The sequence below is a fragment of the Undibacterium sp. GW821-FHT11B02 genome (genome assembly GCF_058808955.1).
This window is the reverse complement of record NZ_JBXASD010000007.1, coordinates 173014-288356: the sequence shown is the minus strand read 5'-3', so window position 1 is coordinate 288356 and position 115343 is coordinate 173014. Positions and strand designations below refer to the sequence as shown.

General features: G+C 50.3%; 108 protein-coding genes and 2 tRNA genes (2 of these 110 only partly in view). 35 read left to right on the top strand and 75 right to left on the bottom strand.

Going from position 1 to position 115343, the window contains the following annotated elements:
- A protein-coding gene (locus tag AC1RVX_RS17065; protein WP_493217791.1) for an O-linked N-acetylglucosamine transferase, SPINDLY family protein crosses the window boundary here: on the bottom strand, positions 1 to 411 show its start. The gene continues 1794 nt to the left of window position 1, outside the view; 411 of the gene's 2205 nt are visible here — the first part of the coding sequence; its start codon is at positions 409 to 411; its stop codon lies off the left edge, out of view.
- Positions 412 to 807: 396 nt separating this feature from the next.
- Between AC1RVX_RS17065 and AC1RVX_RS17060 the strand changes: the two genes are divergently transcribed.
- The 8 genes from AC1RVX_RS17060 to AC1RVX_RS17025 all read left to right on the top strand — a co-directional run bounded on the left by AC1RVX_RS17060 (position 808) and on the right by AC1RVX_RS17025 (position 8181).
- Positions 808 to 2295, top strand: a complete 1488-nt coding sequence (locus AC1RVX_RS17060; protein WP_493217790.1) for a flagellin N-terminal helical domain-containing protein — start codon at positions 808 to 810, stop codon at positions 2293 to 2295.
- A gap of 99 nt (positions 2296 to 2394) precedes the next feature.
- On the top strand, positions 2395 to 2775 hold the full coding sequence (locus AC1RVX_RS17055; RefSeq protein ID WP_493217789.1) for a flagellar protein FlaG: 381 nt from the start codon (positions 2395 to 2397) through the stop codon (positions 2773 to 2775).
- 113 nt (positions 2776 to 2888) lie between these two features.
- Positions 2889 to 4901 (top strand): flagellar filament capping protein FliD, encoded by a 2013-nt coding sequence (fliD, locus tag AC1RVX_RS17050; RefSeq protein ID WP_493217788.1) that lies wholly within the window; start codon positions 2889 to 2891, stop codon positions 4899 to 4901.
- 42 nt (positions 4902 to 4943) lie between these two features.
- Positions 4944 to 5414 carry a flagellar export chaperone FliS gene (gene fliS / locus AC1RVX_RS17045; RefSeq protein ID WP_493217787.1) on the top strand — a complete coding sequence of 157 codons (471 nt, stop codon included), beginning with the start codon at positions 4944 to 4946 and terminating at the stop codon, positions 5412 to 5414.
- Between the two features lie 6 nt (positions 5415 to 5420).
- The gene (locus AC1RVX_RS17040) at positions 5421 to 5756 is read left to right on the top strand and encodes a flagellar protein FliT (protein ID WP_493217786.1); all 336 of its coding nucleotides are present in this window, start codon (positions 5421 to 5423) and stop codon (positions 5754 to 5756) included.
- Between the two features lie 107 nt (positions 5757 to 5863).
- Positions 5864 to 7087, top strand: a complete 1224-nt coding sequence (fliK, locus tag AC1RVX_RS17035) for a flagellar hook-length control protein FliK (RefSeq protein WP_493217785.1) — start codon at positions 5864 to 5866, stop codon at positions 7085 to 7087.
- The gene (locus tag AC1RVX_RS17030; protein WP_493217784.1) at positions 7080 to 7379 is read left to right on the top strand and encodes an EscU/YscU/HrcU family type III secretion system export apparatus switch protein; all 300 of its coding nucleotides are present in this window, start codon (positions 7080 to 7082) and stop codon (positions 7377 to 7379) included. The genes fliK and AC1RVX_RS17030 overlap by 8 nt, the downstream gene beginning before the upstream one ends.
- 40 nt (positions 7380 to 7419) lie before the next feature.
- Positions 7420 to 8181 (top strand): flagellar brake protein, encoded by a 762-nt coding sequence (locus tag AC1RVX_RS17025; protein WP_493217783.1) that lies wholly within the window; start codon positions 7420 to 7422, stop codon positions 8179 to 8181.
- A 65-nt stretch (positions 8182 to 8246) separates the two neighbouring features.
- Here the strand turns inward: AC1RVX_RS17025 and fliE are convergent, their stop codons facing one another.
- Entirely contained in the window at positions 8247 to 8597 is a 351-nt protein-coding gene (gene fliE, locus AC1RVX_RS17020) for a flagellar hook-basal body complex protein FliE (protein WP_493217782.1), read from the bottom strand.
- A 203-nt stretch (positions 8598 to 8800) separates the two neighbouring features.
- On the opposite strand from fliE, the gene fliF reads away from it, so the two are divergent.
- The 14 genes from fliF (at position 8801) to AC1RVX_RS16950 (ending at position 21855) form a co-directional block, all read left to right on the top strand.
- Complete coding sequence (fliF, locus tag AC1RVX_RS17015) at positions 8801 to 10492, top strand: flagellar basal-body MS-ring/collar protein FliF (protein WP_493217781.1); 1692 nt, start codon at positions 8801 to 8803, stop codon at positions 10490 to 10492.
- Complete coding sequence (gene fliG / locus AC1RVX_RS17010) at positions 10485 to 11480, top strand: flagellar motor switch protein FliG (RefSeq protein ID WP_493217780.1); 996 nt, start codon at positions 10485 to 10487, stop codon at positions 11478 to 11480. The genes fliF and fliG overlap by 8 nt, the downstream gene beginning before the upstream one ends.
- Entirely contained in the window at positions 11473 to 12153 is a 681-nt protein-coding gene (locus AC1RVX_RS17005; protein ID WP_493217779.1) for a flagellar assembly protein FliH, read from the top strand. The genes fliG and AC1RVX_RS17005 overlap by 8 nt, the downstream gene beginning before the upstream one ends.
- 12 nt (positions 12154 to 12165) lie before the next feature.
- Positions 12166 to 13554, top strand: coding sequence for a flagellar protein export ATPase FliI (fliI, locus tag AC1RVX_RS17000; protein ID WP_493217778.1), 1389 nt, complete (start codon positions 12166 to 12168; stop codon positions 13552 to 13554).
- Positions 13555 to 13586: 32 nt separating this feature from the next.
- Positions 13587 to 14027 (top strand): flagellar export protein FliJ, encoded by a 441-nt coding sequence (fliJ, locus tag AC1RVX_RS16995; RefSeq protein WP_493217777.1) that lies wholly within the window; start codon positions 13587 to 13589, stop codon positions 14025 to 14027.
- A 25-nt stretch (positions 14028 to 14052) separates the two neighbouring features.
- Complete coding sequence (locus AC1RVX_RS16990; RefSeq protein WP_493217776.1) at positions 14053 to 15645, top strand: flagellar hook-length control protein FliK; 1593 nt, start codon at positions 14053 to 14055, stop codon at positions 15643 to 15645.
- A gap of 366 nt (positions 15646 to 16011) precedes the next feature.
- On the top strand, positions 16012 to 16521 hold the full coding sequence (gene fliL, locus AC1RVX_RS16985; protein ID WP_493217775.1) for a flagellar basal body-associated protein FliL: 510 nt from the start codon (positions 16012 to 16014) through the stop codon (positions 16519 to 16521).
- Between the two features lie 3 nt (positions 16522 to 16524).
- A complete protein-coding gene (fliM, locus tag AC1RVX_RS16980; protein WP_423035937.1) occupies positions 16525 to 17526 on the top strand; it encodes a flagellar motor switch protein FliM in 1002 nt (333 codons plus the stop codon).
- Positions 17519 to 17941, top strand: a complete 423-nt coding sequence (fliN, locus tag AC1RVX_RS16975) for a flagellar motor switch protein FliN (RefSeq protein ID WP_493217774.1) — start codon at positions 17519 to 17521, stop codon at positions 17939 to 17941. Before fliM ends, fliN begins: the two co-directional genes overlap by 8 nt.
- Positions 17938 to 18378, top strand: coding sequence for a flagellar biosynthetic protein FliO (gene fliO / locus AC1RVX_RS16970; RefSeq protein ID WP_493217773.1), 441 nt, complete (start codon positions 17938 to 17940; stop codon positions 18376 to 18378). Before fliN ends, fliO begins: the two co-directional genes overlap by 4 nt.
- Positions 18379 to 18388: 10 nt before the next feature.
- Positions 18389 to 19156 carry a flagellar type III secretion system pore protein FliP gene (gene fliP, locus AC1RVX_RS16965; RefSeq protein WP_493217772.1) on the top strand — a complete coding sequence of 256 codons (768 nt, stop codon included), beginning with the start codon at positions 18389 to 18391 and terminating at the stop codon, positions 19154 to 19156.
- A gap of 19 nt (positions 19157 to 19175) precedes the next feature.
- On the top strand, positions 19176 to 19445 hold the full coding sequence (gene fliQ / locus AC1RVX_RS16960) for a flagellar biosynthesis protein FliQ (protein ID WP_493217771.1): 270 nt from the start codon (positions 19176 to 19178) through the stop codon (positions 19443 to 19445).
- 35 nt (positions 19446 to 19480) lie between these two features.
- Entirely contained in the window at positions 19481 to 20308 is an 828-nt protein-coding gene (gene fliR / locus AC1RVX_RS16955) for a flagellar biosynthetic protein FliR (RefSeq protein WP_493217770.1), read from the top strand.
- Entirely contained in the window at positions 20305 to 21855 is a 1551-nt protein-coding gene (locus AC1RVX_RS16950; RefSeq protein WP_493217769.1) for an NAD(P)H-hydrate dehydratase, read from the top strand. The genes fliR and AC1RVX_RS16950 overlap by 4 nt, the downstream gene beginning before the upstream one ends.
- 25 nt (positions 21856 to 21880) lie before the next feature.
- On the opposite strand, the gene cysE is transcribed toward AC1RVX_RS16950, so the two are convergent.
- From cysE to rnr, 3 genes are all read right to left on the bottom strand, one after another.
- On the bottom strand, positions 21881 to 22627 hold the full coding sequence (gene cysE / locus AC1RVX_RS16945) for a serine O-acetyltransferase (RefSeq protein ID WP_493217768.1): 747 nt from the start codon (positions 22625 to 22627) through the stop codon (positions 21881 to 21883).
- Between the two features lie 126 nt (positions 22628 to 22753).
- Positions 22754 to 23494 (bottom strand): 23S rRNA (guanosine(2251)-2'-O)-methyltransferase RlmB, encoded by a 741-nt coding sequence (rlmB, locus tag AC1RVX_RS16940; RefSeq protein WP_493217767.1) that lies wholly within the window; start codon positions 23492 to 23494, stop codon positions 22754 to 22756.
- A 21-nt stretch (positions 23495 to 23515) separates the two neighbouring features.
- Positions 23516 to 26026, bottom strand: coding sequence for a ribonuclease R (gene rnr, locus AC1RVX_RS16935; protein ID WP_493217766.1), 2511 nt, complete (start codon positions 26024 to 26026; stop codon positions 23516 to 23518).
- Positions 26027 to 26185: 159 nt separating this feature from the next.
- On the opposite strand from rnr, the gene AC1RVX_RS16930 reads away from it, so the two are divergent.
- Both AC1RVX_RS16930 and AC1RVX_RS16925 read left to right on the top strand, forming a co-directional pair.
- A tRNA-Leu gene (locus tag AC1RVX_RS16930) sits at positions 26186 to 26270 on the top strand.
- Between the two features lie 215 nt (positions 26271 to 26485).
- A tRNA-Leu gene (locus AC1RVX_RS16925) sits at positions 26486 to 26570 on the top strand.
- Between the two features lie 167 nt (positions 26571 to 26737).
- Here AC1RVX_RS16925 and AC1RVX_RS16920 read toward each other — a convergent pair.
- The 21 genes from AC1RVX_RS16920 to surE form a co-directional block, all read right to left on the bottom strand.
- Positions 26738 to 27271 carry a phosphoribosyltransferase gene (locus tag AC1RVX_RS16920; protein ID WP_493217951.1) on the bottom strand — a complete coding sequence of 178 codons (534 nt, stop codon included), beginning with the start codon at positions 27269 to 27271 and terminating at the stop codon, positions 26738 to 26740.
- A gap of 22 nt (positions 27272 to 27293) precedes the next feature.
- Positions 27294 to 28607: an adenylosuccinate synthase gene (locus AC1RVX_RS16915; protein WP_493217765.1), complete on the bottom strand. Its 1314-nt coding sequence runs from the start codon at positions 28605 to 28607 to the stop codon at positions 27294 to 27296.
- A 3-nt stretch (positions 28608 to 28610) separates the two neighbouring features.
- On the bottom strand, positions 28611 to 29762 hold the full coding sequence (locus AC1RVX_RS16910; protein WP_493217764.1) for an ATP phosphoribosyltransferase regulatory subunit: 1152 nt from the start codon (positions 29760 to 29762) through the stop codon (positions 28611 to 28613).
- A gap of 97 nt (positions 29763 to 29859) precedes the next feature.
- Entirely contained in the window at positions 29860 to 30762 is a 903-nt protein-coding gene (gene hflC / locus AC1RVX_RS16905; RefSeq protein WP_493217763.1) for a protease modulator HflC, read from the bottom strand.
- Complete coding sequence (hflK, locus tag AC1RVX_RS16900; protein ID WP_493217762.1) at positions 30762 to 32036, bottom strand: FtsH protease activity modulator HflK; 1275 nt, start codon at positions 32034 to 32036, stop codon at positions 30762 to 30764. Before hflK ends, hflC begins: the two co-directional genes overlap by 1 nt.
- 31 nt (positions 32037 to 32067) lie before the next feature.
- On the bottom strand, positions 32068 to 33195 hold the full coding sequence (gene hflX, locus AC1RVX_RS16895; protein WP_493217761.1) for a GTPase HflX: 1128 nt from the start codon (positions 33193 to 33195) through the stop codon (positions 32068 to 32070).
- Between the two features lie 35 nt (positions 33196 to 33230).
- Entirely contained in the window at positions 33231 to 33467 is a 237-nt protein-coding gene (gene hfq, locus AC1RVX_RS16890) for an RNA chaperone Hfq (RefSeq protein WP_186946602.1), read from the bottom strand.
- A 151-nt stretch (positions 33468 to 33618) separates the two neighbouring features.
- On the bottom strand, positions 33619 to 34959 hold the full coding sequence (gene der, locus AC1RVX_RS16885) for a ribosome biogenesis GTPase Der (protein WP_493217760.1): 1341 nt from the start codon (positions 34957 to 34959) through the stop codon (positions 33619 to 33621).
- 6 nt (positions 34960 to 34965) lie between these two features.
- On the bottom strand, positions 34966 to 36123 hold the full coding sequence (gene bamB, locus AC1RVX_RS16880) for an outer membrane protein assembly factor BamB (RefSeq protein ID WP_493217759.1): 1158 nt from the start codon (positions 36121 to 36123) through the stop codon (positions 34966 to 34968).
- A 12-nt stretch (positions 36124 to 36135) separates the two neighbouring features.
- Positions 36136 to 36792, bottom strand: a complete 657-nt coding sequence (locus tag AC1RVX_RS16875) for a YfgM family protein (protein ID WP_493217758.1) — start codon at positions 36790 to 36792, stop codon at positions 36136 to 36138.
- Between the two features lie 51 nt (positions 36793 to 36843).
- Positions 36844 to 38205: a histidine--tRNA ligase gene (gene hisS, locus AC1RVX_RS16870; RefSeq protein WP_493217757.1), complete on the bottom strand. Its 1362-nt coding sequence runs from the start codon at positions 38203 to 38205 to the stop codon at positions 36844 to 36846.
- 14 nt (positions 38206 to 38219) lie between these two features.
- Positions 38220 to 39497: a flavodoxin-dependent (E)-4-hydroxy-3-methylbut-2-enyl-diphosphate synthase gene (gene ispG, locus AC1RVX_RS16865; RefSeq protein ID WP_493217756.1), complete on the bottom strand. Its 1278-nt coding sequence runs from the start codon at positions 39495 to 39497 to the stop codon at positions 38220 to 38222.
- A gap of 2 nt (positions 39498 to 39499) precedes the next feature.
- Positions 39500 to 40525, bottom strand: a complete 1026-nt coding sequence (locus AC1RVX_RS16860; protein ID WP_493217755.1) for a helix-turn-helix domain-containing protein — start codon at positions 40523 to 40525, stop codon at positions 39500 to 39502.
- A gap of 7 nt (positions 40526 to 40532) precedes the next feature.
- A complete protein-coding gene (pilW, locus tag AC1RVX_RS16855; RefSeq protein ID WP_493217754.1) occupies positions 40533 to 41345 on the bottom strand; it encodes a type IV pilus biogenesis/stability protein PilW in 813 nt (270 codons plus the stop codon).
- Positions 41342 to 42502 (bottom strand): dual-specificity RNA methyltransferase RlmN, encoded by a 1161-nt coding sequence (gene rlmN, locus AC1RVX_RS16850; RefSeq protein WP_493217950.1) that lies wholly within the window; start codon positions 42500 to 42502, stop codon positions 41342 to 41344. Before rlmN ends, pilW begins: the two co-directional genes overlap by 4 nt.
- 76 nt (positions 42503 to 42578) lie before the next feature.
- Positions 42579 to 43004, bottom strand: coding sequence for a nucleoside-diphosphate kinase (ndk, locus tag AC1RVX_RS16845; RefSeq protein ID WP_493217753.1), 426 nt, complete (start codon positions 43002 to 43004; stop codon positions 42579 to 42581).
- A 203-nt stretch (positions 43005 to 43207) separates the two neighbouring features.
- Entirely contained in the window at positions 43208 to 44542 is a 1335-nt protein-coding gene (rlmD, locus tag AC1RVX_RS16840) for a 23S rRNA (uracil(1939)-C(5))-methyltransferase RlmD (protein ID WP_493217752.1), read from the bottom strand.
- Between the two features lie 189 nt (positions 44543 to 44731).
- Complete coding sequence (gene rpoS / locus AC1RVX_RS16835; protein ID WP_493217751.1) at positions 44732 to 45802, bottom strand: RNA polymerase sigma factor RpoS; 1071 nt, start codon at positions 45800 to 45802, stop codon at positions 44732 to 44734.
- A 141-nt stretch (positions 45803 to 45943) separates the two neighbouring features.
- Entirely contained in the window at positions 45944 to 46888 is a 945-nt protein-coding gene (locus tag AC1RVX_RS16830; protein ID WP_493217750.1) for a peptidoglycan DD-metalloendopeptidase family protein, read from the bottom strand.
- 45 nt (positions 46889 to 46933) lie between these two features.
- Entirely contained in the window at positions 46934 to 47803 is an 870-nt protein-coding gene (locus AC1RVX_RS16825) for a protein-L-isoaspartate(D-aspartate) O-methyltransferase (RefSeq protein ID WP_493217749.1), read from the bottom strand.
- Positions 47800 to 48537 carry a 5'/3'-nucleotidase SurE gene (surE, locus tag AC1RVX_RS16820; protein ID WP_493217748.1) on the bottom strand — a complete coding sequence of 246 codons (738 nt, stop codon included), beginning with the start codon at positions 48535 to 48537 and terminating at the stop codon, positions 47800 to 47802. The genes AC1RVX_RS16825 and surE overlap by 4 nt, the downstream gene beginning before the upstream one ends.
- A 106-nt stretch (positions 48538 to 48643) precedes the next feature.
- Here surE and AC1RVX_RS16815 point away from each other — a divergent pair, with 106 nt between their 5' ends.
- Complete coding sequence (locus tag AC1RVX_RS16815) at positions 48644 to 49624, top strand: NADPH:quinone oxidoreductase family protein (RefSeq protein WP_493217747.1); 981 nt, start codon at positions 48644 to 48646, stop codon at positions 49622 to 49624.
- A 114-nt stretch (positions 49625 to 49738) separates the two neighbouring features.
- Here the strand turns inward: AC1RVX_RS16815 and AC1RVX_RS16810 are convergent, their stop codons facing one another.
- From AC1RVX_RS16810 to AC1RVX_RS16735, 16 genes are all read right to left on the bottom strand, one after another.
- On the bottom strand, positions 49739 to 50995 hold the full coding sequence (locus tag AC1RVX_RS16810) for a cyclic di-GMP phosphodiesterase (protein ID WP_493217746.1): 1257 nt from the start codon (positions 50993 to 50995) through the stop codon (positions 49739 to 49741).
- Between the two features lie 128 nt (positions 50996 to 51123).
- Positions 51124 to 51927 carry a uracil-DNA glycosylase family protein gene (locus AC1RVX_RS16805; RefSeq protein WP_493217745.1) on the bottom strand — a complete coding sequence of 268 codons (804 nt, stop codon included), beginning with the start codon at positions 51925 to 51927 and terminating at the stop codon, positions 51124 to 51126.
- Complete coding sequence (locus AC1RVX_RS16800) at positions 51924 to 52556, bottom strand: type II secretion system protein N (protein ID WP_493217744.1); 633 nt, start codon at positions 52554 to 52556, stop codon at positions 51924 to 51926. The genes AC1RVX_RS16805 and AC1RVX_RS16800 overlap by 4 nt, the downstream gene beginning before the upstream one ends.
- Positions 52557 to 52567: 11 nt before the next feature.
- Positions 52568 to 53788: a type II secretion system inner membrane protein GspF gene (gene gspF / locus AC1RVX_RS16795; RefSeq protein ID WP_493217743.1), complete on the bottom strand. Its 1221-nt coding sequence runs from the start codon at positions 53786 to 53788 to the stop codon at positions 52568 to 52570.
- Between the two features lie 5 nt (positions 53789 to 53793).
- Entirely contained in the window at positions 53794 to 55224 is a 1431-nt protein-coding gene (gene gspE / locus AC1RVX_RS16790; RefSeq protein ID WP_493217742.1) for a type II secretion system ATPase GspE, read from the bottom strand.
- Positions 55225 to 55231: 7 nt separating this feature from the next.
- Positions 55232 to 57403, bottom strand: coding sequence for a type II secretion system secretin GspD (gspD, locus tag AC1RVX_RS16785; protein ID WP_493217741.1), 2172 nt, complete (start codon positions 57401 to 57403; stop codon positions 55232 to 55234).
- Positions 57400 to 58179, bottom strand: a complete 780-nt coding sequence (gene gspN, locus AC1RVX_RS16780; RefSeq protein ID WP_493217740.1) for a type II secretion system protein N — start codon at positions 58177 to 58179, stop codon at positions 57400 to 57402. The genes gspD and gspN overlap by 4 nt, the downstream gene beginning before the upstream one ends.
- 15 nt (positions 58180 to 58194) lie before the next feature.
- Positions 58195 to 58695: a type II secretion system protein M gene (locus AC1RVX_RS16775; protein WP_493217739.1), complete on the bottom strand. Its 501-nt coding sequence runs from the start codon at positions 58693 to 58695 to the stop codon at positions 58195 to 58197.
- Entirely contained in the window at positions 58695 to 59954 is a 1260-nt protein-coding gene (gene gspL / locus AC1RVX_RS16770) for a type II secretion system protein GspL (protein ID WP_493217738.1), read from the bottom strand. Before gspL ends, AC1RVX_RS16775 begins: the two co-directional genes overlap by 1 nt.
- Positions 59955 to 59963: 9 nt before the next feature.
- Positions 59964 to 60977 carry a type II secretion system minor pseudopilin GspK gene (gene gspK / locus AC1RVX_RS16765; protein WP_493217737.1) on the bottom strand — a complete coding sequence of 338 codons (1014 nt, stop codon included), beginning with the start codon at positions 60975 to 60977 and terminating at the stop codon, positions 59964 to 59966.
- The gene (locus AC1RVX_RS16760) at positions 60974 to 61645 is read right to left on the bottom strand and encodes a PulJ/GspJ family protein (RefSeq protein ID WP_493217736.1); all 672 of its coding nucleotides are present in this window, start codon (positions 61643 to 61645) and stop codon (positions 60974 to 60976) included. The genes gspK and AC1RVX_RS16760 overlap by 4 nt, the downstream gene beginning before the upstream one ends.
- A complete protein-coding gene (gene gspI, locus AC1RVX_RS16755; RefSeq protein WP_493217735.1) occupies positions 61635 to 62012 on the bottom strand; it encodes a type II secretion system minor pseudopilin GspI in 378 nt (125 codons plus the stop codon). Before gspI ends, AC1RVX_RS16760 begins: the two co-directional genes overlap by 11 nt.
- A gap of 1 nt (position 62013) precedes the next feature.
- Complete coding sequence (gspH, locus tag AC1RVX_RS16750; RefSeq protein ID WP_493217734.1) at positions 62014 to 62478, bottom strand: type II secretion system minor pseudopilin GspH; 465 nt, start codon at positions 62476 to 62478, stop codon at positions 62014 to 62016.
- A 9-nt stretch (positions 62479 to 62487) separates the two neighbouring features.
- Positions 62488 to 62949 (bottom strand): type II secretion system major pseudopilin GspG, encoded by a 462-nt coding sequence (gene gspG, locus AC1RVX_RS16745; protein ID WP_493217733.1) that lies wholly within the window; start codon positions 62947 to 62949, stop codon positions 62488 to 62490.
- 231 nt (positions 62950 to 63180) lie between these two features.
- Positions 63181 to 65439 carry a xanthine dehydrogenase family protein molybdopterin-binding subunit gene (locus tag AC1RVX_RS16740; protein WP_493217732.1) on the bottom strand — a complete coding sequence of 753 codons (2259 nt, stop codon included), beginning with the start codon at positions 65437 to 65439 and terminating at the stop codon, positions 63181 to 63183.
- A 41-nt stretch (positions 65440 to 65480) separates the two neighbouring features.
- On the bottom strand, positions 65481 to 65681 hold the full coding sequence (locus AC1RVX_RS16735; protein WP_493217731.1) for a DUF1289 domain-containing protein: 201 nt from the start codon (positions 65679 to 65681) through the stop codon (positions 65481 to 65483).
- Between the two features lie 405 nt (positions 65682 to 66086).
- Between AC1RVX_RS16735 and elbB the strand changes: the two genes are divergently transcribed.
- Entirely contained in the window at positions 66087 to 66737 is a 651-nt protein-coding gene (elbB, locus tag AC1RVX_RS16730; protein ID WP_493217730.1) for an isoprenoid biosynthesis glyoxalase ElbB, read from the top strand.
- Positions 66738 to 66915: 178 nt separating this feature from the next.
- Complete coding sequence (locus AC1RVX_RS16725; protein ID WP_493217729.1) at positions 66916 to 67518, top strand: MarC family protein; 603 nt, start codon at positions 66916 to 66918, stop codon at positions 67516 to 67518.
- A gap of 113 nt (positions 67519 to 67631) precedes the next feature.
- On the opposite strand, the gene AC1RVX_RS16720 is transcribed toward AC1RVX_RS16725, so the two are convergent.
- From AC1RVX_RS16720 to AC1RVX_RS16695, 6 genes are all read right to left on the bottom strand, one after another.
- Positions 67632 to 68882 (bottom strand): CaiB/BaiF CoA transferase family protein, encoded by a 1251-nt coding sequence (locus AC1RVX_RS16720; RefSeq protein ID WP_493217728.1) that lies wholly within the window; start codon positions 68880 to 68882, stop codon positions 67632 to 67634.
- Positions 68883 to 68899: 17 nt separating this feature from the next.
- Positions 68900 to 69565, bottom strand: a complete 666-nt coding sequence (locus AC1RVX_RS16715) for an HD domain-containing protein (protein WP_493217727.1) — start codon at positions 69563 to 69565, stop codon at positions 68900 to 68902.
- Between the two features lie 11 nt (positions 69566 to 69576).
- Positions 69577 to 70173, bottom strand: coding sequence for a recombination mediator RecR (gene recR / locus AC1RVX_RS16710; protein WP_493217726.1), 597 nt, complete (start codon positions 70171 to 70173; stop codon positions 69577 to 69579).
- A gap of 2 nt (positions 70174 to 70175) precedes the next feature.
- Entirely contained in the window at positions 70176 to 70502 is a 327-nt protein-coding gene (locus AC1RVX_RS16705) for a YbaB/EbfC family nucleoid-associated protein (RefSeq protein WP_422981043.1), read from the bottom strand.
- A gap of 71 nt (positions 70503 to 70573) precedes the next feature.
- Entirely contained in the window at positions 70574 to 72883 is a 2310-nt protein-coding gene (locus tag AC1RVX_RS16700; protein ID WP_493217725.1) for a DNA polymerase III subunit gamma/tau, read from the bottom strand.
- Between the two features lie 18 nt (positions 72884 to 72901).
- Positions 72902 to 73471 (bottom strand): TetR/AcrR family transcriptional regulator, encoded by a 570-nt coding sequence (locus tag AC1RVX_RS16695; protein ID WP_493217724.1) that lies wholly within the window; start codon positions 73469 to 73471, stop codon positions 72902 to 72904.
- A 367-nt stretch (positions 73472 to 73838) separates the two neighbouring features.
- On the opposite strand from AC1RVX_RS16695, the gene AC1RVX_RS16690 reads away from it, so the two are divergent.
- The gene (locus AC1RVX_RS16690) at positions 73839 to 75485 is read left to right on the top strand and encodes an isovaleryl-CoA dehydrogenase (protein WP_493217723.1); all 1647 of its coding nucleotides are present in this window, start codon (positions 73839 to 73841) and stop codon (positions 75483 to 75485) included.
- On the opposite strand, the gene AC1RVX_RS16685 is transcribed toward AC1RVX_RS16690, so the two are convergent.
- The 12 genes from AC1RVX_RS16685 to AC1RVX_RS16630 form a co-directional block, all read right to left on the bottom strand.
- Complete coding sequence (locus AC1RVX_RS16685) at positions 75486 to 76268, bottom strand: potassium channel family protein (RefSeq protein ID WP_493217722.1); 783 nt, start codon at positions 76266 to 76268, stop codon at positions 75486 to 75488.
- Positions 76269 to 76552: 284 nt separating this feature from the next.
- Positions 76553 to 77728: an acyl-CoA dehydrogenase gene (locus AC1RVX_RS16680; protein WP_305262009.1), complete on the bottom strand. Its 1176-nt coding sequence runs from the start codon at positions 77726 to 77728 to the stop codon at positions 76553 to 76555.
- 103 nt (positions 77729 to 77831) lie between these two features.
- Positions 77832 to 79355, bottom strand: coding sequence for a 3-hydroxyacyl-CoA dehydrogenase (locus AC1RVX_RS16675; RefSeq protein WP_493217721.1), 1524 nt, complete (start codon positions 79353 to 79355; stop codon positions 77832 to 77834).
- A gap of 2 nt (positions 79356 to 79357) precedes the next feature.
- Positions 79358 to 79750 carry a RidA family protein gene (locus tag AC1RVX_RS16670; RefSeq protein WP_493217720.1) on the bottom strand — a complete coding sequence of 131 codons (393 nt, stop codon included), beginning with the start codon at positions 79748 to 79750 and terminating at the stop codon, positions 79358 to 79360.
- A gap of 81 nt (positions 79751 to 79831) precedes the next feature.
- Positions 79832 to 80272 carry an acyl-CoA thioesterase gene (locus AC1RVX_RS16665; protein WP_493217719.1) on the bottom strand — a complete coding sequence of 147 codons (441 nt, stop codon included), beginning with the start codon at positions 80270 to 80272 and terminating at the stop codon, positions 79832 to 79834.
- 6 nt (positions 80273 to 80278) lie between these two features.
- Complete coding sequence (locus tag AC1RVX_RS16660) at positions 80279 to 81460, bottom strand: acyl-CoA dehydrogenase family protein (protein WP_493217949.1); 1182 nt, start codon at positions 81458 to 81460, stop codon at positions 80279 to 80281.
- A 14-nt stretch (positions 81461 to 81474) separates the two neighbouring features.
- Entirely contained in the window at positions 81475 to 82329 is an 855-nt protein-coding gene (locus AC1RVX_RS16655) for an enoyl-CoA hydratase family protein (protein ID WP_493217718.1), read from the bottom strand.
- Positions 82326 to 82859 carry a MarR family winged helix-turn-helix transcriptional regulator gene (locus tag AC1RVX_RS16650; protein ID WP_493217717.1) on the bottom strand — a complete coding sequence of 178 codons (534 nt, stop codon included), beginning with the start codon at positions 82857 to 82859 and terminating at the stop codon, positions 82326 to 82328. The genes AC1RVX_RS16655 and AC1RVX_RS16650 overlap by 4 nt, the downstream gene beginning before the upstream one ends.
- Positions 82860 to 82887: 28 nt before the next feature.
- On the bottom strand, positions 82888 to 83670 hold the full coding sequence (locus AC1RVX_RS16645) for an SDR family NAD(P)-dependent oxidoreductase (RefSeq protein WP_493217716.1): 783 nt from the start codon (positions 83668 to 83670) through the stop codon (positions 82888 to 82890).
- Positions 83671 to 83672: 2 nt separating this feature from the next.
- Complete coding sequence (locus AC1RVX_RS16640) at positions 83673 to 86075, bottom strand: bifunctional salicylyl-CoA 5-hydroxylase/oxidoreductase (RefSeq protein ID WP_493217715.1); 2403 nt, start codon at positions 86073 to 86075, stop codon at positions 83673 to 83675.
- Between the two features lie 44 nt (positions 86076 to 86119).
- Positions 86120 to 87295: an ABC transporter substrate-binding protein gene (locus AC1RVX_RS16635; RefSeq protein WP_493217714.1), complete on the bottom strand. Its 1176-nt coding sequence runs from the start codon at positions 87293 to 87295 to the stop codon at positions 86120 to 86122.
- 54 nt (positions 87296 to 87349) lie between these two features.
- Complete coding sequence (locus AC1RVX_RS16630) at positions 87350 to 88984, bottom strand: benzoate-CoA ligase family protein (RefSeq protein WP_493217713.1); 1635 nt, start codon at positions 88982 to 88984, stop codon at positions 87350 to 87352.
- Positions 88985 to 89188: 204 nt separating this feature from the next.
- Here AC1RVX_RS16630 and AC1RVX_RS16625 point away from each other — a divergent pair, with 204 nt between their 5' ends.
- From AC1RVX_RS16625 to AC1RVX_RS16610, 4 genes are read left to right on the top strand one after another with little or no spacing between them, the layout of a single operon-like run.
- Positions 89189 to 90109 carry a branched-chain amino acid ABC transporter permease gene (locus tag AC1RVX_RS16625; protein WP_493217712.1) on the top strand — a complete coding sequence of 307 codons (921 nt, stop codon included), beginning with the start codon at positions 89189 to 89191 and terminating at the stop codon, positions 90107 to 90109.
- Between the two features lie 21 nt (positions 90110 to 90130).
- Positions 90131 to 91102, top strand: a complete 972-nt coding sequence (locus AC1RVX_RS16620) for a branched-chain amino acid ABC transporter permease (RefSeq protein ID WP_493217711.1) — start codon at positions 90131 to 90133, stop codon at positions 91100 to 91102.
- Complete coding sequence (locus AC1RVX_RS16615; protein WP_493217710.1) at positions 91099 to 91866, top strand: ABC transporter ATP-binding protein; 768 nt, start codon at positions 91099 to 91101, stop codon at positions 91864 to 91866. Before AC1RVX_RS16620 ends, AC1RVX_RS16615 begins: the two co-directional genes overlap by 4 nt.
- Positions 91863 to 92573 carry an ABC transporter ATP-binding protein gene (locus AC1RVX_RS16610; RefSeq protein ID WP_493217709.1) on the top strand — a complete coding sequence of 237 codons (711 nt, stop codon included), beginning with the start codon at positions 91863 to 91865 and terminating at the stop codon, positions 92571 to 92573. Before AC1RVX_RS16615 ends, AC1RVX_RS16610 begins: the two co-directional genes overlap by 4 nt.
- Positions 92574 to 92593: 20 nt before the next feature.
- Here the strand turns inward: AC1RVX_RS16610 and AC1RVX_RS16605 are convergent, their stop codons facing one another.
- The 10 genes from AC1RVX_RS16605 to AC1RVX_RS16560 all read right to left on the bottom strand — a co-directional run bounded on the left by AC1RVX_RS16605 (position 92594) and on the right by AC1RVX_RS16560 (position 106272).
- Positions 92594 to 93706 carry a hypothetical protein gene (locus AC1RVX_RS16605; RefSeq protein ID WP_493217708.1) on the bottom strand — a complete coding sequence of 371 codons (1113 nt, stop codon included), beginning with the start codon at positions 93704 to 93706 and terminating at the stop codon, positions 92594 to 92596.
- A gap of 61 nt (positions 93707 to 93767) precedes the next feature.
- Positions 93768 to 96152, bottom strand: coding sequence for a hypothetical protein (locus AC1RVX_RS16600; RefSeq protein WP_493217707.1), 2385 nt, complete (start codon positions 96150 to 96152; stop codon positions 93768 to 93770).
- Positions 96153 to 96390: 238 nt separating this feature from the next.
- On the bottom strand, positions 96391 to 96717 hold the full coding sequence (ftsB, locus tag AC1RVX_RS16595; protein WP_493217706.1) for a cell division protein FtsB: 327 nt from the start codon (positions 96715 to 96717) through the stop codon (positions 96391 to 96393).
- 80 nt (positions 96718 to 96797) lie between these two features.
- Complete coding sequence (gene eno / locus AC1RVX_RS16590; protein WP_422972949.1) at positions 96798 to 98081, bottom strand: phosphopyruvate hydratase; 1284 nt, start codon at positions 98079 to 98081, stop codon at positions 96798 to 96800.
- A gap of 365 nt (positions 98082 to 98446) precedes the next feature.
- Complete coding sequence (gene pyrG, locus AC1RVX_RS16585) at positions 98447 to 100090, bottom strand: CTP synthase (protein WP_493217705.1); 1644 nt, start codon at positions 100088 to 100090, stop codon at positions 98447 to 98449.
- Between the two features lie 108 nt (positions 100091 to 100198).
- Positions 100199 to 101149 carry a lipid A-modifier LpxR family protein gene (locus AC1RVX_RS16580; protein ID WP_493217704.1) on the bottom strand — a complete coding sequence of 317 codons (951 nt, stop codon included), beginning with the start codon at positions 101147 to 101149 and terminating at the stop codon, positions 100199 to 100201.
- A 74-nt stretch (positions 101150 to 101223) separates the two neighbouring features.
- Positions 101224 to 102033 (bottom strand): alpha/beta fold hydrolase, encoded by an 810-nt coding sequence (locus tag AC1RVX_RS16575; RefSeq protein WP_493217703.1) that lies wholly within the window; start codon positions 102031 to 102033, stop codon positions 101224 to 101226.
- A 12-nt stretch (positions 102034 to 102045) separates the two neighbouring features.
- The gene (locus AC1RVX_RS16570) at positions 102046 to 104511 is read right to left on the bottom strand and encodes a DNA internalization-related competence protein ComEC/Rec2 (protein WP_493217702.1); all 2466 of its coding nucleotides are present in this window, start codon (positions 104509 to 104511) and stop codon (positions 102046 to 102048) included.
- 66 nt (positions 104512 to 104577) lie between these two features.
- On the bottom strand, positions 104578 to 105384 hold the full coding sequence (locus AC1RVX_RS16565) for a TatD family hydrolase (RefSeq protein WP_493217701.1): 807 nt from the start codon (positions 105382 to 105384) through the stop codon (positions 104578 to 104580).
- A gap of 51 nt (positions 105385 to 105435) precedes the next feature.
- Positions 105436 to 106272: a hypothetical protein gene (locus AC1RVX_RS16560; protein WP_493217700.1), complete on the bottom strand. Its 837-nt coding sequence runs from the start codon at positions 106270 to 106272 to the stop codon at positions 105436 to 105438.
- Between the two features lie 145 nt (positions 106273 to 106417).
- On the opposite strand from AC1RVX_RS16560, the gene AC1RVX_RS16555 reads away from it, so the two are divergent.
- On the top strand, positions 106418 to 107164 hold the full coding sequence (locus AC1RVX_RS16555) for a transcriptional regulator (RefSeq protein ID WP_493217699.1): 747 nt from the start codon (positions 106418 to 106420) through the stop codon (positions 107162 to 107164).
- A gap of 29 nt (positions 107165 to 107193) precedes the next feature.
- On the opposite strand, the gene AC1RVX_RS16550 is transcribed toward AC1RVX_RS16555, so the two are convergent.
- The 3 genes from AC1RVX_RS16550 to AC1RVX_RS16540 all read right to left on the bottom strand — a co-directional run bounded on the left by AC1RVX_RS16550 (position 107194) and on the right by AC1RVX_RS16540 (position 110146).
- On the bottom strand, positions 107194 to 108258 hold the full coding sequence (locus AC1RVX_RS16550; protein WP_493217698.1) for an N-acetylmuramoyl-L-alanine amidase-like domain-containing protein: 1065 nt from the start codon (positions 108256 to 108258) through the stop codon (positions 107194 to 107196).
- Between the two features lie 111 nt (positions 108259 to 108369).
- A complete protein-coding gene (rraA, locus tag AC1RVX_RS16545; protein WP_493217697.1) occupies positions 108370 to 108864 on the bottom strand; it encodes a ribonuclease E activity regulator RraA in 495 nt (164 codons plus the stop codon).
- A gap of 55 nt (positions 108865 to 108919) precedes the next feature.
- The gene (locus AC1RVX_RS16540; protein ID WP_493217696.1) at positions 108920 to 110146 is read right to left on the bottom strand and encodes an MFS transporter; all 1227 of its coding nucleotides are present in this window, start codon (positions 110144 to 110146) and stop codon (positions 108920 to 108922) included.
- Between the two features lie 147 nt (positions 110147 to 110293).
- On the opposite strand from AC1RVX_RS16540, the gene AC1RVX_RS16535 reads away from it, so the two are divergent.
- Positions 110294 to 111079, top strand: a complete 786-nt coding sequence (locus AC1RVX_RS16535) for an AraC family transcriptional regulator (protein WP_493217695.1) — start codon at positions 110294 to 110296, stop codon at positions 111077 to 111079.
- 91 nt (positions 111080 to 111170) lie between these two features.
- On the opposite strand, the gene clpB is transcribed toward AC1RVX_RS16535, so the two are convergent.
- A complete protein-coding gene (gene clpB / locus AC1RVX_RS16530; protein WP_493217694.1) occupies positions 111171 to 113768 on the bottom strand; it encodes an ATP-dependent chaperone ClpB in 2598 nt (865 codons plus the stop codon).
- A 108-nt stretch (positions 113769 to 113876) separates the two neighbouring features.
- Between clpB and AC1RVX_RS16525 the strand changes: the two genes are divergently transcribed.
- On the top strand, positions 113877 to 114431 hold the full coding sequence (locus AC1RVX_RS16525; protein WP_493217693.1) for a hypothetical protein: 555 nt from the start codon (positions 113877 to 113879) through the stop codon (positions 114429 to 114431).
- A gap of 11 nt (positions 114432 to 114442) precedes the next feature.
- On the opposite strand, the gene pip is transcribed toward AC1RVX_RS16525, so the two are convergent.
- Positions 114443 to 115343, bottom strand: partial view of a prolyl aminopeptidase gene (gene pip, locus AC1RVX_RS16520; RefSeq protein ID WP_493217692.1) — the 3' portion only. The gene runs 65 nt beyond the window's last position; the window shows 901 of its 966 coding nt (coding positions 66-966); its start codon lies beyond the right edge, outside the window — the gene reads right to left on this strand; it ends in the stop codon at positions 114443 to 114445.

The window sequence follows — 115343 nt, the reverse complement described above, 5'->3', positions numbered from 1 at the left end:
ACTTAAAACAACATGCGCTTCGACAAAATTTCCCTGCTCAATACGTGCAAGGCCAAGATAATCCCAGACTATGCCGTCTCGCGGCAAATATCGTGACAACCACAAACTTGCATTTTCCAACTGCGGATATTGCTTATTCAGTAAATATTTATTGAAAATGCCAAATGCGATTTTCCTGTTGTCAGGGAAATGCGGCATCACATCAAATGCCAGTTTGAGATATTCCATTCCCTGATCGCACTCATCCATATCGCCTGAAATTCTTGCCAGTGCATATAAGGCTTCAGCGTGCCGGGGGAAATTTCTGATAATGTTTAAACACACTTGTTTCGCTTCGGACAAAGCCTGGGCCAAGTACAGCTTATGGACCTCGCGCATAGCCTTTCGTGCATCAAAACTCGATTTTGTCATGACCGGCGCCTTGGTAAAATTTAGTTATTATTAAATTAGCATCACTCAATTCGGCAATCACCAGCACCAATGTGAGTAAAACTGCATGCTCAAGTTGGAAAATACCAGAAACTGTCTAGCTCAGGCTTATTTTATAACCAATGATTTTGTTTCCATGTGTTAAATAAAGCCCGAAAACTAAATCAAATTTACCCCTAAAGTATTTTTAAAATACGCCGACAAGCGGAAAGGACTGAAAAACTTGAGCAGAAAAAATAACATTTATTTTCAGAAACACGCTAAAACTTTTTCAGTCTCTACCGATACCCTTTTCAACGGCGGTCCAATAGTCAGCACGAAAGACCAAAGTTTCAGGCTACTACGCCAATTTGAATAACTTAGGTAAGGAGAATCACCATGGCTGTCATTAATACCAATATTGCTTCGCTGAATGCGCAACGCAATTTGAGCAATTCCCAATCTACACTGGCCACATCACTCCAGCGCTTGTCTTCCGGCTTACGTATTAACAGTGCTAAAGATGATGCTGCTGGTCTGGCCATTTCCGAACGTCTGACTTCTCAAATCGGCGGCTTGAATCAAGCTGCACGTAATGCAAACGACGGTATCTCCTTAGCCCAAACTGCTGAAGGTGCCTTGCAACAAATCGGCTCCAACTTGCAACGTATTCGTGACTTGGCAGTTCAATCAGCCAACGGCAGTAACAGCGTTTCTGATCGTGCTGCTCTGAATAACGAAGCAAATCAGCTGATTTCTGAAATCAACCGCGTTGCCAGCAACACCAACTTCAACGGCGTGAATCTGCTGGATGGTAGCTTTAATGCACAAACCTTCCAGGTTGGCGCTAATGGCACTGCAAACGACCAAATCAGTATCGCCTCCATCTCCAGCGCAAAATCAAGTGCATTGGGTGTGGGTTCCTCCTCCTCGTATGCAACAACTGTTGCTGGTGCCGGTGCAGTGACTACTACAGCCCTGGCTGCTGGTGACTTGTCCATCAATGGCTTCCAGGTTGGCGCTTCTGCAGCTGACGGTGTATCGTTCTCCAACTCAACTGGTAGCGGCATTGCCAAAGCAGCAGCAATCAATGCAATCAGTGGTAGCACAGGTGTAACAGCGACTGTAGGCTCGACAACAGTTGCAGGTACAGCCAGCACATCTGCAACAGCGATTGCTTCCGGCGACATTACCATTAACGGCGTGAATCTGGGTGCCTTGAATGCTTCTACTTCTGGCGCACAACGTGGTGCTCAGGTAGCTGCTGCTGTCAATGCCATCAGTACACAAACAGGTGTTACGGCTACATTCAACACAGCAACTGGTGCCGTTGCACTGGCTGCCGCTGATGGCCGCAACATCACCATTACAGCAAGCACCAACGCTGCTGCAGCTGCTGCCAACACAGGTATCACAGTATCGGCAACTGGCGCAACTGACGTCAGCACCTCGACATTGTCCCTGACTTCTACCAGTTCTGCCGGTATTACTCTGGCAAACGGCACTGGTACTGGTTTGACTGCAGCTAACCTGACTGGTGGTTTCACTTCTGCAACAGTCACTGTCGGTGCAGGTCTGTCGTCCTTGAACCTTGGCACTGCTGCGGGGGCCACCTCGGCGTTGACGACGATTGATGCGGCACTGCAGTCAATCAATAGCTCACGTGCTTCTTTGGGCGCTTATCAAAACCGCTTCTCTTCAGCAATACAAAGCTTGCAAACAGGATCTGAAAATCTGACTGCTTCCCGCAGCCGTATTCAAGATGCTGACTTTGCATCAGAAACTGCTGCATTGACTCGTGGCCAAGTGTTGCAACAAGCTGGTACTGCAATTCTGGCTCAGGCTAACGCGTTGCCAAATGGTGTATTGGCTCTGTTACGCGGCTAATCAAAATAAGCTTATGATATAGAGGTTAAAATCTAAAGCTGAATGCATACCCCTCTGGTCACCAATGACCAGGGGGTATTTTTCTTGAAGGAAGAGATCATGGATATCCAGTCGATAGGGAGCACATCTCAATCGGGACAAGTGGTCACCAATCGCCCCGCTCCCGAAACAAGCGCCACTGCTGCCAGCGCACCTGCAGCACCAACCCAAACAATAGATGCAGTTAAGGCAAGTAATGCAGCGACATCTGCCGAAGATATTGACAAAGTATCAAAGGCCATTAGCGAAATTAACAAAACTATCAAGTCCTTGTCTGGCGATTTGGAGTTTAGCCTTGAAGAACACAGTAATAAAGTTATAGTTAAGGTAGTAGACCAACAAACCAAAGAAGTAATACGTCAAATCCCCTCTGAAGAGGCACTGGAGATTTCAAAGTCCCTGGACAAGCTCCAAGGGTTGCTAATCAAGCAACAAGCGTAAATAAATTTATTGCCGTACACCTAAATTTTAAATTGACAGGTAAATTCCCCTCTAAAGTCTAGTTTGCCAATGCCGATAATTTAGTACAGTGTGGTCTGAAAAGGGGAAACCAAGTGGGCATACAATCAACAGGCATTGGGTCAAATCTTGACGTCAATGGCATTATTAGCAAACTCATGCAGGTTGAGAGCCAGCCCCTGACCTTGCTCGCCACCAAAGAAGCCAGTTTCCAGGCAAAATTATCTGCTTATGGTGCCCTCAATGGCGCATTAAGCTCATATCAATCCAGTGTGGTTGGATTGGGAAATTTGGGCACCTTCCAGGCATTGACAGCCAATTCAAGTGATTCAACCATTTTGTCTGCAACAACGACAAGCGTATCAGTTGCAGGAAGTTACAATATCAATGTCAGTAAACTGGCACAAGCACAGACCATTTCCAGCGCAGGCCAGGCAAGTACCACTGCAAGCATAGGTTCAGGCACAAGTACGACGATAAGCTTTAGTTTTGGTACGATTACAGGTGGGTCCTCCAGCAATGGTGTGTATACCGGGTCAACATTTCAGCAAGATGCCTCACAAGCTACCGGGACAGTTACTATAGATGGTGCAAACAATTCCCTGCAAGGTATTCGGGATGCGATTAATGCAGCCAACGTAGGTGTTAATGCCAGTATTGTTGGTGATGGTAGTGCAACCCCCTATCATCTTGTTCTGACATCCAGTAAAACTGGTGCGGCCTCCAGCTTGAAGATCAGCGCCACTGGCGACGCAGCGATTCAAAGTTTGGTTAATTATGACCCATCAGGCACACAGAACCTGACAGAAACAACGACAGCGCAGAATGCAGCTCTTACAGTCAACGGTATTGCCATATCAAGTGCATCGAACGCAGTATCCGGCGCAATACAGGGCACGACGTTAAACCTGAGCAAAATTGGCACCGCATCGCTATCACTTGCTGCCAATACCAGTGGCATACAGTCTGCCATCAATGGCTTTGTCAAAGGCTATAACGATTTGCAAAGCACGTTGCAAAACCTGACCAGCTACAATTCAACCACAAAACAAGGCGGCATTCTGTTAGGTGACTCAACCGCTCGCAACGTGCAAAATCAGATTCAATCCACGTTGAGCGCGGGTGTAAATGGACTGGGTGGCAACATCACCTCGTTGTCCAGCATTGGTATCACCTTCCAGAAAGACGGCACGCTGGCGATAGACTCCACCAAATTACAAACGGCTCTGACCAATAACTATAGCGACATCAGCGGTCTGTTTGCCTCTGTAGGCAAGGCAACTGATAGTTTGATTGGATATAGCAGTTCTACCACTGCTACAAAACAAGGCGCATATGCGCTGACAGTGTCGCAACTCGCAACACAAGGCGGACTCACTGGCAATGTGAACCTCAATGCAGGCAGCACAACCATTGCAGCAAATACAGCGATCAATGTAACGCTGGATGGCCAATCGTCTTCAGTAGCACTCGCAGCAGGGACATATAGCGCCAGCAGCCTTGCCACTCTGATCCAAACATCCATCAATGGTAATGCAACATTCAAGGGTAATGGCACATCAGTGGTGGCGACCATCAATGGCAGTGGATTCCTGCAATTGCAGTCCACAAGCTATGGCAGTACGTCCAATGTATCCATCGCTGACAATACAGGAACTGGTGCAGCAACATTCACCGGCACAGCATTAACAGGCACTGCCGGGGTCAACGTTGCAGGCCAACTCAATGGGGTTACCGCGCAAGGATCCGGACAATTCCTGACAGGCACCACCGGCACGCCTGCAGAAGGCTTGAAAATTCAAGTGAATGGTGGCTCTTTGGGGGCTCGTGGAACCGTCAATTTTTCACGAGGCTATGCTACTCAGTTGTCGAATTTATTGACAACCATTGTTGGTACATCTGGCTCAATTGCAGGAGCAACCAATGGGGTAACCAGCAGCATTACAGATATTGGCAAGCAACGTACAGCATTGAACAGCCAGCTTGCAGATACTGAAGCGCGTTACCGTGCGCAGTTCACTGCGCTTGATACCATTATCAGCAGTCTAAATAGCACGAGTTCGTTTCTTACCCAGCAGTTAGCAGCACTTTCGTCGAGTACGAGATAATTAGTCGTAAAGATTACAAAATTGAATAGAGGATTAACCACTATGTTTGGCTCATCTCAAGCGCGTGGCGCAAATGCCTATGCAAAAGTTGGCATTGAAACTGGTGTTATTGCTGCCAGCCCTCACAAATTAATTGTGATGTTGTTTGATGGAGCAATTGTGGCCATTTCCAATGCCGTGCAACATCTGCATCAGGGTGAGATTGCTGCCAAAGGGCATTCCATCTCAAAGGCAATTGCTATTATTGAAAATGGCTTGCGAGCCAGCCTGGACAAGAAAGTTGGAGGTGAAATTGCCACCAGCCTTGATGCCCTGTATGAATACATGATCAACAGGCTGCTTAAGGCGAATCTTGAAAACAGTGAAGCCATGTTAACTGAAGTGCAGAATCTGTTACGCGATCTGAAATCGGCCTGGGAAGCCATTGCACCCAGCACTGATACAAACAGTGAAATTCCCAAGGTGAATATTGATCCACTGTCCCCCCGTCCTGCCAACTTTGTTGAGGCTTGAATCAAGATGAATAGTTTGGAATTGATCACATTGTATGAAAATGTTGCCACAATTACCGGCAATATGCTGGAAGCCGCCCGTTCACGTGACTGGGAATTGCTGGAAAAACTAGAAAGCGATTGTTCCAGCCGGGTTCAGCTATTGCGCGAAAATGAAATCCCGGCAGAACTTCCTGCTGATATGCGTGACAAGAAAATCCGCATTATCAAGCAGATACTGGCTGATGATAAGGAAATTCGCGATATTACTGAACCCTGGATGGCGCAATTATCTGACATGATGAAAAGCTCCAGCACCAGCCAGAAACTATCCAGAACCTATAGCGCTGGCAATAGCGCCTGACGTATATGCCTGCGCGGCTCGACATTCTCAACAAACCTGTAGTCAATATTGAGGCACCAGGCGCCGCAATCTCAATTAGTGAAACCAAGCAGGACATTACCCCAAAGTTGGCACAGCTGGTTACTGGCCAGCTCTTGAAGGGGGAGGTACTGTCCAAACTGATGGATGGCAGTTTTACAGTACGTGTGGCAGGCATAACTGCCAAAATGTTATTACCTGAAGGCAGTAAGACAGGTGACCAAATCCCTCTGCGCCTGATAGGCACAGAGCCGCGCCCCACCTTTTTACTGGAAAGCGAGACAGATGCTCATCTATCCACTTCCCCGCCACAGTTACTGACACCAGCTCCAGGAAAATCTGCTTTGCCTGCAGCCTTGCAAGATCCTATTGCAACCGAGACAGTCAAAGCGACTACTTTACCGACGAGTAGCAATTCTCCTGCAGTTACAGAAGTTCATCCGGAAACAGACGCCTCGGTAGTAGTCACCTTATCCGGCAACAAGAGCATGCCCTCAACAGGCAACGCACTTTTGGACAAGGCTTTGGCGCCAGCAATTCAGCAACTGGCGACACCAAAAACAACGGAAATCATCGGTAAATCACCACTGGTCAGCACCAATGCTACCGAAGCCCCGGATCGTCTAAGTAGCTCCCCGACATCATTAAGCAATACCGGAAAATTGATTGACCAGATTTTACAAACCGGACGCCAGGCAGGCACCAAAATCAGTGTTAGTAGTGACGTGCCTATTCTTGCCAGCCCTTCAGAATTGAAAGATGGCATACGAACCGCCACCAAACTGCAAAATCAAATCAGTACCAGTGGCCTGTTTTATGAGTCACATGTCGCTGAATGGGCGCAGGGCAAACGTGATATTGCCGACATCCGGAGTGAGCCGCAGTCACAAATCAGCCTATCGAAAAGTGTTGATGGCACACAGGCCAGCAATTTGACTACGGTCAACAAGGAAATGGGGCAAATTATTCATCAGCAACTTAACGTTTTGGAACAAAACGTTGTACGATGGCAAGGTGAGCTTTTCCCCGGCCAGAAAATCGAATGGGAAATCAGGAAAGAAAGCGAGCAAGCGCGACGCAATCAGTTAGACAGCGAAGATAGCAGTTGGCAATCAGTCGTCAGCTTTGATCTTCCCAACCTGGGAAAAGTAACTGCGACCATCAACTTGCAGTCGAACACAGTCGGTTTGTCCTTGCGCGCCACACAGAGTGACACGGTAACAGCATTAAAAAACCATGCGAACGAGCTTGCCGCTGCGTTACAGATGGCCGGTTCGCCACTGATGTCTTTTGTTGTCAATCAAAATGAATGACCCCAAGCCGCAAATTCAAAATGCTGTCGCCCTCGCCTACCAGAATGGTGATGCCGCACCGCGTGTGGTTGCCAAGGGAAAGGGTCTGATTGCTGAAGAAATCATTGCCCGGGCCAAAGAACATGGCGTGCATGTACACCAATCGAAGGAGTTGGTCTCATTATTGATGAAAGTTGATCTTGACCGGGATATTCCACCGGCTTTGTATCGCGCAGTTGCAGAACTACTCGCTTGGCTTTACCATATTGATAAAGGAAATTCAGAGATAATTTCGGAGACATCAGGGCAATAACAGGTTTGACTGCCCATTTTTTGAATGTGATTATAAAAATATGCCATCCTCACCTCCGAGTCTAGGTACAGAAAATCAAAGCCCCTTCCAGGTTGACTCCAAGAGGGAGATCATCGGTTTGCTGCGCGGTTTAAGAGAAAGTAAGCAATTGATCAGCATGCTGATCAATAATGGGTCCGAGGTTTTCATCACCTCCATTCTTGACGTCGATGACAGCAATAATGTCGTAATTATTGATAGCGCACCAGGCCAACTGGCGAATCAACGTATTGTCGAAGCCCCAAGGGTTTCCTTTGAAGGCTTGCTGGACAAGATCAGCATACAGTTTTCTTCTGATGATCTGAAACTAATCACATTTGAAGACCGCCCCGCATTGGAATTTACAATCCCGGCGACGATGATAAGGCTGCAAAGGCGCGAGTATTATCGTATCAACACACCTCTGTCCACGCCCATCCGTGCGCTGGTGCCCATCAAGGTGGATACCCGACAAGAAATTTTAAAACTATCTTTAGTTGATATAAGTTGCGGTGGGATTGCAATACTGGATGAAAAAAAAGCTCTGGATAGCACCATAGGTGTTATCTATGAACATTGCAAACTTGATCTGCCAACTATAGGTCTGGTAGATGTTGTGCTGCAAGTCAGAAATTCCCAGGATCTTATCTTATTGAACGGTAAAACCAATCGGCGCCTGGGCTGCGAATTCATTAACATGTCCAACCACGTGCTTGCCAGCGTCCAGCGTTACATCATGAAACTGGAACGTGAGCGAAATGCCAAACTGACCGGCATACGTTAATCTGGCGGGACAAGAGCAATATGGCTCTTCCCGCTTCCTCATTCCACCGTTCTGATAAACCTGGATCAAATCTGCATATTCATGATGTCATGGTAGGCAGATACCAGTTTATTTCTTACTTGCACGGTAGTTTGAAAAGAAATATTTGCCTTTTGCATAGAAATCATCACATCCGACAAGCTCACCTTATCGTCGCCCATGGCAAATTTCTCGCCCAGTTGTTGCGAGCTCATTTGCGCCTGGTTCACACTATCGAGCGACGCTTTCAAGGCATCTGAAAAATCGAGCTTTCCAGGACTGAGATTATTGGACTGATTCACCCCCAAACCAGCACCGGCTTCCATTTTTGCAGCAGTTGCCTTCAACTGTGCCACCATGGCTTCTATCCGACTTGCGTCAATTCCGCCCACATTCATCACATCACCTTTTTTTCAAGCTTCCACAACTACTACATTAACAGCTTGAAAACAAAGAGGAAGCCAGAAAAGAACCAGAAAACCAGTGTTTATCATGACTTTGATTTTGCGAATTCAGTGGAAAATCGGTATCAAGGAAAAAACTCATATCCGGACGCATAAGCATGCAATTCATCGACACATTTATCGGCTCAAGGTAATTTATGGCAACCGCAGAAAATACCGTACTTGCCACACCAGGCCCTACCCTTCCGAATATATTCGGACTGCCACAAACACCAGTCATGCGCAATGTGCTGCTGTCGGTTGGTGCGGCCATCACGCTGGCAATCATGGTCGGTGTATGGCTATGGAGTCAGCAGCCTGATTACAAAGTTCTTTTTTCCAACTTTAATGACAGGGATGGCGGTGCCATTGTTGCATCGCTACAGCAACTGAATGTGCCTTACAAGTATTCAGATGGTGGCAGTGCCATTCTGGTGCCAGCCAACCAAGTGCACGATGCGCGTCTGAAACTGGCAGCACAGGGTTTGCCTAAGGGCGGTAATGTCGGTTTTGAGTTGATGGAAAACCAGAAATTAGGCATTTCACAATTTTTGGAACAAGTCAATTTTCAACGTGCATTGGAAGGTGAACTGGCACGTTCCATACAGGCCGTCTCTGCCGTGCAAACTGCTCGCGTGCATCTGGCTATTCCTAAATCATCTGTATTCATACGCGATCAACAAAAACCGACTGCTTCGGTATTGCTGAATCTTTACCCTAGCCGTGTGCTTGATCAGCAGCAAGTCAGCGCCATCGTCCATCTGGTTGCCAGCAGCGTACCGGAACTGTCAGCCAAAAGTGTCACCGTTGTTGACCAAAATGGCAATCTACTGTCTGACACCAGCAAACAGATGGCAAATAATAATCTTGACCCTTCTCAGTTGAAGTATGTACAGGAATATCAGCAAAATATCGTCAAACGTATCGAGTCCATCATTTCACCTATCGTGGGAGCAAACAATGTCCGGGCCGAGGCGACAGCAGATATCGATTTTTCCAGGACAGAGCAGGCGGCAGAAAGTTATCGTCCCAACTCACCACCTGAAGCATCCACCATACGTAGCCAGCAAACCAGCGAGTCTTACAATAAATCTGCCAATCCTTCTGGTATCCCCGGAGCATTGAGCAACCAGCCACCAGTTCCTGCAACTGCCCCCATCGTTGCCAGTGCTGCAGCTACCGGTCAAAATGGTGCTGCAAATACTGGTCTGATGCAGAAAGATTCAACCACCAATTATGAAGTGGACAAGACCATCAAATATACACAGCAACCTATGGGGGGTGTTAAACGTCTCTCAGTTGCCATAGTGGTCAATTACAGGACCGAAACCGACAAGACAGGCAAAACAACTACCCGTCCCCTGACTGACATAGAAAAAACACAAATTACCGACCTGGCCAGAGAAGCAATGGGCTTCAGCAAAGATCGTGGCGATACCTTAAATGTGGTCAATAGTCCCTTTGCCAGCCCTGAAAAAGAACCTATAGTGGAAATACCATTGTGGAAACAGCCAGAATTCTGGCAAAAAGTAATAGACGTTGCAAAATATGTCGGCGTTGTTATCTTCCTTGCCTACTTGTTCTTTGGCTACCTGAAGCCAATGTTGTATAAAATGATGGGTAAAGACAAGGAAACTCTGGAAGCCCTGGAAGCAGAAAAACAAAAAGCGCTGGAAGAAGAGCAGCGCGAGGAAGAAGAAGCCGCTATAGTGAATCTTTCAAAAGAAGCAGAGCAGAATACGCGTCATGGCTCCAGCTATGAAATGAATCTGGAAATGGCGAAAACCCTGGCAAAAGAAGATCCAAGGATAGTCGCAAACGTTGTAAAGGCATGGGTCAGCAATGAGTGAAGACGGAGTTCAAAAAGCAGCCACCTTGATGCTGGCACTGGGTGAAGATGGCGCTGCAGAAGTAATGAAATATCTTGGCCCACGTGAGGTGCAAAAGATAGGTGCCGCCATGGCTGCTATCGGCCCCATCCCGCATGAATCCATCGCCAAAGTCCTGGACGACTTTAAGGCGGCGGCCGACCTCAGTTCTTCGGTTGGGCTGGATTCGGATGAGTATATTCGCAATGTGCTGACCAAGGCGCTGGGCGATGACAAGGCTGCCTCTTTATTGAACCGCATTCTGGGTGGCAAGGACGCCAGCGGCATAGAAAGCCTGAAGTGGATGGATTCACCTTCAGTTGCCGAACTGATCAAGAACGAACATCCACAAATTATTGCCACCATTCTGGTTCATCTGGAAAGCGACCAGGCATGTGAAATCCTGAACCAGTTCACCGAGCGCTTGCGTAATGACATCGTGTTGCGAATTGCCACCCTTGACGGTATCCAGCCGACCGCGCTGCGAGAGCTCAACGATGTACTGACCAAACTGTTGACAGGTAATGAAAGCCTGAAGAAAAAATCCATAGGTGGTGTACGTGCTGCTGCTGAAATTCTGAACTTCATGAGTGGTGAAAATGAAGCCTCTGTCATGGACAATCTCAGGAAATACGATGGCGACATGGCCGAGAAGATCATGGATGAAATGTTTGTCTTCGATAACATCCTGGAGATTGACGACAAAGGCATACAACTGCTGTTGCGTGAAGTTCAGTCCGATTCACTGATTGTGGCTCTGAAGGGCGCGAATCAGGACATGCGTGAAAAAATATTCAAAAATATGTCGCAACGTGCTGCTGAAATGATGCGGGAAGATCTGGAATCCAAGGGGCCTGTGCGTCTGTCTGAAGTAGAGGCGCAACAGAAACAGATCTTGTTGATCGTTCGCCGCCTGGCCGACGAAGGCCAGATCATGTTAGGTGCGAAAGGCGAAGACGCTTATGTCTAACCCGGTGCGTAGCGGTGACCTGACCGCCTTTCAACGCTGGGAAATGACCTCCTTTGGCGACAACCGCCCCGCCCAGGTTGAAGAAATCAAAGTAGCAACTGCACAAGCCGCCGCCGTCAGTCGCATGGAAGCGGATAAACTGAAGGAAAATGCACGTCAGGAAGGCTTTGCCGCCGGTTACAAGGAAGCCTATGAACGCGGTTTGAAAGATGGCCAGGAAACCGCTTATGCCGAAACCATGGAACAGGTACAAGCAGAAATCCAGTCACTGCAGCAAATGAGCCAGAATTTTTCGCAGCAATTGCAGGCTGCCTCTGGACAAATGAGTGATGAAGTGCTGGCACTGGCCATTGATCTTGCTAAAGCAATGTTGAAAAACAAGCTGGACACTGAACCTGAACTGATACTCCCCATCGTCGAAGATGCCATGAGTCAGATAACGGCCGTACAACAACCGGCGCAGGTCCTGTTGCATCCGGATGATGCTGCCATCGTCAAAAACCACCTGGGTGAATCACTGGCTGAAAACGGATGGCGTATCGTGGCTGATCCGCATATCGAACGTGGTGGTTGCAAGCTTGAAACCCAGCATAATTTGCTCGATGCCAGTTATGCGACCCGCTGGCAGAAATTAATGGATAGCATTCGGCACAACTTCGTGAACCAGGTTTAGGTACTCAGGCATATGCAAGCGGCATACATCAGCGATTGGAAGTCCAGGTTGCACAACAGCCGTGAACAGTTATCGCGTGCCAATATTACCTCCCTTTCGGGTCGTGTCACGCGTGTCACCGGTCTGGTGATGGAGGCAGTCGGTCTCAGATTACCGGTAGGCAGTGCCTGCTACATCCAATTGCAAAGCGGGGCCAAAATTGATGCGGAGGTGGTTGGTTTCGAAGGTGAGCGCCTGTTTCTGATGCCACACAGCGATCTTGACGGCGTCACCCCTGGAGCCCCGGTTTTTCCGGCGGAGCCCGATGCTCATGAAGTAGTCAATCATCCACGCCGTCGCCCTAGCGACAGGAGCCGGCATTTACCAGTAGGCTATGAGTTGCTGGGCCGTGTTCTGGATGGCAATGGTCGCCCATTGGATACGCTGGGACCACTAGGTACACATGAGTCCGCTCCCTTGGGCGCCCGCATTTATAATCCCCTTGAACGTGCCCCCATCGTTGATACTCTGGACGTTGGTGTCAGAGCTATCAACAGCATGCTTAGTGTGGGGCGAGGTCAGCGGCTGGGTTTGTTTGCTGGTTCTGGTGTAGGTAAAAGCGTGCTACTGGGCATGATGGCGAGATATACCTCCGCCGACATTATCGTTGTCGGCCTGATCGGCGAGCGCGGTCGTGAGGTAAAGGAATTCATCGAGCAAATTCTGGGGCCTGAAGGCTTGGCCCGTTCAGTGGTGGTAGCTGCTCCGGCTGATGCCCCTCCCCTCATGCGCCTGCAAGGTGCTACGTACGCCACCACCATCGCTGAATATTTCAGAGATCAAGGGCGCAGTGTATTGCTGATCATGGACTCCCTGACCAGGTATGCAATGGCACAAAGGGAGATCGCGCTCGCCATCGGTGAGCCACCGGCAACCAAAGGTTACCCACCATCGGTCTTTGCCAAGCTGCCTATCCTGGTGGAACGCGCTGGCAATGGTAAAAGTGGCGGCGGTTCCATTACCGCTTTTTACACGGTACTTACCGAGGGCGATGACCAGCAAGATCCTATCGCCGATGCCGCACGGGCGATTCTGGATGGCCATATCGTATTGAACCGTACCTTGGCAGAAAGCGGCCATTACCCCGCCATCGACATAGAGCAATCGATCAGCCGGGCCATGCACAGCATCACATCACCAGAACATCAGCAACTATCAAGAAAACTCAAGCAATTGTATTCACGCTATGAGCGTGCCCGCGACCTGATCAGTGTCGGCGCTTATTCGCCTGGCTCTGATCCTTTGCTGGATGAAGCAATTAGGTTACACCCCAAAATAATTTCATTTTTGCAACAAGATATCTCGGAAAAATGTAGCATACCGGAGAGCTTGGGGGCACTTCAGGCTCTATTCAACGGATAGAAAATCTTGATACCGACTATACTTGAATCACCATGGCATTAAAATCTCCCATAACCACACTGATAGAAATTGCAGAAAAAGAAGTTGACGATGCCGCCAAACTTCTGGGAAAGGCAATACGTGCTCATGAAGATACAGAGAAGAAGCTTGGTTTATTGCAGCAATACCGCAATGACTATGCTCAAAGACTGCAGGATGGTGCAGCACGCGGCTTAAGCGCGGCGCAATACACGAATTTCTTGTCATTTCTGGGGAAGCTTGATGCTGCAATAGATGGTCAGAAGCAGGTGGTAATGGATGCAGAGCATCGCATAGTCATGGCAAAAACAGAATGGCAGTCCACTGAAAAAAAACGTCTTTCGTATGACACTTTGCAAAATCGTGCACAAAACCTGATGCAAAAAAAAGAAGCAAAACGAGACCAGAAACAAACCGATGAAGTGGCTGCCCGCACCCTTTTTTATAAGCGTTAGTCAAAAAACTTAACAGGTACTCCAAATGCAAGCGACAACCTTACTGACGTCCTTAGACAAACAGGCCGGGAGTGTTAAATCTGTCAAAAATACTGCGTCTGCTGACGCCGGGAATAACTTCAATCAGTTGCTTAACAAAGAAATTTCCAATGTTAGCAAGCCTGACAACGACTTCAATCGTAATACGGTCAAGCCCGCTGCTGCGCCCAAACCTGACAACAATGCCTCCAGCAATACTGGCAACAATATCAGTAACAATAATAACAATAATAATAACGTTAATAACGACAGCAATAACAACAAGCAGGTCGCGACGGACAATGCAGCCAGTTCCCCCGTAAAAAGTGGATCGCCCGCCGATGACACGGAAAAGACCAGCAAAGTCAGCAAAGATGACGACAAAAATACAACGTCAGATGAAGATATCAGTGCTCAAATGTTGGCACTGGTAGGCAATCTTGCCCCTGTACCAGTAGCTGCTGATACAGGCAAGACCGCATTACCCGCTGATAAAGATGCCAACCCTGCTTTGCTTGGTACAGATGCCAGTGCACTAGCTGCCGGTAATGCAACAACAGACACAACCGCGTTGGCTGGCGATGGCAAGTATGCAGAAACTGTCGACAAACTTGCAGCAGCCCTCAACCCACAAACTGCGGGTGCTGACAAGGCTGGTAGCGTCACTGGTGCAACTGCAAGTGATATCAATGCCATCGCCGCACAATTAATGGCCAGCAAAGCTGCTGAAAAAGCGGGAAGCAAAATCACTGACAAGACTGCTCTCAGTGTTACCGCAAATAGCGCTACAGAAAACAAACTGGCTGGCGATAAGGCGCTGGTTACCACCCCAGTTCTGGCCGCCACTAAAGATACAACGGCAAAAACTCAAGATGTAGTACCGGCAGATACGAGCAAATCTGAAGTCATTACCAGCGACCTTGCGCAGGGCGGCAAAGCCATTGACAAAGCGGCCAATGCAATGCCTGCAGCTGCTGACTCAGCCAAAACATTTGCCGGAGATGTGGCACAAGCCCGCGATGCAATTGCAGACAAAATAGCTGAAGCTAAAGTTGGCGAAAATAGCAAGGAAATGATGCAAGTGGTAGCCGCACCTCCAGTTGCGACACTGGCTGCCAATAACCTGCAAATCAATACAGCAAATGCCATGGCGATAGATCATATCAGCCCCCGGGTAGGTAATGCAGGTTGGGACAAAGCTGTTGGCCAGAAAGTGGTTTGGATGGTAGGTGAAGCCTTGCAGTCTGCTGAATTGACGTTGAACCCGCCGGACCTTGGCCCTCTGCAAGTTGTGTTAAAACTCAGTAATGACCAGGCTAATGCCAGCTTTACTGCAGCCCAGCCCGAAGTAAGGGAAGCGCTGGAAGCTGCCTTGCCCAGATTACGTCAAATGCTGAGCGATGCTGGCGTACAATTGACTGGATTTTCAGTCAATTCACAGGCAGCAGGTCAGGGACAAAACTTTACCCAACAACAAGCCAGGGACGTAGGCACAACTCGTCAGGTTGGCAATGTTAGTGACAATGCAACAGTGACCGCAACAAGCAGCGCTCAGCCTAAAACCAGAGTCAGCAATGGCGTGGTTGACACCTTTGCCTGATCAGGAAAAATTTCATCCCATGTCAAGCCACGCAAACCTGACACCTTCCAGTGTTTGCAGTGGCAACCAGACTCTTTCAGATGGGGCACAGACTTTCTCCCTATCATTTGTTGAATATCATCTAAATTCACTATCTCAGACTGTTTGACCTCTTAGTGTCTGGAAAAAAGCATCTACATCCATGTAGAATGATTGCCAGAGGCTATATCCACGAAACTGGCAGTAAATACCTACATTCCTTGCTTTTCATCACGCAAATGACAGAGGAAAGCTGAAATACACCTTCTTTTTCTTGGATATTAAAAGCCTCTTATCAACGATAATACCTATAAATCATGGCAATAAATGCCCATCGAGAGGAAAACCATGGCGAAAGCACCAGCAAAAGCAGCGACTGAAACAAGTGAGCCCGCACCAGCAGGCAAATCAAAAAAGAAACTTCTTATCATGATCGCCGCAGCCGTCTTTCTATTGGTAGCAATAGGTGGTGGGGCCGCTTTTTTTCTGACTAAAAAGAATTCTTCGGCCAAGGAAAAAGAACACAAGACAGAGCCTGCAAAAGCACCCGTATTCCTGGCACTGGAACCATTCACCGTCAATCTGCAATCTGAAGGTGGTGATAAATACCTGCAAATCAGCATGACACTACAAGTACAAGATGAAGAACAGGTCAATCTGATCAAGGCTAATATGCCGCAAGTACGTAGTCGCCTGCTGTTATTATTATCCAGTAAGGATGCAACAGAAATTTTGTCCGCTGAGGGCAAGGAAAAACTGGTCAATGAAGTTATTGAAAAAGTCAGCCAACCGTTTGTAGCCAAAGGGGAGCCACAAAAAGTGAGTGGCGTATTCTTTACTTCTTTCGTCGTTCAATAAACTATGTCAGATAATTTTCTCTCCCAGGAAGAAGTTGATGCCCTTTTAAAGGGTGTCACGGGAGATCAGGACGACTCACAATCACTGGAGGATACCTCCGGTGTCCGGCCCTACAATCTTGCCACGCAAGAGCGTATCGTCCGCGGCCGCATGCCGACACTGGAAATTATCAACGAACGTTTTGCCCGACTGCTGCGTATAGGTCTGTTTAATTTCTTGCGTCGTAGTGCGGAAGTATCCGTAGGTACCGTCAGGGTTTCAAAGTACAGTGAATTTATCCGTAACCTGGTGGTGCCGACCAATCTGAATCTGGTCCACATGAAGCCGTTGCGCGGTACTTCCCTGATCGTACTCGACCCTGGCCTGGTGTTTTTGCTAGTGGATAATTTGTTTGGTGGTGATGGCCGCTTCCACACGCGCGTGGAAGGTCGTGACTTCACCCAGACAGAGCAACGTATCATCCACCGTATACTTGAAATTATTTTTGAAACCTATTCCAAATCATGGGAGCCAGTCTATCCTATCGAGTTTGAATACATACGTTCAGAAATGAACACCCAGTTCGCCAATATCGCCACCCCCAATGAAGTGGTGGTATCCACTACATTCACGATAGAATTGGGGCCGGTCAGTGGCGAGATGCATATGTGCATGCCCTATTCCACCATAGAACCTATCCGCGACATCCTGACCAGTAGCCTGCAGGGTGAAACGCTGGAAGTGGATAAGCGCTGGGTGCGTCTAATGACGCAACAGATACAGATTGCCGAAGTAGAAATCGTCGCCGATCTGGGCACCACCCGCGTCACTCTGGGAGACATCCTGAACATGAAAGAAGGTGATGTGATTCCTTTATCTATCCCCGAAATTATTTCAGCCAAAGTGGATGGCACCCCTGTGATGGAGTGCAAGTACGGAGTATTTAACGGACAGTATGCTTTACGCGTTGAGAAACTAATCAGTTCCAGCGTACAGGAAGTAGCACAAGGAGAGAACCATGGATGATAACGGCGATTCACCAATCAGTGAAGATGATTGGGGTGCTGCAATTGCAGAACAAGAAAAGGCTGAAGCTGCCGCCGCTGTAAAGAGCGAGCCACAACCCAGTGCAGCCATTTTCAAGGAATTCAGTGGCAAAAGCCAGGCACCGGAAACCCATAATGACATCGACTTCATTCTGGATATACCGGTACAACTGACTGTGGAATTGGGCAGGACCAAAATCGCCATCAAGAACCTGCTGCAACTGGCACAGGGTTCGGTGGTGGAACTTGATGGCCTGGCTGGTGAACCGATGGATGTACTGGTCAATGGCTGCCTGATTGCCCAGGGCGAGGTAGTGGTCGTGAATGACAAGTTTGGTATACGCCTGACCGATATCGTCACGCCTGCCGAGCGCATACGCAAACTGAACAAATGACATATTTTCTACGTATTTATGCGGCGCTGGCAACGGCAGCCTGGTCGGGTAATGTACTCGCAGCCGACACCTCTACCTCCTCACCGACTGGAGGATTGTTGCAAATCGTTATGGCTTTGCTGCTGGTACTGGTATTGGTGGTGGCAGCTGCATGGATCATGAAGCGCGTTGGCCCGATACAGGGTGGCAATAAAATCCAGGTCAAAATCATTGGTGGCATCAATGTTGGCAACCGCGAACGCGTCATGGTGGTGGAAGTTGCTGATCAATGGCTGATTCTGGGTGTCACGGCAAACAATATCAACAATCTGGGTAGCATGCCAAAACAGGAAGACTTGTTACTACAGGCTGCGCAAACTCAGGCCAATGATCCATTTTCTGCATGGTTGAAAAGAACGCTGGATAAACGTTCCGCCGAACGATCTGAAAACAAGTAATTACATCTGCATGAAAACTTTGCGCTCTTCCCTGCCATTGGTCTGGCTTGCCATTTTTCTGAGTGGTCTGCTATTGCCTGCACTGGCTTTTTCACAAACAACGGGTGGCTTGCCAGCCATCACAACGACGCCTGCTGCAGGTGGCGGCCAGAATTATTCGCTCAGCATTCAAACTCTGTTATTCCTGACGGCACTCAGCTTTATTCCGGCAGCATTGCTGATGATGACCAGTTTCACCCGCATCATCATCGTACTGTCCTTGCTGAGACAGGCTTTGGGCACGCAGTCCGCCCCGCCCAACCAGGTGATGGTCGGGCTGTCGCTGTTTTTGACCCTGTTTGTCATGGGCCCTGTATTTGACAAAATCTATGCCGAAGCCTATCTGCCATTCACTGAAAACAAAATCACCATGCAGGTGGCGATGGACAAGGGGGCTACTCCATTGAAGCAATTCATGATGAAGCAGACCCGGCAGTCTGATTTGGCGCTGTATGTCAAATTATCGAACACCCCGCAATTGCAGGGGCCAGAAGATGTGCCGCTGCGTATCCTGATACCTGCCTTCATCACCAGTGAATTGAAAACCGCTTTTCAAATCAGCTTTGCCATTTTCATCCCTTTCCTGATTATCGATATGGTGGTCGCCAGTGTGCTCATGTCCATGGGTATGATGATGGTATCGCCGGCAATTGTCTCCCTGCCCTTCAAACTGATGTTGTTTGTTCTGGTGGATGGATGGCAATTATTGATAGGCTCACTAGCACAAAGTTTTTATTAAGGCTTTATTAAGGCTAATTATGACCCCGGATAGCGTAATGACACTTGGCCGCCAGGCAATGGAAGTGACTCTGATGGTTTCAGCCCCTTTGCTGCTGGTCGCACTGGGCATAGGTTTGATCGTCAGTATTTTTCAAGCTGCAACCCAGATCAATGAAACCACCCTGTCTTTCATTCCTAAGCTGGTGGGTATCTTTGTCACCCTGATTATCGCCGGGCCATGGATGCTAACCATATTGACGGATTACATGCGTCAGATGTTTACCAGCATCGCGACCATGGCTGGATAAATACTGATAAGTAGCTGAGCTGATATGTCACACCAATGATTTCCTTCTCCAGCAATGAACTGATCGTACTACTCAATTCCTTTATCTGGCCATTGACCAGGATACTGGGCATGATTGCAGTTGCCCCACCTTTCGGCAACAATACCGTTCCAGTACAGATCAAGCTGGCGCTGGGGATTGTTCTGGCGCTGATAGTCGGCCCTACCCTGTCCACCGTTCCCGCGCTGGACCCGGTATCGCTGAATGGCATACTGGTGCTGTCGCAGCAATTGATCATAGGCATGGGCATGGGTTTTGTTATGCGCGTCGTTTTTTCTGCCATAGAAATGGCTGGCGAGGTAGCGGGCTTGACCATGGGTCTTGGTTTTGCCACTTTCTTTGATCCGCAAACACAGGGACGTTCTTCTGCGATTGCACAGTTTCTGGTGTTGACTGCTACCCTGCTCTTGCTGACTGCAAATGTGCACCTGTCCATGTTAGCGACACTGGTTGAGAGCTTTCAAACCATACCGATTTCAACCACTTTTCAGACCGGACTGAATTATCAAAAAATGGCATTGTGGGGTGAGCAGATTTTCAGTGTGGGAATGCGCTTATCTCTGCCCATCGTGGCCGCCTTACTGGTTACCAACGTGGCATTGGGTATATTGACGCGTGCCGCTCCACAGTTAAATTTATTCGGCATTGGCTTTCCGATTACCATAGGTGTAGGGTTTTTGATGCTGGCGCTGATACTGCCCTATCTGCTTTTGCCGTTGGAAAACCTGTTTCAACAAGGCATAGAAGCCATGCAGGCCGTTGGGCAATCGAACGTGTCACCGATCAAGCCATCAACCTTGCCACCTGCCCTACAACCGAAATGAGCACTATGCAAACCACCGGCAATCAGGATGATAAGCTCGATTGCGTGTACAGCGTGGCAGAAATTCGCACGATAGAGACGCGTGCACTGGCGACACAATTTGATCAGGGTACAATATCACTGATGCAAAAAGCCGGACTGGCCGCTGCTGATCTGGCCGCCGAACTGCTCACTCAGGTACCGGCAAGAGTTCTGGTACTGGCTGGTCCTGGCAATAATGGTGGAGATGCATTCGAAGTCGCTACAATATTGTCGACGCAGGGCCATGCCGTATACGTACTGCAATGCGGCGAAACGGCAAATTATTCCTGCGACGCGCTATCCAGTCTGCACAAAGCACAGACACAAGGCCTGCAATTTATCGATGCAGTCACTTTGGCCACTTTGCCTGCCGATTGGACACTGATCATTGACGGCCTGTTTGGCATAGGTCTGAAACGAGCGCCCGAAGGCAGCATCGCCAATCTGATCAGGGATATCAACCAACTTGCTGCGGTGAATGCAATACCGTTGCTGGCACTGGATGTGCCCAGCGGCTTGAATGCGGATACCGGACAAGTCACAGGTGGTGATGGCGTCGCTATTTGTGCGACACATACCATCACTTTCATTGGTAACAAGACAGGCCTGCATACCGGTGCAGGGCGAGATTATGCCGGCCAGGTCAGCGTGGCGACGCTGGATATTCCTGTGAGTTTTTTCCCGCGCAGCAAAGCCTGTCTGAATACTGCAGCATCACTACAAGGCATGCTACGGCCACGCAAACAAAATAGCCACAAAGGCAGTTATGGGGATGTCATCATCATAGGCGGAGCCAGCGGCATGGTGGGTGCAGCCATCCTCGCGGCACGAGCAGCGCAATATTCCGGTGCTGGACGCATTTATTGCTGCGTTCCCGGTGCTGGCCCACAGTACGATAGTCTGCACCCTGAAATCATGTTTCGGGTTCCTGAAGAAATGGACTTTGATAACCACCATGTCGTCATCGGGCCAGGCCTGGGTACATCAGCCTCAGTACAGGTTTTACTGACCAGAGCAATCAAGTCCGCAAAAACATTGGTGGTAGATGCGGACGCATTGAACCTGATCGCTACAGACCCGGCTTTTGCACAACTCCTGGCAGCCAGGACGGCTGCCACTGTACTGACGCCCCATCCACTGGAAGCCGCCCGCTTGTTACAGCAAGGCGTGGTGGAAGTACAGGCAGGCCGCTTGCTTGCTGCACGCAAACTGGCGCAGCAATTGAATGCAGTTGTCGTCCTGAAAGGTTCAGGTAGCATTATTTGTGAAGCAAATGGAGATTTGTCCATCAACACCAGTGGCAATCCGGCACTGGCCAGCGGCGGTACTGGTGACGTATTGGCTGGTGTGACTGGCGCTTTACTGGCACAGGGTTGTACAGCCAAAGAAGCAGCGAGAATTGCTGTCTGGGCACATGGCTATGCGGCAGATGAACTGGTCACACAAGGGATTGGCCCCATAGGTCTGACTGCCAGCGAATTGCTACCGGTCATCAGAAAAAATCTGAACCAGCTGGTAACTGCTTAAGTAAAGGTCTGATCAAAAGTCCAGATCAATCTACCAGGCTATTGATCTGTTCGGGATTCAGTTTCTCAGCTTTTTGTGCCGCATCGCAAACGATGCCTGCGCCAGACAGCGCCGCCGACAGTTTTTCTATCTGTTCCTGTTGAGACGCGGCATGATCTATCAGCTTGTGCAATACCTTGGAAATAGGATCATCACTATTCTGCGTCACACCATAGGCAGTAAACAGTTGCGCCGCTTCAGAATCTGCTGACGCCACCTCTTTCTTGATGATATGGGCCGGATTACCGACTGCCGTGGAACCGGCAGGCACAGGTTTCAGTACCACGGAATTGGAACCGATTTTGGCACCGGCACCTATAGTAAAACCACCCAACACCTTGGCACCGGCACCGACAATGACACCCGCCTCCAGCGTAGGATGACGTTTGGCACCTCTGGATAAAGAAGTTCCCCCCAAGGTCACCCCTTGGTAAATAGTACAATCGTCACCGATTTCTGCTGTTTCACCTATCACCACACCGAAACCGTGGTCGATAAAGACTCTGCGTCCCAGCTTCGCACCCGGATGTATTTCTATGCCGGTCAATACCCTGGCAATATGGGAGATAAAGCGCCCCAGCCATTTCATGCCCCGCGTCCAGCACCATTGCGCCCACCCATGCATGACAATCGCCTGAAAACCGGGATAACAAGTAATCACCTCCCACGCATTACGGGCTGCGGGATCTTTTTTAATGATACTTGCAATATCTTCTCTTAAGCGGCTAAACATGGACTTTAAAAATGTTCTGGCGGGAGGTAATAGTAGCGTATTTCACAAAGACCCGTGGAGAGCCCCTAATGCCCGCCGGGGAATGGCGGGCGCAAAAATCGAACCGCTTTAACCAGCAAGTCCGTTTCAGCTTCGTACCAGACGCTGACGACGCGCTTCATACAGGCAAACACCGGAAGCCACCGAGACGTTCAGGCTTTCAACAGAACCAAACATGGGAACGCTGACCAGCACATCGCAGGTTTCACGGGTCAGACGACGCATACCTTCACCTTCAGAACCCATGACGATGGCGCTGCCGGTTTTGAAGTCGACATCATAGATATTTTTTTCGACTTCATCCGTCGTGCCGACCAACCAGATGTCCCGCTCTTTCAATTCACGCAGGGTGCGCGCCAGATTGGTGACTGTAATATAAGGTACGGTTTCAGCCGCACCGCTGGCGACTTTGGCTGCGGTTGCATTCAAACCCACGGCACGGTCTTTTGGTGCGATCACAGCGTGAGCGCCAGCACCGTCAGCAACCCGCAGGCAGGCGCCCAGGTTGTGCGGATCGGTAATGCCATCAAGTACCAGCAACAAAGGCGGGCCATCGATTGCATCCAGCAATTCATCCAGATTGCGGGCCAGTGACAGTTCACTGGCTTTCGCCACCACGCCCTGATGACGGCGGGTACCAACAATATTGCTGAGACGCTGGTCGTCTGTCTGAATAATGCGCACACCAGCAGCTTTTGCTGTATTCAGTAAATCCTGCATGCGTCTGTCAATGCGGGAAGAATCGACATAAATCTCGTCGACAGAAGAGGCTTCATGGCGGATACGTGAAGTCACCGCATGGAAGCCAAATATCATTTTACTTTTCATCTTGTTCTTTTCAATTATCTACTAGCGTCTTTTCTTTGTAGCTTTGCCTGCAGTACCAGGAGCTTTTTTCTTGGCACTGGCAGGTGGAGTAGCAGATTTCTGGCGACGTCCCCCAGAAAAACTATCTTCATTTGCTTTTACGTTTCCCTTTTTCACTGTCGTGGTTTTTGTCGACTTGGAAAAAACAGGTGCTAATTTTTCTTCCGGCTCCAAAGCGGGCTTTCTTGTATTGGCCGGATTTTTGCGGTTCTTATCCGCTGTTGTGACACTTCTTTGTTCGCCGGGCCCACCTGGGAGTTTGCTGGATGTCGGCAGTACAATACTCAAATCAATTTTTCTGGCATCAAGATCAACCCGGCTCACCTGCACCCTGACTTTATCCGTCAATTGATAACGCTTGCCAGTACGTTCGCCACGCAATTCATGGCGTGCATCATCGAACTGGAAGTAGTCTGCACCCAATTCAGTAATATGCACCAAGCCTTCAATATAAATCTCGTCAAGTTGCACAAAAATACCGAACTGCGTGACACCAGTGATCATGCCAGTAAACTCTTCACCCAGTTTACTACGGATGAAATAGCATTTCAGCCAGGCTTCGACATCGCGCGATGCCTCATCGGCACGTCTTTCATTGGCAGAACAATGTACGCCCAGTGCGTCCCAGATCGTCAAATCTTTTTCGACTTTTTTCTTACCAGCGGCCTTGTCAGCAACCATTTGCTTGCGGGCAGCATTGGAGACGGTGGTATTCAACAAGCTGAGATCTATGCCTTTGGGTTCGTATTTACGTCCCTGCAAAATAGCCTTGATAGCCCGATGCGTCAGCAGATCGGGATAACGGCGGATCGGGCTGGTGAAATGTGCGTAGGCATCATAAGACAGGCCGAAATGGCCAATATTATCGGGACTGTAGACAGCTTGTTGCATGGACCGCAGCAACATGGTCTGTAACAGCGGCGCGTCTGGCCTGCCTTTGATTTTCTTCATCAACTCGGCATAATCAGAGGCCGACGGTGAATCACCACCGTTGAGGAACAAGCCAACCTGCTTCAGGAAATTCCTGACCTGGGTCAGCTTTTCTTTGGTAGGGCCGGCATGGATACGATATGTACCAGGATGCTTATAAGTCTCCAGCAAATTGGCGGCACACACGTTTGCTGCCAGCATGCATTCTTCAATCAGCTTATGGGCATCATTGCGCGTACGTGGCAGAATTTTTTCTATCTTGCCGGATGGATTACAAACGATATAAGTTTCTGTCGTTTCAAAATCTATCGCACCCCTTACCTGGCGCGCTTTCAGCAGCGACTGGAAAACTTCATACAGATGCAGGAGATGCGGCACCAGCGTCATGCGCTTGGCGGCCTCGGGGCCTTTGGTATTACCCAGGATGGCCGCTACTTCGGTATAAGTAAAACGTGCTGCCGAGTGCATGACTGCCGGGTAAAACTGATAGGCTGTAACTTCACCATCCTGTGTAATGACCATGTCGCAGACCAGCGTCAAGCGATCAACGTCCGGATTCAGGGAACACAGACCATTCGACAATCGTTCCGGCAGCATGGGAATAACACGGCGCGGGAAATACACGGATGTACTGCGCAACAGTGCTTCTTCATCCAGTGCATCGTTAGGATGAACGTAATGACTGACATCGGCAATCGCGACGATCAGACGGTGCCCTTTGCTGCGACCGATCTTGATGGGTTCGCAATATACGGCATCATCAAAGTCACGCGCATCTTCGCCGTCAATGGTGACCAGCGCGATATCACGCAGATCAACCCTGTCGTTGAGATCTACGTCACGAACTTCGGATGGCAGTTTCGCTGCGGCTTTTTTGACGGCTTCAGAAAATTCATGTGGCACGCCAAATTTTCTGACCGCGATTTCGATTTCCATGCCTGGATCATCTACATCACCCAGCACTTCAACAATCTTGCCAACCGGCTGTGCATAACGTGTAGGCTGTTCAGTTAACTCAACGCTGACAACCTGCCCGGCTTTTGCTTTGCCGGGCGCACCGGTCAGCAGGATATCCTGGCTGAATCGCTTGTCTTCAGGCGCAACGATCCAGACACCATTTTCATTGAGCAGACGCCCGATAACGTGGGTGTTGGCTCTTTCCAGGATTTCCAGGATGCCGCCTTCCAGGCGGCCACGCCGGTCAGTACCGACCACGCGCGCCATGACACGGTCACCATGCAGCACTTTCTGCATTTCGCGCTCTGGCAAAAACAAGTCTTCGCTACCGTCATCCGGTATCAGAAAGCCATAACCTTCGCGATGGCTGCTGACTTTTCCGCTGATGAAATTATCTTGATTGGCGATGGTGTAACTGCCACCTTTATCCACTTTAATTTGCCCATCCCTTTCCATCGCGTTTAATCGTCGTGTCATGCCATCTAACTCCTCAGGTTTAACCGACAAACCATCCGCTATGGCGGAGGCCGTCATTTTTGCCTTGTTAGTACGTAGAACGCCCAGTATCTCTTCGCGGCTGGGAATGGGGTATAAATGCTTATTCAAATCTTATATTTTTTCTTTAAATGTTAATCTGGTCTACGCCAGAACCATAATCAGGCATTAGTTTACCGGAGCAAACCTCTTTCGCCTAACAATTCTTATCTTCGCCAAGTTACCTGCCTTGACAAATCTCGGTATTAATTTATAATGTTGTTCTCCGTTGCCCACGTGGCGGAATTGGTAGACGCGCATGGTTCAGGTCCATGTGCCTTCGGGTGTGGGGGTTCGAGTCCCTCCGTGGGCACCACCAAATTGAGGGCCCGCTGATTCGTCGGCGGGCTTTTTCATTTTCGCAGTCTCTTGCTTTTCCAGCTCAACTCCATTCGTCCTGATACCACCAATGTTCATGGCGTTTTTTACATCTCTATAAAAGTCAACGCAAGCAGATTTGCACTGTTTTGATTTTCGTTCAGAAATACTCACCCAAAACACCTCAAATGCTCTATAATTACGCCTTCCGTTGCCCACGTGGCGGAATTGGTAGACGCGCATGGTTCAGGTCCATGTGCCGCAAGGTGTGGGGGTTCGAGTCCCTCCGTGGGCACCACCAATTTGAGAGCCCGCTGATTCGTCAGCGGGCTTTTTCATTTCCGCTCATTTTGTCTATGACCACTTCCCCATACTCCTGCCTAAGTATCAGTTACTACTTTCCGTATTTCAATCAAACTTGACCATAAAAAAACGGAAGACTACGCTTCCGTTTTCTGGACATGCTTACTTCGCGCCTTTTTTTAACCAGGCATTCAACTGATGTGGCCTGATGCTGTCATATTCTTCAAAAGGCTGATGTATCCATGGATTGGTCGTCAGATAATCAAGATAATAATCTGGCTTCACAGATGAACATGCCTTGTACCAGATAACTGCTGACTTCGCCTCGGTCACTGCTGGAAAATTTTCGCGCAAATGCACCAGCACTTTTTCCAGTGTCACGCCGGAATCCACCAGATCATCCACCACCAATACGCGACCTTGTAAAGCCCCTCTGGTCATGGAGATATACTTGCCAATATCCAGCGATCCCTGCACGGTACCGGATTCTTCACGGTAAGAACTGGTCGACAATATCGCCAACGGCACATCAAAAATGCGCGAGAAAATATCACCTGGACGCAAGCCGCCGCGCGCCAGGCAAAGTACCTGGTCAAATTTCCAGCCAGTTTCATGTACTTTCAAGGCCAACTGTTCGATCGAACGATGATAGGCTTCCCAGGAAACCCATAAATCCTTGTCTGTTGATGCGGGCATATTCATATTCTTATTTTCCTTCTTAAATAAATGGATGCCTTAAAACGATCGTTTCTTCACGATCCGGGCCGGTAGAAACCATATCTACTGGAACACCGACCAGCTCCTGGATGCGCTGGATATAATTGCGGGCGTTGACTGGCAACGCATCCATGCTCTTGGCACCAACCGTTGTCTCAGTCCAGCCTGGCATTTCTTCATAAATAGCTTCACAACGGGCCGCTTCTTCAGCGCCGACAGGGAAGATATCAACGACTTTGCCATCCACTTTATAGCCTGTGCACAGGCGCAGTGTTTCCAGACCATCGAGTACATCCAGCTTGGTCAGGCACATGCCGGAAACACCATTAATTTGCACAGAACGCTTCAACAGGGCTGCATCGAACCAGCCACAACGGCGTGCACGGCCAGTGACAGTACCAAATTCATGACCGACACTGGCCAAATGCTTGCCTACACCTGCGTCCGTCGGCAGTTCAGACGGAAAAGGACCAGAACCGACACGGGTGGTGTAAGCCTTGGTAATGCCCAGGATGTAATGCAGCATGTTAGGACCAACACCAGAACCGGCAGCGGCATTGCCAGCCACGCAGTTACTGGAGGTAACGAAAGGATAAGTGCCGTGATCAACGTCCAGCAAGCTACCTTGTGCACCTTCAAATAACAGGCTGGCACCAGCCTTATGGGCTGCATACAGCGCGCTGGACACGTCAGCCACCATAGGACGAATACGTGGCACGTTAGCCAGCGTATCATCCAGCGTTTTCTGAAAATCAACGGCAGGTGCCTTCAGGTAATTGGTCAGCACAAAATTGTGATAATCGAGATTATCACGCAGCTTTTCAGCAAAACGTTCTGCGTTGAGCAAATCGGCAACACGAATCGCACGACGTGCAACTTTATCTTCATAGGCCGGTCCTATGCCCTTGCCAGTGGTGCCGATTTTGGCGGCGCCACGAGCGATTTCACGCGCTGCGTCAAGCGCAGTGTGGTAAGGCAGAATGACCGGGCAGGCCTCTGAAATTTTCAGACGCGAAGCCACTTCTACGCCATTTGCCTGCAGCTTGTCGATTTCCCTTAACAGGTCCGGCACAGACAACACTACACCATTGCCGATATAGCAAGCGACACCGGCGCGCATGATGCCCGAAGGTATCAGCTGCAAGGCTGTCTTTTGGCCACCTATCACCAGCGTGTGACCAGCATTGTGTCCGCCCTGAAAGCGAACTACACCTTGCGCATGGTCGGTCAACCAGTCAACGATTTTTCCTTTGCCTTCATCGCCCCACTGGGTACCGATTACAACAACGTTTTTTGCAATTTTAGTTTGTGTCATCACTCAACCTACATTTTGAAGAATCCATTTGCCACCATCGAAAATGAGCGCACGATTGCAATCAAATTCGTCTTGTTCATTCTCGTGCCCGGGCATGCTTTGAATCACGATCTCGCCATCGCCACGCAACTGGGCGATTTTTTCACGCAAGAGTTGCTCGCTGCCCCAGGGCGCACGTATTGCCCCTTTTCTTTCTGCCGTAGGAAGCAGGCGCGCCAGCTCCCTCAAATCCAGAGAAAAACCAGTCGCTGGCCGCAGACGACCAAAGGCTTCACCCACGTGATCATAGCGCCCACCGCGCGCAACTGCATTCGGCAAACCTGGCACGAATACGTTGAACATAACGCCACTGTGATAGTGGTAGCCACGCAAATCAGCCAGATCGACGGTGACATGGGCACCACCAGTCAGATTGACCAGATATTCCAACTCGTCCAGAGCAACGTCAATACCCTTCATTGCCGGCAAGACAGCACGCGCCTTCGCAATCACGGAAGCATCACCATACAAGCCAGGTAAAGCCAACAAGGCACCCCTGACTTCGGTAGAGAAATTCTGACTTAGCTTGTCTATACTTGGCAGGTCTTTTGCCTCAAGCAGGGCAAACAGGGTGTTTTCCTGAGCCTTGGCGAGTGGGTCTGCCGCCAGCAAGGTGCGCAAGACACCCACATGACACAGATCCAGGCGCACATCACGGATATTTGCCAGTGCCAGACAACCCAGCACAAGCTCTTGAATTTCGGCATCCGCCTCAAGGCCGGCGTGGCCATAGATTTCGGCACCAATCTGCAAGGGTTCACGAGTGGCATGCAAGCCAGATGGTCTGGTCTGCAAGACGCTACCTGCATAGCACAGGCGTGTAACGGAGCGGCGATTCAACAAATGTGCGTCGATACGGGCAACCTGGGTAGTCATGTCCGAACGCAGGCCCATGGTGCGACCAGACATCTGATCAACCAGTTTAAAGGTACGTAAGTCCGTATCCTGCCCTGCCCCTGTCAACAGGGATTCGATATATTCGAGCAACGGAGGCATCACCAGCTCGTAACCAAACAATCTGAAGTGATCCAGCAAGGCACGACGCAGTTCTTCTATCTTGCGGGCCTCTGATGGCAAGATGTCTGCAATATTTTCAGGTAAAAGCCAATTTGGCATGGAGAATTATGTAATAAACAAAAAATTTGGCTTGGCCAATCCGACAAACAGCGATCTGCACCTTGAGGTACAGATCGCTGTCGAGAAAACAAATAAATTACTTGCCTTTTACCGCAGGCGCATTACCGCCAGTAGCTCCAGAGCCTTTAAAATATTTGAAAAAGTCAGAGTTGGGATCAACTACTAAAATATCACTCTTACTCTTGAAGCTGTTGCGATAGGCTTCCAGGCTGCGATAAAACTTGTAGAACTCGGGGTTTTGTCCAAACGCCTGAGCATAAATCTGCGATGCTTCCGCATCACCAGCACCGCGCATTTTCTCCGCTTCGCGGAAGGCTTCGGCCAGTATCACAGTTCTTTGTTTGTCAGCGTCAGCACGAATCTGCTCAGAATCAGCTGCACCCGTAGATCGCAATTCATTGGCAACACGTGTACGTTCCGCCTTCATGCGGTCATAAACGGAGTTATTGATCTGCTCTACATAGTCAACGCGTTTCAAACGTACATCAACAATTTCCACGCCGATCTGCTTTGATTCTTCTGCGACTTTTTTCTTGATCGCATCCATGACATTACCACGTTCGCCAGAAATCACTTCACGCACGGTGCGTTTGGTGATTTCATCATTCAGCGCAGCCTTGACAATCTGCGACATACGATCCGTGGCGCGACGTTCTTCGCCATTAAAGCTGACGTAATACAGTTTTGGTTCCTTGATACGCCATTTGACGTAGGAATCCACCAGAATATTTTTCTTTTCGGCAGTAATAAAGCGATCCGCTTCTGGAGAATCAATAGTCAGAACACGCTTATCCAAAAACAACACGTTCTGGAAAGGTGGAGGCAATTTGAAATGCAGGCCCGGTTCGCTAATCACCGAACGCACTTCACCCAGGGCAAAAACGATGGCATGAGAGCGCTGATCAACCACAAATATGGTCGAATACGCAACCAGTATGGCTGCTAGCAGAGCAACGATAACAGAAATCAGCTTATTCATTACCGCACCTCCCTGTCACGAGAGTCGCGGGTATCTCTTGATCTTCCATCTTTGCTATAACGCATCTCTACTGTGGGCATTTGTTCGGCAGAAGGGGCTGTGGGCTGCACAATTGTAGCTGTTGCGGCTTTGCCCGCAGACGCATCAGGTGGCGACATCATTTTGTCTATCGGCAAGTAAATCATGTTATTGCCTGATTTGGTATCCACCATCACCTTGCTGGTGCTGGCAAAAATCTGCTGCATGGTTTCCAGATACATGCGGTCGCGTGTCACAGCAGGTGCTTTTTGATATTCAGCCAACACCTGTTTAAAGCGCGAAGCGTTACCTTCGGCATTTGCCACGATACGAGACTTGTAAGCCTCTGCATCCTGCAGCAAACGGGATGCTTCACCGCGTGCTTTGGGAATCACATCGTTGGCATAGGCCTGGCCTTCATTTTTTTGCCGCTCTTTGTCCTGACCAGCTTTGACTGCATCGTCAAATGCTGTCTGAACTTGTTCAGGTGGCTGAACGCCTTGCATGGTCACATTGGTAATCTGAACACCTGCGGTGTAGATGTCCAGAATTTTTTGCATGCTGCTGCTGACATCCAGCGCGACTTTTTCACGGCCTTCATATAAGACGAAATCCATCTTGTTTTTACCGACGATTTCGCGCACGGCCGTCTCAGCGACTTGCCTTATCATGTCTTCCTGATCGCGATTGTTATATAGCCAGTCAGCCGCATTATTCAATTTATATTGAACAGCAAATTGAATATCAACGATGTTTTCATCATCAGTCAGCATCAGGGATTCACGTGCCTGCTTGTTCTTCACGTTGGATCGATAACCTACTTCGATGGTGCGTACCTGGGACACATTGACGATTTCATGACCCTGAATAGGGTAAGGCCAACGCCAGTTGAAACCAGCGGAAGTCTGATGGCTCAATTTGCCGAACGTAGTGATGACGGCGGTCTGACCTTCCTGCACGATGAAAAAACCACTTGCCAGCCAAATCACAGCAAAAATGGCAACGATCAACGATGCACCTAATTTAGCACCAGAAGAATCTGGCGAGAAACCGCCATTATTGTCACCACCACTGCCCTTTTGACCCAGCAAACGACTCAGCTTCTGGCTAAAGTCTTTCCACAACTGATCCAGATCAGGAGGCCCTTCGGTCGGCTTTTTATTATTGTCTTGATTATTGTTTTGAGAACCACGTCCCCATTGAGGGTCGTTCAAGGACATGTTCAAACCAATTCTTTTGAGAAGTGAAACAAGCATTCTGTCGCTATCCAATGAATAGTGGGTTGGACTACTGAAGATTAAAGCGCGCATCATAATCTTCTGGCAATACATTTTGCCCCGAAGTTGACGCTTTTTCCAGCGCGAATTGAGCAATCGATTCGCGCAACAAACCAATACCTGCCCCAGTACGAGCGCTCAGAAAAACCCGTTGAATTTTATCACACTCATCAAGGTCAATCGATGGTTCTATGCCCGCCAGGTCTATCTTGTTCCAGACCAGCATCTGTGGAATATGATCTGCACCAATTTCTTTCAATACTTCGTTGACCTGCTGTATCTGATCAAACCGAACCGGACTACCAGCATCCACCACGTGCAAAAGCAGGTCAGCATGAATGGTTTCTTCCAGTGTGGCACGAAACGCAGCGACCAGCTGATGTGGAAGCTCACGAATAAAGCCTACTGTATCCGAAATTACCACACTACCAGCATCGCCCAGATAAAGCCGGCGAGATGTTGTGTCCAAAGTCGCAAATAACTGGTCGGCCGCATAGGCACCAGCCTTGGTCAGGGTATTAAATAAAGTTGATTTCCCTGCATTGGTATAGCCAACCAGAGAAACTGACAAGGTATTGCTACGACCTCTTGAACGACGTTGTGTTTCGCGCTGCTTGTGCAGTTTTTCCAGCTTCTGCTTCAGCATTTTCACCCGCTCACCCAACAGGCGGCGATCTGTTTCTAACTGCGTTTCACCCGGACCACGCAGGCCGATACCACCTTTTTGCCGCTCCAGATGTGTCCAGCCGCGTATCAGGCGCGTTGCCAAATGTTGCAACTGAGCCAACTCCACCTGTACCTTACCTTCATGACTGTGGGCACGTTGAGCGAAAATATCAAGAATCAGGCTGGTACGGTCAACCACCCTGACTTTCATGTGACGTTCAAGATTTCTTTGTTGGGCTGGTGATAATGCGTGATTGAAAATCACAATGTCCAGCGCCGCATCAGCGACAGCATGTGCTATCTCATCTGCCTTGCCGGAACCAACAAAAAAAGCAGCATCAGGGCTTGCTCGCTTGCAAGTGATGGTTGTCACTGGCTCCGCCCCCGCTGATTGCGAAAGCAAAGACAATTCTTCTAAGCTAGCGGCAAAGTCGTCCTTGCCAAAATCCACACCAACTAAAGCGGCGCGCATGAACGACTTCTTTCCAATGATTCAGTACTCAAAAATTACTCTGCTTCAGACTCGGTGTTAATGCTGACTGCACGTGCTGGTACAACAGTCGAGATAGCATGTTTGTAGACCATTTGTGTCACTGTATTGCGCAGCAAAACAACATACTGGTCAAATGATTCAATATGGCCTTGTAGCTTGATGCCATTCACCAGATAAATTGATACAGGGATGTGTTCTTTACGCAATGCGTTCAGAAACGGGTCTTGTAGTAGTTGCCCTTTATTACTCATAACAGCTCCATTGTGTTGTTGTGATCAGGAGTTGGGGACTACTTGGCAAAATACAAGTAATCCAAGAAGTTGATTACAAAGTAATGTAATCTATTTTTATCTTTATTGCCTATCCAGCACCAAATTTTTATCGGAACTGGCATTATTTCCATTATTTTGATTTGTCGAACGGATTCTTGCCCGATCGCATTTCTATCCTTAATGGAGTTCCCGTAAGGGAAAAAGTTTCACGGAAATGTTTTTCAAGGTAGCGTTTGTACACATCACCCACGGCTTCCAGTGCATTGCCATGAATGACAATGATAGGTGGATTTTGTCCGCCCTGATGCGCATAGCGCAATTTTGGCCGGATCGAACCCTTGCGTTTGGGTTGCTGATGTTCTACCGCCTCGATCAAGGCACGGGTCAGCTTTGGCGTTGATAAATTACACATGGCCGCTTCATAGGCAGCATCTATCGATTTCATCAAAGGACCAATACCGGTCGATTTCAGTGCAGAGATAAAGTGGAATTTGGCAAACGTCAGGAAATTCAACTTGCGCTCAATATCCATCTTGATTTCATCCCGCCTGTCACTCTGCAGGCCGTCCCATTTATTTACACCAACCACCAGAGCACGACCGGATTCCAGAATAAAGCCAGCGATATGGGCATCCTGCTCCGAAATATCTTGTTGCGCATCCAGCAGCAGCAAGACAACATTCGCTTCAGACACCGATTGCAGTGTTTTCACGACCGAGAATTTTTCTATCGCTTCAAACACTTTGCCGCGTCGACGAATACCGGCGGTATCAATGAGGGAGTAATGTTTGCCTTCGCGCTCGAAAGGAATTTCGATAGAATCACGGGTAGTACCCGGCATATCAAAGGCAATAACACGATCTTCACCCAACAAGGTATTCACCAGAGTCGATTTACCAACATTGGGACGACCGACGATGGCAATCTTGATGCCCCGGACATTCGGTTCAGGCTCTTCGAGTTCTGGCGGTCGTTGCGCAAACGCGATGTCCACCATTTCTTCGACCAGATCAGTCACGCCATCACCATGGGCAGCGGAAATCACATACGGATCACCCAGGCCCAGCTCGTAAAAGTCGGCTGTTACCGAGGTGTATTTCATACCCTCGGCCTTGTTGACCACCAGCATGACAGAACGACCGGACTTCCTCAGAAAATCGGTGATGGTTTTGTCGTGTGGTGTCAGGCCCTGACGGCCATCGACGATAAATACAACAACATCAGCCTCAGCCACTGCCTGCTTGGTCTGTTTGGCCATTTCATGCATGATGCCTTCCTTGGCAACAGGCTCGAAACCACCTGTATCAATCACCAGGAAAGGACGTTCGCCAACACGGCCTTCACCGTAATGGCGGTCTCTCGTCAAACCTGGCAAGTCTGCTACCAAAGCATCGCGAGAACGGGTAAGCCGATTGAACAGCGTGGATTTGCCGACATTAGGTCGGCCTATAAGTGCGATAACCGGCTTCATTATTTATTACTCGGTTGCAAGTGCAACCAGTGATCCTGATTTTGTTTGGACGATCAGTTTAGCATCCACCACCAGTGGTGCCGCTAAAATCTGACTACCATCGGTAGTTACCCGTCCTATGAACGAACCATCTTCCCTTGACAGGAAGTGGACATAACCTGCCAAGTCACCCACCGCTACTGCGCGATCAAATGAAATGGGGGCAGATAAACGACGGTTACTCAATTTATCATTACGCCACGCACTGGCACCGCCAGTACGGGCATAGGCATTAACTGCACCATTGACATCAGCAGCAAAAACGAAACGCTCGTCAACACTGACACCAACCTCGCTGGACAAGTTCTTGTTCCAGCGCAAAGCACCTGTAGCCACATCAAAACAGGCTACACGCCCCTGGAAAGAACTGGCACAGACATCACGTCCCAAGATTACAGGTGCGCCAGACACATCTGCCACACGCTCCAACTCTGTCGCGCCTTTAGGCTCACCAACCACGGCCTCCCAACGTAGACCGCCGTTATTCAGTGCCAGCGAGGCCATATGACCACCGGGCAAAGCAACGAGTGCCTGCTGCTCAGCAATCACAATACCAGGCGCCAGGCGCAGTGTCAGGGGGGGCAAAGGTCTTTCAACCGACCATTTACGTTCGCCAGTGTTGACATCATAGGCCGATATTTTGTTATCAATGCTACGCACTACGACCAAGTTTTGCCCAACTGCAGGGGCAGACAATATCTCGTTTGTGCTTTGCACCTTCCAGCGTTGTTTGCCATCCAGATCGAACGCCATCAACTGGCCTTTTTCACCGACCACAGCAATCGTGTTTGCATCAACACCAACGCCGGCAGTGAGGTGCGTGCCAGCATTGATTTTCCATACTATACGGCCGCTGGCAACTTCAATCCGGACCAGTGTACCGTCAGCAGCAGCTGCATACACGTTCTGCGCTGCCGCAGCAGGTGCAAACAAGTAGTTGCTGGCAGCACCAACAGGCACAGTCCAACTGGTCTTGATGGACATGGTGGTTTTGATTTCAGTCAAAACTGCAGGCGCGTTTTTTTCCGATTTGGAAGAAAAAGGATTTAAAGACGATAACGAAGAACAGCCACTCAGGGCAAAAAATGCAGATGCCGCAACCAGCAGCTTGGCAGAAAATTGCATGTATGGCTCCTGTTATTTGCTGACAACTTTTGTTTCGGCTGTGCCACCAACGGCGTCCAGCTTGATCTGCAAAGACTGACGCCCAGGATTTTTTTCCGACATCTTGTCCAATGCAGTTTTATAGGCAGTACGTGCTTCTGCGATATTGTTCTGGGCAACATAAATATCACCCTTGGCATCCAGTACGTCCGCTTCCAGCTCTGCCGGGAAGCTGCCAGACAATTGCTTCAGACCTTCATCGTAAGCTTTTTCGTCCAGCGAGATGCCTGCCAGGCGAATTTTGGCCAGTGCTTTGTATTCATCCACCTTTGCCGTATCAACGACCCATTGCAACTGGGATTTGGCAACTTTCAAATCATTTGCATCAAATGCACTCTTCGCTGCAACCAGTGCAGCCATGGGAGCATAGGCTGTGCGGGGGAATTTCTCTTTCAAATCATCAGCAGCACGTTGCACTTTTGTATTGTCCTTGGCAGTCACTGACTTTTGCATTTCTTCGTATAACTGCGAAGCCTGCAAGGACTGGTTGCCCTGATAGGTATTCCAGTAAGTCCAGGCCGCATACGCTCCAAGACAAACGATCACCAGCCATGTCACCATATTGCCGTATTTTTTCCAGCTATCTTTCAGGCTGTCTAACTGCTCTTGTTCTTCTAAATCGTATGCCATAGTGTCTATTGTTATCTATATTATTAACGTTATTGATATGATTAACGCGTATCAATGATGAATATGGATGTGGTTTGGGTCGTCGCAGCAATGATCATCATCTTCCACACCGGCAATCTGGTCGACCAGATAATCAACCGCTGTATCAAATGGTACGTTGACCTGATTGTTTTCAACATCGTTGGCACGCATGGCCTTAATGCTGACTGTATTATTATTGGCCTCATCCTCGCCAATAATAACGGCATAGGCTGCACCGCTGCCATCTGCCTTCTTCATTTGCGACTTGAAACTGCCTGCACCCGCCGCCGTTGCGCAATGTAACACAACATCCAGCCCTGCATCACGCAATCGTTCACCAAGCACCATGGATTGAACCTGTCCGGCATCGCCCTGGTGCACCAGATATACATCGCACAAAGCTGGCTTATGCACATCACCATTGATCTTCATCAATTCCAGCAAACGCTCTATGCCCATTGCGAATCCACAAGATGGCGTAGGTTTGCCGCCAAAAATACCGAACAGCGCATCATAACGACCACCAGCGCATACCGTACCCTGGGCACCCAGCTCATCCGTCACCCACTCAAACACGGTACGGTTGTAGTAATCCAGGCCACGTACCAGGCGGGTATTGATGGTAAATGGAATACTGTTATGACGCAGGATTTTTTGTACGCCTTCGAAATGGGCGCGCGATTCTTCACCAAGATAGTCCAGCAACTTGGGAGCAGCATTGACCATTTCCTGCATCACAGAATTTTTGGTATCCAGTATGCGCAAAGGATTCGTATGCAGGCGACGCTGCGCTTCCGCATCCAACAGATCCATATGCAGTTCAAAATAGGCGACCAGCGCTGCACGATGCTGGGTTCTTTCGGCGGCATCGCCAATTGAGTTCAGTTCCAGGCGCACATTCTGCAAGCCCAGGTCATCCCACAAACGTTGGCACATCATGATCAGTTCGGCGTCAATATCCGGACCACTAAAGCCCAGAGCTTCGGCTCCTACCTGATGGAACTGGCGATAGCGCCCTCGCTGCGGTCTTTCATGACGGAACATTGGGCCGGTATACCACAGACGCCTTGGGCCGTCATACACCAGATTATGCTCAATGGCAGACCTGACCACCCCGGCAGTTCCTTCGGGACGCAACGTCAGCTTGTCACCATTCATGGAGTCTTCAAAAGAATACATTTCTTTTTCGACGACATCCGTTACCGCGCCCAAGCCACGCGCAAACAGCGAAGTCGATTCGACGATAGGAGTACGAATTTGCTGGAAGCCATAGCTCTTCAACACCGATTGCACAGTATTTTCAAATAACTCCCACATGGGTGCGTCATCTGGCAAAAGGTCGTTCATCCCCTTAATGCCTGCAATTTTTTCTGCTTTTTTGTTTTCCGACATGCTTGCTACCTGATTCAATGATTTGACACGCCATTCGCCGGCGCATAGTGACTTTTTACATAATCCAGGACTATGGCCTGAAATTCTTCCGCGATCTTGTCGCCACGCAAGGTAACCGCTTTGGTGCCATCAATAAAGACCGGTGCTGCCGGGGACTCACCCGTACCAGGCAGGCTAATGCCAATATTGGCATGTTTGGATTCGCCTGGACCATTAACGATACAACCCATGACAGCCACATTCATGTTTTCGACACCCGGATATTCCAGCTTCCAGCTGGGCATCTGACTGCGCAGGAAAGTCTGTATATCGTCGGCCAGTTCCTGAAAGACAGTTGACGTGGTCCTGCCACAACCTGGGCACGCTATGACCATGGGAGTAAACTTGCGCAAGCCCATGGTTTGCAAAATTTCCTGACCAACGATGACTTCGCGGCAGCGGTCACCACCTGGCTCTGGCGTCAGTGAAATACGGATGGTATCGCCTATACCTTCTTGCATCAGCACAGCCAATGCAGCGGTCGAGGCGACAATGCCCTTACTGCCCATACCGGCCTCAGTCAACCCCAGATGCAGAGGGTAATCACAACGACGGGCCAATTCACGATAAACGGCGATCAAATCCTGTACGCCCGACACTTTGCAGGACAGGATAATCTTGTCACCTGCCAGTCCCAGCTCTTCCGCTTTCTGGGCGCTCTCAATGGCAGAAGTAATCAATGCCTCGTACATGACGGCCTGCCCGCTCCATGGTTCAGGGCGACTTGCATTGGCATCCATGATGCGGGCCAGCAGGGCTTGGTCAAGGCTACCCCAATTCACACCTATACGCACTGGCTTGTCGTAGCGACAGGCCATTTCTATCATTTGAGCAAATTGTGTATCCCGCTTGGCACCCTGCCCTACGTTGCCTGGATTAATCCGGTATTTGGACAACGCTTTGGCGCAATCAGGAAAATCATGCAACAGTGTGTGGCCGTTGTAGTGAAAATCGCCCACCAAAGGGACATCAATCCCCATCTTGTCCAGTTGCTCACGTATCGCCGGTACTGCAGCGGCAGCTTCAGCATTATTCACAGTAATGCGAACCAGTTCGGAACCTGCTCGCGCCAGCTCCTTGACCTGGATGGCGGTACCTATCGCATCTGCCGTGTCAGTATTGGTCATGGACTGCACTACAACCGGCGCACCACCACCCACAATCACTTCACGACTACCGTAACTGACCCTGGTTGAACGGGATGAGCGCCTGAGCATTGGGCCAGATGCAATCTCCGATAAAAAATCCGTCATCTTTACTTCACATTCATATTAACGACATTGCTGTCCTTGCCTGGTGTAATACTCATTGCATTACCGCGCAACCAACCCTCAACACCAGAGGCATTACCTATCCTGACTTGCAAGGCTTCTTTCAAATCAAAAAATTCTTCCGTACCAGCCTTCGCCAGATGCGAGGTGATGATCGTGCCATTTTCGCGCTTGATCTGTATCCAGGAATCTTGCTTGAATTTCAGTTTCAGTTGATTATTGCCAGCCTCTGCCGTTGCCGGGCTTGCGACTACCAGAGGCGTACTCAGGGACGGTACACTTGCCGGTGCAGCAGCAACTGGAGCTGTTGCCGGGTTTGGAACTGGCTGCGCATCCTGAGGCAGTTTTACCGACGATGCCGTCTGCTCCTGGTTTTCCAATCTGGTACTGCTACCCGCCAGGCTAACACTTGAAGCTGGAGCTTCTACTTTCTTCTCTGTCGCCGATTCACTGACCGTACTGGCAGGTATAGGCTCCACAGTCGCGCCAACTTCTTCCGGTGCTTTGGTCGCTGGCGACGGTGCTAACAAGCCCTTGAAGTAACCGGACTGCTCCAGCTTTTGCCCGCCAACAAACAGTAAGGCGAATACAGCAAATAAAGCTGCACCAATCAGGTATTTACGATTATTGTTGTCTTGTCTTCCCAAAAATGGCGTACGAGACTCCATGAAAGGGGTTGCCAGTGTTGGTCGCAAATCAGCATCCAGACCAGGTACGCCTGCCTCTGCAGGCAAGCAGGCAATGATCGGCGCGGGATCAAGTCGCAAGAATTTCGCATATGAACGAACAAAACCGCGCACGATTACCATCGCAGGCAAATTTTCAAACTGGTTATTTTCGAGCGCCAGAATTTGTCGTTGCGACAATTTTAATTGATCCGCAACCTGTTGCAGACTAATCCCCTGCTGGATACGTGCAGCAGACAAATGTGATCCGGCTGTCTGCACGACAGACAGTGCAACCTTATTTTCCGGCAAGTCTGATGTTATAGGCTCGACAGGTGAATTCATTCCCGCTTCACTCATTAAATACCCCGCGTTGATACAGCGAATACTCTTTGGAATTGGGATGACGACGACGCAACTGTGTCGCCAGGCCGCTGACCGCACCTTCATCGCCCATTTTCTTTTCTATCTTGATTGCCAGCCACAATACGTCTGCTGCAAGCACATCAAATTTCAAGACGCGATTAATATAAAAACGGGCTTGAGAATATTCGCCGCGATCAAACAATATTTTCGCCAGATTGGCGTTAATTGCCGGATTGGCTGGGTCTTCCCTCAAACCCTGCAAAAAATAACGCTCAGCACCCACTGGGTCTTTGAGGCGCAGGCTGCACAAGCCAGCATTATTGAGCGCCTTGCCAGGTGACGTATAAGCAGGATCTTTGATAACCTTGTCCAGATAAGCCAAACCCTGTTTTTCACGGCCATTCAAACATAAAAACCATCCATAATTGTTTTCTATATCTGAATTTCCTGGAGACAGTTTCAACGCATACAGGAAGTTCTCTTCAGCCAACTGCTTTTCACCCGAATCCATGAAAATCAGGGCGCGCACGCTGTAAGCATCGACCAAATCAGGTGCAATCAACAATGCCTGACGTATTTCTTCCAATGCAACTTTTTGCTGACCCTGCTTATAATAGTCTATCGCCAGCTGCATCCTGATGGACGCCCGCTTACGTATCTCCATTTTTTCACTTGAAACGTTCTCTTCGGGCTGATCTCCCTCGAGACGCGGTTTGGACCCGCATGCTGACAGACTCAAAGCCAATACCATTAGCAGCATGCCCGTCAACAGACGGTGACGCATTTGAAAAATTTTCACTGATTGATCTCCACGATCTTGCCAAAATTTTCACCAAACTTCTTTTGATACTCTGCCATTTTTTGCATGCGTTCCTGCACGCGTGTTCTGTCCTGCACTTCACCGGCCAACTGTCCACAAGCTGCATCAATATCATCACCACGAGTTTTGCGCGTGGTAGTGACGATGCCTGCATCCAGCAATATCTGCGCAAACGCTTTGATACGCGGATTAGCGGAACGTTTCAAACCAGATTCCGGGAATGGATTAAATGGAATCAAGTTGAATTTGCAAGGCACATCACGTACCAGTTGCACCAACTCCCGCGCATGCTCGTCAGTGTCATTGACACCATCAAGCATACAGTATTCAAAGGTAATAAAATCACGCGGCGCAAATTCAAGATAGCGTTTGCAGGCTGCCTTCAATTCTTCCAGCGGATGTTTTTTGTTCAGCGGAATCAGGCTGTCACGCAAGGTGTTATTTGACGCATGCAGTGATACCGCCAAGGCCACTGGGCACTCTTGCGCCAGCTTGTCTATCATGGGTACAACACCGCTGGTGGAAACGGTCACGCGGCGGCGCGACAGACCATAGGCATTGTCATCCAGCATCAGGCGCAATGCAGTTACCGTAGGCTCAAAATTCAGCAAGGGTTCGCCCATACCCATCATCACCACATTGGTGATTTGACGTTCACCTTTGGGACCAGGAAGGATGCCCTTGGTTTTGCGCAACTCAAATTCGGCCATCCACAGTTGACCAATGATCTCGGCTACACTCAAATTCCGGTTAAACCCCTGCTTGCCCGTGGAGCAAAAACGGCAATTTACCGCACAGCCAGCCTGAGTGGAAATACACAGGGTGCCGCGATTTTCTTCAGGGATAAAAACAGTCTCTACCGCATTGCCCTGTCCGACATCGACCAGCCATTTGCGCGTACCATCGGTAGAGGTATGATCGCTGATAATGGCGGGAGCGGTAATAGTGGCACGCGTTGAGAGCTTCTCGCGCAAGGATTTCGCGAGGTCAGTCATTTCTTCAAACGAACTGGCACCAAACTGGTGTATCCAGCGTTGCAATTGCTTGGCACGAAACGGCTTCTCACCCAACGCGCCGCAATAAGCAACGAGTTGCGCTGGATCCAGATCCAATAAATTTGTGAGCACCGTCATGATCTTTCTTTCACACCCTGCGCAGCACAACGCTGCACAGGGTGAAGTCTTAAAACGTCAAATTCAGATTAATTCCGAATTAACGTGAATACACGTTCAGCGCTGGGAAGTAATAAGCGATTTCCACAGCAGCTGTTTCAGCAGCATCGGAACCGTGAACGGCGTTTGCATCGATAGAATCAGCGAAATCTGCACGAATTGTGCCTTTTTCTGCTTTCTTAGGATCTGTCGCGCCCATCAGGTCACGGTTTTTCAAAATTGCGCCTTCGCCTTCCAGAACCTGGATCATGACTGGGCCGGAGATCATGAAGTCAACCAGGTCCTTGAAGAAAGGACGTGCGCTGTGAACAGCATAAAAGCCTTCAGCTTCAGCGCGGGACAATTGTGCCATGCGAGCAGCAACTACTTTCAAGCCAGCGCCTTCAAAGCGGCTGTAAATTTGACCGATTACGTTTTTTGCAACAGCGTCAGGTTTAATAATAGACAATGTACGTTCAATAGCCATCTAAAAACTCCAATAAAAAGAAAGGGTTAAGAAAAAATTCGGGAATTCATCTAACCTTAGATTTTAACATGAAACCACAATATCAGATATGTCTTTCAAGAAATACAATTGACGAAATAACTTCCAGGTATCCACCCAAAGTCATTTGTAACGCTGGCAAACCGGCTGTTGGCAGGATGCTCACATCAATGCATTGTTGTTAGCTATATAAGATCAAATACTGCCATGGATTCCACATGCGAAGTGTGCGGAAACATATTGACAACACCGGCACTACTGAGGCGATAGCCAGCTTGATGGACCAGCATACCGGCATCTCTTGCGAGAGTCGAAGGACTGCAGGATACATAGACCAGACGCTTGGGCAAAAGGTGTCGTGCGCCCAGGCTCAGGTCTATCAATGCCTGACACACGGCCATGGCACCATCACGTGGTGGGTCAATCAAAAAGCGGTCAAATTTACCCAACTTCGCAAAATCGTCCGCAGTTACTTCAAACAAATTTCTGGTACTGAATGAAGTCTTTTCCGCCAGACCATTGTGACGCGCATTTTCTAATGCGCGTTCAGTCAGGGTGTCGCTACCCTCAATACCAATCACTTCTTTTGCCATTGTGGCAATTGGCAAAGTAAAATTGCCCAATCCGCAAAACAAATCAGCAATGCGTTCATCTTTCTGCGCGCCCAGCAAACGCAGTGCTCGCGCCACCAATACGCGATTGATATGATGATTAACCTGTGTGAAATCAGTTGGCTTGAATGGCATTTTGACACCAAATTCTGGCAACAGATAATGCAAGTCGCTGCTTGACGGGTAATACGGTGATGCCGTTTCCGGCCCCTTGGTCTGCAACCACCATTGCACCTGATATTGATCAGCAAATGCCTTCAGCTTGACTTCATCCTCTTTGGACAGCGGTGCCATGATGCGCAATACCATGGCAGTCACGCCCTCGCCTATGGCGAGCTCAATTTGTGGCAATGCTTCAACGATAGACAGAGAGGCAATCAAGCCACGTAAGGGCATCAGCATGGCAGAAACATGGGGTGGTAAAATCTCGCAGGTTTCCATATTCGCTACGTAGCGCGATTTTTTTTCATGAAAACCAACCAGTACAGTACCTTTTTTAATCACATGACGCACTGACAACCGGGCCCGATAGCGATAGCCCCAGGTCGGGCCGATGATGGGGCGCATCATGATGTCCGCCTTAACCTTGCCGATATGCCAGAGATTATCTTCCAGCACCCGCTGCTTCATCGCAACCTGGGCATTGGCATCCAGATGCTGCATGGAGCAGCCACCACAAGTACCAAAAAATTCACATTTCGGCTCCACCCTTTGTGAAGATTCGCGCACCAGACTGGTCATCGTTGCAGCTTCCCAACTAGCTTTCTTTTTATAGGTGCTGAACTCAACCAATTCGCCGGGCAGTGCACCATCCACAAAGACGACTTTACCAGTCGAGCCATCCTCATTTTGCAAATTACCGACGCCGCGCGCGTCCATATCTAAAGAGCGAATTTCTATTGTATTCATGGAAATTGACGGTGCTGCGTACGTGCCGCACCGCTAAGAAGTGGAATTTTAAAAGACGGAATTATAAGAGATGGACAGACATGCGCTCAAAAATAGTTGAATTGAACTATTTAAGGCCAGCGCTGACCAGTAACTGCTAACAACAACCAGTAACAAATTTAAGTGTGCAACCGAGTCGAACAGGCCAGGTTACAGCACCGAATCACGCCCTACACCACGCGAGGCAAAAGAACGCTTCAACTTGATCAGGGCCTCTTGCTGAATCTGGCGCACACGCTCACGGGTAATACCCATTTCATCGGCCAGGGTTTCCAGAGTTGCCGGATCGTCATTATCAAGGCCAAAACGCCGCACAATGACTATGCGCTGCTTGTCTGGCAATTTTGACAGCCAATCCCTGACCAGAATCGTCATTTCATGCTGCTCGGCACGAATATCCGGTGCATCATCACTATCGCCGGGCAACATATCCATCAGACTCGACTGAGGATCATTATCCAAGGGAGTATCCAGCGATGTTGCATGTTCAGACAAGGCAAGAATGTCTTGCACCTCATCTACAGGTCTGTCAACCAGCAATGCAATGTCTTCCAGCGCGGCATCGCGGCCATCCCTTCTTTGTGATTCAAGGTGATATTTGGCCCGCAATATCTGATTCAGCTCCCGCACCATGTGCACCGGCAGGCGTATTGTCCTGGCCTGGTTCATGATGGCACGCTCTATACTTTGCCGTATCCACCAGGTCGCATAGGTGGAAAAACGAAAACCACGCTCAGGCTCAAACTTGTCAATCGCGTGCATGAGTCCAAGGTTGCCCTCTTCTATCATGTCAAGCAAAGCCACGCCGCGGTTAATATAATGCTTGGCAATCGATACAACCAGGCGAAGATTGTGCTCTATCATCTTTTGCCTGGCCTCAAAATCCCCCTGCTTCGCCAGCGTTGCATAATGCAACTCTTCAGAAGACGCAAACAGGGGACGCGTACCAATCTGGTTCAGATAATATTGAGTGGTATCGGTAGATAGTTCTGCCGCCAGCACCGTTTTCAATTCATCAATGGGCGCCACTATCAAGGTGGCTGGATCATCTCCTTGCTCATCCTGGCCTTCGCGGGAAATTTCGCCAGCATCATCTACTATTTCAGCGACCTCTCCCTGTAAGCGAGCCTCTACCTCGGCCTCTGCTGCTTCGGCAGCAACATCCGGGTCTTCACTTGCAGCAGGGTTTCCCAGCTTGTAGGTACTTAAGTTGTTATGCATGATGATCTGTATTAATTCACGTATCCGGTAAATTCATTCTGCCTGGGTATTTATTTTTTTAAGGAATCTCCCTTACCCTCAATAGTCAGGGACTCCCGGAGACATCTTACAGCGCTTATCAACTGCCTTACATATATCAGCTTAACGTCCGGGCAAGTATTTTGTCGGGTCCAGAGGCTTACCCTGCAAACGTATTTCAAAGTGCAACTTCACCGTTTCACTGTCTGAATTGCCCATTTCAGCTATTTTCTGCCCCTTGGCGATGGCTTGCCCTTCTTTCACCAGGATCGCCTTGTTGTGTGCATACGCAGACAACAGATTGCTGTTGTGCTTAATAATTACGAGATTACCATATCCACGTATACCACTACCCGCATACATCACTTTACCTGCGCCTGCTGCCAGAATATCCTGCCCCATCTTACCGGCAATATCCAGACCTTTATTTTTTGCATCGTCATAGTTTGCCACGACCTTACCTTCGGCTGGCCACATCCATTCCACGGAATCGGATTCTGGCGCAATGGGCTCCGCTGCCTTGGCTGGCACAGTCACATCAGGTTTGACAGCAGGAGTGGGGGGCACAGCGGCAACGACTATCGCATCTGTTTTCTGCAATTCGGCCACATTGCTTTCGGAATACGGACGCTTGTCACCGCGCGGACCACTCTTGTTGGTAGCCGGATTCGTCAGTGGTTTTACTTCAACCGAAGAATTGGCAATGCCGGACGTTTGTGCTGTTGCCGTACCGTCTGGCGGTGCCACACGCAACACTTGCCCAACCTTGATGTCATTCGGATTTTTCAAATCATTCCATGCGACCAGATCGGCATAGCTTTGTCCATGATCCAGTGCGATACGGTACAAGCCATCACCACGTTTGACGACATAGGTGCCACGGGTATTATCAGGTGCCTTGACAGGCGGTTTGGCTGCAACCTCGACCGGAGGCGTGTCATTTGGTTTCTGCTCGACACCACGCTCCACCACAGGCGCGCGATTGGGTAAATTGGTTGTACAAGCACTTAATCCTGCCAATACGGTAATCACGACACCTGTTTGTAATATCTGCTGTATTGTCTTCATTTCTTTTTTAAACCAGTTAAATTCGCTGCCATCTGACAACACGCCCTAAATTACACCAGAATGCAAAGGCACAAAATGGCATTGTTCCATCACTGCACGAGTCCATTCATAATTCGAAACCCGCTCTATCAATTGCAGCACCTGGGTCCTGCCACCTACCGGGGCAACCAGTCTTCCACCGACACGCAATTGCTGCAACAGTGCTTGTGGCACTTCCATACCGGCAGCAGCCAGTATAATACCGTCAAACGGTGCCTCCTGAGGCAAACCCAGCATGCCGTCACCATAATGCAGGCGTATATTGGCAATCCGCATCGGACGCAAATTGTTTTTTGCCAGTTCATGCAATGCCTTGATGCGCTCTATCGAATACACTTCCTTCGCCAGTACCGACAATACGGCGGCCTGATAGCCACAGCCCGTACCTATCTCCAACACACGTCCCAAATTTGTACCATTACGCATGATTTCCAACATACGGGCAACAACATAAGGCTGGGAAATGGTCTGATGATAACCAATAGGTAAGGATGCATCCACATAGGCCTGACTTGCCATCCCGGATTCAAGGAACAGATGACGCGGCACCGCCTGCAATGCAGCCAGTACCGTCGTATCTCTCACTCCCTGTTGCGCAACCCTGGCTACCATGGCGCGACGCACACCTTCTGATACCAAAGGGCCAGACAATAAGGAAGGTGACAAGCCCGCCGTGCCGTCACTGCCACCTTGAGAAAATTTTGGTTCTGCACTGGGCACCATCTTGTGCGACGCCTTGCCGCTCAGGTGATGAGCAGCATTGCGCATGGCCGTCTGTGGCATTGCTGTCCGGTTCAGTGAGTGGTCGCCTGTTTTGTCTTTCTGGTTGACCACCGACGACAAAGGTAAGGGAAACCGCTTGTCTTTCGTAGTCATGCAAAATCCAGATTCAGTTGTGCCAATTGCCGGGTACTTGTCAAATCAATCTGCAACGGCGTTACCGAGACAAAGTTTCTTGCTGTTGTATCAAAATCAGTACCAGAACTGGCATCGCTTGCCGCACCCGGCGGGCCTATCCAGTATATATCTCTGCCATGCGGATCCAGCATGTGAATGACTGGCTCCGAAGTATGTCGTTTGCCTAGCCGCGATTTGCGTATTCCCTGAATGTCCTGATATGGCAAATTAGGAATATTCACGTTCAGCAAAAATGGACCGGAGAGTTCGGGAAAACCACGTCTGACCATCTCTTCCGCCACACGAGCAGCAGCATCCAGATGTTGCCAGCCTTTTTCGGTTTGTGAAAACGCGATGGCCGGAACGCCGAATAAAAAGCCTTCCGTAGCAGCCGCCACAGTACCTGAATACAGAGTGTCATCCCCCATATTCTGCCCCTGGTTAATACCAGACACGATCAGGTCCGGTTTATCCTTCATGATTGCCGTCAGGGCTATGTGCACACAATCAGATGGCGTACCATTTACAAAGTAAAAGCCGTTGGCAGCGCGCTGCACACTTAAGGGCCGGTCCAGTGTCAATGCATTCGAAGCACCAGAACGATTGCTGTCAGGCGCCACTACGGTAACCTCGGCAAATGCAGACATCGCTGCCGCCAGTGCAACAATGCCCGGGGCCAAATAACCATCATCATTACTGATCAAAATTTTCATGCTTTGTATTCTACCTGATGCTGAAATATAAATTTCTACAGAGAATAGATTTTTGCGGCATAATCACAAAATCAAACGGTCGTACTATTTTATTGGAGACATCAAAATGAAAGCTGTTGTTTGCAAAAACTGGGGTTTACCCGACACGCTGGTCATCGAAGATCTGGCAGATGTGGTACCCGGCCAGGGTCAGGTTGCCATTGACGTCAAGGCAGCAGGGGTGAATTTTCCTGACGTATTAATCATACAGAATAAGTACCAGTTCAAACCTGAGCTGCCCTTCACACCCGGTAGTGAATTGTCCGGTGTGGTCCGCGCTGTTGGCGAAGGTGTCAGCAATGTCAAGGTGGGTGACAAGGTCATCGCTTTTATCGGCAACGGTGCATTTGCACAACAGGTTGCGGTTCCGGCGCACGCCATCATGCCCATGCCACCAGGCATGGACTTTGACACAGCGGCAGCAATCACCCTGACTTATGGCACTTCTCATCATGCAGTTGTTGATCGGGCACAACTGAAGGCTGGTGAAACAATGCTGGTGTTGGGTGCAGCCGGTGGCGTTGGTCTGGCGGCGATAGAAATCGGCAAAGCTTTAGGGGCGCGCGTAATTGCCGCAGCATCGACCGATGAGAAGCTGGAAATTTGCAAACAACATGGTGCCGACTCCACTATTAACTACAGCAAAGAAGATTTGCGGGAAGCCATCAAGGCCGCAACCGAAGGCAAAGGGCCTGACGTGATTTATGATCCGGTTGGTGGCGTTTATGCAGAACCCGCGTTCCGTTCAATCGGCTGGCGCGGACGCTACCTGGTGATTGGATTCGCCAACGGTGAAATCCCTAAATTACCTTTGAATCTGACTCTGCTAAAAGGTGCTTCACTGGTCGGTGTATTCTGGGGTGAATTTGCACGACGCGAACCCAAAGCCAATCTGGCAGCCATGCGCGAATTAATGACCTGGTTGCATGAAGGCAAGATAAAACCGCATATTTCTGGTCGCTATGCATTAAAAGATACCGCCATGGCACTCAATGACCTGGCAGCGCGCAAAGTTACTGGCAAAGTAGTGATACAGCCTGAAAAGTAAATCAGAAAACCACGGCGTGTTGCCCCATCTTTTAGGCAAGCAAAAGGGCTTCGGAGAACGAAGCCCTTTTCATTTGCGTTAATGAGATTGTGCAGTTGGCCTGTCAACCATCAATTAGCGATTGACCGCCGCATCACCCAGCCAATATCGGTCAATATCCTTGAGCCCCCATTTAGCAGCGTCTTCGCGGCTGGCAATCTTATCGTTCATGCCTGGTCTGGACAAGTCTATCAATTCAGGGGTGATATAACCCATTGAGCGCAAGGAAAAAAATATCCTGACTTTCGGTAGTAGCAAGGATTTACCCACCTGCTGCTCTACCACTACCCCCAGCCTGCCAGACTCCAGACGAACCAGAGTACCAACCGGGAAAATACCTATGCTCTTTACAAAAGCCTGAAAGATTTTTTCGTCGAAATGACCGCTACTCCATTCCGCCATTTTGCGCAGGGATTCAGCTGGACACCAACCCTGCTTGTAAGGGCGGTTAGATGTAATCGCATCATATACGTCACATACCGCCCCCATGCGTGCATAAAGACTGATCTCTTCGCCTTTTAACCGATTTGGGTATCCCGAACCATCCATTTTTTCATGATGATGCAAACACACATCCAGTGCAACCGCACTGACGGCCTCAGATTCTTTCAGCATCTTATAACCAGCAGCAGGGTGTTCTTTCACTGAAATAAATTCAGCATCCGTCAATTTTCCTGGCTTGTTCAGTATATCTGCTGACACCATCATCTTGCCGATATCATGCAGCAGCCCCGCCAAACCTGCCTCACGGGTTTCTTCGTCATTTAAACCGAGTTGTTTTGACAAGGCCACCATCAATGCACAGACTGCAACAGAATGCATATAGGTGTAATCATCCTTGGTCTTCAATCTTGCCAGCCCAATCAGTGCCCCAGGATTGCGCATGACGGAATCAGCTATTTCTTCCACCATGTTTTGTGCATTACCAACATCAACAGCCTTGCCCATACGGGCTTCATTGAACATGGTGTACACAGCCTCCTTGGATTTATTGACAATCTGGGAAGCACGTCCCAGTTCATCATCCATTGACACAGCTACCACCTGGCGTGGTGCAGGGCCTGGTGGAGCCGCAGGTGCTGAAGGTGGCAAGGGCTCGGCTGTGGGGAAGGATTTTACTTTAGGCTTACTGTCTGTTTCCGACGGCACATCCAGCCCCTTGCTGGTATCTATCCATGCCTGGCGAATACGAGTAGCCTGAATTTTTTTTAATTCTTCAGGATCAACCAACATGAAGGACTTTTGCCAAAACGGCGTGTCTATCCAGGAGCTACATAACTCCTGCACATACATGCCAATCCTTAGCTGATCAATTCCAATTTTTTTCAACATAGGCAGGAGCTAAGTAAATATCCGAAACAACCAGGCAAAACCCAATATCAGTCATCAATTATTCTACAAAGGTGGTTTGCAAGCCAGCGTTTCGAGCAGCATCTCATAAAAATTTTCCTTTGGGCAACTTATTTGCAAAGCAAATTCATGGGACGGAAAAAATCCTGCATTGCCTTATTGGCAATAAAACTTAGATTATACGGGTGCTCGGCACTAATTTGTGGATAATTGTTTACAACTGGCATCTGCTGCAACTGTTCAGCAATCTTCCCCCACAAGACCAATGCTGGCGTTGCAGAATTTTCTTGTTGTCGTTGCTGCAGTAACAAGGACAACATTTTTTCCAGGAATGGCCGCCAGGCTTTTGCGTCTTTTACCGGTGCAGTATCGGCACGAAAAACCAGGCTGGCATTCAACAGCAAAAATCCCTGGTCAATCATATTAGTTTGCAAGGCTGTCAAGGTCTGGATGAAATCGGAATTGGGATACCGTGCCTTTTCTGCAATCGCTGCCATAGCGTTGCCAGTCGTCGCGTCAACCTGCAATTCCCCCGATGCGACCAGCAGCATTTTCATGAAATTGCGCAGCGATGTGGCACGGTTCACTTTTTTCGACAAACCGCCCCCTTCTTCATCCGACCATAAATTTTTGACGGCACCATCCATGAAGCAGTAACCGGTTGCGCTATCTGCGCGGGGATAAGGGCCTTCACCCACGAGAATGTAACGGATGCTGTGCATAGGTACGGAAAAAGCGGCAAATAACCTGCCCTGCTCCGGCAAATACGCACTGGACTTCAAACCTGGCAAATAGTCCGGGTCTGCCAGATGTACAGCGGCCAGACTGGCATCGATAACTCCAGCCCAGGATGGGTGCACTTGTTCCAGTGACAGACGTACATCACCCGGACAAATCTCGGACCAGTGACTCATTGAGGGTTGCCCGGCATGGCTGTCGGCAAAGAAGCTGTAGGCAAACCTGGAGTCACCATCGGTGCCGCAGGTGTTACTGGTCCACCAGGTGCAGGCATGTTTCTGTGCGCCGCGAAAGAATTAGGTGGTGCTACCTGTGGAGAGACAGTATTCCCCTGATTCATATTGGCTTGATTGGTCTGATTGCTCAGGCCATTGAATGTGGGCTGGGGCTGTATCCGGCTAGCCTCTGGAACCGGCGGTAAATCAATGCGGCGCTCCATTCCGGAATCAACAATCACCACATATTGGTCATGTACCTCTTTCAGGGTAACGCCAGGCATGACTTCTTTGTTCAATGCCACCGATAAGCCTGGCTTGCCATTTGCACTGATGATGGCAAGGCTTTCTGCCGTACGTTTGGCCAGGACTACGCCCTTTAATTGAAAATTACTGGCGTTGACCTGCATGACCTGGCTGGCACCGAAAATCCCGCCCCACTGCCCGGCTCCCGGCTCATAACTACCTTGTTGGAACGCTGCGGAGACACTTCTTGTCTGCGGCTTAAACAGGCGCAAACCCCAAAAACTCAGGGACATGCACAGGGCCACAAAGGCCAGAAAAGTAACTATTAAAGGCAGGCGTTTCATTTTTATCCTTATCAGCGTACCAACTGATTTATTTCTATGATAGGCATCAGGACGGCCAATACGATCAACAAGACCACTATACCCATCGTCAAGATCAACACTGGTTCCAACAAACCGGCCATGGTCATGGCACGACGCTCCAGGTCCTGCTCCTGTGTATTCGAGGCCCGTTCCAGCATGGCGGGCAATTCCCCGGTCACCTCGCCAGCACGTATCATATGAATCAGCATGGGTGGAAAATGTTTGTGTGCAGACAAGGCGCGCGCCAGGCCCACGCCTTCACGCACACTGGCAGTCGCATCCTCAACCTGGGCACGCATGGCCACGTTGGAAAGAGTTTCGCGGCTGGTCTGTAAAGCACGCAAGATAGGCACACCAGAACCGGTGGTAATTGCCAGCGTGCTGGCAAATCTTGCCGTATTCAGACTACGCTCAAATTTACCGTACAGCGGCGCAGTCAATAACCAGCGATGCCAGCGCATCTTGAATTCTGGATTTCGCAAAGCCATGCGCCAAAGGAAAAATGCTGCTACCAATAACAACGCCACCAACCAGCCATAGGCGCGCACAAAATCCGAAATGGCCAGCATCATCAAGGTCAGGAAAGGCAGTTTTTGCTTGGTATTGGCAAACACCGAGACAATTTGCGGCACCACGTATGTCAGCAGGAAAATCACGATGGCAAACGCAACTACGGTCACGATGGCTGGATAAGTAAACGCCAGTCTGACCTTTTGCAGCAAAGCATTACGGCGCTCGATATAGTCAGCCAGACGCGACAAAACCCGGGATAAATGACCTATTTGTTCACCAGAAGCAACCAACGCACAATAGATATCAGCAAAATCGTCGGGATGCTGCTTTAGCGCGTCCGACAGAGCAGAACCGGCCATGACTTCGGAGCGGATAGAGCCGATCAGGTCGCGTGCATAAGACCGTTCAGACTGTTCCAGCAAAGCAGACAAGGATTGCTCCAGCGGCAAGCCTGCTTCCAGCAAGCTTGCCAACTGACGCGTGAACAAGGCATTTTCTACGGTTGACAAGCGGTCGCCAAACAAGGCCCGCTTACGCTTGCCTGATGCGTCCCGTTGATGATCTATGGATTCGACAACGACCGGCACTAGCCCCTGCGCACGCAAATCACTGCGGGCAGACCGGGCACTGTCAGCATTGACCACACCTTTACTGGTCAGGCCGGTCTTGTCTACCGCTTCATATCGGAATGCAGGCATACCACTTATTCCTTAGTCACACGCAATAATTCTTCCGGCGTTGTCACACCCGCCTTCAGCCAGCGATCGCCATCTTCGCGCATGGTCTTCATGCCATCAGCCTGGGCTGCGACACGAATTTCTGCCTCAGCTGCCTGATGATGAATCTGCGCCCGTATAGCTTCGGTGGTCTGCAATAATTCATACACGCCAACCCGGCCCTGATAGCCGGTATGGCCGCAATGCTCACAACCCACTGCACGCCAACTACCATGATCTTCAATCCGGCAATGGATGCACAGCTTACGTACCAGTCTTTGCGCCACGACACCCAGCAACGATGACGATAACAAGAAAGGTTCTATGCCCATATCCAGCAAACGCGTAACTGCCGCAGCAGAATCATTGGTATGCAGGGTTGCCAGCACCAGATGGCCAGTCAGCGATGCCTGCACCGCAATCTGTGCTGTTTCAAGGTCACGGATTTCACCGATCATGATGACATCCGGATCCTGGCGCAAAATTGCACGCAGGGCCTTGGCGAAGGTCATCTCAATTTTAGCGTTGACCTGGGTCTGACCAACACCTGCCAGTTCATATTCAATTGGGTCTTCTACCGTCAGGATATTGGTGGTACCGGCATTGACACGCGACAAAGCCGCATACAGGGTAGTGGTCTTGCCTGACCCTGTGGGACCAGTCACCAGAACGATGCCATGTGGTTGCGCAATCAGTTTGTCAAACTGGGTCAGCACATCTGCACTCATGCCCAGATGGCTCAAATCCAGCCGACCGGCTTCCTTGTCCAGCAAGCGCAGTACAGCTCTTTCTCCATGCCCGGTGGGCAGGGTTGATACCCGGACATCAACCGGTTTGCCGCCTATGCGCAGGGTAATGCGACCATCTTGCGGCAAACGCTTTTCAGCGATATCCAGTTGTGCCATGATTTTGATACGTGAAATCAGGGAAGCGTGTATCGCCTTTTTAGGGCGCACCACATCCCGCAATGAACCATCGACACGAAAACGGACTATGGATATCTGCTCAAATGGTTCCACATGGATATCCGATGCGCCGTCGCGCAAGGCTTGCGTCAACAAGGCATTGATCATGCGGATAACCGGTGCATCATCTGCTGACTCCAGCAAATCCTCGACTGCAGGCATGTCCATCATCAGCTTGGCAAGATCGAGATCGGATTCAACCTCTCCCACCACGTCAGCAGCGTCGCCTCCAGAACCGGCATAGGCTTTTGCAATTGCCTCCGACAACTCCTGATGTGGCAGTACCACCAGTTTTACCTTGCCAAATCTGCGTCCTACCTCGGCAATCGCTGCAGAGGGCGTCAGTTTGGAAACCAGTATCTCAACCGCACCATTGACGACTGCATTGTCCCTGACCGCCAGAACAGAAAAATCGCGGGCAAAACCGTAAGGTAATAAACGATTCTCAAGCATGGTTCAATTATTTCCCTTGCTTGTTGTTGCCGGATTCTGCCGGTATGGTCAAAGGTGTAGACAGCAATTTTCCTTTTTCTATATTCGGCAACAAAGCGTCAGCCATACCTTCTTTGCCAGGTGCCAATTGCGTGCGCATGTAATCATAACGATCGACGGATACATTGCTGCTTTGCTCTGCACTGCGTATCACCGTCGGGCGCAAGAAAACCATCAGATTGGTTTTGCCACGTTTGCTGGTCTGATATTTGAACAGGTTACCCAGGATTGGTATATCACCCAGACCCGTCACTTTTTCCACGCCATCCGTGGTGCTATCCTCAATCAAACCGCCGAGAGCAATGATCTGCCCATCATCCACCAGTACGTTGGTAGAAATGGAACGCTCTTTGGTGATAATACCCGACACATTGGTTGTATCGTCAATACTCGACACTTCCTGATAAATTGCCAGTTTGACGGTGCCGCCTTCAGAAATTTGCGGTCTGACTTTCAATTTCAAGCCCACGTTCTTGCGTTCTATAGTCTGGAATGGATTGGCCCCAGCGGTACCGGACGTAGATGTAGTGAATTGTCCTGTAATCAGAGGTATGTTTTTCCCAACGACGATATTGGCTTCTTCATTGTCCAGCGTTACGATATTAGGAATCGACAAGACATTGGCATTGCCATCCGTTTGCAATACATGTGCTAAAGCACCCAATCCCAATTGACCGTTGATCTGCTTGAAGATACCGAGAGACAAACCTGCTCCAGGCAACACAGATCCGGTACTGCTTGAATTACCAGCCGCCAACGTCAGCAGATTGTTGCCCGCAGTAGAAAAAGAAGTACCACCACCTACACGGTATTTACTGTTTTGATCGCCCGACAAGCCCATCCACTGCACACCCAGTTCATTTGCTTTGTCAGCAGTAATTTCAACGATCAGCGCCTCAACATAAACCTGGGCGCGACGTGCATCAAGCTGATCAATGACGACGCGCAAATTGCGATACACAGGTTCGCTTGCAGTGATAATCAAAGTGTTGGTTGCCGTATCTGCCTGGATATAACCAGCCGCGCCACCACCGCTGCCAGATGAGGCAGACGTGCTTGAAGTCGGCAATGATGGAGTGGTGGCGGCACCGATGGTACTCGAATTGGATGAGGCCACCGGGCTATTCGTGCCATTGGCCGAATTGCCAAAATTCGATACAGTCGAACTTGACTTTGAGCTGGACGTATCACCAGTGACAATGGACCGCAGGGTCTGTGCCAGCTTCTCGGCTTCGGCATTTTTCAGATACACTACGTGGACGTTACCCGGCATGGTGCTAGGCTGATCCAGTTTTTCTACCAATGATTTAATCTGATTTGCCCTGGCAACAGAAGACGCACGCAACAATAGTGAATTGGAACGTGGGTCAGACATCAACACCGTACGTGCAGGATCGGCACCAGCGCCAGAATCCATGATCTTGTTAATCAGCGTCGCCACATCTGAGGCGATAGCGTTCTTAATTGGAATGATATCCATATCCACTGACGCTGGCACATCCAGTGCGGCAATGATCTTGTTGAGACGCTTCAGGTTATCGGCATAATCGGTAATTACCACCGTGTTATTGCCAGGATTGCCATTGATGGTGTTATTTGGTGAAATCAGCGGACGCAGGATAGTCACCACGTTTGCAGCAGATTCATAATTAAGTTTGTAAATCTGGGTAGCAACCTGGTCACCCTTGGCAGCTTCATTTTTTTCTGCATGCATGGTCTGGGTTGGGCCTGGCTGCAATTTGGCGTCCGACTCAGGCACTACTTTGGAATAACCGTCGGCAGTCACCACTGCATACCCTTGCAGGCGCAAAGTGGATGTCAACAATTTGAAAGCCTGATCCTTGGTCAAGGGTGTCTCAGACACCAGATTGATCTGGCCTTTGACCCGCGGATCAATAATAAAGGTGGTGCCAGTATAGTGCCCGATAGCCTTGATGACAGATTCAATATCGGCACCAACAAAATTCAGATCAGCTGTATTAGCTGTATTTTTTGCTGGGACTTGCGCCATGCCCGCTGGCGTCAACAGGAAGCCGGCTGTCAATACTGCAACACCTGTGATTGCAGACAATTGCTGTATAGGTTTGCGTATCGAATTTCTTGTCATGGCTACCCTGTGTTTTAATGGAAATGTTTTCATTTGAAATCTAACGCAATTACATCTTTATCGCCGTCATTGCGGCGCTGTCCCAGCAAATTCAGTAAATTTGCCAATTTAGCCTCTTGCCCTGCCTGTGCCCAAGCTTTTCCTGAAAATTGGAAACGTCCTGCCAGCATCTTACCCGCACCTTCCAGCATCATCGGCCCTTTCATGGTCGACAACTGCATATCAGCCTCTGTTCCACGGAAATCAAACGCCATTTGATAACTACCCAAAGGCTTGATGGGCGACAGGCGAGATGCCATTTCTGCCATTTCCAGTTGCACATGCCCAGTCACACTGAGCTGCCCATTAGCACGCGAAAACAGCAAATCATTCCATGATAAATGCAATATGCCTGTTGGCCCTATCGTATTTAAGGGCGATCCCAGTCCTTCCAAACGTTCCGGTGGCAATAACAACACTGCCGGACTCAGTTGCCACTGGCTGAAATTACCTGCCAGCCTGACCGGTGCACTCAGTGAGGCTGAATTTTCCAGATCAAGCTTAATCTGCCCCAACAATAGCAAAGGTGAAATATGCCACTGAAACCGCCCCGGAAACAAGGGGGTGACCGAACCACGACCATCCGCTGCGACACCGACAAAGGCTGATCCCTGCCAAAATGTTCCCTGAATATCGCCCAGACTGAGGCGACCACGGCTTTGTTTTTCCACTACCAGCCCCAGCCAGCTGGCAGGCAAAAACAACATTACCGTGACCAGCACACTGATTATCGCGGCAACAATCCAGCTTAAACGTTTAAAAATGGGCATCTGTTCTACCTGCCATTACTGGCTGCTTCTTTGCTGTCTTAGTGTCAGCGTGGCACTTACCTGACCACTTTCCAGCAAGGAAACCAGTTTCGCCTCTTCCACCGTCAACCTTGATGCTTTCTGCACTTCTACCAGCCACTCCATCAAATTGGCATAAGCCGTAGCAGGAATTTGCACCCGGACGATATCGTCATTAACACCTATGGTCTGTGGCTTGATGCCGCGCCGTGTCAGTGACTGCTCAAGCTGTTCCTTGCTGACGGGTGAGATCGTCTCAGACAGACTAGCTGCCAGTTGTGATTGCTGTTTGCTCAGTTCTGCCATTTCCGCCAATTGCTGATTTAATACCGGAATACTGGTTTGCAATTGTTTTAGTCCACTCAGTGCTGGTGCCAGAAAAACTGCATAGATCAACGCCAGAGTAATCACCAGTATGCAAATCAACAGCATGCGACGTTCACGCTCTGCCCGTGCTTGCCAGAAGAAATTGAATTGTTCCTTGAGTGCATAGAACATCAGCGTTTTCCTCCGACTGTGACACGTAAGCTACCATCTGTGGCAGAGTTGATTTCCAGTGACTGCTCTGCCAACCCTGCACGCAGTTTATCCAACGGTACCTGCATGCCGGGTTTGACTCGGATAAACAAGGCGCGTTCCTTATACTCTATACCAGCGATCCCACCCGGCGGACCAAAGCGGTCCCATGCCTGTGCAAACTGGGACGCCATAACGGCAAAATCATTGGCGGCAAATTGTCCGACTGCACGTTTTGACACATTCACTTTCTGTTGCATTTGCATCAAAGGATCGAGAATTGCTGTCTCTTTCGGAAAGCTGTTTCTATAAGTTTGCGTCAGGGATTTGCTGATATCCTGTGCTTCTTTACGTTTGCTCAACCATTCAAAATTCAAGGCCATCAAATTCACGATCAACAGTGCTGCCGCCAGACGCAGGGTCCAGCGCCACTTGCTCCAGTCAAAACTGGCCATATGTTCAGCTGCGATACCCGTCATCAAATCCGGTGTAGTCTGACTAATACCAGCTACCCGCGTCACCCAGCTAATAGCAGACAGCTTGATGTTCTCTTCCTGGCCAAGCTGGTTGACCAGTTGCTGGTAGAGATCCAGCTCAGTAGCAGGGACATGCACATCAATTCTGGGCTGTTCACTCAGGTGACCCAACATGGCCAGTGCATCAGCCTTCCCTGTCAGATCAAGGCTAAATCCTATGCCGTGTTTTTCGCCGTTGCGCAGACAAAGTTCAAGTGCACTATCTTTTTCTTCTATCAGAGCACAAGCTACCCCACTCTGCCCATCGACAGCAGGATAAAAGGCAAGCGCCAGTTGTGCAGGATAAGCGGACAATTTGCGTGATGGCCAATCCTTGACACGTTTGGCGACATCTTCCAGCCACAAGCGATCAGCCACAGCCACGCTTATTTCGCCATCCACAACCGGTGAGGAAACCAGTATCAGATCTGCCGGGTCACTGACAAGTTGTTCTTCCAGTAAATTTGGTAAAGCGGTTTTGAGTTTGGCTGCCGACATCGGTGGCACTTTGACAGTCAGCAAACTTGCATCCGCAGCAGCCAGCAAAAATGCAATTTGCTTTGCGCCTGCGGCTAAAGGCTTAAGGTCAGCCAGCGTCATCTGCCCTTGTTGTTGCAGGCGACCTTCTGCCGTCATCAACGCAAAAGACAGAGTTTCTCCGGCCCAATCAGGTCTGTTTTGTGCCGCCGCCCTTGACGGCAAAGAAATATACAGTGTGCTTGCCATATTTTTTATTCAGTTTTCCCGTACCCAAAGCACCGATGTTGTTACGGGCATGGTTGACGTACCACTTTCTGCCCGCTCTATCAAGGCACTGACATCCAGTGCCGAGCGATTCATTTTCACTTTACCATTCACAATAAAAAAATTGGTGAAGACCGCCACGTCTTTGTCTGTTACCGTTTTTGTCTTGTCATCAAAGCGCCGCTTAAAATCCTCCAGTGTCAGGAAATATGCCCTGTCACGGCTGGCAATCATCATTGCAGCATCACTGACACTAAGGCCATCGATCCTGGCCGCCAGGACTTCCGCCGTTGTCGTATTTACGTTAATCGCGGTCTTGCGCGGTAATACAGTAACTGCAGTTTTCAGGCGATTCAGCATTTCCTGGTTAAATCCGCTAACGGCCAGCAAATCATCAATCTGGGTAAAGCGCAAGAATTGTACTTCAGGAAACGATTCATCTGGAGAGGTTTTTCCAGTTCCGGACTCAGCAGTACTGGAACTTGACGCAGCTGCGACCCTTGCCTGGGTCTTTGCTACCATGGCTGCAACCGGATCAGCCAGTTGTGGATCCAGACGCAAATTCGTCAACAGGCGGGAAAATACTGCCAGTTCACGCGGGTCAACGATACCGTCAGTAGCCAGGTTATTCAGGTTGAACATGGCTTGGGCATCACTGACCTGACCTGACAGGGTAGCGTCGGCATCCTCGCCTTCGGCACGAGCATTTTCCACATATTGATCAAGCCGGGTATCGGCCAGAGGCACTGCCCAAGGTTCCCCCAGATGATCCACATTTGCCGATTGTTTGCCGTCTTCGCGTAAAATCAGTCTCGCCCAGTCGATGGCACCACGCAAAATCCATTTTTTTTGCAGCTGCATGCGCTGGTTTTCTATAGACCTGACCTGCACTTGTTGCTGCCAGAACAAACTGGCAACAATAGTGATAGCCAGTGTCGTCAGCAATAACGCCGTAATGACAGCAACCCCTGTTTGCTTGCCAGAATAGACAGGTAGATACCTCATACCGCCCCCAGCAGGAAGACTTTAGTGACAGGCAGCTCACGCCCTGTCAGTTGCACGGACAACTCAAGTCCGGTCAGTTTGCCGGCCTTGGCTACCGCCCCGGCTCCAATTGCAGCTTGTCCGGTAGCTGCACCTTCCGCTTCAGAGCCCCCCATGCGCCAACCATTTTCACCGTTCTTCCAGGTCCGCATATCAAGGCTCAGAACCTGGTTTTGCAAGGCGATAGCAGGATTGACATCGACATCAGACATGGCATTTTGCCAGTCTTGATCCAGCACCGCCAATTCACGCGTAGGCAACATCTCACTACGGCTCAACACACCTTCCCGCAAGCGGTAAGCAACGACTTGCAGGCGGCTGGGCTGGTTCTCTTCAAATACCGTACGTACCAGTACCAGCCTTGAACCGAGCGCGCTCAAGACTTCTCTTCCAGGTAAATTATTGGGATCCACCAAGTGGGCGCAGTCATTTTCTATCTGGGCGAAGGCCAGTTGTATGCCGCGCGTCTGTTCCATTTCTGCAGTCAGGCCAGCCCTTGCCCGTACAATGCTGTCCAGCCCGCGCCAACCCAGCACGGCAATAATCGCCAGTATGGTGATTGCCACCAACAGTTCTATTAACGTGAACCCTGTTTGTTGGCGCAGTTTGCTGCTACTCCTACAACGCATTCGGCACCACCTGTGTCAGTTTGATGATGCGATGCTCAGGCTTGTCAGCTTCAAATACAAACACCTCAACACGACGGAATGAGGGATTGGGGGTGGCAATTACATGTTCTTCACACATCAGGTGCATGTCGCCCTGCGGGCAGGCAAAAGTGCGCTCGCCAAATTCTGGCCATTCATGGGCCAGGCGAATTTGTGCCAGCCGGTTTTCGGCAGACCAGGTCGCCATCATCGAGCCACGCAGATTATTGCTGTTTTGTGTCAAACTGCCGACTGCACGCAAGCTGGCACCCAATGCCGTACCGACAATGACCAGCGCCACCAGCACTTCAAGCAGGGTAAAACCGGATTGACTGGATGAGTACCGCATCTTACTCCACCGAAAAATGGCCAATACCATCGGCACGTACACTGACTTGTTTATCAGCAGATTTGATGGTCAGGATAAATGGCTTATCCACTGGCTCGCGTCCAAATATGATGCGTATGGTAGAAGCGTCGGATGATTGCGGCTGAACGGATAATTGCACAGGGGCCAATTGAAAAAAACGCTCGCGCAACATTTCATCTTTGATCGGCGACCAGACACGGTCTTCCCGGACATAAAACCGGTATCCGGTTTGATCAACTTCAAATGCCACCGGCAGATTACGTACAATGGCTTCATCGCGGGCCAATTGCAATAGCAGGGAAATGCGCTTGGCGTCATTTTCCAGACGCTGTTGTGCGCCCGGCATGGCGTTAATACTCACGGCCCCCAGAATGAGGCCGAAAATAACCAGAACCACCAGCAACTCCAGCAGCGTAAAACCACGCTGCCTGACCTTGTTTGTCATGTAAGCGTCTTACAAATCCCAGGAGCCGATATCGGCATCGTCGCCGGCACCGCCAGGCTGGCCATCAGCTCCCAGAGAAAACACATCCACTTCGCCACGTATGCCTGGTGACAGATACTGATAAGGCTTGCCCCATGGATCATTACGCAGCTTCTCTATATAACCTCCAGACTGCCAGGCATTGGCTGCCGGGCCTGTTGTCGGTTTTTCTATCAGTGCCTGCAAACCCTGCTCAGTCGTTGGATAGCGTTGGTTATGCAGGCGATACATTTTCAATGCCCCCATGATAGTAGAAATATCCTGCTTGGCTGCAGTCACCCTGGCCTCGTGGGTAAAACCTGTCAGCTTGGGCACCATGAAGGCACCAAGGATGGCAATAATTGTTACTACCACCATGATTTCAATCAGCGTAAAACCGCTAGAACGAGCAAAGGCAGGGCGAACACGTGAAACTGCAAATGTATTGGACATAGCAAAAATCAATAAATAAAAACGTTTAAAACCACTTGAGCATATCAGGCATACAGCTCACGCAGTATAAATCCTGACACCTGAATTAAGGCTGCTTTCTGTATCCAATCGTAACAGAAAGCCCATAAAAATAATGCATCACTTAAAAACCCTGTTCAACAAGCATTTTGGCAGCACTGAGCCTACATCGGTACAATGACGCATAACGCCAGATACTGCCGCGAGTATATTTCAACTCAGTTTTAAGGGCAAACTACGCAGACGCTTGCCAGTTAATCTGAATACGGCATTTGCTACTGCTGGCGCAATCGGTGGCACGCCAGGCTCACCTATACCCTGGGGCGGCCCGGCACTCTTGATGATCACCGTTTCCACCTCTGGCGCTTCATTGATGCGCAATACGGGATAATCGCCAAAATTGGTCTGCACCACCTGCCCGTCCTTGATCAGGATTTCACCATACAATGCCGCACTCAGGCCAAATACGATGGCAGATTCCATTTGCTGGGCAATGATATTCGGGTTGACAGCAATACCGCAATCAAGCGCGCACACAACCCGGTGCACCCGGATTTGGCCATCCTGTACCGATATCTCGGCAATCTGGGCAACGATGGTACCAAAAGATTCATGCAAGGCAAGGCCGTGTGCCCTGCCCGCTGGTGCCTGCCCTGCCTTGCTGACTGCTGCATCGAGCACGGCAATATGGCGCGGATGACGAGCCAGCAAGTTCCGTCTGAAAGCCGCGCCATCCTGGTTGGCAGCATGGGCTAGTTCGTCGATAAAACTTTCCTTGAAAAAAGCATTGTGCGAATGACCGACCGAGCGCCAGAAGCCTATGGGCACCGCGCTAGGCACGATGACATGGGCAATACGCTGATTCGGTATTTCATACGGCATGTCAAACTCGCCTTCAGCCGTTGTCTTGTCTGGTCCGGCACCGGCAAAGCCGAAAGCACGCTTGAGAAACTGATGCGCAATCGCACCCGATGCTGATTTATTGTCATAGGCGAGCAACTTGCCAGTACTATCCAGGCCTGCCTTGAAGCGTGCCAATGCCGCTGGGCGGTACATATCATGACTGATATCTTCTTCACGACTCCAGATCAGTTGCACGGGCAGGCCCCTGGTTTCCATGGCAATACGCACAGCCTGCGCAACCATATCGGCTTCCAGTCTGCGGCCAAAACCACCTCCCAGGTAAGCCATATGCAAATTAATGTAATCCGATTTGATGTTTGACACTTTGGCCGCAAGATCAACTGAAATGCCAGGCACCTGGGTAGATACCCAGATGTCAACCTTGCTGTCGCCCACCTGAGCCGTGCAATTGATTGGCTCCATCGCTGCATGTGCAAGGAAAGGAGCGCGGTATTCGGCTTCCACAGTTTTCGCCACGTTTTTCCTAGCCAGGGCTTCAGTCGCGTCACCGGTTTGATAATAAGCGTGACCACTTTCCTTATCCAACTGACTGGCGAATTCCTTGAATATGCTGTCTGTGGACAGCTTGGCGTTGTCGCCCGGTTCCCATATTATCGCTAGCGCGGCGATTGCCTGTTTCGCTTGCCAGTAGGATTTGGCAACCACGGCCACGCCGGCTACCATGTCCGGCATGGAAAAGTCCACGACATGCATTACACCAGGCATGTTCATGACACTGGCAGCATCAAATTGTTTTACTTTTCCGCCTATGGTGGGACTTTGCCTGAGCGCGGCGTACAGCATACCGTCGGGCCGCGCGTCAATGCCGAAACGGGCACTGCCGTCGGTCTTGCCAAGCGCGTCGGTACGTGGTTGCGGCGTGCCTATCAGCTTAAAGTCCCGGGGGTTCTTCAATTGCACTTCGCCCGGCTGACTATGTACGGCATCTGCCGCCAGGTCCGCATAGGTGGCGCGCTTGCCTGAAGCATGCAGGACAGCACCGTCCAGGGTGCTGCATTCGGCAGCGGCTACCTGCCATTTTTTGGCTGCTGCAGCAACCAGCATGGCACGCGCCGTGGCTCCGGCTTCCCGCATCGGCAGCCAGGCATCCTTGACGCTGGACGAGCCACCGGTCATCTGCACCCCTAGCTCACGTGCCAATTTCAGCGTAATCCAATGGGCGACACGCTTCAGGCTGCCCTGATCATCTGGATGAAAAGGCAGCCCGTCTGCAATAACGGCCAGATTACCGTAGATCTTGTCTGCCGGCACGTACATGGGTTTTACCTGACTCAGAGGTACATCCAGCTCTTCCGCCACCAGCATCTGTAAAGCGGTATGCACGCCCTGTCCCATCTCACTTCTGTGCATGGCCACGTTGACACTGCCATCAGCCGCTATGCTGATCCAGCCATTTAACGCTACCTCACCATCATGTACCGGTAAATCATGAGCGGCGTTCATGCGTTGGCGTGGCGGCAAAAAGCCCCAGCCAACCAATAAAGCGCCAGTTACCCCCAAACCACCGAGAATAAAACGGCGACGTGACTTCTTTTTGGGTTGTGACATGTCGGTCTCCGTTATTGTTTGCTGATACAGGCAACGGCAGTTCAGGTGTTCCTGCGCGGATAACCTTCTGCCAGGATGCGGGTCCAGACAATTTCTTTTTGTTCAGGCGTCATAAACACCCATTCCGCCACTTCAGCTACCGTGCGGCCACAGCCACGACACACATCATCAAACGTTGTCGAGCAAACGGCCACACAAGGTGTATCCGGACGTTCTTTGCTTTCCATCTTTATTACTGACATTATTCAAACGTTCCTGCATTTATTAAAAACCTGTTTACGATCTGTAACGAACGTGCGTTAGCGGGGTCAGGGTAATTAAGCGCAGCGCAAAAAGCGGAATGTACTCTGGTACATGAGCATTTTGAGCAGCACATGAGCCCCGCGTGAATTCCGATCACGCTCGCGCAGTAAGATCGTACACAGGTTCTAAGGGATTCTGCGGACATAATATACACTGCATACCAATAATAGGACGGACGTTCGCCTTTTGCTGCGTAATAGTAAATGGTTTTTATACAAATAAACTAAAAACCATTGGTACGGAGACTCTATTTTCCGTGCACTGGCCGGGTTTTATTGACATGCGACAGCCTTCGGCAGGAAAATTATGCTCCAAACCATTATTCATATTCAGGAAAGCAAATCATGAAAGTTGCCGTCATATTGTCAGGTTGCGGTGTTTTCGATGGTGCAGAAATTCACGAAAGCGTCCTGACCATGCTGGCTCTGGTCAGGGCAGGCGTTGAACCAGAATTCCTTGCACCGGATATTCCGCAGTTACATGTCGTCAATCATCTTACCGGCGAGGTGGCTCCTGGCGAAACCCGCAATGTGCTGGTTGAATCCGCACGCATAGCGCGCGGTAAGATCAAGGACATAGCACAAGCCAATGCGGCGGATTATGCTGCGGTTTTCTTTCCGGGCGGTTTTGGTGCAGCAAAAAACCTGTCTGACTTTGCCATTAAAGGTGCAGACTGCCAGATACAGCCTGACGTATTGCGTTTTGCCAAAGCCATCGCGTCTGCAGGTAAACCTGCCTGCTATATTTGCATTGCACCAGCCATGATCCCGCAGGTCTATGGCAGCGGCACTGCCGTCACCATAGGCACTGACGAAGCAACTGCCGCCGCCATCACCGCCATGGGTGGACAACACATCAATTGCCCGGTCAAGGAATTTGTCGTCGACAAAGACAAGAAACTGGTTAGTACTCCGGCCTATATGCTGGCTGAAAACATTGCAGAAGCCGCTATCGGCATTGAAGCTGCAGTCAAAGCCACATTGGCAATGATTTAAATATCACCTTAGCGTCTGGCCAAATTAACGGGGTGTTGTTGCACCGCCTGACGGGGATGCCGAGTTATCTTAATCTCGCAACAGCCCCTGAATATTTGCTGGTTTGACCCGGCTGCTGGCTTCTGCGCTCAAGCCGATTGCCCTTGATTTACTTCTTTTTCCTCACAACAAGGCTTGCATGACACAAGATTTTTTCCAATCACTGATTTTACTGATACTGGTGACTGACCCGTTTGGCAATGTCCCGATTTTTGTCAGTGCCTTGTCCCATGTTGCACCGGAAAGGCGCTGGCGTGTGGTGGTGCGCGAATGTGCAATAGCCTTTGCCCTGCTGTTGCTGTTCATGTTTTTTGGCAAGCATTTCCTGACGGCACTGCAATTGACGGAGGTTTCTTTGCGCATAGGTGGCGGCGTCATTTTGTTCCTGATTGCTTTGCGCATGGTTTTCCCGCAAGAGGGCGGGATTTTCGGTGAGGTGGAAGATGGTCACGAGCCATTTATCGTGCCATTGGCCATCCCCGCTCTGGCAGGTCCATCAGCATTGGCAACTGTGCTGCTGTTCTCGTCTGACGGCAAGCAGGACATGGTGGTTCACCTGGCAGCGCTGACTGCGGTTGCCGTTGTCTGGCTGATTGTTTTGTTGAGTGCCGAGCGTATGCAACGCGTACTGGGTGTACGCGTCATGACAGCATTTGAACGTCTGATGGGCTTGATATTGACGGCGATGTCAGTGGAAATGCTGCTTGCAGGAATCAGGGATTATTTAAAAACTCTGACTTGACGACACCCGTCTGAGACGGATCTTGAATCAGTGATTGAAGGTATAGTAACCAAGTAAGAACAGGGTAATAGCAATCAGGAATTGTTTCAGGTTCTGGCGGTTCATTGTCTTCGTCATCCTATAATTTTATTGGCGCTCATGCTGGCGATATCAGCATCACTGTAACCCAGATTGCGTAAGATTTCCTGATTATGCTGTCCCAGCCTTGGGCCTAGCCATTGCGTTTTTCCTGGTGTTGCCGACATCTTTGGCGTAATGGATGGCAATTTGACAGGTGTGCCATCTTCAAAGGCATGTTGTTCAAACATCTGTCGCGCCAGGAATTGCGGATCACTCATCATATCGCGCACTGAATAAATTTTCCCTACCGGCACATCCGCCGCTTTTAATATCTGCAAGGCTGTATCAATATCCCTGGTCGAGCACCAGCCTTGTATCGCTGCGTCTATCTCTGCGGTACGCGGCACACGCCCATCATTGCGTACCAGGCCCGGGTCATTGGCAAGATCATCCCGGTCTATGGCTTTCATTAGTCGATGGAAAATGGCATCCCCATTGCCAGCAATGACGATATTCTCACCTTCTGCCGTGGTATAGGTATTCGATGGCACAATACCGGGCAAAGCACCGCCAGTGCGTTCGCGCACGAAGCCAGCATGATCAAATTCCGGTACCAGCGATTCCATCAGATTGAACACGGATTCATACAGGGCAACATCAACCATCTGCCCTTGACCTGCAACACATGCATCGCCCTGCTTACCATTCCAACGCCCGCCACTGACATCGCGATGGCGCAATGCCATCATGGCGCCGATCACACCATGCAAAGCCGCAACTGAATCGCCGATAGAAATACCAACCCGTACCGGGGGCCGGTCAGCATGGCCGGACACATAGCGCAAGCCGCCCATCGATTCACCGATGGCACCAAAACCTGGCAAGTCTTTCATGGGACCAGTCTGCCCATAGCCGGACAAGCGCACCATGATGGTTGCCGGATTGACGGCCTTCAAATCTTCATAGCCCAGTTCCCATTTTTCCAGGACACCGGGACGGTAATTTTCTATGATGATGTCAGCGTCAAGTGCGAGCTTTCTGGCAATCCCACGCGCCTGTGGCTCTTTCATATTCAGGGTAATACTTTTTTTATTTCTTGCCTGCACGCTCCACCAAAGCGAAGTTCCATCCTTCAAGACGCGCCACTGACGTAAAGGATCGCCCCCATCCGGCGCTTCCACCTTGATCACTTCGGCCCCAAATTCGGCCAGCATGCGTGAGCAAAAGGGTCCGGCAATCAGGGTACCCAACTCCAGAACCTTGATACCCGCCAAAGGGCCATGTGTATTTGCTTGAGGCTTCATGCTTGTGACTTCATCCATCAGAAAAAAGTAAGTTTCTTGGTTTCCCAGAGCAAATTGGCGCGCGCCTGAGCATCAAAACGACTTGCCATCGTGGTGGTAAAGAACAGTTGCTCACGTTCCGAAAAACGTTTCAGCACTTTGATTCTTCCCGCGCGGAACAAAGGTGCTGTCACCCAGCGATATTCATGGCGTATGGCCTGACTGTATTGCTGATAAATATCAGGTGCTGCACCAAGTATAGCCAGATCAAGGTCGAGAAACAGGGGTAAATCAAGTGTCTGGTTTTTAAATTTCGGCACTTCATGTCTTGCTGTTGCCAAAATGCATTGCTGCACGTAAGGAATGACAAGCACATCAATTTCAAGCTGACTTAGCATCTCACCTGCCAGTTCAGCACTCTTGAGCTCATTATTGCTGGCATGGGTATCATAGATAATGTCATGAAACCAAATCGCCAGCGCGACGACTGCGAAGTCGCGAATCTCAGCCTTCATTTTGTCTGCATGCAACAGCAAGGCCTGGATGTGAGAAAGATTATGATAGCTACGATGCGGCTCAGAATAATACCTGTCGAGCACAATCCAGGCTTGCTCAGCCTGCCTGGCATTGCCTCCCAGAGCCTGGATCAGATCTAGCCATTGTTGCCGCAACTGTTTCTTTTGCTCGATGGTAATCAGGAACATGGCCGCTAATATCAGGTTGTTCGACGATCCAGCATGGCACGCGCGATGGTACCAGCATCCACATATTCAAGCTCGCCCCCCACTGGCACACCACGCGCCAGACGACTGACCTGCAAGCCACGAGCCTTGAGATTTTCACTGATATAGTGGGCCGTCGCCTCGCCTTCATTGGTAAAATTGGTAGCCAGCACTACTTCCTTGACGACACCGTCAGTTGCCCGGGTAATCAGCTTTTCCAGATGAATATCTTTCGGCCCTATGCCATCCAAGGGGGACAAACGACCCATCAGGACGAAATACAAGCCCTTGTAGGTCAGTGTCTGCTCTATCATCATCTGGTCAGACGGTGTTTCAACGACGCACAGCATACTGGCATCGCGCGCTACATCCAGACAGGTTTCGCAGACTTCACTTTCCGAGAAGGTATTGCAGGATGCACAGTGCTGTATGCGCTCCACCGCATTGGTAAGCGCCTGCCCAAGCAGAGCAGCCCCTTCGCGGTCATGCTGCAGCAAATGGTAAGCCATGCGCTGGGCAGACTTTGGCCCTACGCCGGGCAAACGGCGCAGGGCCTCAGACAAGGCATCCAGACTACCTATTTTCTTCACACTCAGAACGGCATTTTGAAGCCAGGTGGCATAGGCATGCCAGCGGTTAATGCAGACATTTTCTCTTGCGAGGTTGCTTCTGCCTTGCGTACAGCATCATTGAAAGCTGCAGCAACCAGGTCTTCCAGCATATCTTTGTCGTCACCCAACAATGACGGGTCAATGGTGACGCGTTTGACGTCGTTTTTGCAGGTCATGACGACTTTGACCAGACCAGCACCAGCCTGGCCTTCAACTTCAACCAGACCCAGTTGGTCCTGCGCCTTTTTCATATTGTCTTGCATGGCCTGGGCTTGTTTCATCAAACCGGCAAGTTGATTTTTCATCATAAGAATTTCTCCGAAAATATTAGATAGATAAAGTAAGTGTCCAGATAGGCTGTTCGCTGCATGCATCCGAACTAAATCGGACGTATGCTACCTGTGACGATAGTGGCACCAAATTCGCGCATTAAGGTCTGCACAAAAGAGTCGCCTTGTATGGACGCTTCGGCCTGTTGCTGACGCACTTCTCGCTCAGCCACGGCTTGGGCATTGGCAGTTTGTTCAACTGCACCAATTTCGGTTTCAACGCGGATATTTTTTTCAAATCGCTCAGTCAATGCTGCTGTTAGCTTGTCCAGGCTACCTGCCGACAACAAGGTTGGCAAAGGAACCCGCAGACGGAACACATGAGCATTGCCGTCCTGCCGGCAACTGACCAGTTCACTTTGCTGCGCCAATTGCTGAGCCACCCCGCGCACAGGCAGGCTGGCGGCAAGATTGGGCCAGAAACCATCCCAATTCAATTCTGGCACCGGCGCATTGGAAATCTGTCTGTCCGCAATGACGGCACCAAGCACTTCTGGCTTGGCCACGACAGTTTCTGGTTTAACTTTTTCTGCTGGCCGGACATCTTCATCTTGCCGGATACTATTGCCGACGGCGAGCATGATCCCATCTTCTTGTCTTGCAGCAGGCATAGCAGGCTTGGAAGGCGAACTGCCTGCCTTTGTGGATGTGGCCGGCGCTGACTCGAAGAACATTTCTTCATCCCACGGGGGGGGCATATCATCCATACCTGCAGATTGCGCGTCTTGCTCAGCAATCATGGGTGCTGGTGCAGATACCGGAGCTTTGGCTACGGGTACCGTTGGCGCAGTTGCAGGTGTCGCACTGACTACAGGCGTCGGCTTGGCAAGTGATGCTGCCGGCACGGGCTGGGCAGCAACTACAGGTATAGCGGGAGTTGAAGCCGGCGCTGCACTTGGTGTCGCAATCACAACCGCAGGCACTACATCTGCAGGGGCTACCGGTCTTGCACTTGGCGTCGCCTGCTTACCACTGGCCGCACGGGCTGCTGCCAGCGCCGCCATCGCGGGACTTTGGCGCGCACCAGTCACAGGCACATCCGGGGCCGCTATCGCGGGCGAGTTTGAAGGTACTGCTGCTTGCGCAGCAACAGGTGCCTTGCTCACCACGGCTGCTGCTACAGGTGCCGCACTCATACTGGCTCGTGGCGATCCGCCAGCAAGAGGGGTACCCTGGCCGCCGACAACTCCGGCACGAGCTGCCACGCCATTCGACGGCAATGCCTGTGGCGCGGATGGCCTGCCACCAGCAGGTGGAATCGCATCCTGCTCACCAGTTGCCGGCTTGAATGCCAGCATGCGCAATAAGGTCATGCTGAAACCGGCATATTCATCCGGTGCCAGTGCCAGCTCATTGCGACCATGTACGGCAATCTGGTAAAACAATTGAATTTCTTCTTTGGCAAAACATTGTGCCAGACGCAAGACTTGCTCGCGCTCAGGGATATCATCTGCCACCGCAGCAGGTACGAGTTGTGCGATGGCAATCTGGTGCAGCAAGCTGCCCAGGTCTTGCAAGGCAGCCTTGTAAGACAGGCTGCGTGCTGCCATTTCATCTGCCACATCCAGCAATGCCTTGCCATCCTGCGCAGCGAGGCCATCGAGTAAACGAATCAGATACGATTGATCAAGCGCCCCCAGCATACCCTGGACTGCATCCAGCGTCACCTTGCCAGCAGCATAGGCAATTGCCTGGTCGGTCAGCGACAGGGCATCGCGCATGGAACCATGGGCACCCTGTGCCAGCAGGCGCAAGGCTGGCAATTCAAAATCGATCTGCTCCTGCCCCAGAATATTTTCCAGATGACCAACAATATGGCCAGGCGGCATTTGCTTGAGATTGAACTGCAAGCAACGTGACAAGACCGTAACCGGGATCTTTTGCGGGTCGGTAGTTGCCAGAATGAATTTGACATGTTCAGGCGGCTCTTCCAGCGTTTTCAACATGGCATTGAAAGCGTGGTTGGTCAGCATGTGCACCTCATCGATCATATACACTTTAAAACGTGCATTCGACGGGGCATAGATGGCTTGCTCCAACAGCGAGGCCATTTCATCAACGCCGCGATTGGACGCGGCATCCATTTCTATATAGTCAACAAAACGACCGGCATCAATGGCTGTACAAGCTTCGCAGACACCACAAGGATGAGCAGTAATGCCCGTCTCGCAGTTAAAGGATTTGGCCAATATGCGCGACAAGGTCGTTTTTCCGACACCGCGGGTACCAGTGAATAAATAGGCGTGATGCAGCCGCTGCTGCTCAAGCGCATGAGATAAGGCACGAACCACGTGCTCCTGCCCAACAAGCGTTTCAAAGCTCTTTGGGCGATATTTTCGGGCGAGGACTTGATAGGACATCTTGCGATTTTACCTTATTCAGGCGGACTGACCACTGATTTGCAGATATCCAAGCACCAAGTTTTTCATATGAAGGTAAAAATCAGCATCCTGCAAGCTTTGCGGAGACAACATCAGGGTTTGATACAGCACACCATAAATGGCGGCATGCACCACCTCCGGACTGGCCTTGCTATAAGCATTGCGGTCACAACTGGCGGCAAAAGCCTGCTCCCAGATATCCACGATTTGGCCGTAAAGACTGCTATAGGCCTTGATATCAGATATTTGCCGCTCCAGAAAAATCAAGGCTGACCATTCATCAGTTTTTTCAGCATGCAGTTGTATGATTTTTTCTATCATGAACTGCACCATGTCTGGCAAGCTTTTGCCGCGTTGCAATTCTACCCACAAGCGCATTTGCGTACCTATGCTTTTGAAGCGTTCGTGCATGCAATGTGCCGCAATGGATTTTTTTCCGGGGAAATATTCATACAGTGTGCCCAACCCTACCCCTGCCACCAGAGCAATGTCGCGCATGGTCAGGTCGGCATAGTTTTTTTCTACCAAAAGCCGAACAAAGGCATCCAGAATGGCCAATTGCGTCATTCTGGATCGTTGCTGAACCGGCTTACGCCTTAATTTCAATGGGCTGGCAGTCTCTGTCATCTGTTTTTATTTACTGGTTGACGGCATGCATGAAAAGACGAACATGGTAAAGCAATCACCGCGCTACACTATTCATTAGGACTTACGCAAAACTGCCCCAGCTGCATTGTGGCTCCCGCATTTAGCAAGACTCAGTACTAAAGTACTGTCTTCGTCGCTACGGTGCAATCGGGGTTTCAGGCGACATGTTGCCTGCCGACGCAACGAGCCTCCCCTGTAAGGGAGGTTTCCTAAAAGCGACAGCCTTGCTGGGACAATTTTGCGTAAGTCCTCTTCATGTAAGGATTGATACAGGAACGAGGCGCATATGCAATGGCAAACTCATGAAATTAGCAATCAGGTTCCAGACCTGCAAGACTACAATATTTTCTCTAGTGATAAGGTTCTAATGACGGGCACCAGTCATTACCAGGCTGGCTGGCATCAATCCACCCTGCAGGATACCGGGCAAGAGCTGGGTAGCCGTGAAGTACTGGAACTGGGAGTACTTGCAAATACTCACCTGCCTGAACTACACACCCATGACCGCCATGGCCAACGCATAGACCGGGTCGATTTTCACCCCAGCTGGCACCAGTTGTTAGGCTTATTGCGCAAACAAGGTCTGCAGGCTGCCCCTTGGCGCGAGCCTCGCCCTGGAGCCCACGTAGCGAGAGCCGCTGGCTATTTTCTGCAAGCACAAGTGGAGTCAGGCTCACTATGCCCGACGACCATGACCTTTGCGTCGATACCAGTACTGCAAAATGAAGAGCGCCTGTTCGCCAGCCTGAAGGACAAACTGTATTCGAATGAACATGATGCCCGCGATCTGCCCATCGCCGACAAGACATCAATGCTGATAGGTATGGGCATGACGGAAAAACAGGGTGGCTCGGACGTACGCACCAATACCAGCAAGGCAATCGCCATTGACGTTGGCGGGCGTGGCAATGACTATGCCATCACTGGTCACAAATGGTTTTTCTCCGCCCCCATGTGTGATGCACATCTGGTGCTGGCAACTACCGAAGCGGGTTTATCTTGTTTTTTTGTGCCGCGCTGGCGGCCGGACGGCAGCAAGAATGCCGTTATCGTGCAAAGACTCAAGGACAAACTGGGCAACAAATCCAACTCCAGCAGCGAAGTGGAATTTCAGGATGCCTATGGCATCATGGTCGGCAATGAGGGCCGGGGCATCCCGACCATCATAGAAATGGCCAACCTGACCCGCCTCGATTGTGTGATTGGCAGTGCCGCGCTGATGCGCCAGGCGCTGGTGCAGGCGATACATCATGCACGTCATCGCTATGCCTTTGGCAAGAAACTGGTCGAGCAGGCTTTGATGCGTAATGTTCTGGCCGATATGGCACTGGAAAGTGAAGCAGCCACCCGCCTGATGCTGCATCTGGCAGCGACGCTGGACAATGTCGATGACCCGCTGCAACGCGCATGGAGACGCATATTGACCCCTGCCGCCAAATTCTGGATATGCAAGCGCGCACTGGAATTCACCGGAGAATGTATGGAAGTCTGGGGTGGTAATGGCTACGTGGAAAGCGGCCCGATGGCTCGCCTGTATCGTGAAGCACCGGTCAATTCCATCTGGGAAGGGTCAGGTAATGTGATGTGCCTGGATGTACTGCGGGCCATGGAGCGTGATCCTGTGGGTTTGCAATTACTGCTGCAACAATGGGCCGGATCACCAGCGCAGGAGGTGCGGCAAATGACGCAGGAATTGCAGACTGACTTACAGCAAACGGCAGAACTGAAAGAAATGAGTGCCCGCCGCATCACACAAAAGCTGGTGCTGACCGCCCAAGCCTATCTGATGTGTGAACATGCACAATCCGATATCGCCAACGCATTTGTACATAGCCGTCTTGATGCGTGCAATGGGAGGATATACGGCAGTCTGGATAGTGGCATAGCAACTACGTTACAGGAAAGCATTATCGCCAATGCATTCATCCATTAATCATTGCTGGTCGTGTTGGTCGTTCTTTGACTTCTCATATTGCATGAATAAATGATCGCGATTTCTTAATTCTTCCCTCAGTGCTGCCACGTCCCGGCTGAGGGAACGTATGTCTGCATGCAATTGTCGCTCCAGATTCGCTTCCTCTTCTTCCACAAAAAGCGCAGCGATATTTGCTGTAACAATGGAAAACATGGCATAACCAAGTAAAACGATAAACACAGCAAATATCTTGGATGCGGGTGTTGACGGTACGACATCACCATAGCCCACCGTGGCAATTGTCGTGAATGCCAGCCAGACGCCGTTGGCATAACTATGAACATTGGGTTCCAGCCAATAGAACCCCGCACCCGCCGTACTCAGCATCAGTATCGCCAGACCTATCATCTGCACCAGATGACTTGGCTTCATATTTTGCAACACCAATGTGGCAAGGCGTAGCAAGATTGCAGCGCACAAAGCCAGACGCAATAGCCATTCCAGCGTACCCCAGTTTTCATCCTCAGGAATAGCACTGAGTATGCAGCCCAGAATAATCAATACATCCAGCAGCAACTTGCCCCTGCGGCGCTTCATACGCTTATGCTTTTGCCATTGCAGAGCGGTATCCACCGCCATGATCAGCGCAGCGACGCCGTATAAGACCTGTCCGGCATTGTGAGCGGCAGGAACCATCCCACCTAATAAAAGATAAAAAGCCGGTATGGTCACCAATAGACCTACCAGCAACAAGGGCCTGGTAAACCAGGTCCAGAAACGTTGTGTAACGGGAAATTTCATCGATCAGTCACAAAAAAACATTTACTCCGATTGATAGTTTGCACCGAAGACAATTGAGTATATTGCAGCAATACGATTTCCTGATCCGTTTAACGCGGACCTGAATTACTCAATTGCTGATTAGCATCATCATTCACGCATCAGGCTAAAGCCGTCTTGTGATTGCGCAAATTTTATGCAAATAAGAAAATGCTGTGGTATTGAGCGAACATGTCACAACCGCCGCAGACCGGTCAAATGACCAAAGCAGCGGCATGATGATTCGATGTTGACTTGTTGATAGCTTAAAAAGCTGCAATTCCTGTCTGGGCGCGCCCCAAAATCAGGGCATGGATATCATGTGTGCCTTCGTAGGTATTGACGACTTCCAGGTTCACGAGGTGACGGGCAATGCCAAACTCGTCGGAAATACCGTTACCGCCCAGCATATCCCGCGCAGTACGGGCGATGTCCAGTGATTTGCCACAAGAATTACGTTTCATGATGGACGTAATTTCCACTGCTGCCGTTCCCTCATCTTTCATACGGCCCAGGCGCAGGCAACCTTGCAAGGCAAGCGTGATTTCAGTCTGCATGTCAGCCAGTTTTTTCTGCACCAGTTGATTCGCGGCCAATGGGCGGCCGAATTGCAGGCGATCCATGGTGTATTGACGTGCGGTATGCCAGCAGAATTCTGCTGCCCCCAAAGCCCCCCAGGCGATACCATAACGGGCAGAATTCAGACAGGTGAACGGCCCCTTCAAACCTTCCACATGTGGCATCAGATTTTCTTCGGGTACGAAGACTTCATCCATGACGATTTCACCGGTGATGGAAGCGCGCAAGCCGACCTTGCCATGTATCGCCGGTGCGGTCAGGCCCTTCCAGCCTTTTTCCAGGATGAAACCACGGATACGGCCATCATCAGTTTTTGCCCAGACGACGAAGACATCAGCGATAGGGCTATTGGTAATCCACATCTTGGCGCCGCTCAGGGAATAACCACCCGGCACGGTCTTGGCGCGAGTTACCATGCTGCCAGGGTCAGAACCATGATTGGGTTCGGTCAGGCCAAAGCAGCCTATCCATTCGCCGGTAGCCAGTTTAGGCAGGTATTTCTGTTTTTGTGCTTCACTGCCGAATTCATTGATGGGCACCATAACAAGGGAACTTTGCACACTCATCATGGAACGATAGCCGGAATCCACACGTTCAACTTCACGTGCTACCAGGCCGTAGCAGACATAATTCAAACCCGCACCACCATATTGCGTGGGGATCATGGAACCCAGAAGGCCCAGTTCGCCCATTTCGCGAAAAATGGCGGGGTCTGTTTTTTCATGACGGAAAGCTTCCAGTACACGTGGTGTCAGCTTTTCTTCACAATAGACGCGTGCGGCATCTTGCACCATGCGTTCTTCGTCACTCAACTGTGAAGACAATAACAAGGGATCTTCCCAACTAAATACAGCCTTGGCCATCTGTTTCTCCTGATTGTATGAATTACTTTTTGTCTGAATTACTTATATTTGCTTGTCGCCACAACATATGAATTCATATGTTGTGATGGCTGGCAAATTTATCTTAATTTGCTGTGTGTTTTTCTGTGTGCAATAGTGACAGGCCCAGTTGCGCCCGGCGCACCAGCCATGAACTGGGGCGATAGCGAGGGTCGCCTGTGCTGTTCAACAGATTTCGCAAAACGCTCAGCATACGCGAAGCACCCAGTTTATCTCCCCAGGCCAGCGGCCCCACCGGATAAGCCAGGCCCAAAGTAACGGCCTTGTCCAGATCCTGCGGGGTGCATATACCTTGCTGCACAATATCGCTGGCAATGTTGATGATGCATGCCAGCATACGTTGTACGACGAAACCGCTACTATCCTGTATCAGGCTGACACCTTGTCCGCTGCGTAACAGCAAGGACTGGCAGCGGGCAGCAATCAGTGCATCGGTAGCCGGATTGGTCATCAGAGTCAGATGCCCTTCACAAGCCAGCAAGGCATCAATGCCCAGCGTGCGGCGAGCATCCAGTCCCTCATTGGCAACACTGCTACTGACATCTTCACCGTACGGGCTGACGATGCACAAGGCGTTACCCGAGGGTTGAGCACCTGTTTCCACGATTGCACCACAACGTTCAAACAAGGCAGTCAACGCAGTCACGGCATCCGGGTTAGCCTGACTGATCCAGACCGTATCAGTCCAGGCCGGATAATTTTCTGCCGGGGCTGGTACTTCGTTCTGCCCGCTATAAGAATAAAATCCTCGCCCGGTCTTACGCCCTAGCACGCCAGCATGTACGCGCTGTGCGGTGATGACACTGGGGCGATAGCGTGGCTCTTCATAGTATTGGTGATAAATTGCTTCCATCACCGGATGGGATACATCCAGCCCGGTCAGGTCCAGCAATTCAAATGGCCCCAACTTGAAGCCGGCGGCTTCGCGCATGATCTGGTCGATCTGGCGGAACGTAGCCACATTTTCTTGCAGGATGCGCAGGGCTTCGGTGCCATAAGCGCGACCAGCATGATTGACAATAAAGCCTGGCGTATCCTTGGCACGCACCGGTAAATGACCGGTGCGGCTGGCAAATGCTGTCAGTTGCCCTGAAACATCGGCACTCGTCAGCAAGCCATCAATGACCTCCACCACTTTCATCAGCGGCACGGGATTAAAAAAATGCAGGCCCGCCACGCGTTCCGGGATTTTGCTGCCAGCAGCAATAGCAGTAACGGATAAGGACGAGGTATTTGTCGCCAGTATGCAGGTATCACTGACGATGCCATCGAGTTGCTGGAACAGGCCACGCTTGGCGTCAAGTTTTTCAACAATGGCTTCAACGACCAGATCGCAATCAGCCAATTCCTGCATGCCATCAACAACTTGCAGGTTTTCCAGTGCTTCCTGATATTCTTCTTCGGTGAGTTTTTCCTTGTTCAGCATTTTTTGCCATTGTTCAGCAATCAGCTGACTGGCTTTACGTGCAGCGTCTGGCTGCACGTCGAACAAAAGAACGGCAAAGCCAGCCTGAGCGGTAATCTGGGCTATACCACGTCCCATTGCACCAGCACCGACGATACCAACTACACCTATGCTTGTTTTCATAATCACTCCGGCACGATGGCGGTGACTTCTATTTCAACCTTTGCCCTGTCTTCGATCAGGGCAGCTACCTGCACTGCGCTCATGGCCGGAAAATGACGGCCTATAATATCGCGATAGGCTTCACCCACTTCCTTGTAGGCACCTATATATTCTTTTTTATCCAATACATACCAGGTCATGCGGACTATATGTTCCGGCCCTGCACCAGCCTCAGCCAAAACCTCAACAATATTCTGTAAAGCCTGTCTGACCTGCGTGGCAAAATCATCAGAGTGAAACACGCATTGTGCATCCCAACCCACCATGCCGCTGACACACACCGTGCGACCACTGGCAACAACACCATTCGAATAGCCACGCGGCTTGGCCCAACCCTGAGGTTGCAAAATTTCCATCGTCCATCCTTTCGACTATGACTTTTCATGCCTTTCAACACAAAAAGTCTGTTATTTATATCTCAAACCAGGCATATCTGCTTAAGCTGATGGAAGTTTTTTGTCTTCAGCACCACAATAATGCAACATGGCAGCACGCAATTCATCCGGTATGGCTATGGCCTTGCGCAATGTCAAATCCATCATAACCAGCACCAGACGGGCTTTCACGCGTATATCCTGTTGCTGTCCACAAAAGCATAGTTGTATCTCTACCGAGGTGTTACCCAGCTTTAGCACGGTCAATTCCGCCAACAAAGTTTCACCTAGCAGCGCCGGTTTGAGGAAGTCTGTTTCCAGATGCACTGTCGGCAAACCTATGCCTCGCGCAATATGCATTTCATGAAAACTACAGCCCAATCCCTGTGAACACCAGTCTTCCACCACCCCATTCATCATTTCAAAATAGCGTGGGTAAAAAACGATACCCGCCGGGTCGCAATGGGCAAAGCGTATGGGTAATTCAGTCGTAAAAATCATCATTAAAGCTCATGACGCTGCAAATTCTTTCAACAATTCTCGACCAATAATCAATTGCTGCACTTCTGTCGCACCTTCATAAATACGCAGGGAACGGATTTCACGATACAAGCGCTCTACCGGTACTTCTGAAACTACGCCCAGGCCACCAAACATTTGCACCGCTGCATCAATCACTTGCTGCGCTCCTTCGGTCGCAGTCAGTTTTGCCATGGCAGCTTCTTTGGTGACTTTCTTGCCCTGGTCTCTTTGCCAGGCAGCGCGGTAAATCAGCAGGGCTGAACTATCTATCGTGGTGGCCATCTGTGCCAGTTTGGCCTGGGTCAATTGAAAGTCGGCAAGGGTCTGGCCAAACATTTTGCGTGTTGTCACACGACGCATGGCCTCGTCCATGGCACGGCGGGCAAAACCAAGGGCAGCACCAGCCACTGATGTACGGAAGATATCCAAAGTCGCCATCGCCACCTTGAAGCCCTGCCCTGCCTCACCCAGACGCTGGGTTACGGGAATACGGCAATTAGTGAACTTCAGGCGAGCCAGCGGATGCGGGGCAATCACATCAATACGTTCAGCAATTTCAAAGCCAGGTAAATTGGCGTCGACGATGAAGGCAGTAATACCGCGCGCGCCCGGTGCTTCACCAGTGCGGGCAAACAAGACATAGAAATCAGCAATACCACCATTGGAAATCCAGGTCTTCTCACCATTCAAGACATAGTAACCACCGTTGGCATCAGCGACAAATTCTGCTGCACATTGCATAGCCGCCACATCGGAGCCAGCTTCTGGTTCAGACAAGGCAAACGCGGCAATCGCCTCGCCTTTGGCTACTTTGGTCAGATAAGTTTGCTTTTGTGCTTTTGTACCATGCAGACTGATGGCACCCGAACCCAAACCCTGCATGGCAAAGGCAAAATCTGCCAGGCCAGAATGACGGGCCAGGGTTTCGCGTATCAAACAAATGGCCCGCGTATCGATGACATCAGCATTGCCACCATAGGCGCTGCCACCTATGGCATTCTTGAGCCAGCCAGCAGTACCGAGCTGCCTGACCAGATTGCGACAAGCCTGATCAACGTCAGCGGCATGATGATCAGGCAGATTCTCCGCAGCCCAGGCATCCAGCGTGCGTTGCAGTTCACGGTGTTTGTCATCAAAGAAGGGCCAGTCGAGATAGCTGGTATCAGACATCATATGTGTCATGCTCAATCCCCTTCAAAAACAGGTTTTTGTTTGGCCACAAAGGCATGGTAGGCACGATGAAAATCATTGGTCATCATGCAGATAGCCTGCGCCTGGGCTTCCGCCTCTATGGCTTCATCAACACCCATATTCCATTCTTGCTGCAGCATTTTCTTGGTCATGCCATGAGCAAAGTTGGGGCCTTCAGCCAGGTTTCTTGCATAGATCTGCGCTTCTGCCAGCACATCTTCCGGGGCTGCCAGGCGATTGAAGAAGCCCCAGCGTTCTGCTTCTTCACCAGACATGGAACGCCCGGTGTACAGCAAATCTGAAGCACGTCCCTGACCGATGATGCGTGGCAGAATGGAACAGGCCCCCATATCGCAACCAGCCAGACCAACGCGTGTGAACAGAAAAGCAGTCTTGCTGCGTGCCGTGCCCATGCGGATATCAGAGGCCAGCGCCAGAATCGCACCTGCACCTGCACACACGCCATCAATCGCTGCAATGACAGGTTGCGGGCAGGCGCGCATGGCCTTGACCAGATCGCCGGTCATACGGGTAAAACTCAGCAGGCCGGGCATATCGAGTTTGGTTAGCGGGCCTATGATTTCATGCACGTCACCACCTGAACAAAAGTTTTCACCGGCACCGGTAATGACGATAGCCTTGACATCATCGCCATAAGACAAAGCACGGAACAGGTCACGCAACTCTGCATAAGAATCAAAGGTCAGCGGGTTTTTGCGTTCTGGACGGTTCAGGGTGATGGTGACAACGCCAGCATCAACGGCATAGGTGAAGTGCTGCGCAGCATAGTTGGCCAGTTGCTGGCGATTGCCAGTCAAATCCTGGGCTTGTCCGGGTAGATATTTCATGTAGATTCTTCCTGCGAAGGTTTGTTGTCCAGGCTGCTATCAGCGCCCGGTTCATGCAAATGAGTCTTCACTTGCGACAATAATTCAAATAATTTGCTTTTCTGCTCTGCCTGCAAGCCGGAAAACATATCAGCTATCCATTCTTCATGCACAGCGGCCATGCGTTTGAAAGCACGGCGGCCTGCATGTGTCAGTTTGACGCTGTAAGCGCGTCTATCTTTCAGATCGGCGACACGGGTTACCAGTTTTTCTTGTTCCAGCTGATCGGTAATGCCGGTAATATTGCCACCCGTGACCATCATGCGTTTCGACAACTCACCCATGCGCAAGCCTTCCGGATGGCGTTCGAGTTGCGCCATCAGGTCAAAGCGGGGCAAGGTAATGCCAAACTCGCTGCGCAGGCGGCTACGGATTTCGCCTTCTATCATCACGGTACAAGACAACATACGCAACCACAGACGCAAGGACTGGTGGTCATCTTGCGTCAGACGTGTTTCCATATCGAACACTGGTAGGTTATCTTCTTTCATACCTGTTTTATCTGTTCATCCATTTTCATCACATAACTTCGCCACCAGCCACAGCAATTGACTGCCCATTCATTGCTGATGCACCATCCATACATAGCCACAACACCGCATCTGCCACCTCTTGTGGCTGCACCAAGCGTTTTTGCGGATTGCCAGCCGCCAGTTCGGCTTTGGCCTGTTCTTCAGTCCGCCCGGTTTTGGCGACGATATTGGCGACGGCCTCTTTGACGATATCAGTCTCGGTATAACCAGGGCAGACCGCATTCACGGTCACGCCCTTGGTCGCAACTTCCAGCGCCACAGCCCTTGTCAGACCAATAACAGCATGCTTGGCAGCGCAATAGGCAGAGACATAAGCGTAGCCTTTCAAACCTGCTGTACTGACCACATTCACGATACGGCCCCAGCCTGCCTCCAGCATGGCAGGCAAAGCCTGTTGCATGCAGATGAAACTGCCGTTCAGATTAACATCCAGCATGTTTTGCCATAGCTTGCCATCGGTCTTCAGGAAAGAAGCAGAACTGGCTTGCCCGGCATTATTGATGAGAATATCGATACGACCATCCCTGCCCGTTGATAGCTGGAAAGCCGCCTGCACTAATTCCGCATTGCTGACATCCATAACTACATACTGCACTTTGGTATTGACCAAGGAAGCCACAGCCTCTTGCAAGGTCGCTTCGCTGCGGCCTGCCAGCGTTACCGTGGCTCCTTCGTTCAACAAGGCTTGCGCGATCGCCAGGCCTATGCCCTTGCCACCACCAGTGACCAGCGCATGCCTGCCTTGCAATCGTTTCTGATACGCTGTCATGCTCATCCTTCCAGCAACTTGGCGGCAACTTGCTGCGGCGTCAGGCCAGCGCTCGCTGCGGCGACTTGTCTTTCACGTTCCAGATTGCGTTCCAGTTGCATTTTTCCGGCGACATATTGTTTGGGCCAGGATATGTCAGTAAAACCAAGTTTTGCGGCTTCATGCATAGTCCAGGCAGGGTCTGCCAGATGCGGTCGGGCAATCGCACACAAGTCAGCACGGCCAGCGGCTATGATGCTATTTGCATGATCCGCTTCAAAAATCGCACCGACAGCAATGGTAGGGATTTGTGCTTCATTGCGTATACGGTCAGCAAATGGGGTCTGGAACATGCGGCCATAGACAGGTTTCTCTTGCTTGCTGACCTGGCCAGACGAACAATCTATCATGTCAGCACCAGCTGCCTTGAACAGTCTGGCGATGGCCACTGCATCGTCCGGCGTAATGCCGCCCTCTACCCAGTCATGTGCAGAGATACGTACAGAAATTGGCTTATGGACTGGCCAGACAGCACGTATGGCAGCAAACACCTGCAATGGAAAACGGCAACGTTTTTCCAGCGAGCCGCCATATTCATCTCCACGCTGATTGGTCAGTGGCGAAATGAAACTTGATAACAGGTAGCCGTGGGCGCAATGCAGTTCCAGCCAGTCAAAGCCTGCCTCTGCCGCTGCCATGGTCGCCTGAACAAAATCATCCTGTATGCGCTGCATGTCTGTCGTTGTGGCAGCACGCGCCATTTGCGAAATGCCGGGCAGGTATTGCTGTTCAGACGCTGACACCAACGGCCAGTTACCTTCCTTGAGCGGCTGGTCCGTCCCCTCCCACGCCACGCAGGTGGAGCCCTTAGCTCCGGCATGGCCGAGCTGCACGGCAATTTTTGCATCGGTATTGGCATGAACAAAATCGACGATACGCTTCCAGGCTTGCGTATGTTCAGGCGCATACAGGCCGGGGCAAGCTGGCGTGATGCGCGCATCAGCGGATACACAGGTCATTTCGGCAAATACCAGGCCAGCACCGCCCATGGCACGACTACCCAGATGCACGAGGTGATAATCACCAGTCACGCCATCGACGGCTGAGTACTGCGCCATCGGTGAGACGACGATGCGGTTTTTCAACACAACATCACGCAACTTGTACGGCGTCAGCATGGGTGGAATCGCTGTTTTGGTCTTTGGCAAAGGCAAACCAGCTTTGGCATAGGCTTGTTCGGCTATCCAGTGTTCAAAACTGCGCACATAGGCTGCATCCCTTACCCGCAGGTTTTCATGCGACAAACGCTGACTGCGTGTCAGCATGGAGTAGGCAAATTGGGGCGCTTCCATGGCGGTATAACGCTGAACGTTTTCAAACCATTCCATGGAATTGCGAGCTGCACTTTGTATCTTCAAGACTTCAATAGACCGCAAATCCTGATAGGCTTCCAGCACAGCATCCATGCCCTGTTCGCCATGTTTTTCAAAACTGCGCGCCAGTTCTATGGCATCTTCCAATGCGAGCTTGGTGCCAGAGCCTATGGAAAAATGTGCAGTATGGGCAGCGTCACCCATCAAGACCACAGGTACACGTTTATTGTTCAACTTAGTCAACTGGTTCCAGTGCACCCAGTTCTTGCAGATAATGCGCGGAAATTTGATCCAGTTTGCCGATCCGCGCAAATGCGTGGCATTCGACATCAGGGCATTGCCATCGAGGTATTTGGCGAACAGGCTTTCACAAAATGCAACGGCTTCTTCCTGGCTCATTTTATCTATGCCAGCCTTGAGCCAGGTTTCTTCGGGTGTCTCAACAATAAAGGTTGCAGTATCACCATCATATTGATAGGCATGCGCCTGAAACCAGCCATGCTCGGTTTCTTCAAAGGCAAAGGTAAAAGCCGAGAACAGCTTTTTGGTGCCCAGCCAGACAAAGCGGCATTTGCGGGTATCAATATCAGGCTGATAGCTTTGTTCGTAGCGGGTGCGCACGCGGCTGTTCAAGCCATCGCAGGCAATGACAAGGTCAGCATCATATTCCCGCGCGAGTGCCTGGTCGTCTGTCACGTCGGTTTCAAAGACCAGTTTCACATCCAGTTCTTCGCAACGTTCTTGCAAGATATTCAGCAGACGCTTGCGGCCTATGCCGCAAAAACCATGACCGCCGGAAGTAACAACCTGGCCCTTGAAATGCGTATCGATATCATCCCAGTGATTGAAGGACTGCAAGATGGAACGCGCTGTCTGTTCATCGGCATTCACCAGATTGCCCAGGGTCTGGTCAGAAAACACCACACCCCAGCCAAAGGTGTCGTAAGCGCGATTGCGTTCGACGATGGTGATCTGGTGCGCCGGGTTTTGCTTTTTCATCAGCAGACTGAAGTACAAGCCAGCTGGGCCACCGCCTATGCATAGGATGTTCATTAAAATACCTTGAAGATTAATTATTTGTTTGACGAATTACTGCCTTATTGCATTTTGCAAGAGGCGACATAAGCGTCGGGATGGTTGGTGAACACCGGCCCCAGAGTTTTGTTGGTAACCCTTCCCTGTGCATCCTTGCTGATGATGCGTGCATAATAATTCTGTATCGGGTAATGATTGCTGTTGAACTTGAAATCACCACGCACGGATTTGAAGTTCGCTGCCTTGATGGCTTTGCCCAGGGCATCCTTATCTTCTATCTTGCCCTTGACACTGCGCACGGCGCTATCCATCAACATGGCGGCGTCATAACCCTGTGATGCATACAGCGATGGCAGACGGCCATATTCTTTCTGAAAGTCGGCAACGAAGCGTTTGTTTTGCGGGTTATCCATATCATGCCCCCACTGCGATGCATTGAACATGCCCAGCATGGGCGCACCGACCGCCTTGATGATATCTTCATCAGCAGAAAACCCTGGTCCGAAGAGTTGGGTATTTTTGGATAAACCGGCGTCCACAAATTGTTTGATGAAATTGATACCCATGCCACCCGGCAGGAAGATATAGACGGCATCAGGTTTCAAGCCACGTATCTGTGCCAGTTCAGTTGCATAATCGAGCTGACCAAGCTTGGTGTAGATTTCATCAGCGACCTTGCCCTTGTAATAGCGCTTGAACCCAGTTAACGCATCTTTGCCCGCCGGATAATTGGGAGCCACCAAAGCAAGGTTTTTAAAACCCTTGTCATTGACTTGCTTGCCAACTGCCTCATGCAGGCTATCGTTTTGCCAGGCCACATTAAAGAAATAGGGATTGCATTGCTCGCCTGCGTACTGCGAAGGTCCGGCGTTGGCGCTGATGTAATGCACCTTGGCATTGAAAATTGTTGGCCCCACGGCCAGCATCAAATTGGAAAACACGATGCCGGTCATCAAATCGACCTTGTCTTTTTTGAGGAGCTTGTCCACCAGTTGTTTGGTCGCATCGGGGTTTTGCTGATCATCACCCGTAATGACTTCAACCGGTAAATTGCCGAATTTATTGTCCAGATGTTTAAGCGCCAGCGAAAAGCCATCACGTATATCAACACCCAGGCCAGCACCCGCACCAGACAAGGTGGTGACCATACCCACTTTGACTTTGTCTGCGGCAAAAGCACTGGTCACATTGGTGGCAGCGATACCGGACAACAATAAACACAGCAAGGTCTTTTTCACGGATGTCTCCTTCGGGTTGGTGGTCATGAGCGTGATTAAACTGGTAACGAGTCATCAACTGGCAGCATCCGTACGCAATTTATAACGTTGCAGTTTGCCGGTTTCTGTCCTGGGTAGGGTGTCCATAAATTCTATGGCGCGTGGATATTTGTAGGGAGCAATATTGTTTTTAACGAAATCCTGGATTTCCTTACTCAGTTCGGCTGATGCCTGTGTACCCGACTTCAACACGATATAGGCTTTGACTATCTGCCCTCGTTCTTCGTCAGCAAGACCAATAACAGCACATTCTGCAATGGCAGGATGCTTCAGCAAGACTTCCTCGACTTCCGGTCCGGCAATGTTATAGCCTGCAGAAATAATCATGTCATCAGTACGGGCGCGGTACCAGAAGTATCCATCGGCATCCATTTCATAGGCATCCCCTGTCAGGTTCCAGCCTTTATGGACGTATTTCTTTTGCCTGTCGTCAGCCAGGTAACGGCAACCCGTCGGCCCCTTGACTGCCAGGCGACCAACTACACCAGGGCCAGCAATCTCGCCATGTTCATCAAATATGCAAGCCTGGTAGCCAGGTATGGGCTTGCCGGTCGCACCTGCTCTGGTCGCATCACCGGCAGCAGAAATAAAGATATGCAGCATCTCGGTCGCACCTATGCCGTCTATCATGACCAGACCCGTCGCCTGACGCCAGGCTTCGCGCGTTGCAGCGGGCAAGGCTTCACCGGCGGAGACGGTTTTCTTCAAACTGGACAGGTTAAAATTCCTGGCCAGCGGTGCCATCTGGCGATAAAAAGTGGGGGCAGTGAAACAGACTGTGGCTTTGAAATCAGTGATGGCTTTCAACAGTGATTCAGGCGTCAGCTTTTCCAGCAAGATCGCCGTTGCACCAACGCGCAAGGGAAACAGCAGCAAGCCACCCAGGCCAAAAGTAAATGCCAGTGGTGGTGTACCGATAAAGACATCATCTTGTGCAGACTGCAAGGTAGAACGCGGAAAGCAGTCACAGATCGCCAGTACATCCCTGTGAAAATGCATGGTGCCCTTGGGCATGCCGGTCGTACCAGAAGTAAAGCTGATCAGGCAGACATCTTCGGCCAGGGTATCAACGGCTGCAAATTCATGTGATTTGCCAGCCATCAAGGCTTCCAGGCCATCATCCCCCTGATGATTGAAGTAGATGACTTGCGTCAGTATGGGATTGGCCTGTGCCGCCAATTCCATCTCTTCACGCAGATTGTCTGAGCACAGGGCTGCGGCGATTTCAGCCTTATTGGCGATCACGCCCAATTCCTTGGCACGCAACAGCGGCATGGTGGGTACGGCGATGCAACCCGCCTTGATCACGGCCAATACGCTGGCTGCCATCATGGGGTTATTAGCTCCGCGCAACAACACCCGATTACCGGGCTGCAAACACATATCTTCCAACAAGACATGGGCAATACGATTGACGGTAGCCAGCAAATGGGAATAGGTCCAGCTTTCCGTCTGGCTACGGATAGCGACGCTGTCTGCGTGGCCAGTCGCACACATCTTGTCGAGCAGATCGGCGACACAGTTCAGACGTTCAGGATATTGCAACTCAGGCAAAGAAAAAATCAGTTCAGGCCACTGATCTTTTGGTGGCAAATGATCAAAAGCAAAGGTATCCAGATGGGCAAACCCTGGTCGGACAGTTGAATTCATTTCTTCTCCGGCTTTGAATATTGATACAGCAAACCCTGAAAACGCCAAAATACTTTAAACCTAAACTATTTTTTGGTAAAGTGTTTTTTTCGTTAAAAATCAACTTTCCACAAAGAAAATATCCCCAACCAAGGCACTTATAGTATATTTTAGACCTAAAGTAATTTCATCGAATACCTTAGCAACATACCCAAGGATCTCGAAATGAACATCACGCTTTTGCTGGAACATGGTTTAAACGGCCTGCAATTTGGTCTCATGCTTTTTCTGCTGGCGGCGGGTCTGACGCTGATCTTTGGCATTATGGATTTCATCAACCTGGCACACGGTTCCCTGTATATGGCTGGCGCTTATTTCGCCGCCAGTTTTACTGGCATGACAGGTTCTTTCTGGCTGGGCTTACTGGCAGCGGTGGTCGCGACTGCGCTGCTGGGCGTAATACTGGAAGTAGTCATCTTCCGGCACTTATACCAGCGCGATCATTTGTCCCACGTGTTGGCGACCTTTGCGCTGATACTGATCTTCAATGAAGGCGTGCGCATGATCTGGGGTGCGCAACCGCTGATGCTGAATATCCCACCGCAGTTGGCGCAGCCAGTGGAATTACTGTCTGACTTCTTTTATTCATCTTTCCGCCTGTTCATCATTGCTACGGGACTTGCTGTGGCTGGTCTGTTGTATTTTGTCGTCACCAAAACCCGCATAGGCATGCTGGTACGGGCTGGTGCATCGAATCGTGAAATGGCAATCACCATGGGCATCAATATCAAGCTGGTGTTTACCCTGCTGTTTGCCTTTGGCGCAGCACTATGCGCCATCGCGGGTGCCCTGCTTGGCTCCATACTGGCTGTACAGGTGGGCATGGGTGAAAGTATTCTGATACTGGCGTTTGTGGTCATCGTCATCGGTGGCATAGGCTCTATACGCGGTGCGCTGGTGGGCGCATTGCTGGTGGGCCTGGTCGACACCCTGAGCAAGACCTTGTTACCCAGTGCATTGAAACTGCTGATGCCGCTGGAAATGGCCGCCAATCTGGGCCCTGCCCTGGCATCGATACTGATTTACGTATTGATGGCAGCAGTATTGTTTTACAAACCACAGGGTCTGTTCCCTGCACGCGGCTAAATAACAAAAAAAAGAGTAATCATGCAGAGCAGCCTACATCACACTATATGGCGCAAGTCCAGCATAGGCATCTTGTGTCTGCTGATTGCCTTCCCCTTACTGGCAAGCTACTTCGCCCAGGAATTTTATATAGGATTGCTAAGTCGCCTGATGATCTTTGCCCTGGTGGCAAGCAGCCTGAACCTGATACTGGGCTTTGGCGGCATGGTCAGTCTGGGGCATGCCGCCTTCTTTGGCAGTGGCGCTTATGTGGTGGGCATATTGATGCAGCATGGTGTTACGTCTGCCTGGATCAGTTGGCCAGCGGCGATGCTGACGGGATTTTTGCTGGCGCTGGCGATTGGCAGCATATCACTCAGAACCCGGGGCGTGTATTTCATCATGATCACCCTGGCATTCGCGCAGATGCTGTACTTCCTGTTTGTGTCATTGAAAAATTATGGCGGTGACGACGGCCTGACTCTGGCACAACGTTCAGTCACTGGCCTGGATATGGCAAATGACAGCAACTTTTATTATCTGGTGCTGCTTATCTGCACTGCATTTCTTTTTATTCTGTACCGGCTTATCAATTCTCGTTTTGGGCGCGTGATACAAGCCATCAAGGAAAATGAAATCCGTATGGCAGCCATCGGTTACCCGGTGTTTCGCTACAAATTGCTGTGCTTTGCCATTGCCGGCAGCATTGCCAGCCTGGCCGGTGCCTTGCTGGCAAATCAGAACATGCTGGTCAGCCCCAATCTTTTACACTGGACGCAATCCGCCAGCTTGATGGTGATGGTGATACTTGGTGGCGTCGGCTATCTGTCTGGTGGCATACTGGGCGCTGTGGTCATGTTGATGCTGGAAGAAATTCTGTCTGGCTACACCATACACTGGCAACTGTATCTGGGCATCATCCTGCTGCTGGTCGTCATGCTTTTGCCACACGGCCTGGCCAGCTTGCCGCAAAAGTTCATGTCTATCAAAAAACCGCAAGGGGATCAGGCATGAGCGTTTTACAGTTAAAAGGCCTGGTCAAACGCTATGGTGGCCTGATCGCAACTAACAACCTGAGTCTGGACGTATTACCCGGCGAAATCCACGCCATCATAGGCCCAAATGGCGCAGGCAAGACCACGCTGATACACCAGATATCCGGTGCCATTGCACCCAACCAGGGGCAAATCATTTTCAATGGCGTCGATGTTACTGCCACTAGCATGCATGAACGGGTCAAATTTGGGCTGGCACGTTCTTATCAGATCACGAATATTTTCCAGTCCTATACTGTCATCGACAACCTGAGCCTGGCAATACAGGCCCGTTCTGGCAGCAGCATGCGTTTCTGGCGTAAAGCCATAGATGAGCGAGCCCTGTTTGAGCAAGCCAGGCAACTCGCCAGCGACATAGGGCTGGCGGAAGTAGTCAACAGCAAAGCGGGTGAATTGGCGCATGGTGAGCAACGCCAGCTGGAACTGGGGCTAACCCTGGCGACGCAGCCACAACTGCTCTTGCTGGATGAACCCATGGCAGGAACCGGGCATGAAGAATCAGGCAAGATGCTGGAATTGATTGCTGCCCTGCGTGGCAACGCGGCCGTGATTTTGATTGAACATGACATGGATGCCGTATTCAAACTGGCTGACCGCATTTCTGTGTTGGTGGCAGGCTCCATTATCGCAACTGGCACGGCAGAGCAAATACGCCAGAACCCAGAAGTCAAAAAAGCCTATCTGGGTGATGAAATGAGCCCAACACTGAAGGAGCTTGCATGAAGACCATACTGGAAGTCGAGCATATCGCCACCTCTTATGGCCACAGTCAGGTCTTGTTTGGCATAGACCTGCAGATACGTCAAGGTGAAGTCGCCAGCCTGCTGGGCCGCAATGGCGCAGGCAAAACCACAACCTTGCGCTCGATACTAGGCTTGACACCGTCGCATAGCGGTAATATCAGCTTCATGGGCCAGCGCATAGAAAAAATGACGACGGATAAAATTGCCAGGATGGGCATAGCCCTGGTGCCTGAAGGTCGGCAGATTTTCCCCAACCTGACTGTCAAGGAAAACCTGGTCGCTTTCGCCGCCAATCGCAATCAAAGCAAAACGCCATGGAGCCTCAAAGAGATATATCAACTCTTCCCACGCCTGGCGGAACGCGCTGGCAATATGGGGAATCAATTGTCTGGCGGTGAACAGCAGATGCTGGCAATTTCGCGTGCACTGATGACCAACCCACATTTGCTGATACTGGATGAAGCGACGGAAGGTTTATCACCGCTGGTGCGTGAAGAAATCTGGACATGCCTGAGAAAATTGCGCGATCAGGGGCAAACTACACTGGTCATCGATAAATATGTAGAAAAACTCATATCCCTGGCAGATCAGCACAGCATCATGGAACGCGGTAAAATCGTCTGGCATGGCAATAGCGAAAGCCTGATGCAGTCACCAGAGACCTGGCAAAAGTATGTGGGTGTCTGAACCGATTCAAGTACAACAATTTAGAACTTGTAATGAGCTTGCATACTCACACCAAGCACTTTGGCACTACTCAAGTTCAAATTATCTGACTGTAAATGCAGGCCCACGATACTGTTACTCCAGCCTATACCAACAGACTTATAACGCGTGTCGAAACTGGCATCAAAGCGGCCATAGGCTGAATCATTGGCGACACTTAAAGTCGGCAAATTAACACCGTAAAAATGCCGGACTTGCGCTGCAAATTCCCATTGCTGATTTTGGTAAGCAACACGCGCCGTATGTGTTTGCGGCACCGAGACTGAGCGTGTCCTTTGGCGGTTTACACCTTGCAGCAGAGGTTGATAATTCAAATAGCCCCTGCTGTCATATTGCACAACGGCAGAACTGAGACTTTGCTGCAATTCAGGCAAATGTTGCCATTCAAAACGATTGAATACATCTTCAAGCTGGTATTGCACGCGCCATGCTGAATTGACTTGCCAATCCATGGCGAGGCTGGAGCTATAGCCTTTGGCTTCTGGTTCAAATTGCTGGAACAGGTATTGGTAGCGGCTATTAACATCCAGCTCGGTCGCAGAAAAACTGTAATGCTGGTTATCGACATAACTGGCAGCCCCTGTCGCTTGCACCGAACGGTATTGCGGCTTCATATAATACACGGCACTGGCAAAGAAGCGCGGCTGATACTCACCGCCCAGAGTAAACCAGCGCCCTGCCCGCAGACCAAAGCCTGACCAGCTTTCCATCTGCGCCTCAAGACGATAGCTGACGGCCTGTTGCGGCAAACCACTCTGCTTATACGCTTTCACAAATGCCAGGGTAGATGCACTGGCTTTCAACATGCCTTCCTGTCGCGCTTCTAGATTCAAACGCCACTCTTTATAACCCATTCCCAACTCTGCACGATAACGGCGCAGGCTTACATTCTGACCTTCTTTCGGCGAAAAATCGCCACTCCAGTCACCCTCTATTTTGCGGGTAGGCATAAAATCTGACGCTTCCCACAGGTCAATATTGGCAAAGCTATGCCAGCCATCGCCGCTCTGTTGCAGCAGCAATTCATCCTTGGCATATACCTGATGAGTCAGTAAAGCCGCGCCTAGCAGCAAACTTAATCTTGATAAAAACATGGGTCTACTCAAAAAAATAGCCCGCTGACATGCAGCGGGCGTACTCTGAAAAAAATTCAATTTACTTTATGGATTCGAAACTGCCGTCGACATAACTGATACGACCCGCCTTCAAATCCAGCCAACCAACCTTGGCACCATCCTTGAGGATATCGGCCACTTGATTGCTGCCGTACAAGTCAAATGACACGCCAGACGTACTGCTGACGCGCAACACTCTGGTCTTGCCAGGACTATCTGTCAGATTGGCATTGATGACATTGCTGCCATCATCATATTGCGCAAAAATACTGCTGCTATTGAAAGCATCACTACTGCCACTGACATTCAACTTCACCGGTGGTCGATCCGGTGCCTGTATTACGCCAGAAATGGCAACTGCCGTGCGCGCAAAGTTGCTTGCAGATTCAGGTTTGCTATTGTCAAAGCCAGAATACCCAAAACGTTCCACACTTAACTTGCCGTTGAAAAATTCCAGTGCGGTGCTCAAGCCTGTGCCATTGCTGATCATCCCGGCAAAATCGAGTCGATTTGGTGCATAGTTCAAGCCATTTTTGTCGGTTGACGCATTCGACAATTTCAATTCTCCATGCACATTGCTCTTGCCCGCCTCCCCTGTAATCATCAGGGCAAATTCCTTGGCACCAAATTTAGCCAGATTGCCCGTGCTATCCAGACTGACTTTGGCATAGGAGCCCTTTTCAATAGCCAGTCTGGAACTGACCTGGCTGGAAACGTAGGATTTGAGTTCACCGCTAAAATCATAGCGATAAAAACCATCCGCCGTGTCATTACGGTCCACACGCAAATTCCAGCTTTCAAAGTCGGTCAGCAATTTGCCATTCCCATCCGTACGCGGCGGCATCAGGCCATCCACAATCAAGGCTGTTACATTCTTGCCTTGCATGGCATAACTGATTTGGCCGGTAAATGCATTCGTGGAATAGGCATTGATGACCGTTGCATTGGCATCATTGGCAGGTATCCTGATGAAATCCAATTTATCCTGATTCCAGGCAAACACTGTCTTTTGCTGTACCAGTTCAGACTTATAGCTAAATCGACCTGAGTCGCTGGCGGAAGGCTCCAACCACACACGGTCTATGATTTCCACCCATTCAACCTGGTAGTGATAACTGACTTTAAAAGTACCTGGCAGCACAAGACGAGAAAAACGGCATTCCAGACCCAGCGCTTCTGCAGGTGTGCGGGCAACATTCGTCCTGTCACGCATGACACTGCAATCACCCAGATTGCCGACATTCTGATAACCACTCCATAACGGCGTAGCACCATAGAACAATCCGTTAACCGAAGTATCCTTGCTAGTGCCAGCCTTGAACTTGTTAAACTGGTCGATGCCTTCTGTCAAGGTTTTCGACCAGATCAACAAATCCTTGTCCAAAGGCGCACTGGCTTTGTCAAAGTCGGCCTTGACTGCATTCAGGCGCATATCGATGGCACCGTTTTGCTGTCCGTTCGTCAGCGAGTAAATATTATTACGCAGGCTGGAAAAGAACTGTCTGGTTGCCGATACATTGTCTGTTGCCGGGGCAGGCGCTGGTAAACTGCCGCTGATAAAAGTACTGACACCATCCACAGAGGTTTTGCCAGATTTGTTGGCATTGTCGTCAACAGCCACTTTCTCCAGGGCTGAACGCAAAGCCATGCGTACATCTTCATTGAACAGGAAAGTATTCCCATCAAGCTTGCCAGCATTGGTTATCTGGTTAACGACGCAGGCTACACGCTTACCCTGACTATCAGCATTACATGAAAACGCCTTGTCCAGCGCCAACTGAGAAATGGCAGTCAGGCTCAGCGCTTGCAGCTTTTCATCGACATACGTATCCACCGAATTATCACTGGTGGTTTGAATTACAGCCACCCTTTGCGGATCAAAACCCAGCAATGCCTGCACCCCGGCTCTGGCTCGATCAATATTGCCAGCAGTCAGGCCGCCAGCTTTTTCGGCAACCTGAACAATCAATTCAGTCAGCGGCGTAACACTGCCCCAGTATACGAGTTCAGGATTGACACCCTGCCTGACTACGCTACGCAATTTCAACTCTTCTGGGAAAGGCAGGTTGGCCTGAGTGGCTTCGTCATACATCAAGGCCCCGGGAGCCATACCGACTTCAATCAAAAAACTGGAAGTACTGGCAGGCACAGAAATCGTATAACTACCGTCACTGCCTGTAATGGTATCGGCAAAGGCAGCGCCTATTTTTTTGCCGGATCCATCAAGTGAAAAAGCTTGTACACGCGCACCGCTGATTTTGCCTTTTGCAGCCAAGCCACTAAACTGGCGGCCACTGTTGGCAACGACGGCAGAGGTCGCATTGGATGCCGCCGGGGTGGCCGATCCACCACCACCACAGCCATTTATGGACAACGCCAAAGCAAGCAAAGTGGCAGCAATAACAGGCCGATTGATTTTATTCATGGTGTGAATGCCAGAAAAGAGTACGTCACAATACGAAACCGATTAAGCGACAGCTGCATTCATCGCTGCGCAAAGGAACTTGTAACGAACTGTAAAAAAAATAAAAGAATTGCGATTCTATCATTGAGAAAAACGTTTTGTCGCTTAATCAATCAAGAAAGTTTGCAAATAATTTGGTGGATGAGCAGAGAAGGAAATGATTAGAGAAAATTGCTGCAAAATCACTTTAAAAACCTGTCTAAGGCTTTGGTGTTTCCTGAACAGGGTGATCAGGTTTGCTTCCCATAACGGCATTCGGATCCAGAATCTGGACAAAAATTTCACTTTTCTTGATCATGCCAAGCTCAAAGCGGGCACGCTCTTCGACGGCATCGGTTCCGTTTTTCAAATCCAGCACTTCGGATTCCAGCTTGCTGTTACGTTCTTTGAGTTTGTCGTTATTGGCTTTGACTTGGGCCACCTGCCTGTCCAGTTCCCACACGCGCAGCCATCCCCCTTTACCCAGCCACAAGGGGTACTGGATCAGCAGCAAGAGCGCAGCAAAGGAAAGAGCTATTAAACGCACAGAAGCAAACTTACAGGTTCAACACAGGTCATTCACAAGAAAAAAGGGGAACGGTGTTCCCCCTTTTTCACCAAACTAATTTACTTCAGATTGTAGAAGGCATCACGACCAGGGTAGCTGGCGATTTCACCCAGATCTTCTTCAATACGCAGCAATTGATTGTACTTTGCCATACGATCAGAACGGGACAGCGAACCCGTCTTGATTTGCAGGGCATTAGTACCAACGGCGATATCTGCAATCGTGCTGTCTTCAGTTTCACCGGAGCGATGCGAAATAACGGCTGTGTAACCAGCACGCTTGGCCATTTCAATGGCAGCAAAAGTTTCAGTCAGCGTACCGATCTGATTGATCTTGATCAGGATGGAATTGGCGATACCTTTTTGTATGCCTTCTTTCAGGATCTTGGTATTGGTGACGAACAGGTCATCACCAACGATCTGGACTTTCTTGCCCAGTTTTTCAGTCAGGATAGCCCAACCATCCCAATCGCCTTCTGCCATGCCATCTTCGATGGAGATGATAGGATATTTGTCTACCCAGGTCGCCAGCAAGTTAGTGAAGTCGGTAGAAGACAGGGTCAGGCCCTCGCCTTCCAGATGGTATTTGCCATCTTTGTAGAATTCACTGGCGGCGCAATCCAGGCCAAGTGCGATTTGTGTGCCTGGTTCATAACCGGCTGCTTCAATCGCCTGAATAATCAGTTTGATTGCTGACTCATGGTTATCAACGGAAGGAGCAAAACCACCTTCGTCACCGACCGCTGTCGTCAAACCCTTGTCATGCAGGATTTTTTTCAGGGCATGGAACACTTCTGCGCCATAACGAACTGCTTCACGGAAAGTTGGCGCGCCAACCGGGATGATCATGAATTCTTGAATATCCAGGTTGTTATCTGCATGTGCGCCACCATTGATGACATTCATCATTGGCACTGGCAATTGCATGGCACCAGAACCGCCGAAATAACGATACAGTGGCAGACCGGCTTCTTCGGCAGCTGCCTTAGCTACCGCCATGGAAACAGCCAGCATGGCATTTGCGCCCAGGCGGCTCTTGTTTTCTGTACCGTCGAGATCAATCAGGGTGCGGTCAAGGAAAGCCTGTTCATTGGCATCCAGCCCCATGATGGCTTCAGCGATTTCTGTATTGATATGTTCGCAGGCTTTCAATACGCCTTTGCCCAGATAGCGGGACTTGTCGCCATCACGCAACTCTATCGCTTCGCGGGAACCAGTTGATGCACCAGAAGGCACAGCAGCACGACCCATGACACCGGATTCCAGCAAGACATCACATTCAACAGTTGGGTTACCGCGTGAATCCAGGATTTCACGACCGATAATGTCAACGATGGCACTCATTCAATTCTCCTAAACAATCAATATTGCGAACAAAGTAAAAACGAATCTGACTTGTGTCTGCGTCTGCTGACCGGATACGGCCTGCAGGCAAATAAAGCTGCATTTGATTTTTGATACTGGCAAGATGGTGACGCAGATCATGCACCAACAACCCAGTGAACCGTAACAGTCCACCAGTTCGATAAATTCGACAGGACCTTACTTTTTAAACTCCTTGCTCTGGTAAGCAGGGAGACGACTTCCATCACACGACAAATCCAGAACTGGATTCCAGGAATCCATTTTTGACCACGCGATCACATGCATCGACATGGACAACAACTACACAAGCATCCCAGCTATCACATTGGCTGGGTATTAATCTTTTAGTCCTTGTTAGCCAGCGCATTTTTATGCGCAATCGCTGCTTTGGCAAACGAGATAAACAGCGGGTGACCATCACGTGGTGTCGATTTGAATTCTGGGTGGTATTGCACACCCAGGTACCATGGATGCACATCGCGTGGCAATTCCATGATTTCACACAAATCTTCTGTTGGTGTACGGGCAGAAACGATCAGGCCAGCAGCTTCAACGCGACCAAGGTAATGGTTATTCGCTTCATAACGATGACGATGGCGCTCGGTCACGACATTACCGTAGATTTCTGCAGCCAGCGTACCAGGGCGAATGGCACAAGTTTGCGCGCCCAGACGCATGGTGCCACCCAGGTCTGAATTTTCATCCCGCGTTTCTACTTTACCGTCATGGTTTTGCCATTCATTGATCAAAGCCACGACAGGTTGTTCGGTCTCGGCATCAAATTCGGTGGAATTTGCCATAGTCAAACCGGCCTTGTTACGGGCATATTCAATCAGGGCGACTTGCATGCCCAGGCAGATACCCAGATAAGGAATCTTGCTTTCACGTGCATAACGGGCAGCCATGATCTTGCCTTCGACGCCGCGCTTGCCAAAACCACCCGGCACCAGAATGGCATCGTATTTTTCCAGCGACTTGGTACCATGGGCTTCGATTTCTTCAGAATCCACATACTCAATATTCACCCGGCTTTCGGTATGAATACCGGCGTGACGCAAGGCTTCTGTCAGGGATTTATATGATTCTGTCAGGTCTACATATTTGCCGACCATACCGATAGTGACTTCTTCTTTCGGGTTTTCCAGCGCATAGATCAACTTGTCCCACATGGCCAGATCAGCTGGTTTTGGAGACAGACCCAATTTATCGCAGACGATTTTATCCAGGCCCTGGTCATGCAACATCTGAGGAATTTTATAGATGGTGTCTGCATCCCAGACAGAAATCACTGCTTCTTCAGGTACATTGGCGAACAGGGAAATCTTGGCACGTTCGTCATCCGGGATAGGACGATCAGCGCGGCACAACAAAGCATCAGGGAAAATACCAATTTCACGCAGTTTTTGTACGCTGTGCTGGGTAGGCTTGGTTTTCAATTCACCAGCGGCGGCAACATATGGTACCAACGTCAGATGAACGAAGGCAGCAGCGTTGCGACCAGCGCGCAGGCTCAGTTGACGTGCAGCTTCGAGGAAAGGCAAGGATTCGATGTCGCCAACGGTACCGCCAATTTCAACCAGAGCAACATCCGCACCGGCAGCACCACGGTGGATAAATTCCTGGATTTCATTGGTGATGTGCGGAATGACCTGTACTGTTTTACCCAGATATTCACCACGACGCTCTTTGCGGATGACGGATTCATAAATCTGGCCAGTGGTGAAGTTATTCACCTTTTTCATTTTGGCAGTGATGAAGCGCTCATAATGTCCCAGATCCAGATCAGTTTCGGCACCGTCGTCGGTAACGAATACTTCACCGTGCTGGAAAGGACTCATGGTGCCTGGATCGACGTTGATATACGGATCCAGTTTAAGCATAGTGACTTTGAGGCCGCGCGATTCGAGAATCGCAGCGAGAGAGGCAGCGGCAATACCTTTGCCCAATGAGGAGACTACGCCCCCCGTAACGAATACAAACTTAGTCATTGCAGAAGGTGCCAAACGGCACAAGCGGGAAATTCGAATTATACATCACTAAGCCGTGAATGCGCGAATTCCCACCAGCAAATCCAGGAAAATCAGGAAGCCCCGCTTTTACATTGCATAAAAAAATTGCAACCGGGCAAAATTCTCTGCGCCCTGCCCATTACTTAATTCCCTGATTTCATTACTACGACGAATGATGGAAGCCGAAAGCCCATATTGATCATTACGCCACAGATAACCAATTTCTGCTTCGCCCACCATGGTTTTGGGGCTGACAGCATTCGCCTGCTTATTGAAATAGCCGCCCTGTATGCTGGCGTTATACGCAACTGCTTTCACCTCTGTACGTATGAAGGCATAATTGGCTGCCTGTTCAGGCAAGGCATTCAGGCTACCGGCGCGCAATAACAATTCGGCACTGGCATCAGTAAATATATTACCAAAATGCGCTTTGAAACGAGGTGCAACATCAACACCAGCAAAAGGCAGCAAACGCCCTGGCGAAAATTCGCCAGTCAACACCATCCCCCATTCATTCCTGACCTGAGTACTCCAGCCTTGTGGCAAAGGTTGATTAATGAGGCGGTGTAAATGCGTCTGCGACCATTCGCCACCAGCGCAGGGCCCCAGACAGCCAATATCCAACCCCAGTTTCAGGCTTTTGCCGGTCACTTCGCTTTTTTCGCGAAACATGCCTGCATAGAGCCAACCCGCGTAGGGATGGTCTGTTTTTGCAATCTGGCCTGGCAAGAGCTTGATGTCAGATGCGGTATACAAATCCTGGCCCAAACGCCAGCCATAGGTCGTTGATTGCAATGCATCTGCCTTTGTATAGGTCTGGCCTATGCGGTTACCACTGGTGTAAAAACCGTCATCTTTTTTCAACAACAAACTGTCATTGTCGATATCAAGCTGCAAAAAGCTCTTGCCTGCTTGCCTGACCTGATTGAATTCATCCCAGGATGGCATGCCGGTATCGGCCAATACCGGGCGAGCCAGCAATGCAGCCAACAGCAACGAGCATTTGGCAATGCTTACGATATGCGGTGAATAGTTCATGAATAAAAAACCTTAGAAAAACTGCGCAGTGGCGCAAAAAAAACAAGTCAAATCCGAACTGCTCACAAACCGGCTTACTTTAAATGAAAGCCTGTAATCATGGAATGTACGGCAGCAGCCGTCGCTGCCGGCACTTCGAGCGGTATCAAATGTCCACCTTCTATTAATACGTAATTATCGCCCATTAATTTTTTGGTCGCTTCCGGCCCTGCCTGACGGCATTCTATCGACTCCGTTCCACCAACAAATCCTATGGGCATGACAGGGGGGCGGCGCAACAAACGCCCGAGTCCGTGCGGCAAACTACGATAAATGGCGGTTTCAACCTCACGCGTAAAGCGCAGGGTGACGCCTTCGGGATGTGGTTTCAACCCTGCACGCATATAGTCGCGCAAGACTTGAGGCGGCCAGATGGCGAACATTTCCTTGGAGGCGAAATGCTGATAGGCCTCTTCTTCATTTTTCCAGATATGCCGACGTTTTTCGGAAAAACGGGCAGGCGAAAACTTCCGGTCCAGCCCCAATACTTTAAACGACCGCAATAACAGGGCGCGCCAACCTGCCACTACCGGCGAATCCAGCACCACCACGCAACGTACCAGATCAGGCCGGGCGCGTGCCGCCATCAGGCACAAAATCCCCCCCAGTGAATGGCCAACCAAAATCACCGGCTGCTTATACGATTGTTGCAAAGTGTCGATCAACTCCTGCACCAAATGCTTCCAGCCATCCGTGACTGGATAGGCGGGGTTATGTCCCACCATATCGGTCGCATGGACGTCATAATGATTGCGCAAATGATCCAGGAACATGCTATAGGTACCCGAAGGGAAGCTATTGCCGTGGACAAAATGGAGTATCGGTTTTACTGTAAGTTCGTTCATAGCTGCAACTCATTACCGGTCAAACCAGTAACGCGCATTTTCCTGTCTGAATTGTGAAGTCGTCAATGATGCGCCAAATTGTAATGTGATTGCACCTGATTCGTCGCTTCTTAGACGTTTTATTCCAAAATCGGCGTAGCGCGCATACACCTCGGCCTTGGGATGATGATAGCGGTTCAGATAGCCAACCTGAAAAACCGCAAGTGCCGGATGTACAGCCTTTAGAAATGCCGGTGAGGATGAAGTACCACTGCCATGGTGCGGGGCCAGTAATATGTCGGCGGGCAATTTCTGCGGGATCATATTGACCAGTTCGTCTTCCTGTATTGCCTCTATATCTCCCGGCAACAACATGGAATACCTGGCGGTCGATACTTTCAACACGCAACTGCGTGCATTCGGTTTCCACTTTGCGCTATCGTAGCTGGCGGGCACGGGTTGCAGGATTTCAAAGTGCACGCCTTCCCAATCCCAGTGTTGTCCGGCCTGGCAGCGCTGATGTTTGCTGGCTGCTTGAACAATGGGGCTATCCAGCTGCAATGAAGTTCTTACTACATCCACCGGCAATTGCCTGAGTATAGTGAGCGCGCCGCCGGAATGATCACTGTCATTGTGTGACACGATCATGCCGTCCAGCCTATTGATGCCACGCGCATGCAGATACGGCAAAATTACCCTGCTACCGCTGTCCGACTCAGGAGAATACATGGGGCCAGTGTCGTACAGCAAGCGATGTTCAGAAGTCTCCAACAACAGCGCCATGCCCTGCCCTATATCCAGCGCCGTCACTTGCAATTCTCCATCTGCCGGAGTTGATGGTGTCTGAAAAAACAGTGGCAGGCAACACAACAAGCCCAGCCAGCGCATGGGCCATCCCTTGGGAGCTAACAGCCACACCACTCCCAACATCGCCAGGCAAAACATCCAGAATGGCGGTAAAGGTGCGTTCCAGACTGCCAGCGGATAGGCGCTTAAATAAGTCAGCAAGCGGGCAAGCAAATCGACAAAAACATGGGCAAGCTGCAATAACCAGGTAGACAAAGGAGCAGGCATAACACTGCCCAGCAATGCAAGTGGCGTCACAACAAAACTGACCAGCGGTATGGCAACCGCATTCGCCAGCGGACTGATCAGTGAAATCTGCCCAAACAAGAGCATGGTCAGTGGAACCAGGCCTACCGTCACCGCGTATTGCGTCAGGCCCTCTGTACGCAGTACTTCAGGCAATGTTTCAAACAGTGTTTTACGCACAACAGTGGTAGCTTGCTCATCCGGCTTTTTATGCAAATAACCGTCGCTGGCAAACACGATCATGGCTACTGCCGAAAAAGATAACCAGAATCCCGGTGACAATACCGCCCATGGATCAAGAACAACCACACTGCCCAGGGCCAGACAGAGTATTGAAGAAAACTGGCTGATGCGGCCATTCCAGACCGCCAAAGCCACGACGATCAGCATGAACATGGTTCTTTGGGCCGGCACCCCAAACCCGGCCAGCGCGACATATACCAATGCCGTGATGGCACCCGTCAACGCTGCTGCTTTTTGGGCTGGCAGGCGTAATGGTAAAGGCGTAGTCATACTGAGGAAGAAAGAATGTCGCCACAAGTAATAAATCAAGGTTGCAAACAGTCCCGCAACCATGGTGATGTGGAGGCCAGAAATACTGATCAGATGACCGATGCCTGCCCGATTAAACACTGTCCAGTCAGATTGCGGAATTTCGCGCTGATCCCCTACCACCAGCGCAACCAATACCCCAGCGTAAGGATAACCTGGCAGTGCAGCGTGGATGCGATCACGCAAACGAGCGCGTTCCCGCTCGATCAAATTCCCTATGCTCCAGACAAAAGTATCGAGCCGCTGGTTTTTTACAGCCTGCGTTTCTGGTCTGACTGTGCCGGTGGCGCGCAGCCTTTGCTCTAATAGCCATGCCTCGTAATCAAAGCCGTAAGGATTCGCATTGCCGTGCGGGCGCTTCAGCCTCACCCGCAATTGCCAGCGTTCGCCAGGCCGGATGTCTGCCAACCGGTCTGCGACATTACTATCGACGACCTGACTGTCGCTGTCACCGATGTGATCAACGCTGTGGTCAACGCCATGATCAACACCGTGATCTGTACCATGCTCATTGCTGTACCAGGACAAAACCAGCTTGGAAGGCCAGTCTTTATGATCCGTCACCCCTTCGGTAATGACCTGTTCAACAGCAAAATTAAAACGCACCCCTTGCTCAAAGCGAAACGGCAGACTATCTACTGTACCAATCAATACGATGTCTTTGTTTTCCCATTCCACCGGCAGGGATTCACTGAGATAAACCTGGGCAAAACCGCTGGCCCAGACAAAGCCCAGCACGACGGCCAAGCTTGCACGGGCAGGTAAACGCAAGCGTTCGGAAGACGTAAAACGGTACAACAGGATGCAGGCGCAAGTCGATATGACAGCGACTATCAGCAATGATGTCCAATTCAATAAACGCGCCTGCAGCTGCAACAGAGAGACGCCGGCTACCAGGCCCAACATTACCGCCCGCACTATTTACACCCTTTGCATGCGCGGCAGAATATCCAGCGCGTTGGCACTGGTGGCGGCTGCCACTTGTGCTTTGTCCATCTGGCGCAATTCTGCCAGTACGCTGCCTATCTGTGGCAATTGGGATGGGCTGTTGGCCCCTGCAGTCAGCCATTGGGGCGGAATATCTGGCGCATCGGTTTCCAGCACGATGCTCTCCAGCGGCAATTCCATTGCCAGACGTCGTATTTGCAAGGCACGGGTGAAGGTCATCGCGCCACCAAAACCCAACTTGAATCCCTGCGCGATAAATGCCTCTGCCTGTTGCTGGCTGCCGTTGAAGGCATGGGCGATCCCACCGCGGACTTTGATGCGACGCAAATGCTTGAGTATGATGTCTTGCGAGCGACGTACATGCAGCAGGACTGGCAAATCAAAATCACGGGCGATTTTTAGTTGCTCAATATAGAAATATTCCTGCTTTTCCCGCAATGGACTTTGAGTCAATGCAGGCACGAAATAATCCAGCCCGATTTCACCTATGGCAACCAGTTTATGATCAGCATCTGCGCCCGCCATCAGACTATCGACTTTTTGACGCAAAAACAGCAAGTCTTCTTCTTTGGACGTGGGGACATACATGGGGTGTATGCCCAACCCATAAAAACAGTCACTGCGCTGCTGCCCAAGTTGTATGACCGTATCGAAATTGCTCTTATGGACGGCTGGCACCACAATGCCTGTCACGCCCGCCAGCGCAGCCTGTTCGGCCACTTGCAGCGAGGTGCCGCCAAATTCAGCGGCGTCAAGGTGACAGTGCGTATCTATCCACATAAAATCAGTCAGGGTTGGTTTAAAAATGAAACTGCCAATCTTCGACTGTAATTATGAGGCAGATTGCCTGAATCCCTCAATTTTTTGTATCCTCCTCTGCAAGAACATCATGCCCGATCTTTGCGGTCGCAAGTCAAGCACGATCAAACCAGCGGCTGCGGCTGCCAGCAAATGCTTGAGACTGTGGCCGCTGACGATGTGCAAGGCATGCAGTATTTCAGCATCCAGCAACTCGGTTATTTTTGCGAATACATATAACAGCATGGCACAGCCAAACAACAACCTGGTCTGGCGTGTACTGCGCCATATGGCCTGCCATACAGGTATCAATATCAAAGTCAGTACCTGTATCAGCAAATATGGACGCAAATCACCTGAATACTGCCACCACAATACTGAAGAAAGGCCGGCCAGCAAGAGAACCGTCAGTTCAATCAAAGCACGCCTGACATCCATGCCTGGCAGATTGTCCGCCCTCACTGCCGCCAGCAAGCTGCAACAGGCTATTGCTATCGGCAGACGATCCCAAAACAGGCGGATATCATCGGGGGCCAGATGATAATAGCTGGAGCCGATGGTCGTCGCCATTAAGGCCCCCACGAACACGCAATATGCAGGAAAACCTGCACCACCATTACCCCGTCCGGATTTTTCGGCAAGCACTACTACGCCAACTACCGCAACCAGGGCGAAACCGATATTCGACAACACATCCACCGCATGTGTAATACCCATCCATACCGATTGATCAGCAAATTCATGATAATGCGCGAATTGCAAAACAGGCCCATGTATCAGCATGGCGACTGCGGCCAGTGCAGCAATCGCCGAGGGTGTGGCAGCGAGCAATGTAGATTTGTGCGATTCACGCGCCGACAGAGTACTCATTCGTTTCACCTGTTCTTTTGTCTTAAAGTAGCGATCTTGCTCAGAAGGCGAACAAAATGAAACTCTTTACAAATAAGTAGCAGACTATAATAGGAAAAGTATTGTTTTCCGCGACCATCATCATCTATTCGGGATAAGGACGAACATGACCGAAATCCGGCAAATTCTGAACAGCATCAAGTTCCAGCTTAAACAGCAAGGCAAAACCTACAAGGATGTAGCGCTGGCGCTGGACTTATCCGAGGCCAGCATCAAACGCCTGCTCAGCGTCGAGAATGGGGCCAATATGAGCATAGAGAGGTTGGCACAGCTATGCCATTTTCTGGGTTTCAGCCTGATGGAAATCACGCAGGAAGCCAATGCCAGCAATGCACGCATCCATACTCTGAGTGTGGCTCAGGAAAAAGAACTGGTATCCGACAGCAAACTCTTGCTGGTCGCGGTATGTGCCATCAACCACTGGCAATTTGAAGATATCTTGCGGGTGTATCAGATCAGCGAAACCGAATGCCTGAGCAAGCTGTTAAGGTTGGACAAGTTACAACTGATCAGCGTCTTACCAGGCAACCGCATACGATTGAATGTCGCCCGTGACTTTGACTGGCTGGTCCACGGCCCCATACGTGAGTATTTTCGCGAAAGTGGTATGCCGGACTTTCTGAAAGCTTCATTTCATCAGGAAAATGAGTCCATGTATTTTCTACATGGCATGCTGACTGAGGCGGCAATGCAGAAATTTCATGCCGAACTGCGTCAGTTGAAACAGAGTTTTGCAGAACTGCATACAGAAAGCCTGACCAGCCCCTTGAAGAAACGACGTGGCACAGGTTTATTAATGGCGATGCGTGAATGGGAACCTGTCAGCTTTACGGCCTTGCGTAAGAAGCACTGACAGGGGCCTACGCCCCTATCCCCCACCTGTCACCCACCCATGGTCGCGGGCTTGGGCAAACTTACCGATGCCGGGATGACGATATCATCGCGCAGACGCAAGAATTTAAAGCCCAGCAGTTTTCTTGGATTGGCAAGCTTGCTGGTCCTGGTACGCTCGTGGGTGCGATTGATGAAGGTATCAAAACTTTCTTCCCTGACTTGCGGCTCAGCCGAATTCAGGAAATTTCGCTTGCCATCAGCGTCAACCACTACCAGACCAACATGGGTGATGGATTGATAACCATCTTTATCGGATACAACATTGACAAAATCACCATTCTGCAACTGCGGCAATACCGCATTCACCTGTGCCGTTTTCACATAGGCTTCATGGCTAATCTGTACTGGGATGTTGGTGACTGTATGGTGCTGTTCCCTGAGGAACTTTGCTCTGTCCACGCTGATATCGTAGGTACTCGCCAGCCCTGGCAGCAGGTTGCCAGAAACATCCTTGAGCAACCAGGCATTATTGATGTTCCAGTCCACCTCTGTGTAATGATTACGTGTAGCTACGCCAATCAGGCCATCCTTATAACGTATGCGTTGCAATATCCAGAAAAACTCTTCCCAGGAACGACTTAAAGCCATGGCATAGGTATGTTCAACAAACACCAGGCAATCGCTATGCGTCAGGCTGTACATGGGCAAATTGTCGTGCAACTCGAAAGGGAATTCACCCAGCAAATTCAGGCGATATGGCTGACCGATATTTTTTCTGGCGATGATCGCAATTCTCTGGCGCAAGTCTGGCACACTGACATGCAGAAAAGCCAGGTACTTGTCGACCTCTTGTGGCGTCATCTGATAGATTTTTTTAGCCGGAAAAGGATCAGCTTCCAGCTTGCCAGCAGTTGATGGAACAGAGACTTTATCCTGCGCCTGCAATGGCGCGGCGAAGAATAGCGCGGCAACCGCTAACGACAGTGATGAAAACAGCGGTGAAAATAAGCGAGGAAACATAGGCAGGTAAAAGGAAATGGCACTAGTCAGACTTATACCATAGGATAAGGTTCCAACAAAAATAAACGCATAGCCATCTGTGTGACCATGCATTTCCTGCCTTCGCCCATGATCGACTAATGATACTGAAATAGGACTTACGCAAAATCGTCCCAGCAAGGAGCTGCAACGCAGCTGGGGCGGTTTTGCGTAAGTCCTATGAATTCAGACCAATGCATGCCTGGCTACCAGTACACCATCTATATCCGCATAAATCCAGTCACCCGGATGAATCGCAACACCAGCGATATTGATCAACAAATTTTTCATTCCACCACCGTGTTTGGCGCTGCGCAAAGGCATGGATGCCACCGCCCGCACACCGATATTGCACTGGTTAATCTCATCCACATCACGGATGCAGCCATGTACGATAATGCCGGACCAGCCATTTTTTTCGGCCAATGCAGCCAGGTTGCCGCCGACCAGGGCACAACGGAAACTGCCACCACCATCGATGACCAGAACCTGGCCATTTCCCGGTGTTTCCAGCGTTGACCTGACCATCACGTTATCTTCAAAGACTTTCAGCGTCACGGCTTGCCCGCTGAATTTGACAGCATTACCAAAACGCAAGAAGATGGGTGGAAGCACAGACAGTTCATTGGTGGCAATCTTACCCTCATTGGCATCACAGATATCACAGGTCGCAAAGCTCATGATTTTCCCTCGGTTGGACTTGGTTAGAATAAGACCTTATTCTAACCAGCAAAACCTAAACCGCCAATGCACGCGTCTTGGTTCCGACATTGACGGCCGTCAATATTGCTAACACCTGGAACGCACCTATGCAGACAAAAATCCAGGAAGGATGATGGGCATCCATGATGGCACCAAAAATCAGAGGAGCCACAGCCAGACCAGAATCCAGGCCAGAATAAACAACGCCATACACGCGACCTGTCGCATTCTTGGGTGCTGCTGCCCGTATCAGCAAATCACGTGATGGACCGGCAACGCCCGATCCAAAGCCTATCGCTGCCATCAACACAATGGCGATAGGTGTATTCACCACACCGCTGGCTAATATCAGGGAGAATATCCCGGCAGAACTGAACGCCAGGGTAATCGTCCTGTCATGTTGCGACGTTTTTGCTGCCAGAAAACCACCCCACAGCATGCCTGCGGCTGATGCCAGCATATACCCAGTATAGGCAGTGGTCGCTTCACTCAATTTCATGCCGTACATATCGCGCAGACCGGAAGAAGAAAAACTTTGTATGCCTCCCAATGCCATTGCAGTCATGAAGAAAAATCCAAAACACATCCATACAGCCGGTATGCGCAAGAAATCCGTGGTGCCACCCGAGGCTTTTACGCCTGCATTTTGCGCATTGTGATGATGTGCTGGCTCGGTGTGCAGCAAGTCACGATAGACAAACAAAATAGCCAACACAACAAACGGCAAGAAGGCTGCACAAAACAGCGCAGTGCGCCAGGTTGTCAAGCCAGCTATTGTCACCAAAAACACCGGTGCCGTCGCCCACCCCAGATTGCCTGATATACCATGCACAGAAAATGCATATCCCAGGCGCGCAGTGGAAACCTTTTTGTTCAACAAGGTGTAATCCGATGGATGAAAAACGGCATTTCCAACACCAGCCAGCATGGAACCGGCCAGTAGCATCGAGTAATTTTGGGCAGACGACAGTATCAGGGCGGCAAAGCCCAGGCAGCTAATACCAAAGAACAAGACCGCCCTCGCCCCCAATTTGTCGACAATGAAACCCGACAAAGCCTGACCTATACCGGAAATGACAAAAAATACCGTCATCAACAGACCAAGTTCTGCATAACTCAGGCTAAAAGCATCCTTAATCCAGGGGAACAAGGGGGCCAGTATCATATGGAAAAAGTGGGAAATACCATGTGCCAGGCCCACCAGGCTGATCACCATGGCGTCCTGTCTGAGATTCACTGGCGGGCTTACTGCTGTAGTCATACCGAGTCCTTTCGCTATTGAATTGGCGCATTGCAGCGCCTGACGGAAAGAGTGTATGCAAAATCTGGCAGTCTGATTTAAGATAGATGGACAAACTTTGTCGAATTTACGACAATTCAATAATATTAATTAGATGATAATTTTAATATGGCAGTAGAAATCCTGACCGATACCCGCCCGCAGTCGCCCGACAAGCGCCCCACTGCGGCACGACCAGTGCGTCTGGTAGCGCGCAACCTGCCGACGGAAGAAGTGATACGCATGCATCACCACGAATGGGGTCAACTGACTTATACCCCACAAGGCATGATGCAAATCCTGGCCAATGACAATACCTGGTTCGTACCGCCATTAAGGGCTATCTGGATACCGGTAGGTGTGGAACATGAAGTCAGGATTATTGAACCTTCACAATTGCGTTTGCTGAATTTTCATGCAGATCATCTGCCTTTCAAAGGTGATAATTGTCTGGTACTGGAGGTATCGTCGTTGCTGCGTGAATTGATTGCTGCCATGGAGCAGATAGATGACGCTGGCCCACGTGAAAACCATCTTGCTGCCGTCATCACCGATGAGTTGCAAACGGCCAAGCATTTGCCCATACGTCTGCCCATGCCACGCGACAAACGCCTGAAAAGCTTGTGTGAAATATTGCTGGCGGACCCGGCATCTGGTCTCACGCTGGAAGACTATGCAACGCAGGTGGGAGCATCATCACGCACGCTATCGCGTCTGTTCGAACAGGAACTGGATATGTCCTTCACCGCCTGGCGGCAGCAAATGCGCTTATCAAAAGCATCACCACTAATCAGCAGCGGGTTACCTTTGTCGCAAGTGGCGGCTGAACTGGGCTATGCCAGTCAGTCAGCCTTCTCTGCCATGTTCAAGAAAACATTTGGCGAATCACCAAGCAGTTTTTTTCGCCAGAAATAAAAAACGGGCAGCATTCGCATGCTGCCCCAACTTGCTTCCTACAATCAGATAGACCAGGAACTGGTCGCAAAGTTCAAACTTTTCGATTCAATCATGCATTGGCTTTGGTGAACACCAATTCATGGTCTTTGGCATCAATAGCAATCACATCCTTGGGTCCGAATTTGCCTTGCAATATCAATTTCGACAAGATGTTCTCTATTTCCTGCTGTATTGCCCGTTTCAATGGTCTTGCGCCGTACACAGGATCGAAACCAGCTTCGGCAATTTTTTGTAAAGCGGCCTCGCTGACTTGCAAGCCCATGTCCATTTGCTGCAGACGTTGCTCCAGTGTTTTCAACTGTATCCTTGCAATTGCACCAATGTTTTTGGCATCCAGTGCATGGAACACCACAATCTCATCAATACGATTGATGAATTCTGGACGGAAATGGGTTTTCACCTCGCCCATGACAGCCATCTTGATCACTTCAGGATCACTACCTTCCATGGCCTGTATCTGATGCGAGCCAAGGTTGGATGTCATGACAATCACCGTGTTTTTAAAATCTACGGTGCGCCCTTGCCCATCGGTCATGCGGCCATCATCCAGTACCTGCAACAAGACATTGAAGACATCGTGATGCGCTTTTTCCACCTCATCCAGCAAAATGACGCTATACGGTTTGCGACGCACAGCTTCTGTCAGGTAACCGCCTTCTTCATAGCCAACATAGCCCGGTGGCGCACCGATGAGGCGGGCTACCGAATGTTTTTCCATGAATTCACTCATGTCGATACGGATCAGTGATTCTTCCGTATCGAACATAAAGCCAGCCAGGGCCTTGCATAATTCGGTTTTACCCACACCAGTAGGTCCCAGGAACAGAAAGGAACCATACGGACGGCCAGGGTCACCCAGACCCGCCCGTGAACGGCGAATCGCGTCAGATACAGCAACAATAGCTTCATGCTGACCAACCACGCGCTGGTGCAATGCGTCTTCCATTTGCAAGAGTTTTTCGCGCTCGCCCTGCATCATGCGAGATACAGGGATACCGGTTGCCCGCGACACAATCTCTGCAATTTCTTCGGCACCAACCTGGGTACGGAGTAATTTCATCTTGCCGTGGTCTTGCTGATTTTTATCTGCCTGGGTGTCAGCCTGCTTCAGTTGAGCTTCGAGTTCTGGCAAACGGCCATACTGCAGCTCTGACATGGTTTGCCAGTCACCTTTGCGTCTCGCATCATCCATTTGCAGGCGAATTTTTTCTATCTCTTCCTTGATATGGGTGCTGCCCTGCACGACGGCTTTTTCTGCCTTCCAGACTTCTTCCAGATCAGCGTATTCACGGGCCAGCTTGTCGATTTCTTCTTCGATCAATACCAGACGTTTTTTCGAGCCTTCATCTTTCTCACGCTTGACGGCTTCTTTTTCTATCTTCAGTTGTATCAGGCGACGGTCAAGCTTATCCATGACTTCCGGTTTGGAGTCGATTTCTATCTTGATCTTGGCCGCAGCCTCATCAATCAGATCGATCGCCTTGTCCGGCAAGAAGCGGTCCGTGATATAGCGGTGTGACAGTTCTGCAGCAGCAACAATAGCCGGATCAGTAATGTCCACACCATGATGGACTTCGTATTTTTCCTGCAAGCCACGCAGAATCGCTATCGTCGCTTCAACACTGGGTTCATCCACGATGATTTTCTGGAAGCGGCGTTCCAGCGCGGCGTCTTTTTCTATGTACTTGCGGTATTCATCCAGAGTTGTGGCACCCACACAATGCAGTTCACCACGAGCCAAAGCCGGTTTCAGCATATTGCCAGCATCCATCGCACCTTCTGCCTTGCCTGCACCGACCATGGTGTGCAATTCATCGATAAAGACGATAGTCTGGCCTTCATCCATGGCAATTTCTTTCAGGACGGCTTTCAGGCGTTCTTCAAATTCACCACGGTATTTGGCACCTGCCAGCAAAGCAGCCATATCCAGTGACAAGACGCGTTTGGATTTCAGGCTGTCTGGCACTTCACCATTGACGATGCGCTGCGCCAGACCTTCAACAATGGCCGTTTTACCGACACCGGGCTCACCAATCAGTACCGGATTATTCTTGCTGCGACGCTGCAAGACCTGGATGGCACGACGGATTTCATCATCACGCCCGATCACAGGGTCAAGCTTGCCCAAACGGGCGCGCTCGGTCAGGTCCAGCGTATATTTTTTCAGGGCTTCACGCTGGCCTTCGGCGTCCTGGCTATCAACATTACCACCACCGCGTACGGCGGCGATTGCCTGTTCCAGCGCCTTGCGTGTCAAACCGTTTTCCCTTGCCAGCTTGCCTGCTTCAGATTTATCCTCTGTCAGGGCCAGCAAGACCATTTCACTTGCCAGGAACTGGTCGCCGCGTTTCTGGGATTCTTTATCTGCCAGATTCAGCAAGCCTACCAGTTCACGACCAGCCTGCACCTGACCGTCAGTGCCAGATACCTTGGGCAACCGGTCCAGGGCCGATTTCAAGGCATTGCCAAGGGCAGTCACATTCACGCCCGCCCTTTGCAACAGGGAACGGCTACTGCCGTCATCCTGGTTGATTAATGCCAACAATACGTGCACTGGCTCTATGTATTGGTTATCATTGCCGACTGCCTGGCTTTGCGCGTCAGCGAGGGCTTCTTGCAATTTCGTTGTTAATTTGTCGAGCCGCATGACTCTCTCCTGAAGAATTAATTAGTGTCACAATTTGGGGCGGCAAAGCCAATTTCAAGAATATTAAAAATAGATGCAAAGTTGTTTGCGTTACATCAAAAGAAAACCATGGATTTACAACAGTTACAAATGAGTTATCTGCCAGATCAGGACAGGCTGCTGGTCAAGTTTTCGTTTTCAGAAAAATCGTCCAGTGCCAGACAGGAGATTCACCTGTTATTCACACGCAGGCTGACCATGCAATTCTGGCCCACTCTACTGGAAGCAATGGCCAAACAGGTAAAACTGGGCAAGCCAGGGGCGGCCCATGCCAGTGCAGAAATGGTACAGATGGAACATGAAGCTTCCGTCGCCGAAATGAAAGACGGCGGCAATTTTGATGCGCCTTTCACCAGCGAGGCCGAAGGCTGGCCTTTGGGCGACCTGCCTTTACTGCCGGACGACATCAAGTTTCACGTGCATGCCACTGCCGCCTTTCGCATGGAATTCATGATTGCTGGCGGAAAAAATTTTGAAATAGCTATGGGGCGTCGGCTATTGCATGGCTTTTGCAAGCTGTTTCAGGATGCCGTAGAAAAAGCCGACTGGGGATTTACGCTGGAAATGCTCGGCAACAGCAGTAGCAGCATTCCCGAAGATGCGCCGCCACGCCTGCTCAATTGATGAAGTGAGTCCTAATCAAAGCTGCCTGTTTGTCTGAATTGCTCGGTTGCGCGCACCAGCGCCTCAGCAATGCCAGGCTCCGAGCCTGAATGCCCTGCATCAGCAATCATCTGCAGGCTGGCTTCTGGCCATGCCTGATGCAGGCGATAGGCGCTGACTGGTGGGCATACCACATCATAACGCCCCTGCACGATGACTGCCGGTAGATGGCGTATGCACTCAATGTCTTGTATCAGTTGATCTTCACGCATGAAAGCAGCATTCAGCATGTAATGCGCTTCCAGCCTGCCCAGACCGATGCACATGGCATCTGATTCAAAATCGGCAATAGTGTCAGGCTGCGGTTTAAGGAAAATACATGAGCCTTCATAGCGACTCCAGTTACGGGCAGCCTCGATATAGACCACCGGATCATCGGAAAACAGGCGTTTCGTATAAGCTTTCAGCAAATCGTGGCGTTCCTCTTCCGGCATCGCTTCAGCAAAACGCTGATGCACCTCCGGGAAGAAAAATTTCATGCCATTCACAAACCATTCCACTTCAGCCTTGGTGCACAGGAATATACCCCTGAGTACAAAACCCAGACAGCGTTCAGGATGCGCCTCACCGTAGGCCAGCGCCAGTGTCGAGCCCCAGGAGCCGCCAAAGATCAGCCATTGCTCTATCCCCAGCATGACACGGATTTTTTCTATGTCACTGACCAGCAAGGGCGTCGTATTGTCACGGTATTCGCCCAATGGCAGCGATTTGCCAGCGCCACGCTGATCAAACAGCACGATGCGGTAATGCGCAGGATCAAAAAACCGCCGGTGATTGGGCGAAGTGCCTGCACCAGGGCCGCCATGCAAAAACAGCACTGGCTGACCTTGCGGATTGCCACTTTCTTCCCAATACAGTGTGTGGGTATCGTCC

What these genes read in the sequence shown, in the direction of transcription:
- gspN (WP_493217740.1), bottom strand. Translation starts at nt 58,179, where the DNA reads ATGCCCATTTTTAAACGTTTAAGCTGGATTGTTGCCGCGATAATCAGT.
- AC1RVX_RS16625 (WP_493217712.1), top strand. Translation starts at nt 89,189, where the DNA reads ATGAACATCACGCTTTTGCTGGAACATGGTTTAAACGGCCTGCAATTT.
- rpoS (WP_493217751.1), bottom strand. Translation starts at nt 45,802, where the DNA reads ATGCATAACAACTTAAGTACCTACAAGCTGGGAAACCCTGCTGCAAGT.
- AC1RVX_RS16620 (WP_493217711.1), top strand. Translation starts at nt 90,131, where the DNA reads ATGCAGAGCAGCCTACATCACACTATATGGCGCAAGTCCAGCATAGGC.
- surE (WP_493217748.1), bottom strand. Translation starts at nt 48,537, where the DNA reads ATGAAAATTTTGATCAGTAATGATGATGGTTATTTGGCCCCGGGCATT.
- AC1RVX_RS16630 (WP_493217713.1), bottom strand. Translation starts at nt 88,984, where the DNA reads ATGAATTCAACTGTCCGACCAGGGTTTGCCCATCTGGATACCTTTGCT.
- AC1RVX_RS16660 (WP_493217949.1), bottom strand. Translation starts at nt 81,460, where the DNA reads ATGTCTGATACCAGCTATCTCGACTGGCCCTTCTTTGATGACAAACAC.
- hflC (WP_493217763.1), bottom strand. Translation starts at nt 30,762, where the DNA reads ATGAATAAGCTGATTTCTGTTATCGTTGCTCTGCTAGCAGCCATACTG.
- hisS (WP_493217757.1), bottom strand. Translation starts at nt 38,205, where the DNA reads ATGTCGGAAAACAAAAAAGCAGAAAAAATTGCAGGCATTAAGGGGATG.
- fliN (WP_493217774.1), top strand. Translation starts at nt 17,519, where the DNA reads ATGGATGATAACGGCGATTCACCAATCAGTGAAGATGATTGGGGTGCT.
- fliO (WP_493217773.1), top strand. Translation starts at nt 17,938, where the DNA reads ATGACATATTTTCTACGTATTTATGCGGCGCTGGCAACGGCAGCCTGG.
- AC1RVX_RS16690 (WP_493217723.1), top strand. Translation starts at nt 73,839, where the DNA reads ATGCAATGGCAAACTCATGAAATTAGCAATCAGGTTCCAGACCTGCAA.
- AC1RVX_RS16910 (WP_493217764.1), bottom strand. Translation starts at nt 29,762, where the DNA reads ATGCCAAATTGGCTTTTACCTGAAAATATTGCAGACATCTTGCCATCA.
- eno (WP_422972949.1), bottom strand. Translation starts at nt 98,081, where the DNA reads ATGAGTGCCATCGTTGACATTATCGGTCGTGAAATCCTGGATTCACGC.
- AC1RVX_RS16815 (WP_493217747.1), top strand. Translation starts at nt 48,644, where the DNA reads ATGAAAGCTGTTGTTTGCAAAAACTGGGGTTTACCCGACACGCTGGTC.
- fliF (WP_493217781.1), top strand. Translation starts at nt 8,801, where the DNA reads ATGGCAACCGCAGAAAATACCGTACTTGCCACACCAGGCCCTACCCTT.
- AC1RVX_RS17060 (WP_493217790.1), top strand. Translation starts at nt 808, where the DNA reads ATGGCTGTCATTAATACCAATATTGCTTCGCTGAATGCGCAACGCAAT.
- AC1RVX_RS16715 (WP_493217727.1), bottom strand. Translation starts at nt 69,565, where the DNA reads ATGTTCCTGATTACCATCGAGCAAAAGAAACAGTTGCGGCAACAATGG.
- AC1RVX_RS16695 (WP_493217724.1), bottom strand. Translation starts at nt 73,471, where the DNA reads ATGACGCAATTGGCCATTCTGGATGCCTTTGTTCGGCTTTTGGTAGAA.
- AC1RVX_RS16560 (WP_493217700.1), bottom strand. Translation starts at nt 106,272, where the DNA reads ATGAGTACTCTGTCGGCGCGTGAATCGCACAAATCTACATTGCTCGCT.
- AC1RVX_RS16915 (WP_493217765.1), bottom strand. Translation starts at nt 28,607, where the DNA reads ATGACACAAACTAAAATTGCAAAAAACGTTGTTGTAATCGGTACCCAG.
- gspD (WP_493217741.1), bottom strand. Translation starts at nt 57,403, where the DNA reads ATGAAAACATTTCCATTAAAACACAGGGTAGCCATGACAAGAAATTCG.
- hflK (WP_493217762.1), bottom strand. Translation starts at nt 32,036, where the DNA reads ATGCTTGTTTCACTTCTCAAAAGAATTGGTTTGAACATGTCCTTGAAC.
- AC1RVX_RS16670 (WP_493217720.1), bottom strand. Translation starts at nt 79,750, where the DNA reads ATGGAAATTTTGCAACCTCAGGGTTGGGCCAAGCCGCGTGGCTATTCG.
- AC1RVX_RS16735 (WP_493217731.1), bottom strand. Translation starts at nt 65,681, where the DNA reads ATGTCAGTAATAAAGATGGAAAGCAAAGAACGTCCGGATACACCTTGT.
- fliR (WP_493217770.1), top strand. Translation starts at nt 19,481, where the DNA reads ATGATTTCCTTCTCCAGCAATGAACTGATCGTACTACTCAATTCCTTT.
- fliE (WP_493217782.1), bottom strand. Translation starts at nt 8,597, where the DNA reads ATGAATGTGGGCGGAATTGACGCAAGTCGGATAGAAGCCATGGTGGCA.
- AC1RVX_RS16555 (WP_493217699.1), top strand. Translation starts at nt 106,418, where the DNA reads ATGACCGAAATCCGGCAAATTCTGAACAGCATCAAGTTCCAGCTTAAA.
- der (WP_493217760.1), bottom strand. Translation starts at nt 34,959, where the DNA reads ATGAAGCCGGTTATCGCACTTATAGGCCGACCTAATGTCGGCAAATCC.
- AC1RVX_RS16535 (WP_493217695.1), top strand. Translation starts at nt 110,294, where the DNA reads ATGGCAGTAGAAATCCTGACCGATACCCGCCCGCAGTCGCCCGACAAG.
- AC1RVX_RS17030 (WP_493217784.1), top strand. Translation starts at nt 7,080, where the DNA reads ATGAATGACCCCAAGCCGCAAATTCAAAATGCTGTCGCCCTCGCCTAC.
- AC1RVX_RS16990 (WP_493217776.1), top strand. Translation starts at nt 14,053, where the DNA reads ATGCAAGCGACAACCTTACTGACGTCCTTAGACAAACAGGCCGGGAGT.
- fliL (WP_493217775.1), top strand. Translation starts at nt 16,012, where the DNA reads ATGGCGAAAGCACCAGCAAAAGCAGCGACTGAAACAAGTGAGCCCGCA.
- fliM (WP_423035937.1), top strand. Translation starts at nt 16,525, where the DNA reads ATGTCAGATAATTTTCTCTCCCAGGAAGAAGTTGATGCCCTTTTAAAG.
- AC1RVX_RS16640 (WP_493217715.1), bottom strand. Translation starts at nt 86,075, where the DNA reads ATGAACATCCTATGCATAGGCGGTGGCCCAGCTGGCTTGTACTTCAGT.
- fliQ (WP_493217771.1), top strand. Translation starts at nt 19,176, where the DNA reads ATGACCCCGGATAGCGTAATGACACTTGGCCGCCAGGCAATGGAAGTG.
- AC1RVX_RS16650 (WP_493217717.1), bottom strand. Translation starts at nt 82,859, where the DNA reads ATGAAAGAAGATAACCTACCAGTGTTCGATATGGAAACACGTCTGACG.
- gspL (WP_493217738.1), bottom strand. Translation starts at nt 59,954, where the DNA reads ATGGCAAGCACACTGTATATTTCTTTGCCGTCAAGGGCGGCGGCACAA.
- AC1RVX_RS16805 (WP_493217745.1), bottom strand. Translation starts at nt 51,927, where the DNA reads ATGAGTCACTGGTCCGAGATTTGTCCGGGTGATGTACGTCTGTCACTG.
- AC1RVX_RS16565 (WP_493217701.1), bottom strand. Translation starts at nt 105,384, where the DNA reads ATGTGGATAGATACGCACTGTCACCTTGACGCCGCTGAATTTGGCGGC.
- fliG (WP_493217780.1), top strand. Translation starts at nt 10,485, where the DNA reads ATGAGTGAAGACGGAGTTCAAAAAGCAGCCACCTTGATGCTGGCACTG.
- AC1RVX_RS16575 (WP_493217703.1), bottom strand. Translation starts at nt 102,033, where the DNA reads ATGAACGAACTTACAGTAAAACCGATACTCCATTTTGTCCACGGCAAT.
- AC1RVX_RS16740 (WP_493217732.1), bottom strand. Translation starts at nt 65,439, where the DNA reads ATGTCACAACCCAAAAAGAAGTCACGTCGCCGTTTTATTCTCGGTGGT.
- AC1RVX_RS16705 (WP_422981043.1), bottom strand. Translation starts at nt 70,502, where the DNA reads ATGATGAAAAATCAACTTGCCGGTTTGATGAAACAAGCCCAGGCCATG.
- AC1RVX_RS16675 (WP_493217721.1), bottom strand. Translation starts at nt 79,355, where the DNA reads ATGAAAACAAGCATAGGTGTAGTTGGTATCGTCGGTGCTGGTGCAATG.
- fliJ (WP_493217777.1), top strand. Translation starts at nt 13,587, where the DNA reads ATGGCATTAAAATCTCCCATAACCACACTGATAGAAATTGCAGAAAAA.
- AC1RVX_RS16685 (WP_493217722.1), bottom strand. Translation starts at nt 76,268, where the DNA reads ATGAAATTTCCCGTTACACAACGTTTCTGGACCTGGTTTACCAGGCCC.
- rlmD (WP_493217752.1), bottom strand. Translation starts at nt 44,542, where the DNA reads ATGAATACAATAGAAATTCGCTCTTTAGATATGGACGCGCGCGGCGTC.
- ispG (WP_493217756.1), bottom strand. Translation starts at nt 39,497, where the DNA reads ATGACGGATTTTTTATCGGAGATTGCATCTGGCCCAATGCTCAGGCGC.
- AC1RVX_RS16860 (WP_493217755.1), bottom strand. Translation starts at nt 40,525, where the DNA reads ATGAATTCACCTGTCGAGCCTATAACATCAGACTTGCCGGAAAATAAG.
- AC1RVX_RS16725 (WP_493217729.1), top strand. Translation starts at nt 66,916, where the DNA reads ATGACACAAGATTTTTTCCAATCACTGATTTTACTGATACTGGTGACT.
- AC1RVX_RS16600 (WP_493217707.1), bottom strand. Translation starts at nt 96,152, where the DNA reads ATGAATAAAATCAATCGGCCTGTTATTGCTGCCACTTTGCTTGCTTTG.
- AC1RVX_RS17025 (WP_493217783.1), top strand. Translation starts at nt 7,420, where the DNA reads ATGCCATCCTCACCTCCGAGTCTAGGTACAGAAAATCAAAGCCCCTTC.
- AC1RVX_RS16610 (WP_493217709.1), top strand. Translation starts at nt 91,863, where the DNA reads ATGAAGACCATACTGGAAGTCGAGCATATCGCCACCTCTTATGGCCAC.
- AC1RVX_RS16800 (WP_493217744.1), bottom strand. Translation starts at nt 52,556, where the DNA reads ATGAAACGCCTGCCTTTAATAGTTACTTTTCTGGCCTTTGTGGCCCTG.
- AC1RVX_RS17005 (WP_493217779.1), top strand. Translation starts at nt 11,473, where the DNA reads ATGTCTAACCCGGTGCGTAGCGGTGACCTGACCGCCTTTCAACGCTGG.
- AC1RVX_RS16540 (WP_493217696.1), bottom strand. Translation starts at nt 110,146, where the DNA reads ATGACTACAGCAGTAAGCCCGCCAGTGAATCTCAGACAGGACGCCATG.
- AC1RVX_RS16700 (WP_493217725.1), bottom strand. Translation starts at nt 72,883, where the DNA reads ATGTCCTATCAAGTCCTCGCCCGAAAATATCGCCCAAAGAGCTTTGAA.
- AC1RVX_RS16615 (WP_493217710.1), top strand. Translation starts at nt 91,099, where the DNA reads ATGAGCGTTTTACAGTTAAAAGGCCTGGTCAAACGCTATGGTGGCCTG.
- AC1RVX_RS17040 (WP_493217786.1), top strand. Translation starts at nt 5,421, where the DNA reads ATGAATAGTTTGGAATTGATCACATTGTATGAAAATGTTGCCACAATT.
- clpB (WP_493217694.1), bottom strand. Translation starts at nt 113,768, where the DNA reads ATGCGGCTCGACAAATTAACAACGAAATTGCAAGAAGCCCTCGCTGAC.
- gspG (WP_493217733.1), bottom strand. Translation starts at nt 62,949, where the DNA reads ATGTCCAATACATTTGCAGTTTCACGTGTTCGCCCTGCCTTTGCTCGT.
- rlmB (WP_493217767.1), bottom strand. Translation starts at nt 23,494, where the DNA reads ATGAAAAGTAAAATGATATTTGGCTTCCATGCGGTGACTTCACGTATC.
- gspF (WP_493217743.1), bottom strand. Translation starts at nt 53,788, where the DNA reads ATGCCTGCATTCCGATATGAAGCGGTAGACAAGACCGGCCTGACCAGT.
- rraA (WP_493217697.1), bottom strand. Translation starts at nt 108,864, where the DNA reads ATGAGCTTTGCGACCTGTGATATCTGTGATGCCAATGAGGGTAAGATT.
- AC1RVX_RS16760 (WP_493217736.1), bottom strand. Translation starts at nt 61,645, where the DNA reads ATGCGTTGTAGGAGTAGCAGCAAACTGCGCCAACAAACAGGGTTCACG.
- AC1RVX_RS16525 (WP_493217693.1), top strand. Translation starts at nt 113,877, where the DNA reads ATGGATTTACAACAGTTACAAATGAGTTATCTGCCAGATCAGGACAGG.
- fliP (WP_493217772.1), top strand. Translation starts at nt 18,389, where the DNA reads ATGAAAACTTTGCGCTCTTCCCTGCCATTGGTCTGGCTTGCCATTTTT.
- AC1RVX_RS16645 (WP_493217716.1), bottom strand. Translation starts at nt 83,670, where the DNA reads ATGACAGCGTATCAGAAACGATTGCAAGGCAGGCATGCGCTGGTCACT.
- gspH (WP_493217734.1), bottom strand. Translation starts at nt 62,478, where the DNA reads ATGACAAACAAGGTCAGGCAGCGTGGTTTTACGCTGCTGGAGTTGCTG.
- pyrG (WP_493217705.1), bottom strand. Translation starts at nt 100,090, where the DNA reads ATGACTAAGTTTGTATTCGTTACGGGGGGCGTAGTCTCCTCATTGGGC.
- AC1RVX_RS16810 (WP_493217746.1), bottom strand. Translation starts at nt 50,995, where the DNA reads ATGTTGAAAAAAATTGGAATTGATCAGCTAAGGATTGGCATGTATGTG.
- AC1RVX_RS16605 (WP_493217708.1), bottom strand. Translation starts at nt 93,706, where the DNA reads ATGTTTTTATCAAGATTAAGTTTGCTGCTAGGCGCGGCTTTACTGACT.
- gspE (WP_493217742.1), bottom strand. Translation starts at nt 55,224, where the DNA reads ATGCTTGAGAATCGTTTATTACCTTACGGTTTTGCCCGCGATTTTTCT.
- gspK (WP_493217737.1), bottom strand. Translation starts at nt 60,977, where the DNA reads ATGAGGTATCTACCTGTCTATTCTGGCAAGCAAACAGGGGTTGCTGTC.
- hflX (WP_493217761.1), bottom strand. Translation starts at nt 33,195, where the DNA reads ATGCGCGCCGCTTTAGTTGGTGTGGATTTTGGCAAGGACGACTTTGCC.
- AC1RVX_RS16720 (WP_493217728.1), bottom strand. Translation starts at nt 68,882, where the DNA reads ATGAAGCCTCAAGCAAATACACATGGCCCTTTGGCGGGTATCAAGGTT.
- AC1RVX_RS16680 (WP_305262009.1), bottom strand. Translation starts at nt 77,728, where the DNA reads ATGGCCAAGGCTGTATTTAGTTGGGAAGATCCCTTGTTATTGTCTTCA.
- bamB (WP_493217759.1), bottom strand. Translation starts at nt 36,123, where the DNA reads ATGCAATTTTCTGCCAAGCTGCTGGTTGCGGCATCTGCATTTTTTGCC.
- AC1RVX_RS16550 (WP_493217698.1), bottom strand. Translation starts at nt 108,258, where the DNA reads ATGCATGGTCACACAGATGGCTATGCGTTTATTTTTGTTGGAACCTTA.
- AC1RVX_RS16950 (WP_493217769.1), top strand. Translation starts at nt 20,305, where the DNA reads ATGAGCACTATGCAAACCACCGGCAATCAGGATGATAAGCTCGATTGC.
- cysE (WP_493217768.1), bottom strand. Translation starts at nt 22,627, where the DNA reads ATGTTTAGCCGCTTAAGAGAAGATATTGCAAGTATCATTAAAAAAGAT.
- fliS (WP_493217787.1), top strand. Translation starts at nt 4,944, where the DNA reads ATGTTTGGCTCATCTCAAGCGCGTGGCGCAAATGCCTATGCAAAAGTT.
- AC1RVX_RS17055 (WP_493217789.1), top strand. Translation starts at nt 2,395, where the DNA reads ATGGATATCCAGTCGATAGGGAGCACATCTCAATCGGGACAAGTGGTC.
- AC1RVX_RS16825 (WP_493217749.1), bottom strand. Translation starts at nt 47,803, where the DNA reads ATGACTACGAAAGACAAGCGGTTTCCCTTACCTTTGTCGTCGGTGGTC.
- AC1RVX_RS16875 (WP_493217758.1), bottom strand. Translation starts at nt 36,792, where the DNA reads ATGGCATACGATTTAGAAGAACAAGAGCAGTTAGACAGCCTGAAAGAT.
- AC1RVX_RS16580 (WP_493217704.1), bottom strand. Translation starts at nt 101,149, where the DNA reads ATGAACTATTCACCGCATATCGTAAGCATTGCCAAATGCTCGTTGCTG.
- AC1RVX_RS16665 (WP_493217719.1), bottom strand. Translation starts at nt 80,272, where the DNA reads ATGATGATTTTTACGACTGAATTACCCATACGCTTTGCCCATTGCGAC.
- hfq (WP_186946602.1), bottom strand. Translation starts at nt 33,467, where the DNA reads ATGAGTAATAAAGGGCAACTACTACAAGACCCGTTTCTGAACGCATTG.
- AC1RVX_RS16920 (WP_493217951.1), bottom strand. Translation starts at nt 27,271, where the DNA reads ATGCCCGCATCAACAGACAAGGATTTATGGGTTTCCTGGGAAGCCTAT.
- AC1RVX_RS16655 (WP_493217718.1), bottom strand. Translation starts at nt 82,329, where the DNA reads ATGAAATATCTACCCGGACAAGCCCAGGATTTGACTGGCAATCGCCAG.
- ndk (WP_493217753.1), bottom strand. Translation starts at nt 43,004, where the DNA reads ATGGCTATTGAACGTACATTGTCTATTATTAAACCTGACGCTGTTGCA.
- elbB (WP_493217730.1), top strand. Translation starts at nt 66,087, where the DNA reads ATGAAAGTTGCCGTCATATTGTCAGGTTGCGGTGTTTTCGATGGTGCA.
- AC1RVX_RS16775 (WP_493217739.1), bottom strand. Translation starts at nt 58,695, where the DNA reads ATGTTCTATGCACTCAAGGAACAATTCAATTTCTTCTGGCAAGCACGG.
- gspI (WP_493217735.1), bottom strand. Translation starts at nt 62,012, where the DNA reads ATGCGGTACTCATCCAGTCAATCCGGTTTTACCCTGCTTGAAGTGCTG.
- fliI (WP_493217778.1), top strand. Translation starts at nt 12,166, where the DNA reads ATGCAAGCGGCATACATCAGCGATTGGAAGTCCAGGTTGCACAACAGC.
- AC1RVX_RS16830 (WP_493217750.1), bottom strand. Translation starts at nt 46,888, where the DNA reads ATGAAGACAATACAGCAGATATTACAAACAGGTGTCGTGATTACCGTA.